Below are 115343 nucleotides of genomic sequence, written 5' to 3' on the forward strand. Positions count from 1 at the left end.
GGCCTGGTCTTGGCTAATATCGAAAAACTTGCACAATAAATCGTCAAACTTATACGACACTATAGTCATTGTTCATCATGGTTAAAGGTTGGTTGTTATGGCGCACGCTCGCGCAGTTTTAACAAGGTTGGTAGGTTTGTTGGGATTAAGCTTGGGCTTGATAAACACGCCCTTAATGGCCAATACTCTACCCACAGGCCTGCTGCAACAAGCTGAACCCAAGCAAGGCTTTATCAGTGAAGCGCGGTTTTTTCCAACCCAAGATCGCCGTTTGCAATACCAAGCCATCGGCACGGGTCAGCAAACCGTACTCTTGCTAGGCGGCGGCCCAGGCTTTAGCAGCTGGAACCTCACTCCGATTCAACACTACCTGAGCGCCGATTTTCGCGTGCTGTTAATGGATATGCGTGGCATTGGCACCAATAAGCACCCAGATGACCAACCCGATGCCCTACTGCAACAATGGCTTGCTGACCTAGAAGACCTTCGCCGCTATGAACAAGCGGGCCAATTTATTTTGATTGGTCACTCATGGGGCGCACTGATGGCACAGGCCTATGCGCAAGCCCATCCAACGCGCGTCCAACGATTAATTTTATTAAATCCGGTGGACCCAGAACTCACCGCGCTTAACGACCTGAGCCAGCAAATAGACGCAAAACGTCGTGACTGGGGCTTAATCAATGAACCCGATGATCCGTTTGAGCAGGTCATTCAGCCGGTGCTAACCGAAGACGAGTTGGTAAACCAACAACTCAGCCAAGTGTTGCCCACCTATTTTCATCAATTAGCCCAGGGGCAAGCCTACGCGCAACTGTTTAATCGTGAGGATTTTGAGCTAGCGATCAATCATGCCGTGTGGCAATCCTATCGCCAACAACCACTCGATTTAACCCAGATGACCGAAATTGCCAAACGCCGAGCGATTGAATGGATCGGCTGCCGCGAGGATATTTTAATGCCAGGCGCGCTAACCGGCTACCAGGCCTGGTTCCCCAAGCTTTCCTACCAACTGCTTGAGCAATGCAATCATTTTCCTTGGGAAGAACAACCCGCCGCGTTTTATGCCGCGCTCGATCAAGCACTCACCAATCCACCGCCTGAGGACGATTACAGCGACTTAACCGAAGCCGAACGCGCTTGGTTATTAGATGACAGTGGTTTGGATGAACTGGCACGCGCCTTAGATGCCACCAAACGCCATGCCCGCTTTAGCGAACCCTTTAGTCTTGAAAAAGACTATTACATGACCAACCACATTACCCTAGGCGCTACTGCGATGACCGATGGTTGGGGCACCTTAACTCAATGTCATTACAATTTGGATCCTGTCGGCAAGTTGCAAATCGTCTATAACCCAGACCGCACTGAAAACATTAGAATTCTTTCTGATGAAGGGATTGCGATGGCCTGGGTTGAAGGCCCGACCGTGCAGCTTGATGACATTAAACGTGGCGCAAGTATTTGTATTGAGGCCGACACCCATGCGTTAATCCAACGCGATGACGACTATGTGATCGAGCGTGGGCCATTTATGCGCCGCTTTTTAGATGGTTTTTACCCACTACACGTCAAACTATCCGTTGATTGGAACGACTTACCACTGGTCGCCACAAGCATGAGCCCACCGCAACAAACCGGCGTGTATCTGGAGCAGACCTCCAACCAAGTAACCATTGATTACTGGTTTAGAGGTGAACTGCGCACCCAAATAATACTCAAGCCTAAGTGAATCATGCGATATGTTTATAAAAAACGCTGATAAACAACTTCAGTTTTGAATGATGAATTATGATTAATTCTGATTCCTAAAGCAGATTTCGTGTCAAAAAAATAATTTAGACGAAGATTATATTCAAAATCATCACTATTATTTTGGTGGGAAAATAACCGTGACAACTTGAAATCACCTAGAATCTTATCACCACTATAAGACCATTCAAAATAGGGTTTTAAATGAATAGTAGCATCATTTTCCTCCCAAGCCAGAGCATTGATGCCAAAGAGATAAAGAAATCGATTTTGTTGCCAGCCATCAAAAAGACCCATTTCTAATGCTGGTTTAAGATCATCATTTTTATTTCTTCGTAATGAAAAATTCAGCTCCCAAGCAACTTCATACATTCCACTAATGTTCATTTTTGGAGCAGGCATCTTCCTTATGTCAATAAAGTCTAGCCTGTCTATTTCTAAATTATTACTATTAATATTAATGCTTGTATTTAATACGACTAACTTACCACCGTTTAAACTATTAAGCCCAATTGAATCATAATGAAATGGCGACCACTCTAATTTAAAAAAACCATCAGATGAGGTTGCGTCATACGCACCGCCAATTGCAATTCGCATTGGTGGCGAAGATTCAGATGGCGAAGGCAAAGCATCAATCTTATCAATATCTGTGGCTTTTGGTTTTAATAAAAATCTTTCCAGCATCACCTTTCTTTTTAAATTTTTATACTTACGATCCTCAAAGTTCATTAGTGCAACATCTTTGAACTCATAATAGACAATCAAAGCATTAAGAACTTTAATCCGCTGATCTTCATTCAAATAATCATAATCAAAGTTTTCATTTTTAACAAAATAATTGAATGCTTTAACTTCATCATGATCCAAATCAGAGAGCTTGGTGTGCAACTGACTTTGATAAGATGGAACAAATGTAATATTTTGAATATAATCGTAATTTTTTAATTTGTTTAAATCATCGATTCTGTTAAAAAGTTCAACGGGGGCATACCAAACTTTAGAGCGCTGGGTTAAAGGATTGTTATCTTCTAAAATTTCCAGAATCTGCGCTAAACGAAATGCACAGTTCTTTGTCAGAAAGTAGTAATCAAATCGCTCACCTGACACCTCCCACAAATGCGAAATTAGCAGATCCCTTTCAAAGTCTGTTAAATTTAACTCATAATCCCACATATCTCTAAATTCTGTTCTAGAGTAAACCATGTCTTGCGAGAAGAAATAACCATCTGAAAAACCAGATTCATAGCCACCAAAAATACCTTTCCATATATAGCGAATCATATTTTCATTTTCAGGTACAACCGCACCGTAGTTAAATGTTAGATCCAAATACCTTGATTCCGCTGGTCCATTAAACTTTAGTAGTGAGTGGCCAAATGTTGAGGCAGGGTTTCCAAAATACCCACTGACCATAATCGCACTAATGGATTCAACTTCATCATATTTTGCCCAACTCTCAAGATTTACACATGCATTTTGCCTAAAGGTATAATCTGGGAGAGTTAAAAACTGACTTAACCATAAATATCTTGCAGGAAACCTACATAATGGGGAATTGTTACTTTGTGCCACAGGCTCATAAGCAGCTAAAATTGCTTTTAACTCGTCACGAGGACTTGAACGACCTGTATCCGACAAAAAGAAACTATCGGACAAAACTTCGCTCTTTAATTTAATTGAGTCATAAAAAAGAAGCTTTAACCAGGTTGGGTGCGTGTCTAAATTCAATTTTAAAGCCTCTTCAACCAATTTCTGGTGAGTGTTATTGGCCGCTAAAAGAGGTGTTGTCTGCAACAGCAGAATGATAAGTACTGAAAGATATTTCATTTGACCAACTTTAAAAAATAAAAAGGCAAGCTAATGCTTGCCTAAAAGTCAAACTTAAAAAATTAAGTTTTAGATATTACATGATGCAGCAGCATGCTTAATAAACTGTTGATGTAAAGTTTCAGCCTGCTCAAATCTTGTTTTTGAAGTATAACTATCAGAAGATACTGATTGTGCAAAATCAGGTCTTAAATTATTTACTACTTCAGAATGGTGCTCAGTAGCGCAGCCTGCCGCATTTAAAAGGCTCGTTAAATGCATACCTTCACCCATAGCTAAATCGCTCTCTAATTGTGGGTAGGTCTGGATAATTAAGGCAGCCGTTTTAACTTCACCACCCGAACAGCTTGCAGGTGAAGATACGTTAGAGCTGATTGCAGTTGTACCCAAGTCCCAGGTAACGTTAGTAGAGATAGCTACTAAGTTTCTTGTTTCTTGATTTTCAAAGGCAGAACCAATAATACCACCTAAACCACACTCAGTATAAATTTGACCTAAAGTTCTATCTTGAGCGTACGCAGTAGATCCAAACATCAGTGCACTTGACATTAAAGCTAAAGTAAGTTTTTTCATATGTTTCTCACAATTAATAAGTTAAATATAGCAGACACATTTTATTCAATATTTTTTCAAAAGCAAGCAACTATGAATAATTCCGCACTTCTAAACGCATAATTGTAGTGATTAAAAAATCTAACCCTCCATCACCCTTTGCCAAATAGCGCTGACTTCGTCGCAGGCCTGCTGATAAGGCTTGCGCTCCACCATACTCGCATCCTTTTGCAAGGCTAAACGGTGATAAGCACTACGATAGGCACGGTAATGATCTTGCAGCGCCTGCACCTGATCATCAGGCAGCAGATCAACCGCTTTAAGGGCATCTAAAATCCGCATATTATCGGGATATTCGGCGAGGCTCGGGTAACGTGATGCAAAGGCTAGCACCCAATACTGCACCATAAACTCAATATCGACAATCGCCCCCACGCCATGCTTTAAGTCCAACCAATGTTCATCAGACTTATCCAAGGCTTCACGCATTTTTTTTCGCATCGCCACCACCTCGTCACGCACTAGGTGACTTTCACGTGCCTGAGTCAAAAACGCTTGCCGAAACTTTTCAAACGCCGCACAGTTTTGCGCCTGCCCAACCAATGCGCGGGCACGAATAAGCGCTTGATGCTCCCAATTCCAGGCTTTTTCGCGCTGATACTGAGCAAAACTCTCCAAACTTGACACCATCATGCCACTGGCACCGTTGGGGCGTAATCGGGTATCGACTTCGTAAAGCTGGCCAGCAGGCATCATGGTGGTCAAGACTGAGATAATTTTCTGACACAAGCGCGTCATAAACGGCCCATGCTCCAATGAACGCGCGCCACTGGTCCGCCCCGTTGCTTCAATACCATGATACAAAAACACGATATCTAAATCTGAACCATAACCCAACTCGATGCCGCCGAGTTTGCCATAGCCAATGATCATCAACGGCGATGCCTCGCACCCTGCTGGCAAGCCATGCTTCGCGGTTAAATGTTGCCAAGCGTAATCATGACTCACCTGCAAAACGGCCTGGGCAATCCAGGTTAAATAATCACTCACCTTCATCACCGGTACCTGACCGGTGACATCGGCTGCCGCTACTTTAAATACCTGCGCATGACGCCAATGACGCAGTTGCAACATAAAGGCCTCATCATCATCGCTGTAAGCTCTGCGTAAGTCGTCAGCCTCCGCCAACAATTCCGCTAGGCTTAACGGGCGATACAGACTGCGCAAATCGAGCAACTGATCCATCAATGCCGGATATTTCACCAACATTTCAGTCAACCACGGACTCACCTCACACAAAATTAACAAGTGGGCTAACGCCTGCGGATTTTCTTTGAGCAACACCAAATAGACACTGCGTCGCACCACCGCTTCAATCACCGCTAACACCCGTTGCAATGCCAGCTCTTGTTGTTCGCGCTCCGCCAAGGCTTTTAATATGAGCGGCATCACCTGTTCTAAACGGGTAGTCGCTTCGCTACTCATGTGGCTCAGCGCGCGGGCCTTTTTAAACTGGCGTAATAAATGCAAAATCTCGCCAGGATGCTTAAAGCCAAACTGCGTGAGGATAATGAGCGCATCATCTTCCAATGGCCCTTTCCACGCCTGAGCTAACGCATCGGTTAAATCGCACACATCCGCCTCATCGGCAAATACATCATCAAAATGCTGTTGTACCAGGTTACGATGCTCATTGAGCACGACCATAAATGCGGCATAATCCACAAAGCCCATCGCCTGTGCGAGCATTAACTGCTGATGCGCTGATTCTGGTAAATCATGGGTTTGTTGATCATTCCAGGCCTGCAAACGATTTTCGGTTAAGCGTAAAAACGCATAAGCCTTGGCTAAATCATCCGCATCCTGTGGGGCGATATAGTCTTGCGCCGCTAAATACTGCAAAGTAGGCAGCAGTTGGCGGCCTTGTAAATGTCGATCACGCCCGCCATGCACCAATTGAAACGCCTGCACAATAAACTCGACTTCGCGAATGCCGCCCCGTCCGAGTTTGACATTTGACTCCATGCCTTTTTTGCGCACTTCGGCCATAATCATGCGTTTTAAATCACGCAAGGAATCCATCGCGGTGTAATCCACATAACGGCGATAGACAAATGGGCGCAAAATATCAAACAGCTCCTCAGCTAAATCGGCCGGCCCGGCAATTGCGCGTGCCTTCACCAATGCATAGCGCTCCCAAGCGCGGCCATGGGCTTCATAATAATGTTCCATGCCAGAAAAACTAATCGCTAAGGGACCGGCATCACCAAAAGGACGCAACCGCATATCGACTCGATACACAATGCCATCTTCAGTCATTTCTGTCAGCGATTTGTTTAAGGCTTGACCGAGTTTGCCAAAAAACTGATCATTGGAAATTTGTCGCGCGCCATTCGTACTACCCGCTTCAGGGTAAACAAAAATTAAATCTATGTCGGATGAAAAGTTAAGCTCATGCCCACCCAACTTACCCATGCCAATAATGACCATTTTTTGTGGCATACCCGAATCGCGCCCAATCGGCTGGCCAAATTTTTGCTCAAAAACCGGCTCCCAATAAGCTAATGCACCACCAACCAACCCGTCAGCGAGCTCAGATAAGCTACGTAAGCTTTCGGTTAAACTGGCCGCCCCGGCTAAATCACGAATGGCGATACTTACCATAATTTCACGGCGCAATTCGCGCAATACCTTCACTAGCTCCGCATCCGTTTCAACTTGCGCTAGCCGTTTCAAACAATAGTCCTTAACCTGCCCCGCTTGCCAGGCCTGCTGATAATCACGCTCGGCCAAACTGGGCACACGCGCCAGTTCACGGGTTAAGTATTCACTCCAGGGCTGGAGCAGGTGGGGATTTGTGAGCGCTTCAGGACGAGAACAACCAGGCAATAGCGACATGCGAACTCCTTATTAAACCGATTTCTGATACCAGTATAAACGAGTTGGGTCGGTTTCGCCGAGCTCCCAAACATCTGTCAGCGTTAAATGATGGGCGGCACAATCTTGCTCACTGATAGCGAATTCATAACTAACTAACCAGGCCTGCTGCTGCAACCCTTGCCCAGCCTTTTCGGCGACTTTTGCCATCACTGCAGGTGATAAATAAACATAGACTAAATCAAACGCTCCCCAGTCTTGCTGCCAAAAGTCTTGGCGAACAAGCTGGATTTTAGATGCCGATTTGCCCGGGTGACGCTTTTGCCAGGTGAACAAACGCCAACGTGCAAGCCAATAGGGCAACCAAGCGGTTTCATAACCATAGAGTGTGCTGAGCACGGGGTGATCTGCCAAATTAAATAATAAGCGCCCATCACCACAACCCATATCAGCCAATCGCAATCCGCTTGCTCTGGGCGAACTTTCATCGAGCCAAATACGTAAAGCCGTAATGACATCGGTCGATGAGCGATAAAAAGGGACCTGATGCCCCGCACCATTGCGATAAACCAACCAAAGCACTAGTGCAATAACCAATCCCCAAATTGGGGCAATAGCCAGCGCAAACCAGCCATAAACGAACAAGGGGATAATCAGACTCACGCCACGCCATAAAGATTTTAGCGGCCAGCTAAACAGAGCCGCACCGAACAACCAACCTAGTAGCAACCAATGATCTGCAAAGGGCGGCTCCAGCCATTTTGATGCGATAAGCACCAAAATAAACAACCACAGGCCTGCTGCTAATTGAACCGCCAATAACCTTGCTATTACCTTAAGCTGACCCATCAACGCGCCTCAACACTTGCACCAAGTTATTCAATATTGCACCAACTTAAAATATAAAACGCAATTAAAATGCAAAACCAGCTAAAAACCCAACAAAAAAATATCGCAAATACTTGTTTTTTATTTATTTTTTTATAAAAGGCACAACAAACGCTTTTAACACGGCGAGATCTTTTTTTTAACTCCATTTTTAACCGGTTTTGATCAAAAACACCTAAAGACCGCGTTAGAAATGTTTTTTAGAGGTTACTAAGTATGAAACTTATAGTGGCAATTATCAAACCCTTCAAACTCGATGATGTGCGTGAAGCACTGCATGACATCGATGTGCACGGGATGACTGTAACAGAGGCCAAAGGTTTTGGTCGCCAAAAGGGTCACACTGAAATTTACCGTGGCGCTGAATACGCGATTGAGTTTTTACCAAAGGTTCGCCTAGAAATTGGGGTCCCCGATGACAAAGTTGAAGTCGCTATTGAAGCCATTGGCAATGCGGCACGTACTGGCAAAATCGGCGACGGCAAAATTTTTGTTATGCCTATCGAGCAAGCTGTTCGGATTCGTACCGAAGAGTCTGGCGATGTTGCGCTGTAACGCCCAATACTAAATTAGCAGAAGGAATTTTATTATGGAACAACAAGTCATCGAAGTCAGTTATGCACTCGATACCTTTTACTTCCTCATGGCCGGTGCATTGGTTATGTGGATGGCAGCAGGCTTTACTATGCTAGAAGCCGGCTTAGTGCGTAGCAAAAACACGACTGAAATCCTGGCCAAAAACATTGGTCTTTTCTCTATCGCATCATTAATGTATATGATTGTTGGTTACAACATTATGTACGGTGAAGGTGTTAATAGCATCATCCCAAGCCTAAGCTTTTTATTAGGTGGTGATAACACGCTTGAAGAAGTTGTAGCCGGCGAAGCTTATTATTCAAACCTAGCTGACTTCTTCTTCCAAGTGGTATTCGTTGCCACGGCGATGTCAATCGTGTCGGGTGCGGTTGCAGAACGTATGAAGTTGATGTCTTTCTTCGCGTTCGCAGTGGTACTGACTGCGGTCATCTACCCTGTACAAGGTTACTGGACTTGGGGTGAAGGTTTCCTTGATGAGTTAGGTTTCTCTGACTTTGCAGGTTCTGGTATTGTTCACATGGCCGGTGCCGCTGCGGCTCTAGCAGGTGTATTGGTGCTAGGCGCACGTAAAGGTAAATATGGCCCTAACGGTGAAGTCCGCGCGATTCCAGGTGCGAACATGCCACTCGCCGCACTAGGTACTTTTATCCTATGGTTGGGTTGGTTCGGCTTTAACGGTGGTTCACAGTTACAAATCACCACTGTTGAAGATGCAAACGCTGTAGCCGCGGTATTCGTAAACACGAATTTAGCTGCAGCAGCAGGTGTGATCGGTGCGATGGTGGTCTCTAAGATCCTATTCGGTAAAGTTGACTTAACCATGATCCTAAACGGTGCATTAGCAGGCCTGGTATCTATTACGGCTGAACCTTTAGAGCCATCTCCACTAGGTGCAGCAATTGTTGGCTTCATTGGTGGTGCGATTGTAGTCTTCGCTATCCTAGCCTTGGATAAGAAGTTCAAAATTGACGATCCAGTTGGTGCGATTTCAGTACACGGTGTGGTAGGTATCTGGGGTCTTATCGCAGTCGTATTCAGCAATGGCGACGCGAGCATTGTGTCTCAGCTAATCGGTATCGTGGTTATCTTCAGCTGGGTATTCCTTGCCAGCTTACTAACCTGGTTTGTAATCAAAGCGATCATGGGCGTACGCGTCACGGAAGAGCAAGAGTACGAAGGTTTAGACAAGTCTGAATGTGGTATGGAAGCTTATCCAGAGTTCAACAACAAGTAATCTAACTAGCCTTAGCCTACAAAACAGCCCCATCCTTGTGATGGGGTTTTTTTATGCTTGAATATTAACGTTAAGTATTAGGGTTTAAATTTCACAGATTACGAATTTTATATAACAACTCTAACCAGCGCATTTTTAAACTCGGCTTATATTCAATAGGATGCTTAAACTCCAACACCACCGGCTGCGTGGTAGGGTTAAATAAATCATGCTCTGGCCAAGCCATAATGTCCTCATACTCAAACCCGGTATCCAGCGCCACCAACTGCCAAGGTAACTCTTGATCGCGCTCTTTAACATGCGCACCTATAGCATCAAAGGTCACCGGCCACTTACCGGCCACAATCACCTCTTTAGTTTTGCCTGACTCCATCCAAATGCGCACCACCTCGTCCACCTGCAACAAGGTGCCATAGGGTAAAAACAAATAATTAGCCTCTAAGCTAGTTACAGAATAGTCGGTTAACGGTGGGCCTGGCGGAAACTGAAAATTACAAAAACCCTTGCCACAACAACTCATTAGAGATCCTTCCCAATTTTTCTTCTTTGGCGTATTATAGAATTAAAGCAGCAAGATTCTGTGGAGATTTTAGTATGAGCATAAATGCAACTAATACCGGTGGCGCAAACTTTTCGAGCTTCAGCCCTACCGCCGCGAGCATGACTTCGGGTTTACAAATTAACCGCGCTGCCGATAACCCTGCCGGACTTGCCGTCACCACGGACATGACCACCGAAATTATGAGCAAGTCAGTTGGGATGCGTAATGCATCAGATGGTGTATTGCTTTTGCAAACAGCCGATGGTGCAGCACAAAGCATGACGGCTAACTTGCAACGTATGTATGAGTTGTCAATTCAATCTATGAACGGCACCCTAAATCCTTCGCAACGTAACATTTTGAATAATGAGTTTCAGCAAAACCTACAAGAACTGGGTCGAATAGCAGAAACAACCCAGTTTAATGGCGTGGCGCTATTTAACGGTGAAAACCCCGACATAAACATCGAACTGGGTGATAGCTCAGCGAGTTTAACGATGCCGACGCTAAACAATGATGCCTTGGGCTTAAGCGGCCTAGATATCAGCAACCCCGCCAATGCAACGGCGACTACTGATGCCCTTAGAACCGCATTAGATACATTGAGCAGCTCACAAGCTCAATTTGGCGCACAACAAAATGGTTTATTTTCAGCCATATCCAACATGGCTACAGGGCAGCAAAATGATTATGCGAGTCGTAGCCAAATTTTAGATACCGATTTTGCGCGCGCCTCAATGAACAAAGCGCGTGAAGATGTCTTAAATCAAGCCGGGATCATGATGCTAGCCCAAAGCAACCAAGATAAGGCAAATGTGCTACAGCTTATTAGATAACTAACCCTTTGATTTTACTCGGCCTGGTCGATTTACAACTGCCTGTCTAGGCCGATCAAAATTCTGCTTGCAAAGCCACAATTCTGGCCGCATAATTCGCGATTATCCTTCTGAGCATACCATCTTGTTCAACTTACAATTAGAGTCAGAGTCTATTAATACGGCGATTGACGCCCTTGTCGATAAAGGTTGGTATTTTTGGCACAACGCTATTCCCACATCACTTTGTGATGCACTCTATTTTGAACTCCAACAACGCCAACAGGATGGTGAGTTACAGCAAGCCGGTATTGGGCGCGGTCAAGAGCATCAACTTAACCAACGTATTCGACGCGATGCCATTCACTGGCTTGAACGTCAAACACCTGCACAAGCACAATACCTCGATCTGATGCAACAGCTGCAACTCGAACTCAATCGTCAATTATTTTTGGGCTTATTTGAATACGAAGCCCATTTTGCCCTCTATTCACCAGGGGATTTTTATAAAAAACATCGTGACAGTTTTCGCGGTGCGGCCAACCGAATGGTCACCAGCGTGACTTACCTGAATCCCACTTGGCAAGCTGACTGGGGTGGTGAACTTGTTTTATATAACGAGGAAGATACGCAAGAACTTACACGACTCATGCCACAGTGTGGCGCGCTGGCGCTGTTTATGAGCGAACAATTGCCGCATGAAGTCTTACCGACACGACAACCACGTGCCAGTATTGCCGGTTGGTTTCGGTGCAACACCTCAACCCACGACCTAGTCAATCCACCAAAATAATCGACTGCGTTTTCAAATCCGCATAATCCTTCGCACCTATTTATAAACGCTTGTTATAATTAACGCTATTTTTATCAAGACACACACAAGCAGATCATGGATAAACATTTCGACCCGACAACGATTGAAGCCAAGTGGTATCAAACTTGGGAAAACGCCGGTTATTTCTCGCCTAATACCGACTCAGACAAAGCGCCCTATTGCATTATGATTCCGCCGCCGAACGTGACCGGCAGCCTGCACATGGGACATGCCTTCCAAGACACCATTATGGATACCCTGATTCGCCTCAATCGTATGCAAGGCAAACCGACCCTGTGGCAACCGGGAACGGATCACGCCGGTATCGCCACCCAAATGGTGGTTGAGCGCCAATTGGCCGCCAAAGGCTTGAGTCGCCATGATTTAGGCCGCGACAAGTTTATTGATGAAATCTGGAAATGGAAAGCCGAATCCGGCGGCACCATCACCCAACAATTACGCCGCTTGGGTGCATCGCCTGACTGGAGCCGTGAACGCTTTACCATGGACGACGGCTTATCCAACGCGGTGAAGGAAGTATTTGTGCGCTTATATGAAGAAGGCTTGATTTATCGCGGCAAACGCTTGGTCAACTGGGACCCGGTGCTCCACACCGCCGTGTCAGACTTGGAAGTTATTTCCGAAGAAGAACAAGGCAATATGTGGCATTTACGTTATCCGCTCACTAACGGTAACGGTCACCTTGTAGTCGCCACAACGCGCCCCGAAACCATGCTGGGCGACCAAGCGGTGGCGGTGCATCCTGAAGACGAGCGTTATCAGCACCTGATCGGCCAAACTATTACTTTGCCGTTAGTTGGGCGTGAGATTCCGATTATCGCCGATGACTATGTTGACCCTGCGTTTGGAACAGGTTGCGTCAAAATCACGCCCGCGCACGACTTTAACGACTATGAAATGGGCAAGCGTCATAACCTGCCGATGTTAAATGTGTTCACCCAAGACGCAGCGATTAACGAAGAAGCGCCGGAAAAATATCTAGGTCTCGACCGTTATGAAGCACGTAAACAAATCGTCGCTGATTTGGAAGCGCTCGGTCTGATGGAGAAAATCGAACCGCATAAACTGATGGTGCCACGTGGTGACCGAACACATGCGGTGATCGAGCCGATGCTGACCGACCAATGGTATGTCGCGGTGCAAGAACTAGCGAAACCGGCGATTGACGCGGTGAAAAACGGCGACATCGAATTTGTACCGAAAAACTGGGAAAACACCTATTTTGAATGGATGAACAATATTCAAGACTGGTGTATATCGCGCCAAATTTGGTGGGGACACCGCATTCCGGCTTGGTATGACGACCAAGGCGGCGTGTATGTCGGACGCGATGAAGCCGAAGTGCGCGCCAAACATAATTTAGGTGATCGTCCGTTACATCAGGATGATGATGTGTTGGATACCTGGTTCAGCTCGGCGTTATGGACGTTTTCGACGCTGGGCTGGCCGGAGCAAACACCGGAACTGGAAAAATTCCACCCGACTTCGGTCTTGGTAACCGGTTTCGACATTATTTTCTTCTGGGTCGCACGGATGATTATGATGACGCTGAAATTCACCGGCCAAGTGCCGTTTAAACAAGTCTATGTGCATGGTCTGGTGCGCGATGCCGAAGGCCAGAAGATGTCCAAATCCAAAGGCAACGTGCTTGACCCGATTGACTTGATTGACGGCATTGATTTGGAAAGCCTGGTAAATAAACGCACCTACGGCATGATGCAACCGGAAAAAGCCGCCAAAATTGAAAAAGACACCCGCAAACAATTTGCCGACGGTATTCCCGCATTTGGCACCGATGCGATGCGTTTCACCTTTGCCTCGCTCGCCTCAACCGGACGCGATATACGGTTTGACCTCAATCGTTGTGAAGGCTACCGCAACTTCTGCAATAAATTGTGGAACGCCACCCGTTATGTCTTAATGAACACCCAAGGGTTTGATACCGGGGTCGATGAAAGCCAACCGATTGAGTTATCCTTGGCAGATCGTTGGATCGTATCGCGCCTACAAACGCTAGAAACCGAAGTGGTACGCCATTTTGAACAATACCGTTTTGATATGGCGGCGAATTTATTGTATGAGTTTACCTGGAACGAATACTGCGATTGGTATTTAGAGCTGGCGAAACCGATTCTTAACAAAGACTCGTCCGATGCGGCCAAACGCGGTACGCGCCAAACCCTGGTTCGCGTGTTGGAAACCTTGTTGCGTTTATTGCATCCGGTGATGCCTTATATCACCGAAGAGGCTTGGCAGTCGGTCGCGCCCTTGGCCGGTAAACAGGGCGACACGATCATGTTGCAACTTTACCCGGAAGCAGACGACAGCAAAATCGACAGCACCGCCGAAGCCGAATTGGACTGGGTGAAACAATTTATTATGGGTGTGCGTCGTATCCGTTCGGAAATGGATATTGCACCGGGCAAACCCCTGCCGGTATTACTCAGCAAAGTATCGGCGCAAGACCAGGCCTGGTTAGATAACAACCGTCTGTTCTTAATGACACTAGCGAAGCTTGAATCCATTGAAGTCTTAGCCAATGAAACTGATGCGCCGGAATCTGCTATGTCACTGGTTGGCGAGATGAATATTTTGATCCCCATGGCCGGTTTAATTGACAAGGATGCGGAACTCGCCCGCTTGGATAAAGAAATCAGCAAACTGAAAGCCGAATTTGAACGTTTGAACGCTAAACTGAGCAATGAAAGTTTTGTCGCACGCGCACCGGAAGAAGTGGTTGCCAAAGAGCGTGACAAACTTGCTGACATTCAATCGGCCTTAACTAACTTGGAGCAACAACATGACAAAATTACTGCGCTTTAAGCGCCAAACCCTTGGCATACTGCTTGTTGCAGGTAGTTTAAACCTTGGCATGATGACCAGTAGTACTGCCTTTGCACAAGAATTCACCCACTATGTCAGTGATAACGTTGAACAACCGATTAGACGCGGTGCCGGTGTTGAATTTCGGATTGAACGGATGTTGCCGCCCGGTACGCCGTTAAAAGTACTCGAAACGCGTGATGGTTGGTCACGGGTTGAAGCCAACTATAACAATCGTGTATCACAAGGTTGGATCCACCAGGTTTCTATTCAGAATCAACCACCTGCTCGTACACTGCTCAATGAACAACGTGCTCGCTTCAATGAGCTTGAAACCCGTTTTAATGAACAAACCAACGATTATGAGCAGTTAAAAATTAACCATGATGAAGTGGTTAGCGAGTTAACCGAGCTGAAACAAGCCCACTTTGAAGCGCGCCGTGAATTAGAGCAAATCCGACAAATTTCTGGACAAGCCGTTGATTTAGATCAGCAAAATCGCGAAATGCGTCAAATCATTAATGAACTAGAAGCGCAGCAGGTGATTATGCGCCAACAAATTGCCCAAGCGGGTGATGCGGTCAAACGCCAATGGTTTTTAACCGGTGCTGGCGTACTGTTATTAGGTTTATTATTGGGCCGCTTCTTTAGAATCCCGAAACGTCGCAGCAGTTGGGATAGCGTTTAAACGCGTTTAAGCGTGCTACCGCACTAACAAAAAAGGCATTGCAACCGCAATGCCTTTTTTATATCAATACGACTAACTTTATTAGCCAATCTGAGCTTAAATCAGTTTTGCAATAATGCCGGAATTAACTCTTCCGCAGGGACAAAACCGGGCACCATTTGGCCATCATCAATAATCATCGTCGGCGTGCCCGATACATTAAAGAATTGGGCCGCTTGGAAGTGCGACATCACCGGGTTTTCACAACGCTTAGTTTCAGGATCTAAACCATTTTTAGCGTCATCCATAGCCTTAACCGGGTTGGCACTACACCAAACCGACTCCATTTTAGTAAAGCTTGGCGTACCTGGGCCAGAGCGTGGAAACGCCAAATAACGCACTTCAATGCCGGCGTCATTTAACTTGGCCACTTGGTTATGGAAACGCTTACAAAACGGGCAATCAATATCGGTAAAAACAGTAATTTGACGCTTGGTCTCACCCTTCGCTTTAAAAATAATCATCGAATTGGGGTCAATCGCATTCAACGCATCTAACCGAGCCTGTTCTAAGCGCTGCTCTGTTAGATTGACACCCTGCTCTAGGTTAATCAAGTTACCGTTAAACAAATGTTTCCCATCAGCGGTCATATAAAACACGGTTACACCCAGCACCACTTGGTACATTCCCGGCACGACGGTTTCTTGAATATCTGCCGCCGGTGCGCCTGGTGCCATTTGCGATAATACTTGCTGAATACGTTGTTTGTCTGCCATGGCGGGCATCATCGCACTCGCGCCCATCAGTGCCGCCAATGCCAAGGTTTGAATCGGTTTAATCATAGTCTGTCCTCTAATCCGGCTATCCGCGCGGATGATGTTGTTGATGAAGCTGTTTGAGTCGCGCTTTAGCGACATGGGTATAAATTTGGGTAGTAGATAAATCGCTGTGTCCAAGCAGTAACTGCACACTGCGTAAATCCGCTCCATGATTAATTAAATGCGTCGCAAAGGCATGCCGCAACCCATGGGGTGATAGTGTACCAGTGAGACCCGCCTGTTGCGCAAGATTATGGATACGATGCCACAATGTTTGTCGTGTCATCGGGCGACCGATTCGTGAAACAAACACCTCATCCAGCACGGCGCCCGGTTTAAGCAGGCCTGGTCGGGCACGCGCTAAATACTGCGACAACCAATCCTGCGCCCACTCACCTAGCGGAATAATCCGTTGTTTATTGCCCTTCCCCACCACCATCAGCAGGCCTGCTGCTAAATCCACCTGTGCAATCGGCAAGCTAACGACCTCAGATACTCGTAAACCAGTTGCATACATCAGCTCTAAAATAGCACGATCGCGCAACCCTAACGCTGTGCTGACATCCGGTGCGGCCAGTAACGCATCAATATTTTGCTCTGACAACACCTTAGGAATCGCTTTTAAACGTTTGGGGGCTTGCAACTGTTGTGCTGGATGCACCGACAACCAGGCCTGGTGCAGAGCAAACTTATACAGACGCTTGATAGCCGCCAAGCGTCGGGCAAGCGTTTGCGGTTTAGCTTCTGCCGATAACCCCGCTAAATACTGACGAATATCAGCCTCTTGCCAAGTTAGCCAAGCAGCGGATGTCAAGGCTGTTTCACCGCCAGTCCGCAGCACAAAATCACGTAAGTCACGCTGATAAGCCTGTTGTGTTGCACGGCTTAAACCTTGCGCAAGATGCAAATAACGCATAAAGGCGGCTAAGGCTTGATCAAATGGCATAAGAGACCCACCCCTCTCCAAATTAACGCAGTATAAAACAAAAAACCCCGGTTAGCAGGCCTGCTGTTAACCGGGGTTGATCTGTCATCACCAACAGAGCATATTGTTCAAGACTTAAGCCTTCGACAATAACTCTTTTTCAATTTTGGCCATATCCGTTAACTCTGGCGGAGACGGATAATAGGTCTGCCAAATAAAGTACATCAACGGAATAACAAACAAGGTCAAGACCGTCGATGAAATCACCCCAAAGATTAAGCTGATCGCCAAACCACCAAATACGGGGTCTGGAATCATCACAATCGAGGCAAAAATAATCGTCAAGGCCGTTAGGATAATCGCTTTGGCACGCACTTTACCGGCCTCGATTACCGAGTCACGCAAGGACATCCCTTCTCGTTGATATTCCAGCGTAAAATCGATCAACAGCAGCGAGTTACGCACCACAATCCCCGCTAAAGCAATCACCCCAATCATTGAGGTCGCAGTAAAGGCCTGACCTAGCAACCAATGCCCTGGGAAAACCCCAATCATTGTCAAGGGAATCGCGCCCATCACAATAAACGGCAACATAAACGAGCGATAGTAGCCCACCAAAATCAGATAGATAAACACTAACGCCACCATAAACGCACTCCCCATATCGCGGAATACGTCCAGGGTGAGGCGCATTTCGCCACCCCATAATAAGGTGTAATCCATCACACCTTTCGGTTGTGCCTCAATAAAGCCTAGGTTGGCAGTTTGGAAGGTCACGCCTGATTCCGGCAAAGTGACATTGTCGAGCATTTTATCGAGCGTCAGTACGGCATACACCGGACTAGAGCGCAAAAGTTCACCACTCACCATGGTCATTGAATGCTGATCACGACCCATAATCGGTTTCGCCAAAATACGCTCTTCGATCGTGGCAATCGCTGATAACGGAACCGCCTCACCTGAGAAGGAATTAACCCGCAAGGTTAACAACTGCTCCGGTACGGTACGTTCCGCACGAGGTAAACGCACTACAATATTGACCGGTTCACGGACGTTGTCATAGTGCATATAGCCAAGATTAAAACCGCTCACATAATCACGCAACATTTTGCTGACATTGGCCGGTGCAATGCCTAGCAAGTTGGCTTTTTCACGGTCGATATTAATTTCATAACTCAAGACGTCATCGGTCACCGAGTTATCCACGTTAATCATGCCGTAAATTTCAGTGAACTTGACACTGATTTCATTCGCAGCATCGCGTAACTTGTCATAATCTGGCCCGTAAAGTTCCGCCAAAATCTGTGCTGTCACCGGTGGGCCCGGTGGCGTTTCATAGATTTTCACCTTCGCTTCAGGGAAATCCTGACGCACCATGGCAAAGCGATCATAAAGCAACTGAGCGATTTCATGCGAACTTAAGGAACGGCGTTCTTTTTCCAGCAAATTCACCCGAATTTGCGCAAAATTCTCACCCTGCTTAATTAAATCACCCCGCACCAGCGCGGCAAAATCAATCGGCGCCGGCATGCCTAAATAGACGCTATAGTCAGTGACATAGTCGGTTCGACCAATAATATCACCCACAAAACGTACCACACGGTCGGTCGCTTCGGTTGCTGTGCCCGATGGCATATCGACCTGCACCAAGAAGGTGTCAGTGTTGTCAAACGGTAACATTTTGACTTCCACACCTAAAGGATGCAGCGGGTTATTCATACCATCTTCGCGCAAGAACTGTACCGCTGGCTGGAACATCGCTGCAAACAAACTTATTAACACCACAAACAAGAAGATATTCCGCTTGGTGCGACTGGCAATCATCGGTGCCAAAATTTTGACATAGCCGCGTTGTAGCCAGTCCTCTTTTTGCGGGTGATGTGACTGAATACTATCGGTCTCGGCCATTTTCTTAATAGCGTTTTTACCCAACCAGCGATAAGCCGCATAAGGTACCAACATATAGGCAATCAATAATGATGCAATCATCGCCACCGGTACGTTAAATGGAATCGGTGCCATAAAGGGCCCCATCATCCCGGTCACAAACAACATCGGAATAAAGGCCAAAATAACCGCAAGTGTTGCCACGTTGGTCGGATTACCAATTTCGTTGGTCGCCTTAATCAGTAACTGATCAAAGGTTTTTGGATCGACGCCATGCCGTACATGGCGGTGGATATTCTCCACCACCACAATCGCCGCATCGACCAATAGCCCCAGCGATAAAATCAGTGCAAACAGGGTAATTCGGTTAAGCGTTTGACCAAAAATATAACCGACAATCAGCACCACAAACAAAATCAATGGCACCGTCAAGGTCACAATCAACGCCTCGCGCCATCCCAGTGACACCATCAAGATAATCACCACCGCGATAATCGCGATAATCAAACTTTCCACTAACACGTTAACCGCTTTATCGGCCATATCTCCATCATTGCGAGTCACCACCACCTGCACATCAGCGGGTAGCATGGCGGTTTGCAAGCTATTAAACTTTGCCATCACCGCATTAGATACCGTTACCGCGTTAGTGCCAGGCTTTTTCGCTATCGAAATAGTCACCGCTGGTAATTCGCCACGCAGCCCTAATGAACTGGCTGGACCAAACCCAATACGCGTATGGATTTCATCTTCTAACGGCCCTTCTTCAATCGTGGCAATGTCACGTAAAAATATCGGTTGGCCTTTATCGGCGCCAATAATAATGTCACCCACTTCTTGCGCACTGCCTAAATAGCCGTTCACTCTAATCGGGTGACTGCGGTTATTGTTAACCAGGTTACCCACTGGCATTGAAACGTTAGACCCCATCAGCATGTCGCTAATGTCTTCTAACGACAAACCGGTCATGGCAATTTTTTGTGAATCCAACCACACATTAACCGCACGCTCTTTACCGCCCAATACTTCGGTAAACGACACCCCCGGCACATTGCGCAGCTGCTCAACCAGTTTTAAACTGACATCGCGTAAATCAAACCCATCCATTCGCTCAGAGGTAAGGGTCAGGGTTAATATCGGCACATCATCGACATTAATTGGCTTGATAATTGGCTGCTGGGTCGCTGGCGGCATCCGATCCATATTTTGCATCACCTGGTTATAGACTTTAACCAAGCTATCAATCTGGTCTTCACCCACCTTAAACTGAACGGTCACCACCCCAAAATCACTGGTAGCATAACCAAAAGTGTTTTCCACCCCGGGTAGCGCATTCATAATCGCTTCCAGCGGTTTGACCACCATGTTATTCACTTCTTCTGGTGTCGCGCCGGCTTTCGGCACCATGATATTGGCCGCAGGCACTACAATTTGTGGATTATATTCACGCGGCGTCATAAACAATGATAATAGACCCGCCAACATAATGGCGATCATAATCATCATGGTAATTTTAGAATGGATAAACATCTTCGCGAGTTTCCCCGCGCTGTTGAGTTGCAGGTCATCCTGCCCCATCTTGTTTTGAGGATTTTGAGAATCTGCCATTATTCAACGCGCTCCAGCATCGCTGTTTGAGTCACTACACGATCACCATTGACCAGGGTTTGATTGTTACTCACCACAATCACTTCACCCATATCTAGGCCTGCTTGTACTTCAACATCCGCGCCTTTTTGCGCGCCTAAACGCACCATACGGAACTGCACCCGCGCATCATCCGTAACCACAAATACACCTTCAATACCGGCGCGATTAACGACGGCCGCTTGTGGAATCATAATCGCTTGGCGCTCGCCACGAATAAAACTAATGCGAGCAAAGGTACCCGAGTTAACATTATCCACCACCGGCAAGCTTAATTTGGTGGTATGACCACGAGTACGCGGATTCGCTGCCGCTACTAATGAATAAATCTCACCTTCTAGCACTTGGCTAACGCCATCTACCTGAATTAGCGCCTTATCACCCACTTTAATCGCCGCAAATAAATCTTGTGACACTTCAGTTTGTACGCTTAATGAACGCAAGTTTTCAATCACCACAATCGGATTACCCGGCGCCGCTAAATCACCCGCTACCGCTAACTTTTGCACTATCACACCATCAAAAGGCGCTCTAACATTAGCATAGGTCAACTGTGCTTCCGCTTGCTCTAAACCGGCACGGGCCGCTGCAAGGTTTTCTTGCGCCACGTTATATTGCAAACGCACGCCATCAAACTGCTGACGAGATACCGATTCTTCACGTAATAATTGACTGAAACGATCAAAATCGGCCCGTGCATTTTCCAACGCCGCTTGAGCTTGTTGAAACGCTGCACGCGCTTGCGAAATCTGGCTGTTAATATCTTGTGGATCAATGGTAAACAGCAGATCACCACGCTTAACGTGATCCCCTAACTGCACCGGTAATGTCTGAATATTACCCATTAAACGCGAAGCAATGCGAGCTTGCTGGTCCGGCACCACCGAACCCGGCACATTCACCAATACCGGTACGGTGCCTAACTGCACTTGAGTCACCGTCACTTCATGGGTATTAACGGCATCATTTTGCGCACCGGCTGGGGTTGGCTCATCACTACATCCGCTTAAGCCAAGCGACATTGCTAGCAGGCCTGCTAAAGCCAAAGAATAACTTTTCATTTATGGGTTCTCCAAACTCAAATCGTCTAAATTCATTAAGCCGGTTGCTAAACGTAACCGTGCTTTTTGTAGGTTAATGGCATACTGCGAATTGACCAGCTCAGCCCGGGCTTTATCTAATTGCGCTTGGCTCGCCAATACTTCAGTCATGGTTGCGATACCGGTTTCATAACGACGCGCAACCAGTTCTTGTGCTTCAGTCGCAAAACGTTCAGCTGCTTCGTTCGCGGCCAGTTTTTTCAACTCATTTTGGTATTGACGCCAGGCTTGTAACACCTGCATTCTGACTTCCAACTCGTGGCTACGTAACTGCGCTTGTTCTTCGCGCAGTTTGGCATTGACCTGATCAACACTGCGCTGGGTAAAGCCAAAATCATAAAAAGTCCAGGTCGCCATCGCGCCAATGGTATAAGACTGGGCACTGAATCCTAACCGGTCATCATTCCACTCACTGCGCGCTAGCATATTAATTTGTGGATACAAATCGGCACGGGCTACGCCGACCGCTGCTTGCTGGGCCAACAGGGCCCGACGCTTAGCTTGCAACTGCGGGTTATTTAATAAGGCTTGATTAAGCAGGCTATCCAAATTGTCCGACGGCAACACCACCGCAACACGCGCCCCCACATCCAGCGGCGCATTAGGCGCCAAGCCCATTAACATCCGCAAGCCATCTAATGCCATTTGCTCTTGGTTTTGTGCTTGTTCGAGTAACACCGAAATCTCTGCCGCATTCGCCTGCGCACTGAGTAATTCTGAACGCACCACGACACCCTGATTGACAAGGTTTTGAGTGGTATTCACATAGGCTTGCGCCGCCGTTAGAGCTTGTTGTGCGACTTCAATAAAGCGCCGAGCAGCATGAACGCCCTCATAGGCTTCATAGACATAATAGGTGAGCATTTGCTGAACAGCGACATCGCCTTGCTGTGCGGCTGCTAACATGGCTTCAGCTTGTTGTTGGAAGTGCGCAATCCGCCCCCCATTCCAAATCGGTAACTGCATTTCAACTGCGGTATTAAAATTGGTGTAGGGATCGGGGTTGTTCAGATCGTCGGGTTTAAGCCCTGGGTTAGGATTAGTAGGATCAAACTGCCTAAACCCAAAATCACCAAAAGTGGCATTTTTTTGCTGCAACTTCATTCCAAACACATTGAGTGGATTGTTACTATGGGTTACCCCAAAAGACAAATTAAATCGCGGCATACGGCCATGTTCCGCCTGACTCACCGCCGCCTGAGCCTGCTCAATTTGCGCCGCTGTCACATCCCGTTGCGGGTTTTGCGACAGGGTTTGGGTCACACTCTCCGTGAACTCAACGGTTTGCGCCAGCACCGCACCCGAAAAAATACAGCCTAACGCCACAGCCAAAATACGAGGCTTCATGTTCGTTTTCCTTGTAAAAAAATAAACTTATTTGCTTAAGCATACGCAGCTTCAAGGGCTACAGCAAACGCATTAATATATTAGAAAATTCTAATATTATAATTCAATAATCTAGCTCAAACAAGCCGCAACAATCCGACGCAACCAAATCAGCTCGCCATGAAAATAATGACTCGCTGGCTCACGCCAATAAACATCAGGGCGTAAGCTTAATCCACGCATCCAATTGGCCACCTTATGCGGCGGCACCACCTCATCCTGACCACCTTGAATGACACTCCAACGCGCCTCAGTCGGCAGCGTCAACTGATCAAACGCATACAAATTTACCGGCGGTGCCACGGTAATTAAATAACGCGCTTGCAAGGCATCAGCTTGTGCGAGCGCAATATAACTACCAAACGAAAAACCGCCCAGCGCCAAAGGCAAGTCACCATACAAACCCTGCGCCCAGGTGACGACAGCGGCTAAATCGGCCTGCTCGCCAAGCCCTTCATCATAAACGCCCTCACTGCGCCCCACGCCCCGAAAATTAAACGCCAAGGTTTGCCAGCCGGCGTCTAAAAAACTTTTCTCTAGCGTGGTGACCACTTTATTATTCATACTGCCTTCATAAAGTGGGTGAGGATGCAGCAGCACGGCGAGGCCACGCGGGCGCAGCCCCGGTTTCACTGGCCGCACTCGGCACTCCAATAATCCCGCCTGCCCTGGTACAAATAACGCCTGTGGTCGCTTAAACTGCGTCATAATCATTAAACCTAACTTGAAACTTACCTTATTAATTCATTTACTCTTTGGAGCTGCCATGACCCGTCGTATTGTCATTGATGACGCCCTCCCCCTTGCAACTGAGATGTTTAGTCACCTCGGTGACATTATATTACTCCCCGGCCGCGCTATTTATGCCCAGGCTGTTGCCGACGCTGATGCACTGGTGGTACGTTCGCGCACCCAAGTCAACGAAGCGCTACTGGCCAATAGTCGCGTTAAATTTGTTGGCAGCAGCGTAGTCGGCTTAGATCACGTTGACCAGGCCTGGTTAGCGCAACAGGGGATCCATTTTTATTCCGCACAAGGCTGTAATGCGAACTCAGTGAGTGAGTATATTATCACGCTGCTGGTCGAGCAGGCCTGCTTGCGCCAACAAGACTTTCACCAGCTCACAGTGGGTGTAGTAGGTGTCGGCCATGTCGGCCAAAAGGTGGTGGCCAAAGCACAGGCGCTAGGATTTAACCTCTTGCTCAATGATCCGCCACGTCAAGATCAAGGCGATGCCTGTCCCGCTGGCGATTGGCAAGCCTTGGACGACCTATTGCATCAAGCCGACATCATTACCCTGCATACCCCGCTGACCGGTGAGGGCGCCCACCCCAGTGCCAATCTGATTCACGCTAAGCGCTTGGCTAAACTGCGCGCAGACCAAGTGCTGATTAACGCGGCGCGCGGCGGCATTGTTGATGAGCAGGCCTGGTGCCAAAGCGCGATGACCACAAAACTAATCGATTGCTGGCAAGACGAGCCTAACATAAACGCAAACCTCTTCAACCAAGCCACGATGGCCACGCCTCACATTGCCGGACATAGCTATGAAGCCAAGCTAGCTGGCGGTTTATGGGCCTATCAACAGCTATGCCAATTTTGGCAAGAGCCTGAGCAACACCACTGGCAGCAGTCCTGCCCCAGCACACCGGCACCGCTACAATTCAATAGCGAATTAACGCATTGGCCGGCCATCTTGCTGGACCTGCTCCATCAAGCCTATAACCCCCACCACGATCATCAACGTTTGCGGGCTAAAACCATCGAACAGGTTCGGCAACAATTTGAAACACAACGTCGTGATTACCCAATTCGTCGTGAATGGACCCAACACCGCATCGCCAAGTTTGCACAAAAAGAATGGAATCAAGCCTTGCAATCACTTGGTTTTCAGCTATATTAGCAGCGGCTAATATTAGAAAATTAAAAAATTCTAATAAAATTTTATTATTAGACACCAAAAATTTTCGTTTTCTCTTTTATTCGTAACAGGAGTAGTCTTAATCCCGATCAAAACGAATATTGATTGCGAATTCGCTTAACACCGAAACCTCGTTATAACCATACAAAGGATAGTAACAATGAACATGACAGTATTAAAAGTAGGCTTTTTAGCCGGTTTAATTGCGCTACTTTCTGGCTGCGGCACCATGAAAGCCGCCAACAATCTTGAAGAAGGGGCCTGGGGCACCTTTAATGAAATCTGGGATCGCTGGGTAGAAAGCGAAGGTGATATTGGTTATGCGGTAGTATGGCACCGTGAAGCCGCAGAAGGCGTTGAACTACAGGATATTTTAGACGCGCTAGACAACGTGGCGATGAACACGCCCGGCTTAATGGATGTGGGCCAATTACCCCTCTCTCGTGAATTAAACGGTCGTGGCATTGAATCTGACATTATCCATGTGGTGTCTTACTGCAACCCAGAAACCGCCCGTAAAATGATCGACTTTAGCCCAGCGATGGGTGCATTCCTACCTTGCCGTATTACCATTGTTGAACATGATGGTGGCCTACATTTATATACTATGAACATGGATATGATGATCAAGATGGGTAAAAAGATGCCGCCTGAGTTAAAGGAGCTAACCATGGCTGTGCGTGAAGCAATGTGGCAAATGATGGAAAAAGGCGCAACTGGCGACGTATTCTAATCATTACCCTTGCTTCTCCTCCCCTTGCCGACCATGTGTCGGCTTTTTTATCTCTGGGTAAATTATTTATTTTTTATTAGCACAATTTATACACCAATAAAAATTATTTTTTAATAATTTTATTTTATTATCAACTGCTTATCTACTATCAACTTCTTCTATCCCCCATAAAAATTTATCAATTATCTTTTTTATTCTTTTTGTCGCATAGTTGAAAACACCCTGAGTTTGTGTAGTTTTTGCACCGATTCAAATCACAAAAAACATTTCTATAACAGAAAGGATACGACAGTATGAAACCCACTCGTTTAGCTTTAGCCATCGCCACCGCCGCCATGGTCTCGCAACCTGTTTTAGCCACTAACGGCGATCATTTAATTGGTTTAGGTGCACAATCTCGCGCCATGGGCGGCACCGGTGCCGCGGCATTTTTTGGTTCAGAAAACGCGCTGACCAACCCCGCCTTGATTGGTAAGATGCAGGGCACGGAGTTTGTAATTGGTGGTACGGTGTTTATGCCAAGCGTGAAGGCAAAAACTGATGTAGCCAGCATGCCAGGCCAATCAGTAAGCCAAACAAGTGATGCAGACTTAAGCGTAATTCCCGAAGTATCCCTTGCAACGCGGATTAATGACAACTGGGTGTTTGGTCTAGGCATTTTCGGCACCGCAGGCATGGGGGTAGATTATCGGGATAATGGAGGGGCTCCAGATGGTACCGGTCTTTTCAACGGCTACAGTAACCTACAGTTAATGAAATTTGCCCCGACCCTAGCCTATAATGACAGCAACTGGGGTATCGGCTTTGCTCCGGTGATTCAGTATGGTGCGTTGGATATTAATTACAAACAGTTTATACCTAATGATCCAGCGGATCCATCTGCTGGCGGTGATTTACTAAATATCGGCAACGGCATGTCACAGGACTATGGCTTTGGCTTTAATGTCGGTGGTTATTTCGATGTCACCCCAGAACTGACCCTTGGTTTAGCCTATCAATCAGCCATTAACATGAAGTACAAAGATCAAATTACCACTGCTGCTGAAGGTTTCATGTTACCTGACTTTGGCGTCAACCTCGGAGATGAGCTAGAACAACCCTCCGAAATCAAAGTCGGTGCCGCTTATACCATGGGTAACATGATGTACACCGCTGACTATAAACGTATTGGTTGGGGCTCGGCGAAAGGCTATAAAGATTTCAACTGGGAAGACCAAGATGTGTTTGCGATTGGCGCCAAATACACCGCCAATAAATACTGGTTAGGCGTGGGTTACAACTATGGCAGCGACCCAATCAAGAAAAAATCAGGCAATGACTATGCAAGCCAAGCCATAAACTTGCTCAACAACCATTTCTTCCCCGCAGTCGTAGAAAGTCACTTTACCTTTGGTGGTGGTTATAGCTTCACCGAGAACTTAACCGTTGAAGGCGCGGTGACCTATGCCGCGGAAAAAACCAAAACAGTTGATACTGGTTTAATTAGTGGTGGCACCCCAGGTGACACCTCCCACAAAGTTACCCACTCTCAATTGGGTTACACCCTTGCATTGCGGATGAACTTCTAACCAACCGCTTCTCCCACCCTGGTTAGCCTGCTAACCAGGCCTGCCCCGGCGCCGCTTGCTCCCCCAAGCCCCGGGGCTTTTTTTAACAAATTTTTTACACCTTGCACCTTTTCAGCACCGCTAAACTTGGGCATACTAGCGAAAAATTTAACCGCACACGTTTATCAGCATAGTAAGGGGATTGTATGGCAAAGGTTTTAATTGCAGGCTGTGGTGATATTGGCAGCCGCTTAGGCAGCCAACTTAGCGATGCCGGCCACCAGGTTTATGGCATTCGTCGCAACACCGACCTGTTACCTGAGGGTATTCACCCCATTGCCGCTGACCTGCACCAGGACAACCTAGACCTACCCAACGATTTAGACTATGTGTTCTACATGGCCTCCGCGGGTAAATACAATGACTTTGCCTACTATCAAGCCTATGTTGCCGGCATGAAAAACCTACTTAACGCCCTAGCGGGTCAACCGATTAAACGCTTGTTTTTTACCTCTAGCACCTCGGTATTTAGTCAATCTGAAGGCGAATGGGTCACCGAAGACAGTCCTGCGGAAGAACACAACTTTTCTAGCAAACGCATTTTAGAAGGCGAACAGTTGGCCTTAAACGCCGACTTCCCTGCCACCGTGGTGCGCTTTGGCGGTATTTATGGCCCCGGCCGCACTCATATTATTGACCAGGTGCTAAAAGGCAAGGCCCAGTGCATGGAAGATGTCTATAGCAACCGAATTCATACCGATGATTGCGTCGGGGTGTTAAGCCATTTAATGAACCTAGCCACCCCAGACACCTTATATATTGCCGTGGATAACCAACCGACATTATCGTGCGAAGTCTATGAGTGGTTGGCCGAACAGCTAAGTGTGGGCACCATTGAGCATGCAGAGCCCACTGAAAACAGCCGCCTTATGCGCAGTAATAAACGTTTAAGTAATGCCCGTTTGCGTGCCACAGGTTATGAATTTATTTATCCGACCTATCAAGAAGGTTATGCCAGTCTTATTTAGTTTAAGTTCTAGTTTTAACTTTAGAGTCAGATTGCCTATCGTGACATTTGCGTATTCTCGTTTATAATGGCGAACATGAAATTATCTCCGACTGACTATACCGAATTCGCCCAGATCCCGATGCGCTCGGTGGGCCCGCTCAAGCTCACTGGCACGGTTAATGCTGATGACATTATGGTGCCGATGGCGACCTATGAAACCCCACTTTGGCCATCGGTGGCACGCGGTGCGCGGGCGACGGCTCATGCTGGCGGCATTCAGGTCACCGTCATTAACGAGCGCATGACCCGCTCATTGTTGTTACAAGCGCCTGATGCTACACACGCCTTAACTGTGTTGCGCCAAGTGCAACTGCGCCAAGCCGACCTACAGCAGGTGGTCGCCCAAACCAGTCGCTTTGCCAAACTGCTCGATATTAACGGTGAGATTATTGGCAATCTATTGTATCTACGTTTAGAGTTCAGCACCGGCGATGCGTCCGGTCATAATATGGTCACCCAAGCGGCCGACCAGCTCACACCTTGGTTATTAAACCAATACCCACAGCTTAGTTATGTGTCGATTTCGGGCAACTACTGCACCGATAAAAAAGTCTCGGCGGTCAATGGCATTTTAGGTCGCGGTAAACATATCGTCTGCGAAACCTGGCTGAGCGACAAACTCTGCCAACGCTTTTTAAAAACCACTCCCGCCAAACTGGTCGATTTGCATATTAAAAAAGACCTACTCGGCTCCATTGCCGCTGGCAGCCTGCGCAGTGCTAATGCCCATGTCGCCAATATGCTGCTCGGCTTTTATTTAGCGACCGGTCAAGATGCCGCCAATATTGTCGAAGGTTCGCAAGCCATTAACCATGCCGAAGTAACGCCTGATGGCGGGTTATATTTTTCAACCAGCCTACCTAATCTAATTGTCGGCAGTGTCGGCAATGGCAAAGGCCTAGATTTTGTCCAACGCAATCTCGCCCAGCTGGGCTGCACCGCCACAGATGTCGAACCGGGCGTGAATGCGCGTCGTTTAGCGGCGATTGCCGGAGCCACGGCACTTTGTGGCGAACTTTCGCTATTAGCCGCGCAAACCAATCCAGGCGAGCTGATGGCGGCCCACCTCAAGTTCGAGCGCTAAGTGAGCGAATTTAACGCCATCAATCAGCGCAAACAAGATCACATTAATGCGATCTTGTCAGACCAAGCAATAGACCGCCAACAAAGCGGCTTTGATCATATCCAGCTGCGCCATTGCGCCCTTCCCGAATTGGATTTTGCGCAGCTTGACAGTCAATGCACCTTGTTTGACCACACCCTTGCTTTCCCGTTACTTATTTCATCAATGACCGGTGGCTCAGGCGCGCAGCTGGAAAAAATTAATCGTCACTTGGCCGAGGCCGCCGCGGATCAACAGATTGCACTGGCCGTCGGTTCGCAGCGGGTGATGATGGCTAACAGCGACGCGCAACGCAGCTTTGCAATTCGCCGCTATGCGCCTAATGTGCCATTATTGGCTAATTTAGGCGCGGTCCAACTTAACTATGGTTTTGGTCTGGATGAAGCGAAACGCGCGGTGGATTGTTTAGAGGCCAACGCGCTTATTTTGCATCTGAATCCGCTGCAAGAACTGATTCAACCAGAAGGTGACCGCAACTTTGCCGGCCTATGCGCCAAAATAGAACAACTCGCCCGCGAGCTGCCGGTGCCGATTATTTTAAAAGAAGTCGGTTGCGGCTTGTCTGCCGCGGACATTCAACGCGGCCTTAACGCTGGTATTGGTTGGTTTGATCTTGCTGGTCGTGGCGGTACCTCTTGGAGTCGCATTGAAGCGCATCGTGCAAGCAAATCCCAGCAACAAGCCTTGGGGCTACTATTTCAGGACTGGGGCTATACCACACCTCAAGCGCTGCAAAATGCGCGGCCTTTTCAAGATCAGGCTCGCTTTATTGCCAGTGGCGGAATCCGTAATGGCATTGACATGGTGAAATCAGTTATAATGGGCGGCTATGTCTGTGGGGTGGCCGCGCCGTTTTTACAACCGGCCTTACAAAGCACCGACGCCGTGGTTCAAACAATTACTGAATTTAAACAAGCATTTCAGGTTGCGCAATTTTTAGTCGGCGCCGCAACGACAACAGACCTTTTTTTAAACGATGCCCTCTTGGTGCAGCCTTAACATGGAAGCTTAGACGACGCATGAATGTCGGTATTGATCTAATCCACTTTGCCACCGCCGATTTTTATCTCGGGCTGGACGTCTTTGCGCAACAAAAAAACCAAGACTTAAATAAATACCATGTGGGCATTGGCCAAGAAAAAATGTCGATTGCGCCGCCCGATGAAGATGTGGTCACCCTCGCCGCCAAAGCCTGCGACCCCGTATTAGCCGCCAGCGACCCCAGCCTAATCACAGCAGTCTTTTTTGCCACCGAATCCGGTGTCGATCAATCTAAATCAGCCGGTGCTTTTTTACATGGCCTACTTGGGCTGCCTAACCGTTGCCGCGTAATGGAATTTAAACACGCTTGTTATGCCGGTGCCGCCGCGTTACAAATGGCAGTGAACAGTGTGCGCGCCAATCCTAATGAACGCATTTTGGTCGTTGCCGCCGACATTGCACGCTATGATGTGGACACCTCCGGCGAGGCCACCCAAGGTTGTGGCGCGGTGGCCATGCTAGTGACCGCCAATCCGCGCATTATGGCGATTGAACCTGGTTCAGGTTATTACACTGAAGATGTCATGGATTTTTGGCGCCCCAATCACCGCGATACCGCGCTAGTTGATGGTAAGTACTCAACCAAAGTTTACCTGCATAGCTTGAAGCAGGCCTGGTCACACTTTCAAGATGCGACCGGACGTGGCTTTGCCGATATTCAGCATTTCTGCTATCACATTCCGTTTACTAAAATGGCCGAAAAAGCCCATAAGCAGCTGGTTAAACTCGCGGGGGTGGCGCAGGATGACGCCCAAACCCAAACACAGATTCAACCCAGCCAAATCTATAATCGGGTGATCGGCAATAGTTACAGTGCCTCGCTGTTTGTCGGTTTTTGTTCACTGTTAGATTATTACGCGCAAAAATCGACTGATTTAAGTGGTGATCGCGTCGGGCTATTTAGCTATGGTTCAGGTTGTGTTGCTGAATTTTTTAGCGGCGTATTGCAAACCGGCTACCAAGCGCATTTATTCACCAAAAGCCATTTAGCGCAAATAGCGCAACGCAAGGCGTTAAGCTATGCTGATTATTTGGCCTATTATCAACAGCCTCAGCCGAATGAGGCGAATATCACTTTTGATGTCTATCATGCTGGCCCCTATCGCCTCGCGGGCATTCAAGACCACAAACGCTACTATCTCAAAACCGAGGCCTAGGATGCGGGAGCAACTGCACGCGCAGGCTCCCGCCAAGCTCATTTTAAGTGGTGAGCATGCGGTACTCTATGGCTGCCCTGCCTTAGCCACGAGCATTGATTTACCCACGCAGGTCACTTTAACCCTTGATTCAACTCAACCAGCCGGTTTAACACTGGATTTAATCGACTTTACCCGTCACTATTCATTTAGCTGGCATGACGTGTTGGCACGCGGTGCGATTTTGCAGCAGCGTTACCGCGCCTTTCAACAAGGCCAGCTGACGATTGACCAACTACTTACTCGCCCGAGTGATCTGGTGATATTAGTCTTAAGCCATGGCGCTATTTCACCTCTGATTCAGCAGCAGGCCTGCTCAATTCAAATCCGTTCCCAGGCCTGGTTAGGCCGCGGTTTGGGCAGTTCAGCGGCTTGTTTGCTGGCACTTTTGGCCGTCTGGCGTAATGCACAGCGACCCAATGTAAGCGATGATCTCACTTTAGCCGTGCTGATTGAGCAGGCGCAACACCTCGAAAATTGGCAACATGGTCGCTCCAGTGGCCTTGATCCCAGTATTATTGCATTGGGCGGCGCTGGCCGATTTGAACGCGCAACCGGACTCACGGCCCTGCCATCCTGGCCCTTGTCAGCCTGGTTAATTGATACCGGTGCGCCACACAGTAGCACCGGTGAATGTGTCAGTGATGTGGCACGACGCTATGATACGCAAGCGGCTATTTGGCCTGAATTTAAGCAGGTCACAGAACTAATGCAGCAGGCCTGGTTAGCCCAAGATCTAAACGCACTAAAACTGCAACTTAATCACAATCACCAACTGCTTAGACAACTCGGCGTCGTACCTAGCGCACTCGATGCACCGATTGCACAGCTGCAACAGCTTGGCGGCGTGAAACTCTGCGGCGCCGGCAGTATTGCAGGCGATGCCGGTGGGGTATTGCTTTATCTGGGTGACACGCCACCGGATGCGATTTGCCAAACACAAGGCTGGCGCGCACAACCCATTCAATTAGGCTCAGCTGGGCTAACCTGGACTAAGTTGGCCGCAAACGGAGCGATCAAATGACGCCATTCCCCTTGTGGCAAAGTCGTGCACCGGCCAATACCATGATCATGGGCGAACACGCAGTGGTCTATGGTCAACCTGCATTAGTAGCCGCCCTGGATCAATGGCTGACGATTGACTGGACACCACTGGATTCGACCGACCTGGTTATTAATAGTGAACTGGCGCAACATACAACTTCCCTAGCGCAGCTTGAAATCCATCCGCAATTGGGCTTTGTGGGTGATGCGCTGCTCGCCTTTGCGCCGGCGCTGCGGGACGCACAGCAGGGCTGGCAATTAAGCATAACCAGTCATATTGGCACCCAATTTGGGTTAGGCAGCTCGGCCGCCGTGCTGGCGGCCTGTTTAGTGGGCTTAAATACCCTCACCGCCAGCCAGTACAGTCTGCTTGAACTTTGGCAGCTGGGTCGCAGGATTATTCGCCAACGTCAAGGGCGCGGCTCTGCTGCGGATCTCGCGGCGAGTATTCACGGCGGTTTGGTTTATCTGCAACCAGAGCGCCCAGAGCAACCGACCCCGCAAATCACTCCGCTCGCGCCTGCACATTATGCGCTTTTGCAACTTGGGCTAGTCTATGCCGGCTATAAAACGCCTACGGCGGAGGTACTGGCTTGGGTTGCCCAGCATTGGCAGCATCGACCCGTTGAGCGTGACCAGCTCTACCAGCAGATGGGACAGGTTACCCATCAGGCTTATCAGGCCATAACGCAGCAGGCCTGGTCAGACTTTTATGCCAGCGTAAATCACTATCAAGATTGCATGGTTCAGCTTGGCGTGAATGATAAGACGCTTGACCAACTGATTAGCCTGGTCAGCCAACTCCCCAACATGGGCGCTGCGAAAATTTCTGGCTCAGGGCTAGGCGATTGTATTATTGCCTTTAGCCATCATCCCGGCGCGGTACAACATGGCTTACAAGATGCGTCCTTGCAGGCCTGGTCACATTTTTGTTTGCCCATCACCGTGCAAGGTGCCAGCATGACACCGCTAGCGCAATTAACAGACCCTTCAGACTCACCCTCTTCACACAGCGAGGACCGCCGTCATGCCCACGCCTAACCCACGTCAAGTTGCTTTTGTACAAGCTGTCCTCGCAACAGGTAAGCAGGCCTGCTCGTCAGCTAGCACCATAAAATTAGAGGGCAAAGGTCACGCGCCGGTCAATATTGCGCTCAGTAAATATTGGGGCAAACGGGATACGATTTTAAATCTGCCGCAAAATGGTTCGGTATCAATCAGCCTACCCGGCTTAGGCACCGACACGACCCTGCGCCCGCTTGCATCCGATTCGAGCCAACAAGTGACTGCACAAGATCGTATCAGCTTAAATGGCCAGCAGCTCGATGCGCACCAGCCGTTTGCGCACCGCTTGAGCCAGTTTTTGGATTTATTTCGCACCGCTGAGGTGCCTTTTTTTGAAGTGATTACGCACAACACCGTGCCAACCGCCGCCGGTTTAGCCTCATCAGCATCGGGCTACGCCGCATTGGTATTAGCGCTGGATGATTTATTTAACTGGCAACTTCCCGCCACGCAGTTGTCTTTGCTAGCGCGTTTGGGCAGTGGCAGCGCCAGCCGCTCATTGTTCCCTGGCTTTGCAATTTGGCATGCGGGACAAAGTGAGCAGGGTTTAGACAGTTTTGCCGAAGCCTTAGATGCACCTTGGCCGGACTTTTGTGTCGGGCTGGTTGAAATTGATGTCGCTGAAAAGCCGGTCGGCTCCACCGCAGGTATGCAACAAACCACGGCAGCTTGTGCCCTCTATAGTGCTTGGCCAGCGCAAGCAGAGCGCGACAAAGCAGTGATTATTAACGCTATTCAACAACAGGATTTTAGCCAACTAGGCGCAACAGCCGAGCACAACGCGCTCAGTATGCATGCCACGATGATTGCCAGCTGGCCGCCGTTGCTCTATTGGCAAGCCGAATCGGTGATCGCTATGCAAAAGGTCTGGGCATTACGCCAACAAGGTGTGGAGGTGTATTTTACGATGGATGCCGGACCGAATTTAAAACTGCTGTTTTTAGCGGCACAAAAAAAAGCGGTCAGTGCCGCTTTTTCGGGTCTTAAGGTGATTGAACCTTTTGCTAAGCCTGATACGCAAGCGGCCAGCTAAGACTAGCTAGCCACAGCCTATTTAATCCGGCGTAAGCCAGGTTTTTTAGCCGTCGGCTTAGCAGACTTGCCCGACTTAGGCGCTGATGCATCCGCGCCTTCGTCAGCCATTGCCGTTTCAGGATAAGGCTCAGGCGGTAACGGCATACCCTGACCATTTTCACGCGCAAAGATCGCCAATACCGCTTGCGGTGGCACAGCCAAACGCTGTTCAACGCCGGAAAAACGGGCGCGAAAAGTAAACAGCGCGTTATCCATATCCAAACCCTGTACCGCGGATGGCGCAAGATTAAGCACAATCACACCATCTTGCACATGCTGTTGCGGCACCAGCACACCTGGATAATTCGCATCGACTTGGATATGCGGCGTCCAATCGTTGTCAACAATCCACTGGTAAATCGCGCGAATTAAATAAGGACGATTCGAAATCATCATCTCTCCTTAAACGGCTTAGGCATCATTCATATCAAGCTCGTCATCAGACAAGCTTTCGTTAAACATTTCACGTTCCATCAAACGATTTGAATAGTCGGTGATGGCTTTCGCTGATTTAGGTAAATCAATGCCCAATGACGGTAAACGCCATAGCAATACCGCTAAACTGGCATCGACTAAGGTATAGTCATCACTCATAAAGAACGGACGATGCGCAAAGACCGGAATCATTTGAATCAAACGCTCGGTTAGATCACGACGCGCAACCTTAACCGCATCCGCGTTTTCATTACGTACAATGGTTTCAACTAACGGATACCATTCGGTTTCAATTTGACGCAACTGCTGGCGTGAACGCGCTTTTGAAATCGGGTCCACCGACATTAAAGGCGGGTGCGGATAACGCTCGTCTAAATACTCAATAATCACCTGCGCATCATAGAGAATCAGATCACGATCAACGAGGGTTGGCAAAGACGCATAAGGGTTTAACTCAACTAAATCTTCCGGTAGGTTATCTGGATCGACTTCGATCACATCCATGGGGATGTCCTTTTCTTTTGCCACCAAGCGCACACGATGCGAGTTCGGGCTTCGTGGATCAGAAAACAGGGTCATAACGGAACGTTTAGTTAATGGAATATCAGACATGAAGCACTCCTCAGCGCAAAACACAGCTTGGCTGTGATTTCTAGATAAATAAGAGTATTATACACCCTATGTCAAGCCTATCACTTTAACAGCCTAGATTATGTCTGATGATCTCTAATCGCCTCTTCGCTTCTTGGTTACCTCACCATCCGGCTGCCCAATGGAGTAGCGCACTGATTTTGTTAATCAGTGCCTGGCATCTTTGGTTAGCCGGCCAAGTCGGTTTGAGTGTGGACGAAGCCCACTATGGGCTTTATGCGTTGCATCCGGCGCTGAGTTATTTTGATCATCCACCGATGATTGGTTGGTTGCTGATTCCATCGGTCAGCTTGGGTCAAGCTGAGTGGTTATTGCGCTTGCCAGCGATACTCCTTTGGGCGCTCAGTAATGCGGTGCTTTATCATGTTAGCTTGAGGCTGTTCCCGCAGCAGGCCTGGTTAGGGTTTTGGACCTTGTTGCTCGTCAATAGCGCTGTGATGATGCAGCTGTTGGGCTTAGCCCCACTGCCCGAAGCACCACTGATTCTGTTTAGCTTATTAAGCTTGCTGGCGTTACTTAACATACGCGAAAGCAATAGCTGGCAGGCCTGGTTAGGCCTTGGTCTATGCTTAGGCTTGGCGGCGCTGTCAAAATATACCGCGATTACCCTGGTGATCTCACTGCTGTTGATTATGCTAATCGAACGACGCTTTTATTGGCTTAGTCAATTAAAAACCTGGATCGCCGTGTTGGTGACCTTGCTAATGATTAGCCCGATATTGATTTGGAATTATCAACATGAGTGGCTGTCATTTAGCTATCAACTTGACCATGGCACTCGCGATCCAAATTGGCTATTGGGTCGGTTTTTTGCCGGCCAAGCGGCACAACTGGTGGTTTATGGACCGTTATTATTCATCGGTGGACTGTTAAGCGTTCTTTGGCTGTGGCGCTTTTGGCGTGAACCTAATGCCCGCCTAGTGATTATTTTTGCGCTGCCGATCCTACTGCTGTTTGGGTATGGCGGCGGTCATAAAATGACCCTGCCGCACTGGACCGCACTGGCGTGGTTATTTTTAGCCCCACTGTTAATTCATTGGCTTTATGCTAATTGGCAGCGCGCCTGGCTTAAAACCCTAGTGGTCATCCACGCTATTTGGGTGGTAGGGCTGACCTTAGCGCTTAATTTGTTGTTAGTCATGCCGCAACTGGCTAAGGCGCCCAATCATCCGTTACAAGAATTACATGGCTGGCCGGAGGTGGTTGATCGCGCGCAAGCCTGGCAAAGCAAGCTGGCTGATCAGCAACAACCGGTATCCTTGTGGGTCACAAACTGGACCCATGCTAGCCGCCTAGCGTGGTATGCCTACCCCGAGCCGGTATATGTCGATGATCGGCGTATTGATCAATTTGATTTGTGGTTTCCGCTACCCGAAACCCTGCCTGAGCAGGCGCTGTTTATTTGGCCCAACTATGGCGACAAACTGCGCGACCATGCCACGCTGCGCTTTGAACGCTGCCAGTTACTCGAGCGCATAGATTACCCGGACGCAAACCAACCCAGTGTCTACTATCATCTCTATCTCTGCCAACCCAAAGGTTTGTTATAATGCTGAATTTATCATCGCTTATGACATAAAATTAATATAACTTGGCTAATTATCTTAAACTCCTCATTTCCGCTGCCATTCTGGGCTTTCTAATCTACAAGGTCGATTTTGCTGCGGTCACTCACACCATTCTGGGCGCCGACTTGCTTCTGCTTGGACTTGCGCTAGTGTTCTTAATTGCCAGTCAACTGGTCGCAGCCTATCGCTGGAGCCTGATTATGGGCTTGCTTAGCTATAGTCATCCACTGATTTTTTATGTCAAAAGTTATTTTAAAGGCGCGATGTTTAATCAGGTGTTACCCACCAGTATTGGCGGCGATGCCTATCGTGTAGCAGAAGTTAAATCACAAGGTGGTCGGTTGCGCGAAGCCTTCTATGGTGTATTCATCGATCGTATTGTCGGCCTGATAGGGTTGTTACTGATTACCCTTGTCGCCAATATGATTGACCCCAGTTTATTACCCACCCATATTTATTATCTAGTGAATGGTTTAATCCTCGTCGCTTTTGCAGGTTTTTTTGTATTGCTTGCCCTGCATAAACTGCCCCTGCTCGAACGCTGGTCCTTTACCAAACTCTTTTTTGATTTATCTCAGCGCTTTCGGCTGGTATATAAAACCCCTAAACGCATTAGCCAACAACTTGGTTTGTCGGTATTAATTCATCTGTTGGCGATGATTGCTATTTTTGGGATAGGCCACAGTGTTGGGATCAATGAACCCTTGGTGACCTATTTGGTGCTGATTCCACCGGCCATTTTATTAACCGTGTTACCCCTGTCTTTTGCCGGTTGGGGCTTACGTGAAGGGGCGCTCATTTTCTTATTTATGTCGGTGGGGATTGATGCCACCCTCGTGTTAGCCATGTCAATTTTATATGGCATTTTGCTCATTTTTGCTGCACTACCAGGCCTGGTATTTTATGTGCGCAATAAACATAAAATCTTATAGGGAGTCAAATCGTGAAAGTCGATACGATGCGTAAAATAGACTACTACCTGGGCATTCCACTTTGTGTCATAGCCAGTCTATTTACCAAACTACTGGATTGGGTACGCCCGAATGCGGGGAACCCGACTAAAGTATTATTTGTCGAACTTTCTGAAATGGGCAGCACCATTTTGGCCGACCCCGCGATGAAAAAAACGCGCCACGAGCTGGGTGCCGAATTATTTTTTGTTATTTTTAGCAAAAACAAACCCAGCTTGGATCTACTGAACACCATTCCTGAAACGAACATTTTTACCCTGCGTGAAGACAAGCTGAGCCTACTCATTTGGGATAGCCTGCGCTTTATTGCATGGTGTCGGCGCAATAGAATTGATGCCACTGTCGATTTAGAATTGTTTTCACGCGTATCGGCGCTCCTAACCGCAGCCAGCCTCGCGCCACGACGCGTTGGTTTTCATAACTTTCATGGTGAAGGCCTTTATCGTGGCCATTTACTTACCCATAAAGTCAGCTATAACCCACACCTCCACATTGCTAAAAACTTTGTCGCCTTGATCCATGCGTTACCGCTTAATCAAGATGAACAACCCTTCTCTAAAGTGCTCATTGCGGACAGTGCGATTAAACTCGACCAAGTCAGTTTTGATGAGACGCAGCTGGCACCGGTGCGCGATAAAGTTAGTACGTTGTTTCCGAGTTATGCCACTCAGCCCTACAAGTTGGTACTGATCAACCCCAACGCCAGCGAACTCTTGCCGCAACGCCGTTGGCCTAAGGCCAATTTTGAAAGCCTGATGCAGCGCCTGCTCGCCAGCCATGACGATATCCTGATTTTAATCACTGGCGCGCCGGCCGAATTTGATGAAGCGGAAACGCTTAAAGATCAGGTCGGTCACCCACGTTGCATTAACTTTGCCGGCCAGCTTAAATTACAACAAATGCCAATGCTCTACACGCTAAGTGAATTAATGGTGACGAATGATTCCGGTCCGGGGCATTTTTCTGCTATTACCCCACTTAAAACCTTTGTGTTATTTGGCCCAGAAACACCCAAACTCTATGGCTCTTTAGGTAATAGCACGGCTATTTTTGCTGGACTGGCTTGTTCGCCCTGTGTCAGTGCCGCCAATCATCGTAAAACACCCTGTAACAATCCTGTGTGTATGGATGCGATTGATGTAGATTGGGTCTATCGGGAAGTGAACGCGCATTTAGCGCGCTAGTCGAAATTTAGTAGGTTTGTTGAATATAGTGCTTAAACTCAACCACATCTTGATGAAGTTGGGTTAAGCGACTAAGTAGATCTTGCTGCGGGGCATCAAGGCGCTGTTCTGCCAGCACTCCGTGCGCAGAATGCACTTGATCTAAACGGGCTTTGGCACCGGGGATGGTAAACCCCTGATCGTGTAGCAGACTTTTAATCTCTAACAATAGCAATAGATCCGCTTTTTGATAATAGCGGCGACCACGGCGCTTACTCGGCTTAAGCTGCGGAAACGCCTGCTCCCAATAGCGCAGCACATGGGATTTGAGCTGACAAATATCACTGACCTCACCAATGGTGAAGTATTTTTTATCTGGAAGCTCGATATCTATCTGTAACTGCTGGGGATGTTTGTCCATCACTTAGCCTGTGTAGTTATCCACCTGAATACGTAATTTTTGACCAGGCTTAAAGGTGACTACTCGCCTAGCTGAAATCGCGACTTCTTCACCCGTACGTGGATTACGTCCGGGTCGTGATGCCTTATCGCGCAGCTCAAAATTTCCAAACCCAGAAATCTTGACGCACTCACCGCTAATCAATACATCGGTGATTTCATTAAAAAATTGCTCGACCAAATCCTTTGATTCACGCTTATTAAACCCGTACATATCAGCGAGTTTTTCGGCCATATCAGCTTTTGTTAAGGTTCCCATGCTATTCCTTTATCGCAGACTAGCACCGACACGCTGATGCGCTCGGTCTATTACCTGTTGAATCAACTGATCAACCTCATCATCGGTTAAGGTTCTATCATTATGTTGGATTTTTAAACTAATTGCCACACTCTTTTGAGATTCCGCCAATCCAGTTCCTTCATATACATCAAAGACTTGGATTTGCTTAATCAGTGAATTATCTAATGATTTTATCGAAGCTAAGATATTCGCCACAGGACAGGTTTTTTCCACGACAAACGCCAAATCACGCTGCACTTCAGGGAATTTAGAAATACCTGTTACCTGTGGCACTTGTTTGGTTAACAAGCTATCCTGGAAAATCTGAAACATAAATACCGGCCCTTGCACACCAAATGGCTTAAGCCATTGCGGATGCAATTGACCTATTAAACCAATGGTTTGGCCAGCATAGTGAATATGTGCACATTGACCTGGATGGAACTCCGGACTTTGCGCGGGGACAAAACTGACCTGATCATGCAAGTGACTCATGGCTAGTAGGGCTTCCACATCGCCTTTAAGGTCGTAAAAATCGACCTTACGATTGTTTGACTGCCAGCTCACCGGTGCCACTTGGCCATAAATCAGGCCGCCTAACACCGGAACCTGCTGCATTTGACCGTCTTCTAATGAAAAAATAAGACCGGTTTCAAAAATACGCACCCGCGCTTGTTGGCGTTTTTGGTTATAGCTTAGTACGCCAAGCAGGCCTGGAAACAGGGAGGTGCGCATCGTGCTCATGTCTTCCGAGATCGGATTTTTAATTTGCACATAAGGAATCTCAGGGCTTAACTGCTGCACCGCTGACTCTTCAACAAAGCTATAACTAATGACTTCATGATAACCCCGCCCGACCAGTGCCATCCGCAAAGTATGCAACTCTTGTTCAGATTCGGGTAGGGGTTTTAGATTAAGCGGCATCGCAGCTTGATTAACCGCGAGGTTGTTATAACCATAGACGCGCGCAATCTCTTCAATCAAATCAACTTCAATAGTCAAGTCAAAGCGGTAGGTCGGTGGTGTGACTGACCAGGCCTGGTCATTGGCAACGACCTGACACCCCAAGCGCGCCAACAACTGGGTAATAAAGCTATCCTCAATCGCTGTGCCTAATAATTGGGTCACGCGACTTCGACGAAGCATAATAGGCGTCTTAGTCGCCTGACCTGCTTGAATGGACTGCCCCGCAACGACCCATTCGCTCACCCAGCCACCGGCAATAGCCTGCAGCAAATTCAAAGCGCGGGTCAGGGCTTTTGCAGGTAATGCTGGATCGACACCGCGCTCAAAACGATGTGAAGAATCGGTATGCAAACCATATTGACGTGCTTTACCGACTATTGCATCCGGCGTGAAATGGGCACACTCAAAGAATAGACGTTGAGTCTGTTCCGTAACCGAGGAAGCAAGTCCGCCCATAATCCCCGCGAGCGCAAGCGGACCTTGATCATCGGCAATCACCAGCGTATTGGCTGAAAGTTGTAGCGTTTTTTCATCGAGGGTCACCAACTGTTCACCGGCTTGAGCATACCGTACCCGCACTGGACCTTGCAGCTTATCAGCATCAAAGGCATGCATAGGCTGACCGAGTTCCAGCATCACATAGTTGGTAATATCAACCAATAAGGAAATCGGTCGCAAACCACTGCGGATCAAACGTTGCGCCATCCAATCTGGGGTGGCAGCCTGGGTGTTATAGTCCGTTACGACACAGCCAAGGTAGGTTAAGCAGGCCTGCTGCTCCTCAATCACCACAGCTTGTGGACAGCTGCCGTTCAAGGTTAGCGGTGACAATTCAAACGGGGTCTTAAATGGCGCATGGCTTACAACCGCTAACTCACGAGCCAAACCTTCAACACTTAAACAGTCGGCACGGTTAGGCGTCAAGTCCACTTCAATCAACTGATCGTCCAAGGCTAGCGCAGAACGAATATCCTCACCCACGGTTAAATCGGCAGCGAGTTCCCACAAACCATCATAATCTTGCTCAAGCCCTAACTCGGTCGCCGAACACAGCATGCCAAAGGACTCAACGCCCCGTAACTTTGCTTTTTTGATTTTAAAGCTGTCTGGCAAAATCGCGCCAACTTTGGCACAAGGAACCTTGATGCCCGGGCGAACGTTAGGCGCACCACACACAATCTGTACTAGCGCGTCATCACCAACATTAACCTGCGCAACGCGCAGTTTTTCAGCATCAGGATGCGCGTCCACGCTGACGACTTCAGCAACCACCACACCACTAAAATCAGGGGCAACTGGCGCGACATCATCCACTTCCAATCCCGCAAGGCTTAGCGCTTCTGATAGCTCGTGTGTTGTCCAGTTAGGGTTACACCAAGTTCTTAACCATTGTTCACTTACTTTCATCTTCTTCTCGTTTTTGCTTGCTGGGACTTATTGAAATTGCTTTAAAAAACGAAGATCGTTTTCAAAGAATTGACGCAGGTCTTTTACACCATAACGCAACATAGCCAAGCGTTCGACCCCCAGTCCAAAGGCTAAGCCGGTGTACTCTTCAGGGTCTATCCCGACATTGCGTAATACATTTGGATGCACCATGCCACAACCTAGCACCTCCACCCAACGACCAGCACCAAACAGCTCAGTGGCGATATCGACCTCTGCTGAAGGCTCTGTAAACGGAAAATAAGACGGACGAAAGCGTGTTTTAAGTTGATCGTCTTCAAAGAAGTGCTGTAAGAATTCGGTCAGCAACTGCATTAGTTGCGCAAAATTAGCATTCTTTTCAACAATCAAGCCTTCAATTTGATGGAACATCGGCGTGTGGGTTTGATCAGAATCACAGCGATAAACTCGCCCTGGCGCAATAATCCGAATGGGCGGTGCCTGATTTTCCATAATCCGAATCTGTACCCCGGAGGTGTGGGTGCGCAGTACGGTGCTTTCATCGATATAAAAGGTGTCGTGCATTGCACGAGCAGGATGGGTTTCAGGGATGTTTAAAGCACCAAAATTATGCCAATCGTCTTCAATTTCTGGTCCAGTCGCGACATCAAAGCCAGCTTTCGCAAACAGCTGCTCAATGCGTCTTAATGTCCGGGTGACCGGATGCAGGCCGCCCAAATCTAAATCACGCCCAGCCAGCGTCACATCAATCGTTTCACGGGCTAAATCTGCGGCCATTTTAGCGGTTTCTAGCGCTTGCTTTTTATCACTAATCAGCTGCTGAATCGCCTGTTTAACATCATTAATTTGCTGGCCCACCAATGGACGTTCTTCAGACGATAACTGACCCAAGGTCTTCATCAGGGCGGTCACTTCGGCTTTTTTACCCAGTAAATCAACACGAAGTTGCTCAACTTCAGCCAGTTGCGTTGCGCGCTCAACAGTATCTTTGGCTTGCGCTAGAATTGCGGTGAGTTTGTCTTGCATGCCATGCTTCCTAAACAAAAAATATTGATGAAATCTTTAGCTTGTCAAACAGCTTAAAAATTTCATCAATCATTTTTTAATCTTAACGATTAAAACTGGAATGACAAAAAAGGGGCTTACGCCCCTTTTCGCATCCGTTGTATTACAACTTAGGCTAGTGCTGCTTTCGCTTTTGCTGCAATAGCAGTAAACGCGGCAGCATCATGAATCGCGATATCAGATAAAACCTTACGGTCAACCATAATACCGGCTTTGCTTAAACCATTAATGAAACGGCTATAGGTCATACCATTAATACGTGCAGCCGCATTGATACGCGCAATCCATAGACGACGGAATTGGCGCTTTCTTTGACGACGGTCACGGTAAGCATATTGGCCTGCCTTGATGACAGCTTGGTTAGCTGTGGTAAATTGCTTGCGACGGGCACCGTAGTAACCTTTCGCAGCCTTCATTACTTTTTTGTGCGCAGCACGGGCGGTAACGCCTCTCTTAACTCTTGCCATGATTTATCTCCTTGACTATAGGTACGGTAACATACGACGAACCATTGCCACATCATGGTCATGGATCATGTTAGGCGCACGCAACTGACGCTTACGCTTAGTTGATTTTTTAGTCAGGATATGACGCAAGTGAGATTGTTTGCACTTGAAACGGCCTGAACCGGTCTTTTTGAAGCGCTTAGCTGCGCCACTATGTGTTTTAATTTTTGGCATTGCAAACTCCGCATTTGGATAGCTTTCACTATCTGCCTTAAACAATGTGATTTGACGCTTACGCGCTAAATCGGTCGGAACAACGAACAGCACTGAGGGAGCTGCACCAGTCGACAGTATTACTACTGAAGCCGATTGTTGTGGCGGTATCTAGTCGAAACTATTTACCTTTTTTTGTTGGCGCGATCATCATTTGCATTTGACGACCTTCCATCTTAGGTTCTTGTTCAACGGTCGCAACCTCTTCAACATCCCCTTTGATACGATCCAACATCTTCATTCCCAGTTCCTTATGAGTGATTTCACGGCCACGGAACCAAATGGTTACCTTGACTCGATCACCCTGCTCAAGAAAACGCATCAGGTTGCGAAGCTTGACCTGATAGTCCCCTTCCTCAGTTCCTGGGCGAAATTTAACTTCTTTGACTTGCACTTGCTTTTGATTTTTCTTGGCATCGTGCTGTTTCTTTTGTTGCTGATAAATGAACTTACCGTAGTCCATTATCCGGCAAACAGGCGGTTCGGCCTTCGCTGCAATTTCAACTAAATCCAATCCCGCTGCTTCAGCCATGGTCAAGGCTTCGGCCGTGGCAACCACACCCACTTGCTCGCCTTCGGCATCGATTAAACGCACTTCTTTGGCAGTAATGGCGTCGTTAATATTGTCTTTCGGTAACTCGGGTTGTTGTGGTCTTGGACGACCTCTTCTTACAGCGATAGCCTTATCCTCCTGCTAAATTAATCTTGCGGCTGCCCTTGATTGCGACCTAACTGGGCCACATCGGCAGACAAATGACTCAACAAAGCGTCTAGTGTCATCGAACCGAGGTTATCACCATTTCGTGCCCGCACCGTAATGGTTTGATCGGCCACTTCCTGATCACCTGCGACAAGAATATAGGGTACGCGCTGAAGAGTATGCTCGCGAATTTTAAACCCAACCTTCTCATTTCTCAAGTCCGTTTCGACTCTAAACCCTTGTTTTTTTAGTTTTTCGGCAAATTCGGTCACATATTGACTGTGTGACTGTGAAATGGGTGCAACGACTAATTGCACCGGCGCTAACCAAGTAGGGAAACGCCCCTCGTAATGTTCTATCAAAATCCCGACAAAACGCTCCAGCGAACCCAAAATGGCCCGGTGAATCATAACCGGATGATGCTTATCATTATCCTGACCTACATATACCGCATTCAAACGCTCACCCTGGGTCATCGAAAAATCAAGCTGAATGGTGCCACACTGCCAAACACGACCAATGCAATCACGCAATGAGAACTCAATCTTGGGGCCATAAAAGGCCCCCTCGCCTGGCTGCAAGTCATATTCTAGGCCGGCATCACGCAGTGTTTGCTCCAGCGCGGCTTCCGCCTGATCCCAAACGGCATCACTACCAACACGTTGCTCAGGACGAGTTGAAAACTTGACTTCAATCTTATCAAAACCAAAATCGGCGTAGGTTTGATATACCAGGTCGATACAACCCTGCACTTCATCTTTAATTTGATCTTCAGTACAGAAAATATGGGCATCATCTTGCGTAAAGGAGCGAACACGCATTAAACCGTGTAACGTACCAGACGACTCATTACGATGCACCGTACCAAACTCAGCCACTCGCACCGGCAAATCGCGATAACTATGCAAATGGCGATTATAGACCATGATATGACCGGGGCAGTTCATCGGCTTCACTGCATAATCACGATGCTCGGTGTGGGTGGTAAACATATTGTCTTTAAACTTATCCCAGTGACCTGACTTTTCCCACAAGATTCGATCCATAATGAATGGGGTACGAATCTCTTCGTAACCGTTCTGATGGATTTGCTCGCGCATGTAGTCCTCAACCACGCGATACAGCATGGTACCTTTTGGATGCCAAAACGCCATACCTGGTGCAATATCCTCAAGATGAAACAAGTCCAGCATTTTACCCAACTTACGATGGTCGCGCTTTTCCGCTTCCTCCATCATAGTTAGATAAGCGTCAAGCTCTTGTTTGGAGGCAAAAGCCACACCATAAATACGTTGCAGCATTTTATTATTGGAATCACCGCGCCAATAAGCACCCGCCAAGTGGGTTAACTTAAAGGCTTTAATATGGGTCATGTTAGGCACGTGCGGCCCACGACACATATCTATATATTCTTCATGGTGATACAAGCCAAATTCGGTCTCATTGGGCATATCATTAACCAGCTCAAGCTTGTAGCTTTCATCTCGCGCTTTGAAAGTGTCGATCACTTGCGCACGCGGGGTCATCACTTTTTTAACCGCATAACCTGTTTTAGCCAGCGCTTTCATACGCTGCTCAAGCGCCACTAAATCGTCCGGCGTTAAGGACTCTGGTGCATCGACATCATAATAAAAGCCGTTTTCTATCACCGGCCCAATCGCCATTTTAGCCTGCGGAAATAATTGTTTAAGCGCATGACCTAATAAATGGGCGCAAGAATGACGCATAATTTCTAAACCAGCCGGGTCTTTCAGCGTCACTATTTCTAAGGTTGCATCCTCAGTAATCATATCAGCCGCATCAATCAAACGGCCATTTACACGGCCCGCTAAGGTCGCCTTGGCTAATCCCGCCCCGATTGATTGCGCGACATCAAGCACACTGACCGCTTGATCAAAGGTTTTCTGAGCCCCATCTGGCAAAGTTATAATTGGCATGATTACGTCACCCGACACATTTAGAAAATGAAAAAACAGAATAAAATTAAGCCGATAATAATACCACACATCATTTTTTTAATGCGCAGTTGTTTAGAATATCAGTTAAAAGTCACGAACTTATGCGCTAAAATCGTTATAATCATGCCACTTTGTCAAACCAAAACCTGTAAGGAAGCGCGATGAATTTTGACCAGGCCCGTTTTTTTATGATTGAACAACAAATTCGTCCATGGGATGTGCTTGATCCTGATGTTCTTGCGTTGCTTGAAGCACACCCACGTCATCTTTATGTTCCAGAGGCGCAACAAAAGCTCGCCTACAGCGACCTGGAGATTCCAATTGGTGAAGGCGAATTTATGCTCAGCCCTAAAATTGAAGCGAAGTTGCTGCAGGCAATCGACCTTGCCGAACAGGATCGCGTATTAGAAGTGGGAACCGGTATCGGCTACTTAACCCGCTTACTGAGCCATGCCGCAGCAAGCGTCACCAGCATTGAATGGCACCCGAGCCTATTTGAACAAGCCCAAACACGCTTAGCCGATTGCACCAACATCAAGCTACATCAAGGCGATGCTAGTCAAAACTGGCCTGATGGTGAGCAATATGATGCGATTGTCATTACCGGCGCCCTGACAGAGGTATCGCAAGCCTACCGTGAAAAACTCGCTTTAGGTGGCCGAATGGTTGCGTTTGTTGGCGAAGCCCCTGCCATCTCAGCCATCCTGATCACCCGCATCAGTGATGAAGAATGGGTTGAAGAATCATTGTTTGAAACGTTGGTTGCACCACTACACAGCCAACAGGCCCGTCCGCGAAAATTCCAGTTCTAAACACCTTATATTAGGTCACTATCGATTGAAAACCTGGCCTGCTATACGCAGGCCAGGTTTTTTATGCATCCATAAATTTTATTTATAAAAATCAATAGATTATTATAATGTGACCATAAACATTTCTTATTGTACTATCCACAGGATTTATTCATACGCCTCTAAGGATAAGACCATGAGAAAAAAGTCTTTCACGCTACTCGCAGCAAGCCTGCTGCTATTGAGTCAAGCAACCCATGCCCACCCTGACAACAACGAACTTCGTTATGACCCCGAAGCGATGGCCTGGTTATGCGCACCCTGCCACGGCACCAACGGTCGCGAATTTGGTGAGTCCATGCCTGGTTTAGCGGGCCTAGATGCCGACTACTTTATTGAAGTGATGCAACAATTCAAACATGGTCAACGCGCAGCGGTGATTATGGATCGCGTGGCAAAAGGTTTCACCGATGCTGAAATCACGGCGATGGCACACTGGTTTGCCGCACAACCCAAAACTCAATGGACCGGAGAGTTACACAATGACTAATTCGACATTCAATCAACCCCTTGATCGCCGTACATTGCTAAAAACCTTCGGCGCAGCAGCCTTAGCAGGAACCGGGCTTTTTGGTGCCTCGCACAAAGCCTATGCGGCTAACGCACAGCACGTGGTTGTCATCGGCGGCGGGATTGGCGGTGCGACCTTTGCCAAATATCTGCGTTTTGCTCACGCAGATGTCAAAATCACCGTCATTGAACCCAATGATCACTACATTACTTGCTTACGCACTAACGATGTGATGGTGAACCTGCATACCTTAGATGAATTGACTTTTTCCTACGACACCCTGCGCAACCAATACGGCATAGGCTTTGTATTTGATAGCGCAACGGCGGTGGATTTCGATCGCAAACTAGTACGTACCGCCAAAGGCGATGAAATCAAATACGACAAACTGGTCATGTCACCAGGCATCGACTTCCGCTATGAAGATTACGAAGGCCACAGCGCTGAACTGGCGAACACGCAATTGCCCCATGCCTACAAAGCTGGCCCACAAACCTTGATGCTCCGCGACCAGTTCCAAAGCATGAAGCAAGGTGGCGTGTTTGTGATGAGTGCCCCTGCCGGCAACTTCCGCTGCCCACCAGGCCCTTACGAGCGCGTGTCATTATTTGCTGAATGGATGCAAAAACATAACCCAACCGGCAAGATCATTATTCTTGATCCGAAAAACTCACACTCAAAATACACGCCTTTCCAAACCGCATGGCAGCGTTTATATGGTTATGGCACGGATAACAGCTTGATTGACTGGGTATCACTTGATAAGGGTGGTCGCGTCACGGGCATTGATGTCGACAACAAAACCTTGTTTAGCGATGGCGGCCCAGTTAAATATGATGCGTGTAACATTATTCCTAACCAACGTGCTGGCAAAATCGCCCAGACCCTTGGCCTAACCGACAACTCTGGTTGGTGCCCGATTAATCGCCACACTTTTGAATCAACGATTCAACCGGATGTCTATGTATTAGGTGACAGCTCGATAGCGGACGAAATGCCTAAGTCAGGCAACGCAGCGAATACCCAAGCGAAAGTCTGCGCTCGTGCTATTGCGGCTGAACTGCGCGGCGAGCCACAACCTGGAGCGATTTTTGCCAACGTCTGTTATAGCCTGGTTGGCTCTAACTATGGCATCAGTATTTCGGCGATTTACGAAGTAGTGGATAACAAGATCGTGGCGAAGGGTGAATCATCTGGGGTCTCTCCCATCACAGACCTGCCTGGTCAACCTATTTTAGAAGCGACTTACCAGAAAAACTGGCACCGCGCTTTTGTTAAAGATGTATTCGGTTAAGCGTGAAAGGAATCCTCATGAACACACCATTTAAACCATTTTCTGTAACCGCTCTAGCAGCAGGCCTGGCTTTCACACTGGCAGGCTGTGGCCAGTCTGATACGCCTACAAGTGCGACACAAAGCACATCAACTACGAGTGAAACCAGCAGCGCACCGGATGCTAGCGCGTTAAACCAATCAACACAGCTTGATTTAACCCGTATTTCTGCCGTTGCGCAAAGCTTACAAGATCGTCCAACCCCTTGGACTGACGCCAGTTTACGAGACGCACTGGGCGCCTTGCCAGCGGGTGATTCAATTCGCGGTGAACGCGTTGCGAATCAGTTTTTGTGTGTTGCGTGTCATAGTGTTGCAGGCGAGTTTCGTTCGCATACCTATGTGAATCTAAATGCACAACCGGAAAACTATTTACGCAAGGTTTTATTAGACTATCGCCATAACCATCGCGCTGAACCTTATGGGCAAGCCAAGATTATGCACTACATTAGTAAAGAGCTAACCGATCAGCACATCAGTGATTTGGCTAGCTACTATGCCTCACAGCCTGCGCTAGTCAATACCGTCTCAAATGTGACGATTGAAGCGAGTACCCAAACCTTAGTGACGACAGGTGATATGAGCCGAATGATTATTAGCTGTGCAGCGTGTCATGGTGCACAAGGTGAAGGCAATGGCGACATTTTCCCAGCACTTGCGGGTCAATCAGTGGATTACACCGTGCGGACACTCAAGGCTTATCGTGATGGCAGTCGTAATAATGACATAAACGCCACCATGCGTAATGTCGCAAAAAACTTAACTAACAGTGAGATCGAACAACTGGCGCATTACTATGCACAATTAGGTCAGTAACCTTTCGGTTATTTAAACTTATGCTCCGTTAACGCCAGCTCACGCTGGCGTTTTTTTGTCTAGCGCACGCGCTTAAGTGCCAGCACCGCCACAACCAAAAGCATAACTGATGGTAAAAACGCACCCACAATTGCAGAAAATTGATACACCACGGACATATTACCAACAAACTGATTTAGCAAATAAAAACTCAACCCAATCAACGAGCCGACAAAAATTCGCTGCCCCATGCTCACCGAACGTGTTGACCCTAACACCAGTGGCAACACCAGCGCAATCATCGCCATGACTGTAATCGGCACCGACCACTTTTGCCAATACGCCAGTTTATAAACATGAGCATCCAACTCATTCTCAGTCAGAAAATTAATATAGCGTTGCAGTTCATCAAAACGCATATAACGAGGATCCAGCTGTAGCTTTTGAATTAAATCCGCACCAATCGGCAGTGGCATGGTCGCGTCAGTGAGAAGCTGCTTATCCCAGACCATACTGCTAGCTAAGCCATGCGTATGCGGCAAATCTGCCCTATCTTGCCAAGACAAACTATGCGACCAGGCCTGGTCAAGCTGCCAAGTATCATCGCTAATAAAAGAGGCATTCGGCGCCTGAATCCATGACACAACCTGATCATCCTCTAACTGATACAGAGTGATATTGCGCAGATGAGTAGGCGAAACGACACGCTCAATCTGGATCACCCTTGAAGGCTCTTTAAGCCAAAAGCCCTCACGCCCGCCCACCGATAAAGAACGATTTAAGGATTCCGCACGCATTTGCGTGGCATAACTTTCACTCACTGGCGCCAAAAACTCACCAACTAACGCCATCAACAACCATAGCACCAACACCACTTTAATAACCGCCCAATACAAACGCTTTACCGACCAACCCGTGACCCGCAACACCGTCAACTCGGCACGATTCGCTAAGCCCCCTAACGCCAACAAGGTGCCAATCAATAACGCAATCGGAAACACCTCATAGGCAAATACCACCATTTTTAATAACGAAAAAATCGCCGCTTTGCTTAGGGTGTAATCCTCACGAAGGTTGGTGACCTGGTTCATAAACTCTGAAAACCCGAGAATAATCAGAATCACCACCATCACCAAACTAATATGCACAACAAGTTGCTGGGCTAAGTACCACTCTATTTTTTTCAAGCCAGCCTCCTTACTTGTCGCCACTTTGGCAACAACCACAGCAAAAGCAAGGTCACTATTGGGACGACAAACAAACCGGGCAACGCCGGCCAAATGCCTTGACGCACCCAGCCATTAAAAGTAAATAACAATTGCAGATAGAGAATATAAATAAAAATCGCCAAGAAAATTTTGCCGAATCGGCCTTGGCGCGGATCCGTTTTGCTCATTCGCCACGCCACCAACCCCAACACCAGGACACTCATCGGCAAGACTAGACGCCATTGCAGTAAGGCCATCGCTTGCGGCGTGCCGGCTTGCCAAAGTTCAATCACCGACATTTCCTCTTGCCGCGGCGTCATATTAGGCACAGGTAAGGCCGGTAGAAATCCTTCAAAGCGCTCAAATTGCCTGACTCGCAAGGTCTCACCGCGCACCAATCCCTCATACGCCCAGCCCTCCAACATAACGAGCGCCAAACGGTTATCAATCCACTCAAAACGTGCCACGGGCGCTACGACTAAACGATCTCCTGCCGGTGTTTGCTGCTGCAACCAGACCTGCTGCATTTGACCGTCGGCATCAATGCGTTGAGCATAAAGGACGCCTTGGCCTTGTGGCAAGCTGTTAAAACGGCCCGCTACCAGTCCTGATAAGGGCGCGTGTACCGTGGCTTGATAAATCAATTCGCGTTCTTGCTTGACGGCCCAGGGGGTGAGTACAAGGCTGATAATGGCCAGACTGAAAGCGACCGGTATTAAAAACCATACCAAACGTTGTTGTAAATAACCCGGTGATACGGCACAGGCCTGCAATACCACCATTTCGCGGTCTTGATACCAGCGACCAAACGCAATTAACACACTCAAAAGCACCACCAAGGGCAACACCATTTCCAATGCCGCCGGCAGTTGTAACAGCAGAACCTGGCCTAAAATAGCCGAAGGCAGTTTGCCTTCTACTGCCATCGCCAACAGTCGCGTCGCCTCGGTACCAAACACAATTAGCAATAACACCAGCAGCACCGCCAATAGCGTCAGCAGCAGTTCTTTATAAAGATATTTATCGAGAATACGCACAATCATTGCATCTCACGTTAGAATAGTGAGCATTATAACAGTAGAATCTCACTGACTTTGCGAGACACTGACTAAGACACTAAACTTACAGGAATCATGCGATGAAAAAACTGGCGATCCACTTTTCTGCGAACCCGAATCCCACCGACACCTTAGTTATTGCCCTCTATCAAAATGAACTCGACGATCCGATTCTGACTCAATTTAAAGTTCAAAATCTAGTCGCGCCACTCATCGCACAAGGCGATTTTAGTGGCAAGCTTGCTGAAACACGCACTGTCTATAGCGACACCCCCCAGCGTGTAGTATTAGTGGGCTTGGGAGAGCGCGATAAGTTAACCGTTAAAAAAGCACTGAGTGCGCAGGCCGCTGTCATCAAAGCACTCGAAAACACCGGCGCCCAACACATTTCGGATGCTAGCGTATTACATTACCCAGCCAGTTGCGACCAGGCCTGGTCAGTCCTGCAACATACGCAAAGCTGGCAGCGCAGCTTTTATGACTACAACCACCCTAGTCGCGGTGAGCATTCACCCAAACAATCGGCCATCACCGAGATTAGCTATCCAATGGATGCCACAGATAAACTGACCCAAGCGGCTCAGCAAGGTCAAGCCAGTGCGCTAGGCATGGCACTCACCCAAGACCTAGGCAACTTACCAAGTAATATTTGTACGCCAGGTTATCTGGCCGACACCGCCACGCAGCTCGCCCAGGATTATGGTTTTAAGACCACCATTTTAGAACGCGATGACATGATTGCCATGGGCATGGGCTCGTTTATGGCCGTCGCGCAAGGCACCGTCACCCCGCCAAAAATGATTTGCTTGGAATACTGGGGCGCCGATTCGCAAGACGCCCCCATCACACTGGTGGGGAAAGGCGTAACCTTTGATACCGGCGGTATTTCACTCAAACCTGGCGCGGCAATGGATGAAATGAAATATGACATGTGCGGTGCGGCTACCGTATTAGGGGTATTAAAATCACTCGGTGAACTTAAACCAAAAATCAATGTGGTTGGGGTGATTCCGGCGACTGAAAACATGCCAGCAGGTAATGCGATTAAACCTGGCGATGTCGTCACCTCGCTATCCGGTCAAACCATTGAGATTTTAAACACCGATGCTGAAGGCCGTTTGATTTTATGTGACGCACTCACCTATGCGCAACAAACCTATCAACCCAAATGTGTGATTGATATGGCGACCCTAACCGGGGCATGCATTATCGCCCTAGGCCATCATGTTTCAGCCGTATTAGGCAATGATCAGACACTAGTTGATGAACTCAAAGCCGCCAGTGACTACAGCTATGATCGTTTTTGGCAGTTGCCGCTAGGCGAAGAATGGGATGAACAATTAAAGTCTAATTTTGCCGACATGGCCAACATTGGCGGACGCGAAGGCGGCACCATTACCGCGGCACAGTTTTTAGCGCGCTACACCAAAAACGTCGCCTGGGCACATTTAGATATCGCCGGCACCGCTTGGCAATCGGGTGCCAATAAAGGCGCCAGTGGGCGCCCAGTACCGGCTTTAGTGCAATTCTTGCTTTCAAAACAGGCATAATAGATGTCCGTGAACCCTGCAGCAGAACCAGGCCTGGTATTTTATGTGTTAGAGAGTGCCGATGCCCACAGCCGTGAGCGCTTTTTGGCTAAGTTGTTATTGAAAATTCAACAACAACAGCGTCGAGCTGATGTGCGCTTTGAAACACAAGAGCAGGCCGAACGCTTCAATCAGATTGCTTGGCAACAACCGGCAGACCGCTATCTTGGTCATAGCCTTGCCGGTACACTACCTAGCCGCATTCTGCTCCATGGTCCCGAACTCATAAAACCACAACAAGATGTGCTTATAAACCTCCACCCCGAACTCTATCCAGAGTTTGAGCGCTTTCAACGCACGATAGAAGTGTTGGATCAGTCTCCTGAGCGAATCGAACCAGGCCGCGAGCGCTGGCGCCAATACAAACAACAAGGCTTCACCCCTGTTGTACATAAAATTGCGAACACTGATTAGGTTTCCGACCAGTCACTGACCTCTCTAAGCATTTCGATATTATGCTTTTTGAGTAGATAATATAAACCTTCGCGCTTAACCCCTAAAATATCTGCCGCCTTTCTAATATTAAATTCACACTCACCCAGCACCCGTCGCACTAGCGCAGCCTCAAAATGATCGCGCGAAAGTTTTAACCCCTGATCCAAATGCGCATTAAACTTTATTGGAATCACCCCTTCTTTAACTAGGGTGTTTTCAGATTGACTAAACAATTTTGCACGCTCTAGAGCAACAATTAACCCTTCTAAAGCAATGGGCTTTTCCAGATAGTCAAAAGCCCCCATAGCGATGGCATGGGCACCCGCTTCTCCCCGATCGCGCCCAGTCAGCACAATTACCTTTAAATGAGGCTGCATGACTAAAAGACCGGTCATACAAGCCAAGCCTTCTTCAATAGCGGACGCTTGTGGGGGTAAACCCAAATCTTGTAAAACACAAAAAATACTAGCCGAATGCTGCTCAAATAAGTTTAATGCTTCTTCCCGATTGATTGCGTGAATAACATCAAACTGCTTGGTCGCCAAAATCTTGGTTAACATCTCAGCATAAGCAGGCTCATCTTCAACCAATAAAATCTTTCTAGTCACGCAACATCTCCAGGCAAACGGGGCTTGAGGGATAAATTCGATACAACATAATTGTTCGATAATATTTTTAGCTTTTATAATACCTAAAAACTTTGACTGCGGAAATCTTATCTATGCTCATGAAGCCTTTGCTTTCACTGGTGATCATACTGCTCTTTGCTCAACTACCTACCCAAGCGCAAGCTGATGGGAAGTTAGATCAGGCTAGTATGCTCGATTATTGTCAAAACTGGGCCACTAAACTAAGAACCATTACCATCGAAGGGTGTTTAGCACTTGATTTACAAACGAGCCACCATAGTAGTGTGCAAGGACGTGCACTTACACACAGAGAGTTTATTCCAGCCAGCGACACGCGTCCTAAGGCTAGGGTACTGATTATTAGCGGAGTGCATGGTGATGAGTTTTCAGCGATCAGCATTGGCTATTTGTGGATGCAAACCATGCTGGCAAATCCAGAGGCTATAGCGCATCATTGGTTGTTTTTACCCCTAGCCAATCCAGATGGTCTCTATCGCCAACCCTCTACTCGCACCAATGCGAACAATGTTGATTTAAACCGCAATTTTCCAACTCCGGACTGGGACGAGCTCGCTATCAAGTTTTGGGAAAGCCATACACGTCGAAACGCTCGCCGTTATCCTGGCCCAGCGGCTGGCAGCGAGCCTGAAACCCAATGGCAAATTGAAATTATTAAAACCTTTCAACCCGATGCCATTATTTCTATTCACGCTCCTTACGGATTATTAGACTATGACGGCCCTGACTTTGCGCGTCCTGACCGGATGGGGCACCTCAAGTTACAACAACTAGGGACTTTTCCAGGTTCATTAGGCCGTTATGCAGGCGAACACCTAAATATACCTGTACTTACCATTGAATTAGAAGCAGCGGGTAGGCTACCAAATCAACAAGAAATCATGCAGATTTGGCAGGACATGGTAGATTGGATTGATGCAAAGCTTGAAACTTACGAAGCGGACTTTTAATTGAGCCGCGTCGCAATTTGCACTGGGTCAGTACTCTGTAAGACTAACTGCCAAGCGCCCTCTTGATCTCGACGCCAATACTGATGAATTAAATGACCTTCTCGGCGAACATCCGGAAAGGTCGCATAATAAAGTTGTGCCTCATTAGGATAACTGTAAACACTGACATCTGCCCAGTTAAAAGCCTCTCCTTGGCTAGCTAACCAATGCTGCACCTCACTTAATACCTCTAAACGCTCCGACTCTAAGAACATCAAGTCTTCCGCCTGATTTACGATAATAACCGGAGTGGCCACAGACACATTAAACTTAGACACCAAACTACCCATTTCTTCATTATTGAGCACCACACACCCTTGACTAGATTGGGGTGGACGACTAAACGTATCGCTTGGCGTACCATGCAACCAGATACCATGCCCCGTTCGACCTAGGGACTGATCCCAAATATTTGGGTAGTTCAACGGCAAAGCGCCATAGCCGTATAAGTCCGCTAAACGTTCACCAGGCACAAAATCAGTGATATGGTACACACCAATCGGTGTTTTGCGGTCACCTTCACGCTCTTTCCCCGCACCACCGGTTCCCATCGACACATAATAGTCTGTAATCAAATCTAAATGACCATTATCAACCTGGTAAAGATAAAGCCGACTTTTCGCCAAGTTAATCAAGACTAAATGCTGCTGCTTACCCACCTTTAATACCGATGAATGCAAGAGGTTTTCAACCAAACTTTCATCGGAATGTGCAAATTGCCAACGCACTTGTGCTTCTTCACGCAAGCGTCTAACAGTAATCGGGTAAAGTGAACCTACACGTTCTAAAAGAGCCATATCCCCTGCTCGAAACGCCCACAAATCAGCTTTAATAAGCTGAGCTAAATGATAATCAGGGTGTCGTTCAGTTAAATTTTGCACCTGCGTCAAGGCAAGATCCATGTTGCCTTCACTAATATAATGCAACACTTCAAGCAACAGACGCTCAGCTTGCCGAGTGGGTGCTTCAAATACCAGTTCTGAAGGCGCAGCTGCCTCCGTCTGAGCCGCAACTAACTTGGGAGCAACAATACCTTGCAACCCAACAAGCCAAATAAGAGCAATAACCTGCAGTCCACGCTTAGTCTTCATTTAACACAATTTCCTGAATAATTTGCCAATCTTGACCGTTGTTTTCAAACAACAGTACTTTATTAGTTCGACTACTGATAACGTTTGAACGGTAGTTTTGTAAAAACTCTACGCGAGCCAATTGGTCATTAATCGGCATAATACGAATATCTTCTAATTGAACGTCAATAAAACTTGGACGCGAAACATTACGCTGTCTAGCACGTCGCCAGTCCTGTAGGCTTTGACCATTAGCGGGGATAAAACGTTCACTGTAAGCCTTTAAGTAATTATCAACCTGTTGATTACTCCAGGCTTGGCGCCAAGACACCAACGCCCGCATCACATCTGGCCCAATATCAGACTGATCAGCGATCACAATTTGCGGAGGCGTGAAGGTGGCCGTTTGCGCAGTCAAATGCAACCATGTCGCTTTGGGAGGGGTCGCTTCAATACGACGAAAGATACTCGCATAGGCCTGTTGTGCCAAAAAACTATACAAGTTATTCAGGTTGCCAAGCGCACTCGCAATGTCTTGATCCTGCTGTAAGCTTGTTTCCAAGACTCGCTTGGCAAAATCATATTCACCTAAAGCGATTAGCACAGCCGCTAAGTTATTGCCCAGCTCAAGTTTATCTTGATGCAATTCCCATAAAGGTAGCCAAATTTCTTTAGCTTGCGCGTACTGCTGCTGCTTAACGAACATCCAGCCGCGCAAATACTGCTGGTGAAAGACAGTTATCTGATCATTTTCTAACTTGCTCAAGGCTAGATCAAATTCACCATCGATGATGTGACGTTCGATCACAAGCACCCTATTAGCAGCTTCTTCATCAGTAGAGGCTAGGCTAGCAAAAGCAGGCGATATCGCAAAGGCCACACTAACAATGCTTAAAAATTTGATGGCAAAACTTTTCATAGCGCTCACTTTAAGTTTTTTTAAATTATGACGTGAAGTTTACCTTAAATCGCCCACGCCAACCATGCCTGCCTTTAACTGTTTAACTTGATCACGCAACTGCGCCGCCAGCTCAAAATCGAGCGCTTTCGCCGCTTCATACATCTGCTTTTCAGTTTGCTTGATCTTTTTCGCTAGCTCAGCCGGTTTTAGCAGCGCAATAGACGCAACATCAAAGTCGCCATTCGCTTCAGCCACCATTGCACTCCGCTGGCTAGTGCGCCCGGCTTTGGAGGCATAGGGCGAGTGCTCTAAAATATCGGTCACTTTTTTATTTAAAGCCGTCGGGGTAATGCCGTGCGTCTCGTTAAAGGCTAATTGTTTTTCACGGCGACGCAAGGATTCATCCATCGCCTTTTGCATTGACTTGGTGATTTTATCGGCATACAAAATCGCCCGCCCTTCGGTATTACGTGCGGCGCGCCCAATCGTTTGAATCAACGACCGTTCGGAGCGCAAAAAGCCCTCCTTATCGGCATCCAAAATCGCCACTAATGCCACTTCGGGAATATCTAGCCCCTCTCGCAATAGGTTAATACCGACCAACACATCAAATTCGCCCTGACGTAAATCACGAATAATTTCAATCCGCTCAACGGTATCAATATCGGAATGCAAGTAACGCACCCGCACCTGGTGATCTTCTAAATAATCGGTTAAATCTTCGGCCATGCGTTTGGTTAAGGTCGTCACCAGCACCCGCTCAGCCTTGGCCACACACAATCGAATTTCACCGAGCAAATCATCAACCTGAGTGGTGGCGGGGCGCACTTCAAGCACCGGGTCCACCAGGCCTGTTGGGCGCACCACCTGCTCAACAATTTTCGAGCTGTGTTCAAACTCATAAGCCGCAGGGGTCGCTGAAACAAAGATGGTTTGCGGCATTAACTGTTCGAATTCTTCAAACTTCATCGGGCGATTATCCATCGCCGAAGGCAGTCGAAAACCATAGTTAACCAAATTTTCTTTACGCGAACGGTCACCTTTATACATGCCGCCAATTTGCGGAATAGTGACATGGCTTTCATCAATAATCATCAAAGCATTTTTAGGCAAATAATCAATTAAAGTCGGTGGTGCTTCGCCCGGACCCCGCCCCGACAAATAACGCGAATAATTTTCTATCCCCTGACAATAGCCTAGCTCCAACATCATCTCGATGTCCATGCGCGTGCGCTCTTCAAGCCGCTGCGCTTCAACCAGTTTATTTAAACTGCGTAACTCCTCCAACCGAGCCTTCAACTCAATTTTGACCTGATCAATGGTTTCAAGCACGCGCTCTCGCGGCGTAACATAGTGAGATTTTGGATAAACGCTAATACGCGTCACCTTAGCAACCTGCTCACCGGTGAGCGGGTCAAACCAACTCAAACGCTCTACCTCGTCATCAAACAGTTCAATCCGCACCGCATACTGTTCAGCTTCAGCTGGATAGACATCCACCACGTCACCACGCACCCGGAACATACCGCGATACATTTCAATATCGTTTCGACTGTACTGCATGGTCGCTAAACGCGCCAAAATATCACGTTGGCTGATTTTATCGCCCAGGCGCAGTTGCAGCATCATGCTCAAATATTGGTCCGGGTCCCCCAGACCATAAATCGCTGACACCGTGGCAATCAAAATCACATCTTCACGCTCCATCAGCGCCTTGGTGGCCGACAAACGCAACTGCTCAATCTGCTCATTGACCGCCGCATCTTTGGCAATATAGGTATCTGATGCCGGCACATAGGCCTCCGGCTGATAATAATCATAGTAAGAAACAAAATATTCGACCGCATTTTTAGGGAAAAACCCTTTCATCTCACCATACAACTGCGCAGCCAAGGTTTTATTATGCGCCATAATAATAGTTGGACGCTTAACCTGCTGAATCACATTCGCCATGGTAAAGGTCTTACCCGACCCGGTCACCCCAAGCAGCGTTTGATAGGCTTCGCCATCCTGCAGACCTTCTACCAGGCCTGCTATCGCAGCGGGTTGGTCGCCCGCAGGTTGATAATGTGATACCAATTCAAACGCTTTTGCCATGACGGCTCCTTAACAAGGTAAAGATGATGTGGAAGATCCAACTAAACATTTTTTATAAACTGCTTTAAATAACCTATAAAAACAGTAAAATAAAGGGTTATTTCATATAAATTTAAATTCCGGTGCTGTTTCAGCATCATACTATCAGCTGAGAGAAATTCATGGCCTTGCTTTCTGATCGTGTGCAACGTGTAAAACCTTCATTAACCCTGGTAATTTCAGCCAAAGCCGCTGAACTCAAACGGGCCGGAAAAGCCATTATAAGCCTTGGCGCCGGCGAACCCGACTTTGATACGCCAACGCACATCAAAGCGGCTGGTATTGCAGCCATTGAAGGCGGACAAACACGCTACACCGCCGTTGATGGTATTCCCGAACTTAAGCAGGCCATTCAAGCTAAGTTCAAGCGTGACAACGGGCTAGATTACGCCGCTGACGAAATTCTCGTATCAAGCGGTGGCAAACAGAGCTTTTATAATCTTTGCCAAGCGGTGCTTAATGATGGCGATGAAGTCATCATTCCTGCGCCTTACTGGGTATCCTACCCGGACATGGCTTTATTAGCTGGCGCAAACCCGATTATTATAGAAACCAATATTGAACAAAATTTTAAAATTAGCGCTCAACAGCTTGCGCAAGCGATTACCCCCAATACGCGTATGGTGGTGATTAACAGCCCCTCTAACCCTACCGGCGCAATTTATACTGCTGATGAATTGCATGCCATAGCAGATGTATTGTTGGCTCACCCGAACATCTTGATTGCCTCTGATGATATGTATGAGCATATTATTTTAGGTGAAGTGGGCTTTACCAATATTTTAGAAGTCTGCCCAGCCTTGGCTGACCGCACTATTGTATTAAATGGCGTGTCTAAAGCCTATTCCATGACCGGTTGGCGGATTGGCTATGCTGGTGGCCCCAAAGCGATTATTAAAGCGATGAAAACCGTCCAATCGCAAAGTACCTCTAACCCCTGCTCGATTTCTCAAGCAGCCGCAGTGGCCGCGCTTAACGGTGACCAGGCCTGCATTCAAACAATGCTAGCCGCATTTAAAGAACGCCATCAGTTTGTGGTGCAACGGATTAATCAAATTCCAGGTTTTAAGTGCTTACCGGCGGATGGCGCTTTTTATATGTTCATCAACGTCAGCGAAGCGGTGAAAATGAAAGGCTTGGCCAATGATGCCGAATTAGCCAGTGCCATTTTAGATCATGCCGAAGTCGCCGCTGTTCCTGGCTCAGGTTTTGGCAGTGAAGGTCATTTACGGATTTCATTTGCAACCAGTATGGCTCAATTGGAAGAGGCACTCGATCGTATCGATCAGTTCATGCGCCAGGCATAAACTAGGAAGATGGCGCGCTCAGGAGGAATCGAACCTCCACTTAGGCCTCCGGAGGGCCTCGTGATATCCATTTCACTATGAGCGCGAACTTGATGAAAGTGTCGATATTATAAGGGTTAGTTTTTAACTGTGTAAAAATTTTTATCTCAAGAATTCCAAACCAACGCATCTGCAACTTGGAGAATCCCATTAAACTCAAAAGCCTTATGTTACTACTGAGTTTGTTGATCTTTTCAGGTTGCAGCAGTATCAAAGTACATAATCAAGACAGCCGTGACTATATCAGCCAAAAACGTGGCGATATTTTAACCACAGGCAAACTGAGCAGCATGACAGTCAACAAGCTGCAACTTGCGGGTAAAACAGCAAATCAATGCCGTTTCAATAATCTACCTTGCATTAATGCCTTAATGGCCCTTGATGGCGATTTTGACGAACAAACTTTAGCTGCTCTGTCTGAACTCTGGCTTCAACGTGCCATTATGCTCTCGGCAGACCACGAATTATCACGCTATGAGCGAGACGCGCAACTTGATGCCTATTTAGAAGCCGCGCGCTTTGCCTACGGCTATTTATTTTTAACTGACCGCTCCCCAAGCCAACGTTCTTTTGAAGACCGCCAAATTCAAGTTCGCGACTATTATAATTTTGCCACACAACAGATAACGCTGAGCTTATTCGATCATTATCGCGATTCAGTATCTATCACTGAACCAGATGAGTTTGAATTTAATCTTCTGAACTGGCAGATTAAAGGTCGGCTTGATGAAACCCGTTTAGCCGCTGGACAACGCTTACCTGATGCCATCCAAGCAGCCTCATCGCTTAGCCTTTCTGGTTTACGTAATGAATATAAACTGCACGGATTGGGTGCAGGTTTGGTTGCAATCGTTAACAATACCGAAATTAGACTAGACCCGCGGCCCTGGAGTGAGACACCCTTTTCACCATTAACCAGCCTAACCCTATTTGAAGCAACTGATTTGACTTCACTGCTACGCACTCAAACGGTTTATTTACGTAACTTCGACCCCTATCAAACGACTGGTATTAATATAAATGGCTTCAGCTTGCCGCTTGAAGCCGATTTCACGACCCCCTATGCATTGTGGTTGGCCAATTCAAAATTTGCCTCACAACCCTTACTGACCCTAGTTGGCTTGGACAAGACCTTGCAAGAACCGCATATATTTATGATGCAACCTTACGATCCTAATAGAAAAATTATCGTAATGCTCCATGGTTTAGCAAGTAGCCCACAGGCCTGGGTCAATCTCGCCAATGAAATCTTAGGAGATCCGCTACTTCGCGAAAACTATCAAATTTGGCAAGTTTACTATCCAACCAATGTGCCCTTAATGTTTAATCGCCATGCAATCAAATATGCAATCGAGGATGCAGTTAATTATTTTGATCCAAATCGAATTTACCCTGCATCAACGGACATGGTTTTAGTGGGTCATAGCATGGGTGGCGTCCTAGCCCGTCTGTTGGTTTCAGATTCACCAGATGAAAACTGGGATAACTGGATTGCCCAGTACTCATTAGATAAAACCCGGGCTAAGCTTGCTGAAGCTGAATTTAAATCGCTTTTTAGCTTTGAGACACTACCAAACATAGGTCGCGTTATCTTTATCGCTTCGCCGCATCAAGGCACCCCATTTGCCAGCAAAGCCTGGGTGCAAAGAATCAGTCAATTCGTAACTCTCCCAATTACACTTATCGGCAAAACAGCTGAACTGGTCAGTTTATTAAGCCGCCCTGATGGCCAGACAGACATAACCTTGATCCGCACACTTAATAGTATTGACAACCTCAGAGAAGACAATCCTTTTTTAAAAATGACTACAGCTCTAGCAATAACACCCGACTTGCCTTATCACAGCATCATTGGTCAAGAAGACCCAAACCTTGCCCTTGGAAAATCAAATGATGGACTAGTGCCTTATCACAGTGCGCACCTTGCTGGCGCTCAGTCAGAAAAAGTTATTATTGGCGGCCACAGCATTCAAGAAACGCCTGAAGCTATTATTGAAATACGCCGTATCTTAACCGAGCATATCAAACAGTCACTTAAACACAACTAACCCCACCTCATTGCTAAAAGACTACTTCACGCCTATAATTAAAAGGTTACTCGTGCGATCAAATAAATCGCAAATTTTACGTCTGCAATCATGACAAGGTGATAAACATCATGAACAATGAATGGCTATTTCGTGTCACTGAAACTTGGCGCTTTACCAAAGCCTTGGTTGCAAGCCAGCAGGGCCGACATTTTTTATGGCAGCACCTGTTAAATACCTTCTTAATAGCAGGCCTGTTAACCCTATCTTTTTTTATTGTGATGTTTGGTTTTTATGAAGGCACACCGATGCGTCGCCGCTCAGTGGCGATCAGCTTTTCGCTGCTACTTACTTTTTTAATCATCTATCCTTTAGCCACCATGCCATTCTTTTCTTTTAAAGACTTGGTCAATAAAATCAGTCTGCGCCTAACCGGCCGTTTGGTCTTTACCAACCTGAGTGATCATGTGTTTTACAGCCAAGACAGTGATGGCCAAATTACCCTGCACCTTGCTAAAGCGCACCATGTGCTGGCGCAAAAGCACGCCTACCTTCGCCAGCAACTCGAAAAAGGCAAGGCCGATAGCGCACAGGTATCAAAGCACTTGAGTCTGGCACTCGCCAAATCAATTCGTGACGCTGTACGCCTATCGAAAGAATTAGTTAAAACAGGTCGATTAAACCCCCAACAACCTATTAGTGGCGCAACCTATGGCTACTTGTTTGGGACCGCAAAGAGTAAACTGAAATTGCGCCGAGTTGAACCAGGCCTGCTAAAACGTTGGCTAGGACATTGGTTTTATAAGTTCGGTGCATTACACGCAGTATATATGTACTTTATTATTCACCAACAATTACCCCCTTCATTCGACCCAGTTTATTTCCAAGCGACGGTTGGAGATGTGATCGGAATTCAATAATTGAAACTACCTAATCGCCGATATGCCAAGCCTGTTAACAGACAGGCTAAAACCCATTTAAAACCCGGACAAACCCTTGCCAACATTACCATAACGGACCTATCTGAAGCAGGACAAGGTGTCAGCAAAATTCAAGGAAAAACCCTGTTTGTTGAAGGTGCTGTGCCTGGTGACCTGGTCACCATCCAGATTATTGATGACTTACCACGCTATACGCTGGCCAAGCTAATCGAAATTGAACTGCCTTCGCCCGATCGTACGGAACCCTTCTGTTCAATCTATGCTACATGTGGTGGATGTCAGCTTCAGCACCTATCGATTAGCGCACAGCGCCATTGGAAACAGCAACAGCTGATGCAAGCGCTAACCAAATTGCAGCCCAAACCCGTCATTACCTGGCATGACACACCCAATACCCCTGATCGCGCATACCGTCGACGGGCCAAATTGATTCTTGGTCGCGACTGGCAAGATCAGGCACCCGTGCTGGGTTTTCGCAGCCCACAAAGCCATCAAATAGTAGATGTCACTCAGTGTCCGATTTTGGCAGCAACGATTAATCAAACCCTTGCGTCAGAACGTCCCGCTTGGTTGCAACAAGCGGCAACACGCAATCAAACTCTCTGGCTCACCGCGGGTGACAACCAAGTCCAAACCCAACTAGGTGAGACCGACAAAGAACAGCATGATTTTGACGCAGTAGCGGAGGCACAAAGCTTTTATAGCTTGATGGGGCTAAGGTTTTATCATGCTGCGACTAGCTTTATTCAAGTCAACCAGAGCGTAAATGAACAGCTTGTGGCGCAAGCTTTAAACTGGCTCCAGCTTGATGCTCATAGCAAGGTCATCGATTTTTTCTCTGGAATTGGTAACTTTAGTTTGCCAGCCGCACAACAGGCCAGCGCCCTATTAGGCATAGAAGGGAATCCTCAGGCAGTCACTTTTGCGCGACACAACGCCAAGGTAAATGATGTGCATAATGTTAAATTTAGGGTAGCGAATTTATTTGATACGCCTGAGCAGCAGGCCTGGTGGTCATGGTCAGCGGATTGCGCCATTTTGGACCCAGGTCGAGCCGGCGCCGAAGCCTTGTGTGCAAAACTTGGTCAAACTCAGCTAAAACGCTTGGTCTATGTATCCTGCCATCCAGGTAGTTTAATCCGTGATTTAGGCCTACTTTTAGCCCAAGGTTTTGTTATTGAACAAGCTCAACAATTCGATATGTTTAGCCATACTAAACATATCGAAAGCTTAGTGTGTCTTACCCGCTAATACGCGGGGTTTGCCACTTAAAACTCCGCCCAGTCATCATCTGCCTGCTTTTTTGATGCAGCCGGTTTTGTAGTGGGTTTAGACATAGATTTAGCGGCAGGCTTAGGTAAACTTGCAGATGACTGCACAGCCGCCGGAGCCAAGCGTGGTGCAGGTGAAGAGGAGTGTGACGTTCTGAAGAATCGCATGGTTTCCTCTAGCTGAGTCGCTTGATCGCTCATACTTTCAGCGGCTGCAGAGGTTTGCTCAACCAAGGCGGCGTTCTGCTGGGTCACACTGTCAATCTCGTTTATGGCTTGATGTACCTGACCAATCCCCTCAGCCTGCTGACCCGACGCATTAGCAATTTGCTCAATCATACCGGTGACTTGATTAATATTGTCCGCCATCATGGCTAAACGCTTCTCAAGATCTGTGGCTAATTGCGTACCGTTATTAACTTTTTCAACACTCGAATCAATCAGCACCTTGATGTTCTTCGCTGACTCAGCTGACTTTTGTGCAAGGTTACGGACTTCACCGGCCACAACAGCAAAACCTCGACCCTGATCACCTGCACGCGCGGCTTCAACCGACGCGTTCAAAGCCAACAAATTAGTTTGGAACGCAATGGAGTCAATCAAATGGACAATGTCACCAATCTGCTGGCTAGCAGACTCAATCTCTTCCATAGCTTGAATAGTTTGGGTCATTACTTTTTGACCCTGCGCAGCTTGATCACGAATGTCTAATACTGATTTTGAAGCCATCTCCGTATTCTCAGTATTGTTTTGAATCGCTTCATTCATCTCATCCATCGTCGCACTGGTCTGCTCAAGTGCTGCAGCCTGTTGTTGAACACGTTGACTCAAGTCGTGCGCGCCTTTCGACACTTCTTCAGAAGCTGAACGTACCACCATAGACGCTTGGATAGACTGATCCACCATGGCTGAAAGTTGCGCTAAAGAGCGATTAATCGCTTGCTTAAGGACATCTAAATCCCCTTTATATTCATGGGTAATTTGCTGGGTTAAGTCGCCCTCACTCTGTGCTACAACAATTCGAGTAATATCTTTAATGGCTTTATCTAAATTAGCAATAGAGTCGTTTACCCGGTCACGCATTACCGCCAACTGTCCATGTGCTTCAACATCGATATGCGCTTGATAATTACCTGCTTGCATTGCAGCCATGGCATGGTTAATCTCCGCGATTAACTGATCCGTTTGCGCCATCGCTTGCTGGGCATAATTCATAATCTGCGCATATTCACCTTCACCTGCCGCACTGAATTTGTAATCAAACTCGCCTTTACTGAGTGCTTCCATTGCGCCTGCGATTTGGTTCATTACCGCGACAATATTTTCTACGCTTCGATTTACACCATTTTTCAACTCGGCCAAATCGCCAACATATTCGCCTTCTATGCGCTTACTAAAATCACCCTTTGCTAATGCAGACACGACTAGATTAGATTCGTTCAAGGAATGATCGACACTCGCAAGCAGGCTATTGATTGCGGCTATCGTTTGTCCTACCTCATCTTTTGATTTTACTTCAGTCTGAACACCAAAACGACCTTCACGCGTAACCTGTTGCACTAAGCCTTGCACTTGCTTGAGTGGATTAATCACCATATGATTGACTAAAAAAATAACGATACCAATAAGTAACAACAAGCCAATCAAAATAGCAGCTAATGTAAACCAAGCCTCACTTGTTGCCGCATTGATCGGATCTAACAAATAGCCTTCATCGCGAATCAAAATATGCCGACCCATAACTTCCCCACGTTCATCAAACGCAGGTAAATCCATGACAACTTTGCCTTCTGCTAAAAAAACCTGTTCTTTATCACCTTCTACCGCCGTAAAATAACGCTCAAGCATCGCGACCGCCGCAGGGTCGAACCAATTGTTGTTCGCTAAAATATGGTTTGAACCAATTTTCTTATTATTAGCGACCACATCAAAGCCAGGAAAATAGGTGTCGATATATGCCTGATCGATGAGCAACACCCAGTCAGTTTCAATCCCTTTAAAATCACTCACCGTCGAAGCAAGACCTTGTAAAACAGATACCATGCCTAATTGAGTATCGCCATCATTAATGGGAGCAACAGCGACAACACCTACTCCACGCGCGCCTACCCCAAGCGCCGCGTAGGATTGACGTTCTTGCATCACCCGCTGAATAATTGGACTATTACTCGCATCTTGACCAAAGCTATCAAGCTCCCAAGACCGAATTAACATACGGCCATCGGCTGAAAATAAAATAGTGGCGATATTATTGAAGTTGGACTTATTACGGAAGTTGTCGCGGATGCTACCAAAAAAATCTAACAGGTCATCACGCTCTTCAACATAAAGTGCTTCTATTAGCTGCGGCTGCATACTTAATGCTGTTGCACCTAGGATGCCACTTTGCACTTTCAGATCGATCGCTTTTTCAACATGAATACGCGACTCATTTAACAGTTGCTCCTGTGTCGCCGCTTGAGTAGGCAAAATATTTAAGTAGTACATTTTTATGCCAATCACTATGGCCATTAGTACCCCAAGTGAAATGGTAAAAATTGACACCTTTGTTTTTAATGCAAGGTCAGCGAACTTCATTCTAGTATCCTATTTTATTTTTTATATCGGTCGAGGTCTGTACCTAGTTCAGCTACCAGTGCTCTGCTATTCACACCAGCAGGTTGGCTAAAACGTCCAAGTAACGCATACACTGCAGGAATGACAATTAAAGTCAGTACAGTAGCTATCGCCACGCCCCAAATTAACACCATACCTAATACATAACGCGTTTCTGCACCGGCACCCGAGCTTAATATCAATGGCACCGCCCCTACGCAAGTAGTAATGGCCGTCATCAGTATAGGCCGCAGTCGCATACAAGAGGCATCAATCAACGCTTCTTTAAATGCAATACCTTGATCACGTAATTGATTAGCAAACTCGACAATTAATATACCATTTTTAGTGGCGAGGCCAATAAGCATTACCAACCCAATTTGCGTATATAGATTAAGAGTGAGGCCGTATAGCCACAAACCTAACAAACCACCTAATACCGCAAGGGGCACTGTAAACATGATTATAAACGGACTGACAAAACTTTCAAACTGAGCAGAGAGCACTAGAAAAACCACCACAAGACCCAGTAAAAATACAAACAATACAGCATTACCTGAAGTCTGAAAATCACGGGACTGACCTTTATAGTCAATCATCGCATCCGGTGGCAAGAGTTCGCGTGCCAGATTTTCCAAATGAGCCAGCCCCTCCCCTAGACTTAAATGAGGTGCTAGGTTTGCATCAATCGTGACTGAGCGCATCCGGTTGTAACGATTCAATGAACCGGAGTCGGCAAACTCCTCGTAACTGACTAAACTTGATAAAGGAATTAATTCACCAGTAGTGTTTGAACGCACATGAATCAGATCCAAACTGGTTGGCGAACGATACAAGCGACGATCAGCCTGTAAAATAATATCGTACTCTTCCCCCTGGTCAACAAAGGTTGTCACCCGTGTTGAACCCAACAGAGTTTGCAAAGTGCGACCAATTTCTTCAGTGGTCACCCCCATATCAAACGCTTTTTCATAATCGATGTTAACGCGTAACTGCGGTTTGGTTTCTTTATAGTCCCAATCAACCGCCTCAAAGCCAGGGTTGTTGTCGTTAATCGCATCGGTAATAATGCGCCGCCATTCCGCCAGTTCTGCATAGCTGCCGCCGCCTAACACGAATTGCACGGGTTTTTGCACCCGCCCGCCAATACCTTGGCGCATCACGGGATTGGCTCGAATACCCGGCAAATCGGCCAAACGCTCGCGCACATCCTGCATAATCTCATTAGCAGGCCTGCGTTCTGACCAATCATTCAGCACCACAATGCCAATCCCGGTATTGAAAATTTCCGTATTGCCAAATGCACGCGGCGACCGAATTAACAAGCGATTGATTTCGCCATTTTCAACCAACGGCATTAAACGCGCTTCGACCTCATCTAGATAGGTTTTCATATAATCATGGGTCGCGCCCTCCGGACCCGATACAAAAATAAAGAATGCGCCACGATCTTCTCGAGGGGCATATTCTTCCGGAAGCTGTTGAAACAACCAGTAACTGGCATAGAAGGCTGCAAACAGAATTGGCAGGATCATAATAGGCCACTTAACGATGGCTTTTAAGATCGGACGATATGCCCTAATCATCATGCCATCCGGCGCTTGATAATCAGCAGGCCTGGTATTGTCCAATTCCGTATCGATATTTATAGCCGCTGACTTAGCGTTCGCTTTGCGTGCTTTTAACAACTTGGAGGCCAAGGCCGGTGATAAGGTCAAGGCAACAAAACTTGAGAAAATTACCGCTACCGTGAGCGTAATGGCAAATTCAGAAAACAATCGGCCCAAGGTGCCTTGTAAAAAACTAATCGGGAAAAATACCGCCACCAAAACCAGCGTAGTCGCAATGACTGCAAAACCGACTTGACGAGTACCCAAAAAGGCTGCGGCGAGCGGTGAGAAGCCTTTTTCAATATGCCGCTGTACGTTCTCAAGCACCACAATCGCATCATCGACCACCAAGCCAATCGCTAACACCAGGGCTAACAAGGTTAACAGGTTGATCGAAAATCCGAGCATCCACAACACCCAGAAGGTGGCAATAATCGAGACGGGTACCGTAACCAAAGGAATCAGGGCCACGCGGACGCTACGCAAAAACAGCAAAATCACCAGCATCACTAACACAATCGCGATAGCAAGCGTTTTATAGACTTCGTTAATCGCGCTTTTGATAAATACCGAACTATCATAGCTGGCTTTTATGGCCATACCGTCAGGCAAAATCGCGTTTAAACGTGCTACTTCGGCAGCAGCACCTTCGGCAACAGTAATGGTATTGGCGGTGGATTGTTTAATAATCCCTAAGCCAATCATCGGCAGACCATTGCCTCGGAAAAAACTGCGATTTTCGATCGAACCCAACTCGATGCGCGCAATATCGGCTAGGCGTACCTGGGTTTGCGCGGAACCGCGCTTAACCACCAAACGTTCAAAATCGGCAACGCTGGTTAATTGACGATCCACCCTGACACTAAATGAGGTATCCTGCATGGTAACGGTACCCGCCGGTAATTCAATATTGGCACTGCGCAGCGTGCGTTCTACATCACTCACGGTGATATTGCGCATCGCCATTTCATTGGCATCTAACCACAGGCGCATTGCATATTCCTGGCCACCGCCAATACGAACACGGGCCACACCGTCTAACACTGAAAAACGATCGACTAAATAACGCCGGGCATAATCCGTCAGCTCAGGCACCGTCATACTATCGGACGTGAGGTTGAACCATACAATCACATCATCGTCACCATCGACTTTTTGAACTTCAGGTTGATCGGCACCGTCTGGTAAGTTACGCGCGACTCGTGCGACACGATCGCGCACATCATTAGCCGCAGAATCAATATCGCGGTCGATATTAAACTCAATCCGAATCCGTGAACGCCCATCACTTGAGGTCGATTCGATAAATGAAATACCCTCAATACCGGCAATCTGATCTTCGATTAGCTTGGTAATGCGTGATTCAATGACCGCGGCCGACGCCCCCGGATAGCCAGTGGTAATTGAGACAATCGGCGGATCAATATTGGGATATTCACGCAAGGGCAAGCGATCAAAGGCCAACATACCGAATGCGACCAACAATAATGACATCACCGCCGCCAAAACGGGACGTTTGACAGCCGTATCAGACAGTAACATATTGCCCCCTATTGCGCGAATTCAGAAATTTGACGCAATTGGTCGGCCACTTTCACCTGCTGACCGGGTCGAACACGCAAGGCGCCCTGGCTGACCACGGGTTCGCCCAATTCAGCGCCGCTTACCAGCTCAACCCAACCGGGTTCGCGCGCCCCTAGCACGACTTTTCGGCGCTCAATTTTGAATAACTCTGAATCCGCTTGGGCTTTGAGAACATAGACAAAGGTTTGATCGGCCATGGGCACAATCGCAGTTTCAGGCACGCGCAACAAGTTGCGCGGTGCCTTATCTAAGCGCACCGTCATTGCCATGCCTGGCAACAGGGTATAATCGTGATTCGCCACTTTTGCTCTAACTTGAAAAGTCCGGGTAGCCGGGTCAAGACTAGAGAATACAGTGACCACCTCGCCTCGGATATCACGTTGATTCAACTGACTACTTTCTAACACCACTGTTTGACCTACCGCCACATCGCTTAAAAAACGCGCTGGCAAATGGAAATCAACCATCACCTCATCCAATTCAATCAAATCGGTCACTACCAGGCCTGGTGACGCCATGGCACCCTCGTTGACTTGACGCACGCCTAATCGACCAGCAAACGGAGCGCGCAATTCAAGACGCGCTAGGCGTACATTGAGTAATTCTTGTTGCGCCCGTAAGGTTTGGCGCATTAAATCCGCTTCATCTACCGCCGCTTGTGACACATCACCGCGTGCCAACAGCGTGCGTAAACGCGCCAATTGGCGGTCGGCATCCGCAAGGCGCACGGCCAACTCAGCCAATTGCGCGCGTACTTCAGCTTGATCCAGTGTTAAAAGTAACTGCCCCTCTTCAACCCAGTCACCATCGCCAAAATGCACCGCAACCACCCGTTCTGTTACGCTAGGTTGCAGTTCAACATGACGCTTGGCTAATACTTCACCCAAGCCCATAATCGACTCTGTGACCGTTGCCTGTTCAACATGGCCTTGAATAACTAATTGATTAGCTAAGAGTTGATGACTAAAGGTGACGCTCGCAATAATACTCGCTGCCAACAAAAACACCGATCTGCGCCACCACTGACCTGACAAATTAATCATTTTGAAGTATCCTTGAGTTAGCTTTTTGATAGCTTTTATTTTGATTTTAGTTTAATTATATTAGTTATTTTAAAAAAGAATCTAATGTGTAGGGATGATTACACAAAAAAACCCATCCACAAACTCTATACAATTCTTATACAATAAGATTCATTTGCCACGTCTTAAAAGGAAACCTGGATGAAATACCATAACAATACCACTTATCGGCACGGCGATGAAGCGGCAACCGGCGTACTCATTACCAACTTGGGCACACCCGACGCGCCCACTAAACAAGCTCTTCGCCCCTATTTAAAGCAGTTTTTGTGGGATCCGCGCGTGGTTGAACCACCACCCGCACGCTGGTTATGGTGGTTAGTTCTGAATGGCATTATCCTCAACACCCGCCCAGCAAAATCGGCCGAAGCTTATGAAGAAGTGTGGGATTCAGAAGGCCCTGGTTCGCCCCTGCTTAATATTACTGTGAAGCAAAAAGAAGCGATTGAAAAAAAGCTGGCGCCCCATTTTAAAGGCAAGGTGGTATTTGATATTGCCATGCGCTATGGCAACCCATCGATTGAATCGGCGTTAAAAAAGTTTGAGCAACTTGGCGTGCAGCGCCTAGTGGTGATGCCGCTTTATCCACAATATGCAGGGGCCACCACCGCATCAACCTTTGATGATGTGACGGATGTATTGCGCAAATGGCGCTGGATTCCAGAACTGCGTTTTATCAATCACTATCACCGTCACCCTGGTTATATTAAAGCCTTAGCCAACTCAGTACGTGAACATCAAGCGGAACATGGGGTGCCGGATTTATTGGTCATGTCTTATCACGGCGTGCCGAAACGCTACCTAACCAATGGTGACCCTTATCATTGCGAATGCCAAGTGACCTCGCGCTTACTCGCGCAGGAATTAGGTTTAGAGCCGCATCAATACAAGGTGACTTTCCAGTCGCTGTTTGGCAAAGAGGAATGGTTAAAACCTTACACGGATGAAACTATGATGTCTTTACCCGGCCTGGGATACAAACATGTTCAAGTCATCTGCCCTGGCTTTTCAGCAGATTGTCTCGAAACCATTGAAGAAATTGATGGGGAAAACCGCGAGTATTTTGAAGAAGCCGGTGGTGAGAAGTTTAGTTACATCAAGGCGCTCAACTATCGTGAAGACCACACCGATGCGTTAACCGATGTCTTGTTGCAACATACCCAGGGTTGGTATGAGCGCGATGGCTTTGACAGCGAAGCTGATGCCGCTGAAAGAGCGATTGTAAAAGAACGTGCCCGCGCAATGGGTTGTCCAATGTAATTAGCGCTTAGCCCGTTACCTCAAAGGCGCTTGATAGCGCCTTTTTGTTTGTACTATTAGCGTCCAAACGGATTAGGTAGGCGTTGACGTAACTCTTGTTCGGCACGCCCTCGCACCTCATCTTCCGCTTGCTGCTGCAACTGACGCTCTAAAGCGCGACGCTGCTGATCTCCTTGCTGATCCAAGCCCGCATACCCCTGCACTAAAGACATCAACTCTGCTTGATCTAGATTCAAACTCGCCAATTGCGCATCCAAAGGCGCCATCGCCTCTGCTAAACGTGACTCAATTTCTTGGGTAAGCTGCTGTTGTAATTGCGCTATTTCCTGCTGCATAACCTGGCGTAAACCACTGGCAAAGCGCCGATCTAAATCCGATGACGCCGACAATCTTGGTGCCCAAGGCGACCCCACCAGGCCTGCTTCGACTTTAAAGCTATCCACCCCACTAAAAATCGGCTGCAATAATCGCAATACCGTGGCGGAATCAGATTGACTAACATCCAGTTTAGCCTGCTGATACTGCATTACCAAACTTGCATCAATCCGTTCTAAATTGGTTAACTGCAACCGCCCAGTCCAATCGGCTAAGGCCGACTGCATCACCACCGGCAAACTGGCTGAATCCACTAACTGCCAATCTTCGATAGCATAATCCAGCCAGTTAAACCGAGCATCACTGACCCAATCTTTGCCACGCCCATCTACTTGACCCACTAACTGCCAAGGACTGACTTGCGCCGCCTGTGTAAGGCTAAATTCAAATTCAATAGGTTGCTGGCTGGTTGGATGATCAAAATTTAAAAATTTAATTTCACCACGCATCGGTCCATTTGCCAGTTCCGCGCTGACTTCTAAAGCTTTAAGCATAAAGTCTGGCTGGGGATCATATTCCGTAAAAGCAATGTATTCGCCTTCCCATCGTGCCGGTCCAGTTGCAGCAGCACTTTCAGCCGCCGCTTGCGCTTCGGCACGATAATTTTGCCACCATGCAATAAGCGGCTGCGCGCGATGATACAAACCTAAACCCTGGTCTAAATAACCTTGAATGGTTTCGCCAAACAACAAATAGGTCATGTTAGATAAACCTTGCTCATCTAACGTATAGGTTGCCAGTAAACGACGGGCATCTGCAGCCGGCAGGCCTGGTAACGACCTAATCGACGCGCGAATGCCCGGCATTTGCTCATCAAATAAACTTCGTGCGCGTGCTAGGGTTTGTTGATCCTGTTGCCACTGTGCTTGAAGTTCAGCTAAGGCCTGTTGGCGCTGTGGAATTTGACTCACATCACTCAAATCACCCTCTAATAACGCAGCTAAACGGGTTTGATACTCCGCTAAACGCGCCGGCGTGGGCAGATTCGGCTGCAAGCTTTGCCACTCCGTTTTAATTTGTTCCAACTGTGCGGCCAGCGCCTGGCTTTGTTCAAGGGTTTGCAAGGATTCACGACTTAAAATGGTGTCAGGATCTGGCAGTGCCAAATTAGGTAAGGGGACGCTCTCCGCCAATCGTTCAACCCGGCTGGATTCAGATTGTGCATCAGACCTAATCGGTAAGGCGCCGTCGCGGGAGCGCGGCTGATCAAACGCCACTCCTGTGATGCGTGCCTGTTCAATCACTGTGCGCCCCACCACCAGATGATACAAATTCAAATCAAACGCAATCCGATCAATCACCAACGCATTTTGCATGGTGTTATGAGTATCGGTGATCGCTAAACCGCGCAATTCCATGCCCAGCGGCGTCAATCCAAAACGCAAGCTGGCGATATCTACCTTGGCACCCCATGCAGCCGACGCCGCACGTTCAAGCTGAGCTTTTAAGGCCCACTGCGAAACGACATAAGTTAAGCCACCCCCTACAACTAGCAGGCCTGCTAATAACATCACCCCCGACCAACGCACCCAGCCTTTTGGAGCGGCCAATTTTTTTGCGGTCGTGTTATTTGCCTCAGTTTTAATCGGCTCACTCATTTGAACCACCCCGCTAGACTACTGGCTTTATCGCTCATCATGATAATGCGGACAATTTTAAACCGCTGAGCCCAAGCTAAAAATCGCTTACGATAGATTCGAATGAGCACTAAACTCAACCCAAAAAATGGCACCGCTAGCGTATAAGCGACCGCGATACTGCCCAACACAATCGTATTATTAAATGACATAAAGCGCCAGAACGCTGTGTTATACATCTCCGTCCACATAGGCACCAGGCCTGGTAATTGCAACAACCAGGCACCAAAACTATTAAAGAGTGGATCAAACAGATAAGCGATAACAGTAAAGACAGCCCAGGCTACTAACACCGCAGACACATTCACCCGCAATACTAAAATCAGCAACAGGGTCAAAAGGGTATGAGGAAACCAAAAAGGTGTAAGCCCCAACAGCATACCCAGGGTTAGTCCTAGCGCAATTTGCGATGGGTGTTGATTGGCGTTAATCGCCTTCATAAACTGAATAAAGCTATTCAAATTCAATCCTTTTATGTAAAAACTAACGAACAATTTGATAATTCTACCACAGCCCTGCTCAGACCATTTCAGCCCATTTCTTGCGGATCAACATCCAGACTCCAGCGCACTCGATTAGCTAGTGGGTGGGCATAAACAGCGGCTGCCACCGCTTGCCACCAGGCCTGCAAGCTTGCGCGGCTCGAGGCTTGCAGAAGCAGTTGATAGCGCCAGCGATTTTGGCGCTTAGCCATTGGAGCCGACACCGGCCCCCAAACCTCGCAGGGTTCAGTGACTGGCACCGCCAGTAACAGCGCTTTAATGGCCTCTAAAAACGCGACGGCTTGGGCTGAATCTAGCGCCTCAACTCGCACCAAAAGTTGAAAACTAAACGGCGGCAAATTCGCGATTTGGCGGTCACCCAGGGTTTGCGCGGCAAAGCCAGCATAGCCTTCGCGTAAAAGTTGTTGATAAGTAGGGTGTTCGGGTTGATGCGTTTGAATCAACACGCGTCCGGCTTGCGTTCCACGACCCGCCCGACCGGCGACCTGCACTAATAATTGCGCCATCCGTTCAGCACCACGAAAATCAACGCTAAACAAGCCTTGATCTAAATCCAGCATTACCACTAGCGTCAACTTTGGAAAGTGATGACCTTTGGCCAACATCTGAGTACCAATTAGAATATCGGCTTCACCATCGCGCGCCTGGGTCACCTTTTCGGCCAAACTGCCCTTTAATCGCGTCGTATCGCGATCGATACGCAAGATAGTGTGTTCAGGAAATTGGATCGTTAAAAACTGTTCTAAGCGTTCGGTACCTTGCCCCATGGCTACAAAGTGCGCGCTACCACAGGCCGGACATACCTTGGGCTTGGGCTGCTGAAAGCCACAATGATGACATTTCAAGGTATCGCTGGCATGGTGATAGGTCAGATTGGCATCACAATGCGAACAGGCGCCCTGCCAGCCACAAGAATGACAGAGCAATACCGGCGCAAAACCACGCCGATTTAAAAACACCAATACCTGCCCTCCCGCCGCCAAGGCTTCACGCATCTGCCCCAACGCCTTATTCGACAAACCCTCTTGTAAACGATCGCCCCGGACATCCAGCAAGCTCAAGTGTGGCGGTTGTGCCTCCCCCGCCCGCTGACTCAGGCGCAAATAGCGATAGCGGCCCGTTTGGGCATTGTGCAAACTCTCCATACTCGGCGTTGCCGACCCTAATAGCACCGGGATGTTAAGTAAATGCGCCCGGCGAATCAGCAGGTCACGCGCGGAATAACGAAACCCATCTTGCTGTTTAAACGACAAATCATGCTCTTCATCCAAAATACATAACCCCAAATCAGCAAAGGGCGAGAAAAGCGCCGAACGCGTACCGAGTAACACACTTGCCTCCCCTCGGCGCATCACCTGCCACGCACAATGGCGTTCTTGATCATTTAAACCCGAGTGCAACGCCACTACTGGCTGCTGTAGATAGGCCTCAAAACGCGCTGCGGTTTGCGGGGTCAGCCCAATTTCAGGCACCAAAACCAGCACTTGTTTTCCCTGCGCTAACACTTGTTCAATTAAGGCTAAATAGACTTCGGTTTTACCGCTACCGGTCACGCCATCCAGCAAAAAACAACCAAAACCCTGGCTCGCTTGCACGCTCGTAACCGCCGCTTGCTGCTCGTCATTAAGCAGATGACGCACTGGATTTGGCAGGGACTTGTGCGCTAAACAGGGCCCTTCTTTAACGGCTAACCAGCCCTGCTCCACCCAGCGCTTTACAAGCGGCTGCCAGCCACTGAACGACGCATTAAGTTGACTGGACGACCAGGCCTGGTCATTGGAGAGCGCTTGCCAAAGTACCCGTTGTTTATGGGCGCGAGCACTGAGCTGGTCCACACTGATGCTTTGACCTAAAGCCGAACGCTGCCAAGTCATCACACCCGGCAGTGCTAACGGCTCGCCATCGCGCAACCGCTTGGGCAAGGCAGCCATCACCACCTCGCCAATCGGTTCGTGGTAATAATTCGCGGCCCAGCGTAAAAATTTAAGGTCTTGAGAATTCAAAACCGGTTCTTGGTCTAACTTGACTAATAGAGGTTTAAGTTTACTGAGTTCAACCCCATCATCCTGATCCACGCCTACCACCACCGCAATGCGCGTTTGATTGCGAAACGGCACCCGCACCCGCCAACCCAGCCAGTCAGCTAGCCAAGCCGATTGCAAGGATGGGTCGGTGGCAACCGACAGAGAGTCGTCAGGCACTAGATAGCTGAGGGGCTGCCAAAACGGCCCCGGTAACGCCACTTGAACGCGCAGAAATTTAGTTTGCATCGTTTTTCATCTGGATGATTTTTCGGCTAAAATGTTGATTTTACCTTGTTGATGACCTGCATGCATTTCTTACAGCTTTTTATCTTCTGGCAAAACCGTTTCCAACAATCTGTTGGTCACGCGGTGGCATGGCTGAGCTTGGCACTAGTACTGACGACCGCAGCAGCGGTGTTATTGCGCTATGGCGTCAATTTTAGTGCCAGCAAACTGGATGAAAGCCTTATCTATATGCATGCGACCTTGTTTATGCTAGGAATCGCCTATACCTATCAACAAAATCAACATGTGCGGGTAGATGTGTTTTATCAACGTTGTTCGCTGCGCACCCAAACTTGGATTAACCTACTCGGTGCAATCTTATTTGTACTACCCGTGATGGTGTTTATTATTTGGGCGGGGCTAAGTTATGTAGGCGCAAGCTGGGCGATTCAAGAAAAATCGCTCGATGCCAGCGGGCTGCCGTATGTATATCTGCTTAAAACCTTAATTCTAATTATGCCAGGCCTGGTGATCCTGCAAACGCTCGGCCTGATTGCGCAGTCTCTGCTCACCCTGCTTCATGTTGAGGAACCCGCATAATGGAATGGCTGGCACTCGTTTTATTTGCGTTGGTTTTAATCGCGTTGATGATTGGCTTTCCGGTGGCCTTTACCCTAGCCGGGGTATCCTTGTTATTTGCTTTCGGCGCGCTATTCGCCGGGGTATTTGATATTGCCTTTATTCAAGCGATTCCTAGTCGAATCTACTCGATTATGACCAACTCCACGCTGCTGGCGGTGCCGTTATTTATTTTTATGGGTCTGATGTTAGAAAAATCGAAAATCGCAGATCAACTGCTACTGACCCTAGCAGAGGTCTTTAAGGGCGTGCGCGGTGGCCTCGGCATCGCGGTCATTTTAGTCGGCGCCCTGTTAGCAGCCAGTACCGGCCTCGTCGGTGCCACCGTAGTTATGCTAGGTCTGCTGGCCCTACCGACCATGTTGCAACAAGGTTATTGCCCTAAATTAGCCAGCGGCACCATTTGCGCGAGTGGCACCCTAGGGCAAATTATTCCGCCGTCGATCATTCTGATTTTACTGGCCGACGTCATCTCCAATGCTTATCAACAAGCTCAATTACAGCAGGGCATTTTTGCACCCGAAACTGTATCGGTTGGCGATTTATTTGCTGGTGCATTACTACCAGGCCTGCTGCTGGTAGGGTTGTATCTTGCCTATATGTTAGGCGTGGCTTGGTTGCAACCGCATCGCGTTCCAAAATTTGCCGCGCCCACGCAACATGGCGTGATTCAAACACAACCAGGCCTGCTAGTGCGTGTCGTGCAAAGCCTGTTGCCACCCATTGGGTTAATTTTATTGGTACTGGGTTCGATTATATTGGGGATGGCCACACCGACCGAGGCGGGCGCCTTGGGTGCACTGGGGGCACTGCTGCTTGCTATGTTCAAGCGACAACTGTCGATGGCGACGCTCAACTATGTCATGCGCAACACCCTTAAACTCACCAGCATGATTTTCTTAATTTTTATCGGTGCAGCCTTTTTCTCCCTGGTATTTCGGGGCTTAGGCGGTGATGAACTGGCGCATCAATTACTGGGGAACCTGCCTGGCGGCTTGTTTACCCTCATGTTACTGACGATGCTATTTTTATTTATTTTGGGATTCTTTTTAGACTTTATCGAAATCACCTATGTGGTGGTGCCGATTGTTGCGCCAGTCTTATTGATGTTGGGTGCTGACCCGATTTGGCTGGCGATTATGATTGCGATTAACCTGCAAACCGCTTTTTTAACGCCCCCGTTTGGCTTTGCCTTATTTTATTTGCGCGGTGTGGCCAACGAGGCTTTAAAAACGCTAGACATCTATAAAGGGGTTTGGCCCTTTATCTTGTTGCAACTAGGCTTACTTGGGTTGCTGGCGGCCTGGCCCAGCCTCGCGACTTGGCTACCCGCGTTTATCAACTAAGGTTTTTCGGCCATTTTCTTTAAATGGTCGTTAATTTTGAATAGCACAATCAGTAACTCACACCAAATCCGCACGCCCACCGCACCAAACAGAATTAGCATTAAACCGCCAAAAAAGCTGCCTGCCCACATCATACCCAGGCCTGATATCACCACGCCCGCCAGTAACAACCAATAAACAGCGGTAATAATCTTGGGGACTAACATGGCATCAAAAAAGAAGATTGACCTTAACATAACTCACTTACCTTATAAAAATGACTTAAAAAAACACCCAAAGTGCTTAAGCACCTTCAGCCCGTTCATGCTAGCACTTTTTTTGCTTAATTGTTAACAAACCCACGCCGAGCATCACTAAGGAAAAACCCAACAGATGCCACAGGGTAAAAGGCTCAGCCAGTATCCATACCGCTAAACCTATCGTAAATAGCGGCCCTAAGCTGCCAATAATGCCCGTTTGCGCAGGCCCTAAGCGAGCAATCGCCTCACTAATCATAAAACTCGGAATAACGGTACTAAAAATCGCCAATAAAAAAGTCCAGAGTAAAATCTCACGATTAAACACCCAGCTATTAAAGTCAATCCAACCCGCAAAAAAGACCACTACCCAAATACACGCCGATAACATCGCCCAAGAGGTGAACCACAAGCTACCCACTTGGGCGATAATCGCGCGACTATACAGCACATAAAACGCAAAACTCAATGCGGCTAAAGCCACTAAGATGGTGCCTAAAGCGGTACCGGCTTCGGCCATGCGCGCCTCTTCAGCGTAAATGGCAAGGATACCTAAATAAGACAAGGTCAATGCGGCAATAATTTTTCGCGTGAGCGGTTGTTTAAAAAACAGCGCACCCAAAATTGCCACCATAATCGGATAAGTAAACAGCGTCAGACGTTCAAGTTGCGCGGAAATCGTTTCTAAGCCTTTTAAATCTAGCCAAGAGGATAAAAAGTACCCGATAAAACCTAAGGCCACTAATTTGGCCCATAACGGCCATTGCATCAATTCACGCTTTTGTGGATAACGTTGCCATAGCAGGCCTGCTATTAAGGCATAAACTGGCAAGGCAATTAACATCCGTAAAAACATCACACTGTCGGCATCGGCACCCGCTTCATAAGCCAATTTGATCAAAATCGACTTAACCGAAAACAGCAGGGTGCCTATTACAGCTAATATAAATCCCCACCAAAAATAGCCGCGTGGCATAACCCACCCTATCTGTTCAAAAATGATGGCTCAGTATAAGCAGGCCTGTTAGCAAACAAAAGCCTAGCGTATTAAATCTTTCATATCATTTTGAGCGGCGTTTTGTATAATGCTAATACAATTAAATTACTATTCTCCTACTTGGATAAGGATTAGACAGGCTATGAAATTTCGCTTCCCCGTCGTCATAATAGATGAAGACTTTCGCTCTGAAAACGCATCCGGAACGGGTGTTCGCGCGCTTGCCGATGCGATTGAATCGGCGGGAATGGAAACCCTTGGGGTGACCAGCTTTAATGACACCGCGATGATTGCTCAGCAACAAAACCGCGCGTCGTGCTTTATCCTGTCTATTGACGATGACGAATTTGGCGACGAGCAACTTAAAGACAGCGCTATTGCTAAACTGCGCTTGTTTGTTGAAGAAATTCGCAACCGCAACTCAGACATTCCCATTTTCCTTTATGGTGAAACACGCACCTCACGCCACATCCCCAATGATGTTTTGAAAGAGCTACACGGCTTTATTCATATGTTTGAAGACACCCCAGAATTCGTCGCGCGCCATATTATGCGTGAAGCAAGGGTTTATTTAGATGGCCTTGCCCCACCCTTTTTCCGTGCGCTCACTGGCTATGCAGCAGACGGCTCTTATTCTTGGCATTGTCCGGGGCACTCTGGGGGCGTGGCCTTCTTAAAAAGTCCAGTCGGGCAGATGTTCCACCAGTTCTTTGGTGAAAATATGTTGCGTGCCGATGTGTGTAATGCCGTTGATGAATTAGGCCAATTACTGGACCACACCGGTGCGGTAGCCGATTCAGAACACAATGCGGCGCGTATCTTTGGTGCCGACCATTTATTTTTCGTCACCAATGGCACCTCGACCTCCAACAAAATTGTTTGGCATGCTAATGTGGCCGACAATGACGTGGTGGTGGTAGATCGTAACTGTCATAAGTCGGTATTACACTCCATTATTATGACCGGCGCCGTACCGGTGTTTTTAATGCCGACCCGCAACCATTACGGCATTATCGGCCCCATTCCGGAAAGTGAATTCCATCCAGATACTATCAAACAAAAAATTGCTGCGAACCCATTGGTCAAAAACCCCAATGCCAAGCCGCAAATGCTAACTATTACCCAAAGTACCTACGACGGTATTTTGTATAACGTCGATAAGATCAAAAAGACCTTGGGTGAGTCAGTCGAAAACCTTCATTTTGATGAAGCCTGGTTACCACATGCCACCTTCCACGAGTTTTATAAAGGTATGCACGCGATTGGACGCGATACCAATCGCTCGGAAGGCCCGATGGTTTATGCCTGCCAATCAACCCATAAATTGCTAGCGGGTTTGAGTCAGGCTAGCCAAATTTTGGTACAAGAATCGCCAAAACGTATGTTAGACCGTGGACGTTTTAACGAAGCCTATTTGATGCACGTATCGACCAGTCCGCAATATGCGATTATTGCCAGCTGTGATGTCGCTGCCGCCATGATGGAACCACCAGGTGGTACCGCATTGGTTGAAGAATCGATTGCCGAGGCAATTGACTTTAGACGCGCAATGCGCAAAGTCGATGAAGAATACGGCGATTCTTGGTGGTTTAAAGTTTGGGGACCAGACGAACTGGCTGAAGAAGGTATAGGCGAGCGCAACGACTGGGTGTTGCGTGCCGATGATCCTTGGCACGGTTTTGGCAATCTAGCGCCCAACTTTAATATGCTCGACCCCATTAAAGCGACCATTATTACCCCAGGCCTAGCGGTCAATGGTGACTTTTCAGAATCAGGGATTCCTGCGGCGATCGTAACCCGCTACCTAGCCGAACACGGGGTTATTATTGAAAAAACCGGTCTATACTCCTTCTTTATTATGTTTACTATCGGTATTACTAAAGGACGCTGGAACACCATGGTAACGGCGTTACAACAGTTTAAAGATGACTATGACCGCAATATGCCGTTATGGCGCGTATTACCGGGATTTATTAAAAAATATCCGCGTTATGAGCGCATTGGTTTACGTGATCTGTGTAATGCCATCCACAATATGTATCGCGAAAACGATGTGGCACGCTTAACCACCGAAATGTACACCTCGCACATGGAGCCGGCAATGAAACCCGCCGATGCTTATGCGATGATGGTGCATAACAAAATTGAGCGTGTGGAAGTGGATGACTTGGAAGGCCGAATTACCGCCGTGTTGCTCACGCCTTACCCACCTGGAATTCCATTATTGATTCCCGGCGAACGTGTTAATCGCACTATTTTGAGCTATCTCAAATTCGCTCAGGTGTTTAACGAACAATTCCCAGGCTTTGAAACCGATATTCATGGTTTAGAGAAAGTCGAGAAAAATGGTCACACCGTGTATGCCATGGACTGCGTTAAACTAGACGTTTAGCATTCCATCTATTTACTTAATGCCTAGCAGAGGACTGGTTATACTTGAGACGTTTTTTTAAATACGATTACATGCCATCGAACTGGATGACATCCGAGGAAACTCTCAAGCATATGCTAGGCTTTAAGCTAAAATTGATTTTAGTTGCGCTCCTTTTTGGGCTGTTTCTAGTCATTGGCACCATTGTGACCAATCACTACATGCTCAAAACCAGCCTGATTGAATATGTTGATCAGCGCGATCAGTTGCATTTAGAGCGAATCAAAAAAAATCTCCAACACGTCCTGACCCAGCGTGGTGAATCCGACCTATCGCAAATGGATGAAGTCACCTGGAAAAATCTAGTCGGCATTTCAAGTCGCGTCGATTTTGCTGAAACCATGGTGCCGGCTGAGGTATTTTTATTTCACCCTTTTTCTGAATTTAAACGCTTTCATCCCGATTACACTGAACAACGACTCAGTTTAATGAGCACCGAACGCCAATGTATTTTCGGTAATGAAGCAAGTAATCGCACCCTCTTCTTACCCATTGAATTAAATAACCAAAAAATAGGCTATATTGGTTACACCCATCGCGAAGAACTGACTGAAAGCCTTGATATTCAGCTTGAACAGCGCCAACGTGAACTGATTACCTATAGTGTGGCCTTTCTGGTTCTAATAACAGGCCTGCTGCTGCTACCCATCGCACATTATTTTATCCATCCTATCCTAGCCGTCACCCAAGGGATGCGGGCCTTAACTGCTGGGCGTTTCGATACCCGCCTGAAAGTCAATCGTCGCGATGAATTGGGGCAGCTGTTACAAGACTTTAACCATCTATCGAAAAGCCTAGAGAAGAATCAGCAAAGTCGCAACCAATGGATTGCCGATATTTCTCATGAACTGCGTACCCCACTAACGATTATCCGTGGTGATATTGAAGCCATGAAAGATGGCGTTCGCCCGCTTAATCAACAAACTCTCGATAACCTGCATAGTGAAGTTGTGCATCTTAATCGCCTGATTGATGACCTTTATCAAATTGCACTTAATGATGTCGGTGGGTTACGTTACCAAATGCAACGAGTGAATTTTACCGGGTTAGTCAACAGCGCCTTAGCCAACTTCCGCCAGCAAGCCGACATCAAAGGCCTTAAACTACACGCACGTTTGCCTGAACAAGATTTATTTTTGTTAGGCGACAGTGACCGTCTCCAACAAATGCTTGCCAACTTGCTGGCTAATAGTATTGCTTATACTGATGCGCCAGGCGAAATTCACCTGACCTTAACCGAAAACAAAAAAGTGTTACACTTAGTCTTAGAAGATACAGCGCCGTCGGTCAGTGAAGAAGCGATGCAACATTTGTTTGAACGCTTTTATCGCGCAGAAGGCTCTCGCAACCGACGCTTTGGCGGTGCGGGTATTGGCTTAGCACTGGTGCAACAAATTGCGCAAGCACACCAAGGTGAAGTCACGGTGTCTGCCAGCCATATCGGTGGCCTTAAATTTACCCTAACTCTGCCTCAGGAGGCTTATGCATCATGAATATTCTAATTATTGAAGATGAAAAACGCATTGCCGATTTGCTCGAGGATTACCTCAAAGCCGAGGGGTATAGCACCCAGCAACTTAATACGGGCGCCAATGCGGTTAAAACCATCCGCGATACTCATCCGGATTTGGTTCTGCTAGATATCATGCTGCCAGAAGTGGATGGTATTACGATCTGTCAAAATGTGCGTAAAACGTCACAGGTACCCATTATTATGGTCAGTGCCAAAGTTGAAGAAATGGACCGGATTTTAGGCTTAGATTTGGGTGCAGACGACTACATTTGCAAACCCTTTAGCCCACGCGAAGTTATGGCACGTGTTCGTGCGGTATTACGTCGTCATTATGAAATGAAGCAACCCAGTGAGTGGACGCTTGATGAAACACGCTCGCAAATTCACTACCAAGAGCAATCAGTTGCCTTAACAGCGGTGGAGTTTGCATTATTTCAGGTACTCTATGAGCATCCTGGCCAAATCTTCTCGCGCACCCAATTGATGAATCGTATTTATCAGGACGGGCGCATTGTGTCAGATCGTACGGTTGATAGTCACATTAAAAAACTACGTCAAAAAATGCATCAAGTTTGGCCCCAAACGGATGTCATTCACTCCGTTTACGGGATTGGCTACAAATTTGAAGTGCTGGAAGAAGGCGATCCTGGTTTAAACGATCAACAAGCTGATATGGCGAGCGTAGCCGCTGACTAATCTGCTTGCGGTGGCGTAATGGTGATTAACTGTTGCGCCACACAATAAGCTTGTGACAATACGGCCGTTAATAAATAGCCACCTGTGGGCGCTTCCCAGTCCAACATTTCCCCAATACAATAACAACCAGGCCTGCTAATGAGCTGCCCAAACGCGTCTATAGCATCGAATTTAACCCCGCCGGCACTACTAATGGCTTCTGCAATTGGTCTTGTTTTTATCAAATCCAATGGATAGTGTTTAAGCAAGCCTGCTAACTCAGTTGGATCATCCAGTGCTGAATTTAGCTCGGCGCTTGAACGCTTTTCGCGCAGCAGCCCCAAGCGAAGGGCATCTAGTCCTGCTCGCTTTAAGAAATTGGACAGCGACAACTTACCTCTCGGCTTATTCAAGCGCGCGATCAACTGTGACTCGGTCAACGCAGGAAATAAGTCCAATTCGACTGAAACATAGCCCTGTTGAATCAAGGCGTCGCGTATCACTCTCGATAAACTGTAGATTAAGCTGCCTTCCAAGCCCGCTTCAGTAATTAAACATTCACCGACCTGTGACCAGGCCTGCTGATGCACATCGATGACGTTTAAACACACGTTTTTAAGCGGCTGACCGGCAAAGTTTTGCCTAAACACCTCCGACCAGGCCTGCTCAAAACCACAATTAGCCGGTAAAAAAGGGGCTATCGTATCCTGCTTAAAAAAATCAATCCAGGCACCATTTGAGCCTAAATGCGGCCAACTCGCCCCACCCAGCGCCAAAATAACCATGTCTGCCGGAATAATCTGCTCACCATCGGGAGTTTTAAATTTTAATAACTGCTGAGATGACGGCGTGGCCTCCCAACCCAGCCATTGATGACGCATCGCAAAATCCACACCACGCCGACGCAATCGCCCCAACCAGGCACGCAACAAAGGGGCGGCTTTCATATTTTCTGGATAGACTCGCCCCGATGACCCCACAAAGGTATCAATACCAAAACCCTGTACCCAGTCACGCACCTGCTGCGGACCAAATTGCTGCAGCCAAGGTTTAATCTGCGGTGCTTGCGCGCCATAACCGGCCACAAATTGGTCAAATGCCATGATATGGGTAATATTGAGACCACCCCGCCCGGCTTGCAAAAACTTACGCCCAGCCGAGGGCATCGCATCAAACACCCTGATTTTAAATCGTGGGTCGGCTGCAAGTTGTTCTGCGACCATTAAACCGCCCGGCCCGGCACCTATTACTGCGACCTTGTACAATATGTTCATCTCGATTATCTTTGCTTAAATTGAATCACAAAAAAGCCCCTAGGCAGGGGCTTTTTTGAAGCGAGTAGCATAATAGCAATTAATCAACCGCATCGCCTAAGTCTAAGCCTTTTAATTCACGATAAATATGGCGGGCATTGCCGGCAAAGGTTTGCGCATAAACTTCACGATGACTAAATTGCGACTGATCAAGGTTTTCTGCCTCACGAAGTGAGCCGCCGGCGTCAATAATGGCTTGAATTTCGCGATGCATCCACTTGAGATAATCATACGTATCTCGCTTGACCGTCGCCATATCGGTAGGCACACCATGGCCTGGCACAATAATCGTACCCTCTGGCGTAAACTCCATAAAACGCTCAAAGGTTTTAACCCAGGCTTGGGTATCAGTATAGTTAAACAAAGCTAACATCCGGCTTTCATAAGCGTTATCGCCCGGGAAAATCACATTGCGCGATGGCACATAGAGCGTGGTCGAACCGGGCGTGTGGCCTTTACCAAAATAATGCATTTGCACGACCTCACCGCCACCGACATCAATATCCATGCGCTCATCAAACACCGTAAATTCATCTGAAATATCATAGGCCGGTGCGGTTAATTGATGCCCCACTGCTCGTGACCAACGATCTTTGATAATATCCCAGCTGGCATGAAAGTCCGCATGGGCCTGACGTTGGGAATAAAAATTACGCACGCCCATGTCATACCAATAGCTTGAACCTAGGTGCGCATGACCTTGATGATTTTCAACCGCCACCCATCTAACCGGTTTATCCGTAATTTGCTGAATTTGACGATGCAAGGCTTGTGACAAGGCTGGATTGGCACTGCCATTAAATACAAACACCCCATTCTCGAAAATCATAAAGCTGAGGTTATTGTTTAAACCATAGTTGGAGGGGTTATGCCAAATCATACTGCCTACCACGGTGTAAACACCGTCAGTCACTTTTTGAGCCTGTGGAATAGTAATACGTGGACCTAAATAACCCGCTTGACGTTCAGCACGCTCAAGCTCTTGCATGTAATGCTGTAAAGCTCTCGCTAAGGGATCTTGCGCTACCGCTTGCCCTGCTGTTAGCGCGGCCATACCACCCAGCCCACCTAGAATAAAATCGCGTCGCTTCATCATGAGTATCATCCTTCTTTATTGTCGCCATCGTTATTATTGTTTGAATAAGCGATTGCATGCCAACTCGTCGCAATCAATTCGTCTTGGTATGCTGTTAATGGCTTAGGCAGCACACCATCAATATAAAGCTGCAAAACCCTCAATACGGGTCCAAAGGCGACCGCTGCCATAATAAGCGGATCTTGCTGCTTTATTTCTTTACGCTCGATACCCTGCGCAATGACATCTCGCAACATCATGAACGGCTTGGCTGAACAAGCTGAACGGGTATCGGGCAAAAAATTCTGATGTCGGGCATAGAGTAAAAATGCCATCACATCCTGAAACTCTAGGGCAAATTGAAACATCCATGCCACCAAAGCACGGTATTGGTCTTTGGAGTGCGCATACTGATCAATAATGATCTGTTGCTGTCGAGAAAGTTCCTCAAACAAACGCACCATTAACTCCTTAGCCAGCCCCTCTTTATCACCAAAATGCTTGTAAATACTGCCAATACTCACCCCCGAATCCGCAACTAAGTCAGGAACCGAGGTTTTGTGAAACCCTTGCTCAACAAACAGTTTCAACGCACTATTAAGCACTTTTGTTTGCAGCTTTGAGCCTTGGTTATGTACAAAAAATAGTCTTGAAGAGGGCATTAAGTTTTCATCTTTAATCTAGAATGAATATTCATTCTATTTTTTTTACCTAACAATGAAAAGCCCCGCTTACCCTAAATATTTCAATCACCCCATCAACAAACTTTAAACCTGACGGCCTTGGTTATTAAATTACTTCGCTTTCATAAACACTCATTGCCTGACTATGGAAAAAGAGTAACATATCGAAGATTGCCCAAAGATGGCTTGACATTACTCATACACTACGAGACTCATTATGCTGAAGAAAATACTTTTCCCAGTCATTATTCTATTACTAGCTTACAGCTTTTGGATTAGCCCCGACTTTAAGGAAACCGCAGCAGGCATTGCCTTGTTTTTATTTGGCATGATGTGTTTGGAAGAAGGTTTTAAAGCTTTTACTGGCGGCACGTTAGAAAGCATCTTACGCAAATCAACAAGCCATCAATGGAAAAGCCTCACTTTTGGCATGACAGCCACGACACTAATGCAGTCAAGCACGCTCGTTTCTTTGGTGACCATTTCGTTCGTTAGTGCACAAATGATTAGCTTAGCAGCCGGTATCGGCATCATCATGGGAGCTAACATAGGCACCACTACAGGTGCCTGGCTAATTGCGGGCCTTGGATTAAAAGTCGATATAGCCAGTTATGCTATGCCTGCACTTATCTTTGGGGTCATTTTTACCCTTCAAAAAAGTAAAGCCCTCAAAGGCTTAGGCTATGTCATGCTGGGGGTTGGCTTCCTGTTTTTGGGCATTCACTACATGAAAACCGGCTTCGAAGCGTTTCAGTCAACCGTCGATTTAACTGCTTATGCGGTACCAGGTCTAGCAGGGGTGCTACTGTTTACGTTAATTGGAGTCATCATCACCACGATCATGCAATCAAGTCATGCGACCTTGCTGGTTATTATTGCTGCGCTTGCCACTGGCCAAGTCAGTTATGAAAATGCACTGGCTTTAGCCATTGGTGCCAACTTAGGCAGCGCAGTCACCACGGCTATTGGTGGCATGGCGGCTAATCTAGGCGGAAAACGCCTCGCGATTGCACACGTACTTTTTAATATTATTACCGCTTTTGTAGCCATACTATTTATTAACCAATTTGTATGGGTTGTTGACCATGGCGCTCGCTTATTAGGCATTGCCGATGATAGTTATTTATTAAAACTTGCGCTTTTTCATACCCTGTTTAATATCACGGGCGTACTGTTACTTTTCCCGTTTATTAAGCAATTGGAAACACTTTTACAAAAGTATGTAACTTTTGCTCCCAAATCTTCAGAAAAGCCCATTTACCTTCATCCACAAGCAGTTGAAACACCTGCAACGGCGGTAAGTGCTGTGCGCAAAGAAGTACAGCATCTATTTGATAATGCATATGGCTTGTTAACGCATGGTATTAGTTTGCGTCGTGCGGTCATTGACTCTGAAGAATCCTTGGTAGATGCAATTAAATACACACGTCGAATCATGCCGCTAGACGTAGATGATATTTATGAAAATAAAATTAAAAGCTTACACAGCGAAATCGTGGCCTTTATCGGTGAAGCACAAACGCGAGAATTAACCCATGAAGCGACTGAAGAACTCTATATTTTACGCCAAGCTAGTCGTGATATTGTTGAAGCCGTTAAAGCCATGAAACATATGCATAAAAATCTTTCGAAGCATGGGGTGTCATCCAACATAGCTGTACGGGAACAATATGATGCCATCCGCTTGCAAATTGCAACGCTATTACGTGAATTGCGAATTATTTTACATAGTACTGAAAATGTCACGAGCTTGTCATTAGATTCACTTAAACTTACGATGGAAAAATCTAGCCAACAACTAATGGACAGCTTAGATGATATGATTCGTGCTAGACGTATTAACCCGGCAATTGCCACATCCATCATGAACGATGAGGCCTATGTGACTGATTTAGCGAAAAACTTAATTGAGGCAGCTCGCACTTTACTACATGACTCAGAACAAAACAGTGTCGATAACTTGGCATTACGACCCGATGAAATTCAGACACTTGCTACCAACGAGTCTGATGTTAAAGCTTAGTCGACTAACCTTGTCAAAGGAGGACGTATGAAACTCAAAAAGATGCTAAATAAGCTAGTTGATTATTTTGATCAAGAGAAACAACAACAACGAAATGAAATTAAAGATCTGCGAAAACTACTAAAGCAACTCAAGGCAAAACAAAAAGACTTACAAGACAAATTAAAACAACCGCTGAAACAAGAACAACGGGATAACTTGCAGACAAAGCTTGATGTCGTACTCGCACAACGAGCCAAGGGTAAAGCATTGCTGCTGGCGATACGAGAAGAGCGTCAGCATCCATCAACACTGGATGATCAAGCGACTTTAGCCACTATATCAAACGAGCCTAAACAAGCAGAGACCGAAACGGAACAAAATAAGCCCAATAGCTAACCCTATTCAGCCCCAAAATATTTGCGTATATTTGGGCTGCACAAGTCATGAGAGCGTTCAAAATTCTGTGTCAGCCTAGTTTTTTAAATATCCAACGCCTTGTCTAGTCGACCTTCGAAGTGGATGGCTAACTGAGACAAGGCAAGGTTCCAGTTCTGAACCGGCATCGTCCATTTTTTGGACGCGTTGAGTATGCCAGCATACAGTAGCTTCAACAAGCTATTTTCGTTAGGAAAGCCGCCTTTGGTTTTGGTCAGTTTACGGAACTGGCGATGCACCGCTTCAATCGCGTTCGTTGTGTAAATCACCCGACGGATGTACTCAGGATATTTAAAGTACACACTGAGGTTATCCCATTTGCGCCGCCAAGACGAGATCACAATCGGATAGTGTGCACCCCATTTGGCTTCCAGCTCATCCAGTGCGGCTTCGGCGGCTTGTTTAGTTGCAGCACGGTAAACCGGCTTTAAATCTTGCATGAATTCTTTCTGGTTTTTTGAGGCAACATATTTCATTGAGTTGCGGATTTGATGAATCACGCATTGTTGCACTTCAGTCTGTGGGTAGATGCTGTTAATCGCTTCGACAAAGCCGGTTAAGCCATCCACACTGGCGATCAGAATATCTTTGACGCCACGGTTGTGTAAATCGGTTAAGACAGAGAGCCAGTAGTTCGCCCCTTCGCTTTCTGAGAGGTACAAGCCAAGTAGTTCTTTGCGGCCTTCGGTGTTGACCCCTAAAATGGTATAGATCGCTTTGCTGACATAGCGCCCATGGTCTTTGATTTTGTAGTGAATGGCATCGAGCCCAATAAAGGGATAGATTGCGTCTAGTGAGCGCGACTGCCATTCTTTAAGCTCAGGAATCAGTTGGTCGGTGACAGCGGTAATGGTCGCTTCAGACACATCAATGCCATACAGTTCTTCAATGTGGAAACGGATATCGCGGTAGCTGGTGCCCAGTGCGAACAACCCGAGAATTTTCTGGTCGATTTCTGGAGTGAGTTTGGTTTGGTGTTTTTTGATCAGTTGCGGTTCGAACGTACCCTCACGATCACGGGGTGTGTCTAGCTCAAATTCACCGACACCGCTTTTGACGGTTTTTTTGGTATAGCCATTTTTACGATTAGCTGAAGCGTCATCGGCTAAATGAAGATCCAGTTCGGCTTTAAGCGCGGCTTCGGTGAGCTGTTTGATCAGTGGGGTCAACACGCCATCTTTGCCAGTGAGACCTTTACCAGATTGAAGCTGTTCTAATGCTTCGTTGAAATCGAATTGAGGTTTTGTCATGTGTCATTCCTTTTTGAGAAATTTTAACGAAATGACACAGATTTCTAAACACTACCCAAGTCATCGGTTATTGAATTTGAGCCTGTAAATTAAATTGTGTAAACGCTCATAGTTTAAAAGTTTTCATGAATTTTTATTGCAACCTGGGCTCATTCTGTTACTCTATGCAAGCTTTATTGCTTTGCTCTCTCATTAGTGACGACTTATTATCTCTGTAAATCTTTACAGATTGATTTCGCTAGACCGAGAGCCATACGGAGCTCGGGAACTTTTAAATGACCTAGATTGCGTCATTTCTACTTTCTTACTGCATCAGTCCAGCATCGATGTCATCACATCACTGTGTTTAGGTGTGCGCACCATCGCCATAGGACTTGTCCAGACCGCCGTTTTTCCGTTGATCTGAGCCATAAGCGTTTTTTCATTAGCACTAAAAGGAAAACCCTATGAGCGAAAACACCGTTGATATTACATTTGAAAGCTTCAACCTGATCCCACAAGTTTTACAAGCCCTTAAAGATGTCGGTTATGAAACACCTTCACCGATCCAGGCGCAAGCAATTCCACCGATTTTAGAAGGCCGTGACATTTTAGGTATGGCGCAAACGGGCACCGGTAAAACCGCCGCCTTCGCACTACCATTACTATCACGTGTCGATATTAAAAACACCAACCCACAGATTCTGGTACTCGCGCCAACACGCGAATTGGCCATTCAGGTCGCTGAAGCTTTCCAAAGCTTTGCGCATCACATGAAAGGTTTTCATGTATTACCTATCTATGGTGGTCAAGAATATGGCGGTCAGATTCGTGCGCTAAAACGCGGTGCGCAAGTAGTTGTAGGCACGCCAGGCCGTGTGATGGATCACATGCGCAAAGGCACTTTAAACCTAGATAACTTACAGGCTTTGGTATTAGATGAAGCCGACGAAATGCTACGTATGGGCTTTATTGATGACGTAGAGTGGGTATTAGAACAAACACCGCAGGACCGTCAAATTGCCTTGTTCTCGGCGACTATGCCTAAAGAAGTGCATAAAATTGCGAGCAGGCATTTGAACAACCCAGTTGAAGTCATTATCAAACAAAAAACCGGTACCGCTTCAACGATTACCCAGTCTTACTGGTTGGTGAGTGGTTTACATAAGCTAGATGCGTTAACACGCATCCTAGAAGCGACCGAATTTGATGGCATGATTATTTTCGTGCGCACCAAAACCGCTACCATTGAATTGGCTGAAAAGCTCGAAGCGCGTGGCTATGCTGCAGCTGCCTTAAATGGTGACATTGCACAGAATCACCGTGAACGTATTGTTGATCAGCTTAAAAAAGGCAAGATTGATATCTTGATTGCCACTGACGTCGTGGCACGTGGTTTAGACGTTGAGCGTATCACTCACGTTGTAAACTATGACATTCCTTATGATACTGAAAGCTATGTTCACCGCATTGGCCGTACTGGTCGTGCCGGTCGTTCAGGTAATGCGATTTTGTTTGTGGCACCACGTGAACGTCGTTTGTTGCAGCAAATTGAGCGTGCGACCAATAAAAAGATCGACATGCTAACGCTACCAAGCACGCAGGACATTAACGATCAACGCGTTGAAAAGTTCAAGGCGCGTATTACCGATGCGTTAGAGCAAGAAGGCTTAGAATTCTATCAACAAATGATTGAAGACTTACAACAAGCGTCGAATGTACCAGCATTAGAAATTGCTGCTGCCTTAGCAAAACTGGTTCAAGGCGATACGCCTTTCTTCCTAGAAGACAAGCCAATGCGCCAAGCCAGCTTCCGTGACGACGATCGCGGTGCCCGTGGTGAGCGTGACTTTGGGCGCGAGCGTCCAGCACGTGGTCGCAGTGATCGTTTTGAACGCGGCGGTGACCGTCCGGAGCGTGGTGATCGTGCAGAACGCGCGCCACGTCGTCCACGCGCAGATGGCCCACCTGAATCAGGTATGAAGCGTTACCGCATTAATGTCGGTTTTGCGAATGGTGTTAAACCAGGCAATATTATTGGTGCCATTGCCAATGAAGCGAATATTGACGGTTCATCAATTCGTCAGTTGAATATTCAGGATAGCTTCAGTCTCGTTGATTTGCCGGCCGATTTATCTAAGGCGCAATTGGCTACGCTGAAAAAAACCTGGATTTGTGGTCAACCTGCAGATTTAACCGAAGTACGCGACACCGCTGCAGCACCGGGCGCGCGTCCAAAGTTGAGCCGCAAGCCAGCCGGTGCACCACGTACTAAACGTAGCATGGGTTCAGTCTAAGCAGGCCTGCTAAATTGACCTAATAAAAGAAGTAAAAGCCCCCGTCTCCATTTGGATTCGGGGGCTTTTTTATTTAGCCTGTTATTTAAACGGCACTTCGTTGGTTAAAGGGCGCTGATATTTAAACGCCATCAGGTTTTCAATGGTCGTTTCAGCAATGTGCTCAAGCGCTTCATGAGTAAAGTAGGCCTGGTGACCGGTCACTAACACATTCGGGAAAGTCAATAGGCGTTCAAAGTGGTCATCTTGGATGATGTCATCCGAATGATCTTCAAAAAATAACGGCCCCTCTTCTTCATACACATCCAAACCGACATAGCCGATATGGCGCGTCTTTAACCCACTAATCAAAGCTTTGGTATCAATGAGCGCACCACGGCCGGTATTGATAATCATCACACCTTGACGCATCTTGGCAATCGATTCATTATTGATCATCCGGGTCGTTTCAGGCGTTAACGGACAGTGCATAGAAATAATATGGGCTTGGGCATAAAGTTCATCTAAGGGCACTTGCTCAAACCCTTCTGCTGCACAAGATTCACACAAGTACGGATCATAAACCAACACCCGGCAACCAAATGCCTGTAAGCGTTTAGCGACGAGCAAGCCAATTTTTCCCGCACCGATAATGCCCACGGTTTTGCCATAAAAATCAAAGCCCAACAGACCATTGAGCGAGAAATTTCCTTCGCGCACACGGTTATAGGCTTTATAAATCTTACGGCTCAAGGCCAACATCATCCCAATGGTGTGCTCGGCAACGGCATAGGGTGAATAGGCCGGTACACGTGTTACCTTGATACCGAGTTTTTTTGCAGCGGCTAAATCGACATTATTAAAACCCGCACAGCGTAACGTGACTAGCTCAATACCATAGCCCTTTAGCTGGCTTAATACGGGTTCACTTAAATCATCATTTACAAAGGCGCTGACTGCTTGAAAACCCTGCGCATAATGTGCACTGGCAACCGTCATAGGTACTTCTAAAAAGGTTAAATCAACCTCATCGTTATCATAGTGACCCAATGCATTCTTATCATAGGGCTTGGTACTAAATACAGCGACTTTCATCTGCGCTCTCCATTAGGTAAGTGGGTTAGGTTGTTATATAGCTTAAAGTTATAACATTACATGTATCTTAAATCTAAAAAGGCTTTTAAGGATTGTTCAGTCCAAGGCGCAACTTGGTCACGAAAAGCCTTCTGCGAAGCCCAGACTTTTTGCGCCAAAGGATCACGCGCAGCCGCCGCTTCAACCACCTCCTCACTGGTTTGTTTTAAGGCAAGTAACACATCCTGCGGAAAGTGACGCAACTGGACACCATGCTGCTTAATTAAGGTATTGAGCGCCTGCTGATTGCGCGCGGTATATTCTGCCAACATATTTAAGTTGGCGACTTTCATGGCGCTGCGCACAATCACCTGTAAATCTGGCGTCAGTTCAGCAAAAGCTTTGGCATTTATCATACACTCGATAGCAGAGCCTGGCTCCTGCCAACCAGGGGTATAGTAATATTTTGCAACCCGATGAAAGCCAAAGGCTAAATCATTGTAGGGACCGACAAACTCGACCGCGTCAATCAGACCGGTCTGCATCCCTTGAAATAGCTCATTGCCCGGCAGATTAACCGGTACCGCGCCCACTTTTTCATAGACCTCAGCACCCAGGCCTGGCATACGAATCTTTAAACCACGCAAATCAGCCAAACTATTTATTTCACGATTAAACCAACCGCCCATTTGAGTGCCGGAGTTACCCGCCGCATTGGGAATTAAGCCAAAGGGTTTGTAGGCCTCCTCCCAGAGCGCCATGCCACCGCCATAATAGAGCCAACTGTTCATTTCTTCTGCAGTCAAACCCATCGGCACGACGGTAAAGAAATCTGCACTAGGCAACTTACCTTTCCAATAATAGGCGGTCGAATGACCTAATTCAGCTTGTCCCTGAGACACCGCATCAAAGACCTCGAAAGGCCCAACCAACTCTCCAGCACCAAATACTGTCACCTTTATACGACCACCGGACATCTGCTCAATGAGTTGCGCCAAATTATTCGCGCCGGTACCTAAACCTGGAAAGTTCTTCGGCCAAGAGGTCACCATTTTCCAATTAAACACCCGTTCATGATCGAGCGTGACACCTTGATCACAGTCCGCTTGGCAACCGGTTAAGCCAGTTATGCCAAGGGCCGTCGCGGCCACCGCACCGGTTAACAAAGCGCGACGTCCGAGCGCATTGGATTTAGTTTGATGATCGATTGAATCTGGCTTGGCCGACTTAACTGGCTGAGTCATCCTATTTCCTTTATTTTGGGTAGATTATGATTGCGACTACGCAGAAACTAGCTTCCATTGCTAGGTTAAAGTATCATTAAACTTTTTTATCGGATTATGCCATGTTTCTAGATGATTTCTACCAAACTCGCTCACACTCAGCCCATTTAACGTCATTTGTTATTCAGCCAGAGCAAGCCAGTCGTTTTGCTAAACATATCGCCGGTGATTTTAACCCATTGCATAATCCTGATTCTAAACGCTTTTGTGTCCCAGGTGACTTGTTATTCGCCGTCAGCTTGATGCAGCTGGGTCTAGCCAAGCAAATGACCTTTAAATTTGTGGGGATGTTAAGCGATGAGCGCGAATTAACCTTTGTGCCGGAGCAACCAGACCATTATCTGATTCAAGACAGTGACGCCAAAACCTTTTTAAGCCTGAGCCACCAAGACTGCTTAACCCAAGACCCTCAGATTATTGCGCCTTTTATTGAAGCCTATGTGGCCTTTTCTGGTGAAAGTTTTCCACATTTGCTGGTACCGATTATGGCAGAACATAATATTATGATTAATCCAGCGCGCCCAATGGTGATGTACGAAAGCATGGCCGTACATTTTGATCAACTACCCACTGAAAATATGCGTCTTGCCTATGCGGGGTATGAGATAGAATTACAAGGGAAACGGGCCCAAGTCGCGCTCAAATTTAGTATTTTAGACGGTGATAGACAGCTGGGACATGGCCACAAAACCATGTTACTCAGTGGCTTGCGTGATTATGATCCACAAGCTATGCAACAAGTGTGTGATGATTATGCCCAAATCAAGTCGAGTTATGCCGCATAGTTTTGTAGCATTAGGGTTTTAAACAAGAAGCAACTCGCTATAACCACTCAAGGAGATTGGCATGCGCTGGGTCATCATGTTGGGTTTTTTACTGGTAAATCCATTGGCCATGAGCGCTATTCATGCGCAGTCAGATGAAGCTTGGCGTGCCCAAATTCAAACCCAACCCTTGTCCGAGGTAGTCATTGAACGCTCGCAAAGTTTTGCCGCCGAAGTCATCAGCCCCAATAAAACCCAATTAGCCAGCGAGCTGAATGCCCGTGTACTGCGTATCTATACACGCCCTGGTCAGCGCGTTCAGCAAGGCCAACCCTTAGTTGAACTCGATTGCCAAGACACCCAATTACAGGCTGAACGCTTGATAGCGCAACGCCAACAAAATCAAGCCTCACTGAGCCTAGCGCAAAGCACCCAAACACGCTTAGCGCAATTACAAAACCGCGACCTTGCCGCGCTGAGTCAATTAGACGAAGTGGCCGCACAGGTGCAACAACTCCAGGCACAAGGCGATATTTTAGCGGTGGAGCAACGACTCAATGCGCGTCAAATCGAGCGCTGCACGATTAAAGCGCCGTTTACCGGCAGTGTGCTCACGCATCATGTCGGTGAAGGCCAATGGGTCAATGTCGGTCATCCCCTGTTGGAATTGCTTCAAACTGAGCAGGCTGAAATTAGCACCCAGCTACCATTTAGTTGGCTACAATCGCTAGATCATACCAGGCCTGCTGATCTGAACGCCCGCTTGCAAGTACGCGGATTAGATGACCTTGACCTGCAGCTCATCCGCCAAGCACCCCATATTGATCCAAACAGTCGCACTGTACAAGTGTGGTTTAATGCGCCCACCGACTTACCAATTGGCCTAAGTGGACAAGTGCGACTCACCCACCCACAGCCTTTCTTGCCCGCGCAGGTGATTGTGCAGCGTGGCCAAGCATTTGGCGTCTTTACCCTAGAAGACAATCAACTGAGGTTTCGTCAGCTGCAAGGTGTCCAAGAAGGACGCCCCCATACGCTGCCCGCTGATTGGCCAGACAACTTATTGATTGTGACCCAGGGCCAGCAGCGCTTAACCCGCGAGCAGGCCAATGATTAAGCGCTTTATCAGCAACGCAGTCTTAGCCAATCTGGTTTTCGCCTTAGTGTTGGTGCTCGGCACCCTGTCCTACTTGGATATGCCGCGCCAAAAAGACCCGACCATAAACTTCAACTGGATTGTGATTGTGACCGCGCTACCCGGTGCCAGCGCTGAGGACATCGAAACCCGCGTCACCCAACCGCTAGAAGATGCCTTACGCAAACTCAATGATGTCAATTTCGTGTCCAGCACCTCGCGGGTTGGTTTATCCAATATTCTGGTTAGATTTCGTGATTTAGACGATCGCACCTTTGATAAACGCATCAATGATTTACGCCGCGAAATCCAAAACAAACGCCCCGAACTCCCCGCCGATATTGTAGAGCCGATGGTCATTGAAATTACCAGTGCCAATGCCTATCCATCGGCCACACTCGTGCTAAAAGGCCAGGCTTTTGATGAAACATTACGCGCCCAAGGCTTTCAACTTAAACGCGAATTAGAACGACTGCGTGGCGTCGATCGCATTGATACCATTGGACTCGAAGACCCCGAGCTACAGGTTAGGCTCGATTTTAACCGCCTGGCTCAACTCGGTCTTAGCCCCCCGCTTGTCGCCGACATGATCGCAGCACAATGGCAGGACCAAGCCGCCGGTAAGTTGCGCGTCGGCCAAGAACAATGGCTCGTGCGCCACATTGGTCAAGACCCAAACCCGCAAGCCCTCGCACAACTGCCGCTACCGACGGCGCAAGGTGATGTGTTACTTGAAGAAGTCGCCGAGATTTTACGGGCGCGCCAAGATACCACGCAAATGGTATCGATGAATGATCAGCCAGCGGTGATGCTCGCGGTGATGAAGTCAGGCACGGCTAATACCCTTGAGCTAGTTGAACGTTTAAGCGATTTTATTGTTGATTATAATCAACAATATGCCGCACAAGGCTTAACCCTAACCCTCGCCGATGACCAAACCCAATCCACCCGTGACGCCATTAGCATGATGCAAACCAATGCGCTACAAGGTTTGACGCTGGTGCTGCTTGTCAGTTGGCTGTTTTTAGGATGGCGCATTGGGGTATTGGTCGCAATGGCCATTCCCTTCTCGCTAACCGGGGTGTTTATTGTGCTGAATCTGAGCGGCGAAACCCTCAACCTCACGGTCTTATTAGGCATTATTATTGCGCTGGGGATGTTGGTCGATGTGGCGGTCGTCATGATCGAGGCGATGCATCAACAGATGCACCGTGGCCGCAATACACTCGATGCCGCGCTTGAAGCGATGCGCGAAGTAGGCTGGCCACTCGTCGCGGCGGTACTCACCACCATTGCAGCTTTTTTACCGCTGATGTTGCTGCCCGGTATTTTGGGCGACTTCATGCGCATTGTGCCACTGGTGGTGACCATTGCGCTGATTATCAGCCTGATTCAAGCCTTTTGGATGCTCCCGTCTCAAAGCCATGCCATGCATCTTAAAGCCGACCAAAAACACCACCTAACGCCGGGGCGCGAAAGACGCCTAATGAAACTGCGCAACCTCTATGGCCGGGCACTGGTCAAAAGTTTTCGCCACCCCTGGCTGACCATGTTGGTACTGGCAAGCACTTTTGCATCGGCCATTTACCTTGTCTCGTCTGAGCGAATTACCACCAACTTTTTTGCCTCCGACACCCTGGATATTTTCTACTTAAATGTCGAACTCCCCACCGGCACGCCCATCGACCAAACCCTAGTTAAAACACGCGAAATAGAAAGACTTGCGCAGGCCTGGTTACAGGCTGGTGAAGGTCGCGCACTGGTCAGTTATGCCGGACAAATGTTTACCGAAACGGAACCGCTGATTGGTGAAAACCTAGGGCAGGTATTTATTAGCCTGCACCCCGCATCGCAACGCGAACGAAGTGCCGACACCATTATTGATGGGTTGCGTGATCACATCACAACCAACGCCCCCGCACCGGCCGAGGTCGGTGTGCTTAAACTATCCGGTGGCCCACCCAGCTCAAAACCCATTAGTGTTAAGGTGCGCGGCGATGATTACACCGAGATTGCGGCTGCCGTAGCTGACTTAACTGCGCTACTCGAGCAAATCCCAGGAGTGACTGACATTCAAAATGATGCCACCTTGGGTAGCCCACAACTGGTGACCCAGCTTAATATGCCAGCGATTCGACAAGCCGGCCTGGACCCAATGACCGTGGTACGCAGTTTACGTTTATTAACCGATGGAGAAGTGGTCGCGCAACTCAATGACCGAGGGGAGCAAGTCGATTTACGTGTTAGAGGCGCCGTCCCCCAAACGGACGACATCCAGGCCTGGTTAGCCACGCAAATCACCAGTCCAAGCGGGCAGCGTATTGCCTTAGCCGAATTAGTGACCGTGGATATCCGCCAAGGCTTCGTTAGTTTGCGCCATCATAACTTCAGCCGTGCAATCACCCTAGAGGCCGATATCGATCGAAGTCAGATTGACACCCTCACAGCAAACGCAACACTGCAGGCCGCGTGGGACGATATCGCCGCGCAACACCCCGGCATTAATCTCGATTTTTCTGGCGAACTGGATGAAATCAACGAATCGCTGAATGCGATGTTGATGCTGTTTGTAATGGGCGTTGGGCTAATGTACCTGATTTTAGGCGCGCAATTTAGAAGCTATTTTCAGCCCTTTATTATTTTGCTTACTATCCCGATGGCGTTTACCGGTGTGGCCTATGGACTTTGGATCAGCGGTTACCCATTGAGCTTATATACCCTGTATGGCGTAGTGGCGCTCTCAGGTATCGCGGTCAATGCGGCTATCGTGTTAATTTCGGCGGCCAATTCCCGCCGTGCCAGTGGCATGTCTAGCTTGCATGCGATTGTCTATGCCGCTCGCCGTCGCTTGGTGCCCATTTTAATTACCACATTTACCACCATGGCCGGCTTAATGGGTCTGGCCATCGGCATGGGCGGCCATTCGCTGATGTTTAGTCCGGTCGCCACCGCGATTGTCTGGGGCATTGGTGTGTCAACGCTACTGACGCTGTTTACGATTCCATTGTTTTATCGCCTTACCGCCAATCGCCCGGCGCTGTTATCTCGTTAAATTCATTTTGAACCCCACGCCATCCGACCAGGCCTGCTTAATGATTAAGCAAGCTACTTACTCATGCCAAAATATAATATTTAGCCTTGACTAAATATTATATTATCATTACCATTAATCAAAATATTTTATAAAAACTTTTTATTAGTAATAAAAAACTCAGGAGTTAACCATGCTTAAGGCCAAACGAATTGTTCACGCTCTAGGCTATCTGAGTGTCAGTAGCAGCCTAGCCCTTATCAGTCCACAACTGCTAGCAAGTACTGATACCGATACTACATTAGAGCGCATCTCGGTGATTCAAACCGGTTCCATTATGAGTCAAACAGAGAGCGAAGTGGTACGCCCAGTGGCGGTGATTGAAGGCGAACAAATGGAGCAGCGTCGTGCCGGTACGATTGGTGAGGCCTTGGACGGTTTGCCCGGGATCAGTAATGCAGACTTTGGTCCAGGTGTGGGGCGCCCGGTAATTCGTGGCTTGCAGGGTTCACGGGTTGCGGTATTAGAAGACGGGGCGCGTGTCAGTGATGTATCCGGTGAAGGTGCCGACCATGCCGTAGCCAGCTCGACCCTGCGCGCCGATTCGGTTGAAATTATTCGCGGCCCCGCCACCTTACTCTATGGATCGGGAGCCACCGGCGGCGTGGTGAATGTGGTGTCCGGCCGTTTTAGTCCAATTATCGGTGACCGCGCTAATGGTGCGGTGCAAGCGTCTTATGGGCTTAATGGCCACGACCGTCGTACCGGAGTTGCATTAGAACTACCCGTGTCCGGGGAAATGGCGGTTCGTTTAGATGCCGATTATCGCAACACCGACAACTTCGCTATCAAGGGTTTTCAAACAGTTGATGGCGAGGGCAAACGTAATGAACTGTTAAACAGTGATCTTGAAAGCCGCAACTTAGCGATTACGGGTGTGTATGCCGGTGAGCGCGGTTTTTTGGGCCTAGGCTTTAGTCAATGGACCAGTGACTATGGGGTGCCTGAAGCTGATCCTGATGACTATGATCGCATTGAGGCGGAGTCAAAACGCTTTGACTTGAAAGGCGAACTCTATGATCCGATGCCAGGGTTTAATACAGCACGTTTCAGCCTAGCTTACACCGATTTTTATCAAGAAGAATGGGAGTATGAGTACGGCAAAAAAGCCGATCTTGAAGCCATTTTCAAACAAAAAGAATTCGATTTGCGCTTGGAACTGACCCATGACCCGATTGCCAACTGGACAGGGGTGATTGGTCTTGATTACAACAACACCAAGTTTGAAGCCGAAGACGACGGTGAAGCCTTTTTTATTCGCCCGAGCGAGCGCAATGCAATTGGTGTGTTTAGTATGCAAGAAAGACCGACTTCTTGGGGGCAATTCGAAGTCGGCTTTAGACTGGGTTACGACCAGTTTAATCCAGAGCGCGTAAACGATAATGCAGTTAATAGTGTTGATTTCCGTGGGCAGACCTTAACTTTTGAAGAGAATTTGGCCAATAAATCCTACCTGACTACCGGCATTGCTTTGGGTGCGTTATTTAATTTAGACAGCGAGCATAAACTGCGTGCCGGTATTAGCCGCTCTGAGGCCGCGCCCGGCCCAGAACAGCTTTATGCCTTTGGCCGTCATGGTGCCGCTGGCACCTTTGAAATCGGCAACCCTGATCTGAAAAAAGAAACCTACTTAAATACCGAGGTCAGCCTCCTGCGTCAACAAGGCAGCTTGCGTTATGAAGCCACTGCGTTTGTTAATTTGGTCGATAACTTTATCTATTATCTAAACGACATAAATTCCGACGGTACCCCGCGCCGTGTAAATGAAAATGGACAAGATGATTCAAACGGTGAACTACTGGTCTATAACGCCCAAGACGATGCAATTTTTTATGGTGTGGAACTCAGCGGTGCGATCGACCTTGCCACTCAACTGCCGCTAACCCTGCGTGCCAGCGGTGATTATTTGCGTGGTGAACTGCGTGACGGTGGCAATCTGCCGCGCATGACCCCACCCCGTGTTGGCGTAGGTGCAGATACGCGTTGGAGTGACTTTAAATTCAGCGTGGATTACCGTTATCACTTTAAACAAACCCAAACCGCCGAAGCGGAAGACGCAACCGATGGCTTTGGCACACTTGGCTTTGATTTAGCCTATACGCCGGCGAATATCAAAGACCTGCGTTTGTTCCTACAAGGGCGCAACCTGACCAATGAAAGTGGTCGTTTACATCAAAGCTTCTTTAAAAACGAAGCCCCAATTACCGGGCGCAACTTTACTGCTGGTGTGCGTTACCAGTTTTAAGCATGGCTAGCTGTTTTTTTTATTGGTTTAGTTTATTGATTTAGTTCGTTCCTCTACCAAGTTTCATACGACGACTTGGCTTGGCCGCATTACGCGGCCTTTTTTATTTCCCCGCGAAAACCCATACCCCATCCAAAACCTACAGCTGATTAGCGGCAATTTCGCTTACAAATTATTGACTTGCGCGCCTTACATGGTAAGCTTTCACAGCTAATAAACTTTATTTATAACTTCGATCAGGAAAAACATGAGCCTACTTGCCTTTAACTTGCCCATAGTAGCTTTGTTGCCCTTTGTTGGTGCGGCCTTAGCCGCTTGGGCTTCAAGATTTCATCGTGTTGCATCGGCATGGGTATCGGCGGGGATTACCGTCCTTGCCCTTGCCTTCCTTGCGCCGGCCATCAGTCTGCCTTTTGCAGGGGAAACCCTTATCCAAAGTTGGGCCTGGATGCCTAGCATCGGATTGGATTTTGCCTTTCGCTTAGACGGCTTAGCGCTGTTATTCGCCCTACTGATTCTGGTAATTGGTTTACTCATCATTATTTATGCCCGTTACTATCTATCGGCCAAAGACTCGATGGGACGCTTCTTTGCCTATTTAATGATGTTTATGGGCTCGATGTTAGGTATTGTTCTGTCAGAAAACCTATTGCAACTGGTGGTGTTCTGGGAGCTGACGTCGCTCAGCTCGTTTTTACTGATTAGTTATTGGCAACACCGTCAAGATGCCCGTCACGGCGCGCGCATGGCGCTAGCGATTACCGGTGCAGGTGGTCTGGCACTATTGGGCGGTGTTCTACTCCTTGGCAACATTGTTGGCAGCTACAACCTTACTGATGTACTCGCTGCCGGTGACATGATTAGAAATCATGAGCTCTACTTGCCTATCCTGATTTTGATTTTATTAGGTGTATTCACCAAATCCGCCCAGTTTCCGTTCCATTTTTGGTTACCTCATGCGATGGCCGCACCGACACCAGTATCGGCTTATCTGCATTCGGCAACCATGGTTAAGGCGGGCATTTTCTTACTAGCGCGCTTCTTCCCGGCACTATCCGGCACGCCAGAATGGACATGGATTGTGGGTACAGCAGGCCTGCTAACCTTTATGATTGGCGCCTACACCGCCATGTTCAAGCACGACTTAAAAGGCCTGCTTGCCTATTCCACCATCAGTCATTTAGGTTTAATTACCCTTCTGTTCGGTTTTGGTACCCAGATGGCAGCGGTTGCGGCCATTTTCCACATTATTAACCATGCCACCTTTAAAGCCTCGTTGTTTATGGTGGCTGGGATTATTGACCATGAAACCGGCACCCGCGATATGCGCAAACTCAGTGGTTTGCTCAAGTATATGCCACATACTGCGGTCCTTGCGATGATTGCCGCGGCCGCTATGGCCGGTGTACCCTTAATGAACGGCTTCTTAAGTAAGGAAATGTTCTTTGAACAAGCGGTCTTTGCCGCTGAAACAAGTGTTTGGGCCTGGGCTATTCCGGTCCTGGTGACCTTGGCCGCCATCTTCTCAGTGGCTTACTCACTGCGCTTTATTCATGACGTGTTCTTTAATGGCGAACCGAAAGACTTGCCAAAAGTGCCTCATGAGCCACCGCGTTTTATGAAAATCCCAGTCGATTTATTAGTCGTCATTTGTTTAGCGGTGGGTATTTTGCCGATGTTTACTGTGGCACCGATCTTAGCGGTTGCCGTGGCGGGCACCTTGCAAGCCACGCCACCAGAGTATAGCCTGTCAATTTGGCATGGTTTCAACTTGCCACTCTTTATGAGTATCCTGGCATTGGCACTGGGTGTGGGTGTTTACATGATTCGTGAACGTCTATACAAGTTACATGACCAAATTTTAGGCCGTGTCGATGCACGAATCGGCTACAACGCATTACTCAATGCCACCCTTACCCTGTCGTTGAGCGTCACGCGTCGCTTTGATAAAGGCTCGTTACAGCACGCATCGGTATGGGTAATAGGTGCAGGCCTGGTCGCCGGTGTGATTGGCTTTATGACGGTAGATGCGCCATTATTCGGTGATCGTGCCGCCTTGCCAATTGATGCGGTCACCCTGACGGCAGCGATAGTATTGATAGCGGCAACCATCATGACGGTTGTCATCCATCAACAGCGTTTTCTTAGCTTAATCTCAATTGGGGTGGTGGGGCTTATCATCGCGCTAGGCTTTGTTAAATTCTCTGCACCCGACTTGGCGCTAACACAACTTTCAGTCGAAATTGTCACCATTGTGCTGTTATTGTTAGCGCTTTATTTCTTACCACAAACCAGCCCAAAAGAAATCGGCAAGCTACGTCTTGGTCGCGATGCGGTCATAGCCGTGGTGACCGGTGTCGGAGTAACGCTACTGACCCTTGCGGTTTTAACACGTGATTTCGCACCGATTTCAGAGTTCTTCCTCGAAAACTCTGTACCTGGTGGTGGGGGTACCAACGTGGTTAACGTCATTCTCGTTGACTTCCGTGGTATTGATACCCTCGGTGAAATCGTGGTGTTGGCTCTAGCAGGCTTAGGTATCTATGCGATGCTAGAAGGCATGAAACTGCCCGCACCTGATCGCGATGCTCAAGGTCGCTTCTGGAACCCAGACACCCATCCAGCGATTATGCAAACGTTAACTCGCTTGTTATTACCTTTAATGCTATTAGTCGCGGTCTTTATCTTCTTGCGTGGCCACAACTTGCCTGGTGGCGGCTTTATCGCCGGTCTAATTGCTTCGGTAGCCTTAATTGTGCAATACCTCGCTAACGGTATTGACTGGACTAGCGATCGCCTCAAGGTCGATATGCATACGGTCATTGCTTATGGCTTATTAATTGGTACCGGAACAGGTTTAGTGTCGATTGCTATTGGCTTCCCATTCTTAACCTCGACCTTCGAATATTTAACCTGGCCTGTGGTCGGTAAGTTTGAAGTCGCTAGCGCCATTGCATTTGATATTGGCGTATTCTTAGTCGTGGTGGGCGCAACGGTATTGAGCTTAGTTCAGCTAGGCAAACTCAGTCGAGCTTCACACGGATATGCACCGCAACAGGAGAAAAACTAATGGAATGGCTAGTTGCAATTGTGATTGGCGTAATGACCAGCGCCGGAGTTTACCTGACGCTGCGTGCGCGTACCTTTCCGGTCGTACTCGGCCTTACCATGCTCGCTTATGCAGTTAACGTGTTCTTATTTACGATGGGACGCTTAACCATAGGGCAACCGGCGGTCATTGATGCCGCCGCTGCTGGCTATGGTGATCCATTGCCACAAGCCTTGGTATTAACCGCGATTGTTATTGCCTTTGGTATGACTGCATTTTTGATTGTATTGGCTCTAAAAGCCCGCAGTGAGTTAGGCAATGACCATGTGGATGGCCTACACCGCGCCCATGATGAGCAGGAGACTAAATAATGATGCAATTGACCGCTTTTCCGGTATTACTGCCATTAGTCGCTGGCTTTATTCTGTTATTTGCGCGTATGGGCGGCTTAAAGCTCCAACGCGCCCTTAACCTGCTTATTACGATTGGCCTCATTTTTGTCAGCATTGAAATGCTCAAAGTCGCCAATACCGGCGCGATAGAGGTCTATTTATCGGGTAACTGGATCGCCCCTTTTGGTATCGTATTTGTACTCGATCGCCTGTCGGCTCTGATGATATTTATAACCGCCATTCTGGCCCTTGGCTCACTTTGGTATGCGATTGCGACCAATTACGATGCCAAAGGCAGCCACTTCCATGTGCTGTTCCAGCTGCAAGTATTTGGTTTAAATGGCGCCTTTATGACCGGGGACTTGTTTAACCTGTTCGTCTTCTTCGAAGTGATGCTATTGGCTTCTTATGGCTTACTGCTACACGGTGGCGGACGCTTACGTACCAAAGCCGGCTTGCACTATGTAGTCATCAACATGATTGGTGCCACGTTATTTTTGTTTGCGGTCGGTGCGCTCTATGGTGCGACGGGAACCTTAAATATCGCAGATATGGCGGTGAAGATTGCAGAAGCGCCCGCTGAAAATCGTGCGCTGATTGCGGCAGCAGGCCTGCTACTGCTCGTGGTGTTCGGGATTAAAGCGGCAATGTTCCCACTCTATTTGTGGCTTCCTACCGCTTATGCAAATACCTCGGCACCGGTGGCCGCCCTGTTTGCCATCATGACCAAGGTGGGTATCTACTCGATTATCCGTGCACATGGCACCATATTCGGTGATGATGCCGGCGATTTAGCCTTCTACTATGCACCTTGGGTGTTAGGCTTGGGGATTATCACCTTGGCACTCGCTGCGTTAGGTGTATTAGCTGCGCGCGGCTTACGCGAGCAGGTTGCCTATTTGGTGCTGGCGTCTGTGGCAACCCTGCTAATCGGGGTAGGTATTGCGACACCAGCGGCGATTTCTGCCACCATTTACTACATGGTTCACTCCACACTCATTGCAGGTGGCATGTTCCTACTCGCTGATGTGATTGCACGTGGACGTGGTGATACCGATGATCGTTTCGAGTCATCGCCCATTATGGCAAATGGGGTCATGATCGGGAGTGCCTTTATGTTTGGCGCCATTGCCATGACCGGCATGCCGCCACTATCAGGCTTCTTTGGCAAAATGCTCATTCTTGGCGCGGCCATGGATCATGCATGGTTAGCCGCGATTTTTGCGGTGGTCTTGATTGCCAGCTTATTAAGCATTGTCGCTATGGCGCGCTCTGGCTCCTTGTTGTTTTACCGCACACAACCGAGTGAACAAGCCCCTGGTGAGCCATTGAATAAATCCGCTTTTGTGGCCGTAGCAGCTCTATTTGCGACCGCACCGATTATGATTATATTTGCTCACCCGATTACGGCCTACACGGATCTAGTCGCTGCCCAGGTATTTGATGCGGCCAGTTATATTGATGCAGTCTTAAGTACCCCTGCCACGGAGAGAAAATGATGCTTAAACGAGTCCTACCTCATCCGATTTTATCGTTTATATTGTGGTTAGCATGGCTGCTCCTTAACAACAGCTTTGACCCTGGCCACATGGTATTAGGCGCTATTTTAGCCATCTTCATTCCTTGGTTTACGGCGGCTTTTTGGCCAGAGAAAATCAAGGTACAAAAACCCGCTACCTTAGCCAAGTTTTTTGCCGTCGTGCTTTGGGATATTATGGTAGCTAACTTTGCCGTAGCCAAATTGATCTTAGGCCGCAATGACAAATTGCAACCCGGCTTTTTTGAAGTGCCGCTCGATATTACGACGCCCATTGGGATAAGTATTTTAGCGAATACCATTTCATTGACCCCAGGAACGGTGTCCTGCGACCTGTCACCGGATCAGACCAAATTAATTATTCACGCATTGCACATTGATGATCAAGCGCAGATGATTGCCGACATCAAGCAGCGTTATGAGCGTCCATTGAAAGAGGTATTTGCCCCATGCTAGACATTGTCATTCCAATTGCCTTTGCCATGGTCAGTGTGGCACTGTTCTTGAGTTTATACCGGGTCATTATTGGCCCCGAGTTACCTGACCGCATCTTAGCGCTGGATACGCTGTATATTAATTCGATTGCCCTCTTAATTCTGCTAGGCCTGCACCTGGGCAGTGCGCTCTATTTTGAAGCGGCGCTGCTGATTGCGGTAATGGGATTTGTAGGCACCGTTGCGCTCAGCAAATATTTGCTGCGCGGTGACATCATGGAATAAGGACCGACTATGTTAGAGTTTATTTTATCGTTATTAATTTTAATCGGAGCCTTCTTTACACTCGTTGGCTCGATTGGCCTGTACAAGCTGCCGGATTTTTATATGCGCTTACACGGCCCCACCAAAGCGACTACGCTCGGTGTCGGTGCAATTTTGATTGCCTCCGCGGTATTTTTTACCGTGCGTGGTGAGGGAATCAGTTTGCACGAACTCTTAGTAACAGTGTTCTTATTCATCACCGCACCCGTCAGCGCGCACTTGATGGCCAAAGCGGCGTTACACATCAAAACCAAACGCCTTGAGCGCACGCAATCGAGCTTAAGCCAAGAGTAATACTAAGCGATAACCCTCTATTGACGCTAAAGCATCACATCCTGCTTTGGCGTCACAAATCTTTCCTCTAGCTGCCATCTGCCTGTCACATTCACCCCCTAGACTGACGCTTATTCTTTTGAGATTAAGGTCATGATGCTAACACCTGCCCTACCCGAATGGTTACAAACTCACCACGAAGACGCAGACACCAAATCTGCCCCCATCAAAGTACGCAGCATTTGGATTTCTGACATTCATCTTGGCTCCAAGGGTGCAAAAGCCACACAGCTCAGTGAATTTTTAAAACGTTATGACTGCGATCACCTCTACTTAGTTGGCGACATCATTGATGCCTGGCGGATGAAAAAAACCAATTTCTGGCCACAAGACCACACTAACGTGATTCGTCGCATTCTAACGCGCGCTAAACGCGGCACCAAAGTGGTTTATATAACCGGTAACCACGATGATGTGTTACGTCGCTATTCAGGCATTAACTTTGGCAATATTCAACTGGCTGATGAATGGCAGCACACGACCGTTAAAGGTGAAAAGCTATGGATTATTCATGGTGACCAGTTTGACGGCGTAGTGCAATGTCATCGCTGGCTAGCCTTGTTAGGCGATTGGGCCTACGAATGGATGTTAACCGTGAATCGTTGGTTTAATAACCTTCGTCATCGCATGGGTTTTGGCTACTGGTCGCTTTCTGCCTATTTAAAGCATCGCGTTAAACGCGCGGTTAATTTCATCAGTGATTTTGAAGAGGCGGTTGCGAAAGCCGCGGCACAAAAAAAGGTAAACGGAGTGGTCTGCGGCCATATTCATCATGCTGAAATAAGACCCTTTGCAAATAACATCACCTATTATAACTGTGGCGATTGGGTTGAATCACTGACCGCGCTGGTTGAGCTAGATGACGGTGAACTGAAGCTGCTTAAATGGGCGGATATTCAGCCCAATCTGGCCCCCTTCTCTAATGATAAGGAAGCAGCATAATGACCCTTCCTATTGCTATTAAACGCCGTATCGCGTTGGTCACCGACGCTTGGCAACCCCAAGTCAACGGTGTTGTGACGACACTAACGCAACTGGTCAATGAACTTCGCCAGCAAGGACATGAGGTGCGCGTTTTTCATCCTTACGACTACCAAACCCTGCCTATGCCCAGCTACCCATCAATTCCATTAGTGTGGTGGGCTAAAGACTTCCGCAGACAGCTTATTGAATGGCAACCCGATCACTTGCATATTGCCACCGAAGGCCCATTGGGATGGCGAGCGCGTTCGCTAGCACGCAAGCAGGCCTGGCCCTTTACCACCGCCTATCACACCAAATACCCTGAATACGTCTATGCCCGTACCAGGCTGCCACTAAAATTGATGTATAGCTTGTTAAGACAATTTCATGCCCCGGCACAAACTACCTTTGCGCCGTCAGATCATCTGATCACTGAGCTAGAACAGCGCGGCTTTAAACACTTAAAACGCTTAAGTCGTGGCGTCGATCAAACGCACTTTCACCCCAAAAAGCGCCAAGAGCTTCCCTATCTAAGACCGATTTATCTGTACGTAGGGCGCATTGCGACTGAAAAAAATCTCGCCTCTTTTTTACGCCTAACCCTCCCAGGCACACAAATCGTGGTCGGTGATGGCCCTGACCGTGAGTATTTAAGCAACCGCTATCCCAAAGCCATATTTGTGGGTGAAAAATTTGGTGAAGAACTCGCCCAATACTACGCCAGCGCTGATGTATTCGTCTTTCCTTCTAAAACAGATACCTTTGGACTCGTCAATATCGAGGCGATGGCTTCTGGGACACCCGTAGCCGCCTATCCGGTCACCGGCCCAATTGATATTGTGCAAAATGGGGTAAATGGTTATCTCGATGACAATCTGTTTGAAGCAATTACCGAAGCCTTATCGGTTAAACGCCAGAAAGTGCGCGCTAGCGTGGAATCCTTTCAATGGAATAGTGTGACCCAAGATTTTTTAGCTAACTTGGCACTGATTAAACATCACCCAAGCCCATTGAATCAAGCTACAGCCCAAGCAACTAACCAAGCCAGCCCAGTTGCGTTATCAAAAGAAAACTGAGCAGGCCTGGGGATAACTGCTAAAATAAACTTTTTTCAATTTAGCCTGCCCTATTTTCATGAACTCAGCTCAACTTATTCTTATTGATAAACGCAACCAACCGCTTAAAGACTATATCGTAGCGGTTGCTGCCTCGGATGGTTTAGACATTAAAGGCGTCCAAGTTATTGCCTCACCTGCCAAAGGTGAAAAAGCCTTACTAACGGCTGGTTTGCGCATCCCCCCTCTCGAAGACTTTGATTTTGATACGCAGAAAATAGCGCAACACACTCTTGATCAACTATTAATCAACGAAGAAGTGTTAAGTTGTGACAGCTTTATTGCGCAGGCAAGTCAAGACGAAAGTATCTGTGACAATCTGCGTAAATCCAAACACAAACTGGCCTTGGCCATTGAAGCCTTAATCAGTGAGTTTACGCAATCCAGTGTCACTGATTTGATTCGTGATAACCGTAATGATGCGCTGTACAAACTCAAACAGCAGGCCAAAGAACTGAAGAACAAAACCATTCTGTGCCTTGATATTGAAGCAACGGATATTTCAACCAATCCTGAAGCCGACATTATTCAGCTGTCAGTTTGTGACCTTGAGGGTCATGAAAAGCTCAATCAGCTCTACAACCCTGGCTACCCTATTCCACCCAATGAAAAACATACTATCACCACCGAGATGGTAGCCGATGCACCCAAAATTGAAGATTGCTGGCCCGACATTCATGCACTATTACAACAAGCTGACATTATTCTGGCTTACAGCACTGAAAGCGATTTTAGCTACCTCAAAAACACTGCTGAGAAAAAACAACTTCCGTTTGAATTAGACTATGGCAAATGGTTAGATGTCGCTGAATTTAGTAAAGAACTGGTCGGCGCCATGCGCTGGCATTCGGAGCGGATGCACTGGTTTTGGAAAACACCGAAGCTGACCATTGCGTATGAGCGCATTCTTAACAAACCTTTTCCGGGTGATGCGCATGATGCCCTAGCAGATGCGCGCGCCACCGCAGAGCTGATGCAGGGTATGCTAAAATTAGGTGCGAACTCAGATATTAAAGCCAAAGAAACGCCCAAAGCTGATGCCAAGGTATCCAATAACTTGTTTGCGATGGCATTTGCTAAAGCGAAGAAAAAGTAGGCCAGACTATGCAACAACCCAAGACATTTTTAGACCTAGAAGCCGCCAAAAAAGGTGATCAATTTGATTGGTCATTCTTTAAAGAACAGCTTAAATTTGATCAAGACGGCTTAATGCCGGCTATTGCCCAACAACACGATACCGGCGAAGTCCTGATGCTTGCCTATATGAATCTTACTGCGTTAGAAGAAACACTGGCTACCGGTCGGGTGTGCTATTGGTCACGCTCGCGCCAAGCCTTCTGGCGCAAAGGCGAAGCCTCTGGTCAAATTCAACGCCTGGTCGCTGCACGTCTTGACTGTGATGGCGACACGCTGCTGCTGC

The 115343-nt window shown here is 47.6% G+C and carries 95 protein-coding genes and 1 tRNA gene (1 of these 96 only partly in view); 54 read left to right on the forward strand and 42 right to left on the reverse strand.

All coding sequences use genetic code 11. The features are described from left to right. The first annotated feature begins 97 nt into the window (after positions 1–97). On the forward strand, positions 98–1732 hold the full coding sequence (locus THIAE_RS08730) for an alpha/beta fold hydrolase (RefSeq protein ID WP_006460906.1): 1635 nt from the start codon (positions 98–100) through the stop codon (positions 1730–1732). Positions 1733–1746: 14 nt separating this feature from the next. On the opposite strand, the gene THIAE_RS08735 is transcribed toward THIAE_RS08730, so the two are convergent. The 4 genes from THIAE_RS08735 to THIAE_RS08750 form a co-directional block, all read right to left on the reverse strand. After that, positions 1747–3582: an Lnb N-terminal periplasmic domain-containing protein gene (locus tag THIAE_RS08735; RefSeq protein ID WP_006460905.1), complete on the reverse strand. Its 1836-nt coding sequence runs from the start codon at positions 3580–3582 to the stop codon at positions 1747–1749. A gap of 69 nt (positions 3583–3651) precedes the next feature. Beyond that, positions 3652–4155: a DUF3015 family protein gene (locus tag THIAE_RS08740; protein WP_006460904.1), complete on the reverse strand. Its 504-nt coding sequence runs from the start codon at positions 4153–4155 to the stop codon at positions 3652–3654. A 120-nt stretch (positions 4156–4275) separates the two neighbouring features. Further along, a complete protein-coding gene (glnE, locus tag THIAE_RS08745; RefSeq protein ID WP_006460903.1) occupies positions 4276–7032 on the reverse strand; it encodes a bifunctional [glutamate--ammonia ligase]-adenylyl-L-tyrosine phosphorylase/[glutamate--ammonia-ligase] adenylyltransferase in 2757 nt (918 codons plus the stop codon). A gap of 12 nt (positions 7033–7044) precedes the next feature. Beyond that, positions 7045–7860: a class I SAM-dependent methyltransferase gene (locus THIAE_RS08750; RefSeq protein ID WP_006460902.1), complete on the reverse strand. Its 816-nt coding sequence runs from the start codon at positions 7858–7860 to the stop codon at positions 7045–7047. A 255-nt stretch (positions 7861–8115) separates the two neighbouring features. Between THIAE_RS08750 and THIAE_RS08755 the strand changes: the two genes are divergently transcribed. After that, positions 8116–8454, forward strand: a complete 339-nt coding sequence (locus THIAE_RS08755) for a P-II family nitrogen regulator (protein WP_006460901.1) — start codon at positions 8116–8118, stop codon at positions 8452–8454. 34 nt (positions 8455–8488) lie between these two features. Beyond that, positions 8489–9730, forward strand: coding sequence for an ammonium transporter (locus THIAE_RS08760; RefSeq protein WP_006460900.1), 1242 nt, complete (start codon positions 8489–8491; stop codon positions 9728–9730). Positions 9731–9821: 91 nt separating this feature from the next. On the opposite strand, the gene THIAE_RS08765 is transcribed toward THIAE_RS08760, so the two are convergent. Continuing rightward, complete coding sequence (locus THIAE_RS08765; protein ID WP_006460899.1) at positions 9822–10250, reverse strand: hypothetical protein; 429 nt, start codon at positions 10248–10250, stop codon at positions 9822–9824. Positions 10251–10324: 74 nt separating this feature from the next. On the opposite strand from THIAE_RS08765, the gene THIAE_RS08770 reads away from it, so the two are divergent. From THIAE_RS08770 to THIAE_RS08785, 4 genes are all read left to right on the forward strand, one after another. After that, positions 10325–11107 (forward strand): flagellin N-terminal helical domain-containing protein, encoded by a 783-nt coding sequence (locus THIAE_RS08770; RefSeq protein WP_006460898.1) that lies wholly within the window; start codon positions 10325–10327, stop codon positions 11105–11107. A 124-nt stretch (positions 11108–11231) separates the two neighbouring features. Further along, entirely contained in the window at positions 11232–11879 is a 648-nt protein-coding gene (locus THIAE_RS08775) for a 2OG-Fe(II) oxygenase (RefSeq protein WP_006460897.1), read from the forward strand. A 96-nt stretch (positions 11880–11975) separates the two neighbouring features. Continuing rightward, positions 11976–14744 carry a valine--tRNA ligase gene (locus THIAE_RS08780; protein WP_006460896.1) on the forward strand — a complete coding sequence of 923 codons (2769 nt, stop codon included), beginning with the start codon at positions 11976–11978 and terminating at the stop codon, positions 14742–14744. Beyond that, positions 14722–15432 carry a TIGR04211 family SH3 domain-containing protein gene (locus THIAE_RS08785; RefSeq protein ID WP_006460895.1) on the forward strand — a complete coding sequence of 237 codons (711 nt, stop codon included), beginning with the start codon at positions 14722–14724 and terminating at the stop codon, positions 15430–15432. The genes THIAE_RS08780 and THIAE_RS08785 overlap by 23 nt, the downstream gene beginning before the upstream one ends. 101 nt (positions 15433–15533) lie before the next feature. Here the strand turns inward: THIAE_RS08785 and THIAE_RS08790 are convergent, their stop codons facing one another. From THIAE_RS08790 to THIAE_RS08815, 6 genes are all read right to left on the reverse strand, one after another. Next, the gene (locus THIAE_RS08790; RefSeq protein WP_006460894.1) at positions 15534–16253 is read right to left on the reverse strand and encodes a DsbC family protein; all 720 of its coding nucleotides are present in this window, start codon (positions 16251–16253) and stop codon (positions 15534–15536) included. A gap of 19 nt (positions 16254–16272) precedes the next feature. Next, positions 16273–17175, reverse strand: a complete 903-nt coding sequence (gene xerD / locus THIAE_RS08795) for a site-specific tyrosine recombinase XerD (protein ID WP_006460893.1) — start codon at positions 17173–17175, stop codon at positions 16273–16275. A 114-nt stretch (positions 17176–17289) separates the two neighbouring features. Next, a complete protein-coding gene (locus tag THIAE_RS08800) occupies positions 17290–20649 on the reverse strand; it encodes an efflux RND transporter permease subunit (RefSeq protein ID WP_006460892.1) in 3360 nt (1119 codons plus the stop codon). Further along, positions 20649–21749 (reverse strand): efflux RND transporter periplasmic adaptor subunit, encoded by a 1101-nt coding sequence (locus THIAE_RS08805; RefSeq protein ID WP_006460891.1) that lies wholly within the window; start codon positions 21747–21749, stop codon positions 20649–20651. Before THIAE_RS08805 ends, THIAE_RS08800 begins: the two co-directional genes overlap by 1 nt. Then, positions 21750–23135, reverse strand: a complete 1386-nt coding sequence (locus tag THIAE_RS08810) for a TolC family protein (RefSeq protein WP_006460890.1) — start codon at positions 23133–23135, stop codon at positions 21750–21752. A gap of 111 nt (positions 23136–23246) precedes the next feature. After that, complete coding sequence (locus THIAE_RS08815) at positions 23247–23882, reverse strand: alpha/beta hydrolase (RefSeq protein ID WP_006460889.1); 636 nt, start codon at positions 23880–23882, stop codon at positions 23247–23249. A 58-nt stretch (positions 23883–23940) separates the two neighbouring features. Between THIAE_RS08815 and THIAE_RS08820 the strand changes: the two genes are divergently transcribed. From THIAE_RS08820 to mvaD, 10 genes are all read left to right on the forward strand, one after another. Further along, positions 23941–25077 carry a 4-phosphoerythronate dehydrogenase gene (locus tag THIAE_RS08820; protein WP_006460888.1) on the forward strand — a complete coding sequence of 379 codons (1137 nt, stop codon included), beginning with the start codon at positions 23941–23943 and terminating at the stop codon, positions 25075–25077. A 178-nt stretch (positions 25078–25255) separates the two neighbouring features. Continuing rightward, on the forward strand, positions 25256–25828 hold the full coding sequence (locus THIAE_RS08825; RefSeq protein WP_006460887.1) for a DUF302 domain-containing protein: 573 nt from the start codon (positions 25256–25258) through the stop codon (positions 25826–25828). A gap of 293 nt (positions 25829–26121) precedes the next feature. Next, positions 26122–27396, forward strand: a complete 1275-nt coding sequence (locus THIAE_RS08830; RefSeq protein ID WP_006460886.1) for an OmpP1/FadL family transporter — start codon at positions 26122–26124, stop codon at positions 27394–27396. 185 nt (positions 27397–27581) lie between these two features. Beyond that, entirely contained in the window at positions 27582–28403 is an 822-nt protein-coding gene (locus THIAE_RS08835; protein WP_006460885.1) for an SDR family oxidoreductase, read from the forward strand. 66 nt (positions 28404–28469) lie between these two features. Next, on the forward strand, positions 28470–29528 hold the full coding sequence (locus tag THIAE_RS08840; protein ID WP_006460884.1) for a hydroxymethylglutaryl-CoA reductase: 1059 nt from the start codon (positions 28470–28472) through the stop codon (positions 29526–29528). Next, entirely contained in the window at positions 29529–30566 is a 1038-nt protein-coding gene (gene fni, locus THIAE_RS08845; protein ID WP_006460883.1) for a type 2 isopentenyl-diphosphate Delta-isomerase, read from the forward strand. Positions 30567–30586: 20 nt separating this feature from the next. Beyond that, positions 30587–31765: a hydroxymethylglutaryl-CoA synthase gene (locus THIAE_RS08850; protein WP_006460882.1), complete on the forward strand. Its 1179-nt coding sequence runs from the start codon at positions 30587–30589 to the stop codon at positions 31763–31765. A 1-nt stretch (position 31766) separates the two neighbouring features. Further along, the gene (locus THIAE_RS08855; RefSeq protein WP_006460881.1) at positions 31767–32828 is read left to right on the forward strand and encodes a mevalonate kinase family protein; all 1062 of its coding nucleotides are present in this window, start codon (positions 31767–31769) and stop codon (positions 32826–32828) included. Continuing rightward, the gene (locus THIAE_RS08860; protein WP_006460880.1) at positions 32825–33889 is read left to right on the forward strand and encodes a mevalonate kinase family protein; all 1065 of its coding nucleotides are present in this window, start codon (positions 32825–32827) and stop codon (positions 33887–33889) included. Before THIAE_RS08855 ends, THIAE_RS08860 begins: the two co-directional genes overlap by 4 nt. Beyond that, entirely contained in the window at positions 33876–34946 is a 1071-nt protein-coding gene (gene mvaD / locus THIAE_RS08865) for a diphosphomevalonate decarboxylase (protein WP_006460879.1), read from the forward strand. Before THIAE_RS08860 ends, mvaD begins: the two co-directional genes overlap by 14 nt. A gap of 17 nt (positions 34947–34963) precedes the next feature. On the opposite strand, the gene THIAE_RS08870 is transcribed toward mvaD, so the two are convergent. Beyond that, the gene (locus THIAE_RS08870; RefSeq protein WP_239232375.1) at positions 34964–35383 is read right to left on the reverse strand and encodes a ClpXP protease specificity-enhancing factor; all 420 of its coding nucleotides are present in this window, start codon (positions 35381–35383) and stop codon (positions 34964–34966) included. A gap of 15 nt (positions 35384–35398) precedes the next feature. Further along, the gene (locus THIAE_RS08875; protein ID WP_006460877.1) at positions 35399–36034 is read right to left on the reverse strand and encodes a glutathione S-transferase N-terminal domain-containing protein; all 636 of its coding nucleotides are present in this window, start codon (positions 36032–36034) and stop codon (positions 35399–35401) included. 107 nt (positions 36035–36141) lie between these two features. On the opposite strand from THIAE_RS08875, the gene THIAE_RS08880 reads away from it, so the two are divergent. The 3 genes from THIAE_RS08880 to THIAE_RS08890 are packed head-to-tail and all read left to right on the forward strand — an operon-like array spanning position 36142 to position 39796. Continuing rightward, positions 36142–37623, forward strand: a complete 1482-nt coding sequence (locus THIAE_RS08880) for an ArnT family glycosyltransferase (RefSeq protein WP_006460876.1) — start codon at positions 36142–36144, stop codon at positions 37621–37623. 41 nt (positions 37624–37664) lie between these two features. After that, on the forward strand, positions 37665–38573 hold the full coding sequence (locus tag THIAE_RS08885) for a lysylphosphatidylglycerol synthase transmembrane domain-containing protein (RefSeq protein WP_006460875.1): 909 nt from the start codon (positions 37665–37667) through the stop codon (positions 38571–38573). Positions 38574–38584: 11 nt separating this feature from the next. Continuing rightward, entirely contained in the window at positions 38585–39796 is a 1212-nt protein-coding gene (locus THIAE_RS08890; protein ID WP_006460874.1) for a glycosyltransferase family 9 protein, read from the forward strand. A 7-nt stretch (positions 39797–39803) separates the two neighbouring features. On the opposite strand, the gene THIAE_RS08895 is transcribed toward THIAE_RS08890, so the two are convergent. The 8 genes from THIAE_RS08895 to thrS form a co-directional block, all read right to left on the reverse strand. After that, positions 39804–40196 (reverse strand): MerR family transcriptional regulator, encoded by a 393-nt coding sequence (locus THIAE_RS08895; protein ID WP_006460873.1) that lies wholly within the window; start codon positions 40194–40196, stop codon positions 39804–39806. A 3-nt stretch (positions 40197–40199) separates the two neighbouring features. Beyond that, positions 40200–40493: an integration host factor subunit alpha gene (locus THIAE_RS08900; RefSeq protein WP_006460872.1), complete on the reverse strand. Its 294-nt coding sequence runs from the start codon at positions 40491–40493 to the stop codon at positions 40200–40202. A gap of 9 nt (positions 40494–40502) precedes the next feature. After that, positions 40503–42887: a phenylalanine--tRNA ligase subunit beta gene (gene pheT, locus THIAE_RS08905; protein ID WP_006460871.1), complete on the reverse strand. Its 2385-nt coding sequence runs from the start codon at positions 42885–42887 to the stop codon at positions 40503–40505. 27 nt (positions 42888–42914) lie between these two features. After that, on the reverse strand, positions 42915–43913 hold the full coding sequence (gene pheS, locus THIAE_RS08910; RefSeq protein ID WP_006460870.1) for a phenylalanine--tRNA ligase subunit alpha: 999 nt from the start codon (positions 43911–43913) through the stop codon (positions 42915–42917). Between the two features lie 149 nt (positions 43914–44062). Further along, positions 44063–44419, reverse strand: a complete 357-nt coding sequence (rplT, locus tag THIAE_RS08915; protein WP_006460869.1) for a 50S ribosomal protein L20 — start codon at positions 44417–44419, stop codon at positions 44063–44065. A 15-nt stretch (positions 44420–44434) separates the two neighbouring features. After that, on the reverse strand, positions 44435–44632 hold the full coding sequence (gene rpmI / locus THIAE_RS08920) for a 50S ribosomal protein L35 (RefSeq protein ID WP_006460868.1): 198 nt from the start codon (positions 44630–44632) through the stop codon (positions 44435–44437). A gap of 160 nt (positions 44633–44792) precedes the next feature. Then, entirely contained in the window at positions 44793–45350 is a 558-nt protein-coding gene (gene infC, locus THIAE_RS08925) for a translation initiation factor IF-3 (RefSeq protein ID WP_084332775.1), read from the reverse strand. Between the two features lie 20 nt (positions 45351–45370). Further along, positions 45371–47308 (reverse strand): threonine--tRNA ligase, encoded by a 1938-nt coding sequence (gene thrS, locus THIAE_RS08930; protein WP_006460866.1) that lies wholly within the window; start codon positions 47306–47308, stop codon positions 45371–45373. 182 nt (positions 47309–47490) lie between these two features. Here thrS and THIAE_RS08935 point away from each other — a divergent pair, with 182 nt between their 5' ends. The 4 genes from THIAE_RS08935 (at position 47491) to THIAE_RS10655 (ending at position 50839) form a co-directional block, all read left to right on the forward strand. Continuing rightward, the gene (locus THIAE_RS08935; RefSeq protein WP_006460865.1) at positions 47491–48141 is read left to right on the forward strand and encodes a protein-L-isoaspartate O-methyltransferase family protein; all 651 of its coding nucleotides are present in this window, start codon (positions 47491–47493) and stop codon (positions 48139–48141) included. 175 nt (positions 48142–48316) lie between these two features. After that, a complete protein-coding gene (locus THIAE_RS08940) occupies positions 48317–48670 on the forward strand; it encodes a c-type cytochrome (protein WP_006460864.1) in 354 nt (117 codons plus the stop codon). Further along, a complete protein-coding gene (locus tag THIAE_RS08945) occupies positions 48663–49985 on the forward strand; it encodes an NAD(P)/FAD-dependent oxidoreductase (protein WP_006460863.1) in 1323 nt (440 codons plus the stop codon). The genes THIAE_RS08940 and THIAE_RS08945 overlap by 8 nt, the downstream gene beginning before the upstream one ends. A 17-nt stretch (positions 49986–50002) precedes the next feature. Beyond that, a complete protein-coding gene (locus THIAE_RS10655) occupies positions 50003–50839 on the forward strand; it encodes a c-type cytochrome (RefSeq protein WP_006460862.1) in 837 nt (278 codons plus the stop codon). A 59-nt stretch (positions 50840–50898) separates the two neighbouring features. Here the strand turns inward: THIAE_RS10655 and lptG are convergent, their stop codons facing one another. Then, positions 50899–52005 (reverse strand): LPS export ABC transporter permease LptG, encoded by a 1107-nt coding sequence (lptG, locus tag THIAE_RS08955; RefSeq protein ID WP_006460861.1) that lies wholly within the window; start codon positions 52003–52005, stop codon positions 50899–50901. Further along, positions 52002–53069: an LPS export ABC transporter permease LptF gene (lptF, locus tag THIAE_RS08960; protein WP_006460860.1), complete on the reverse strand. Its 1068-nt coding sequence runs from the start codon at positions 53067–53069 to the stop codon at positions 52002–52004. The genes lptG and lptF overlap by 4 nt, the downstream gene beginning before the upstream one ends. A 95-nt stretch (positions 53070–53164) precedes the next feature. Here lptF and THIAE_RS08965 point away from each other — a divergent pair, with 95 nt between their 5' ends. Together THIAE_RS08965 and THIAE_RS08970 are read left to right on the forward strand one after the other, a co-directional pair. Next, positions 53165–54634 (forward strand): leucyl aminopeptidase, encoded by a 1470-nt coding sequence (locus THIAE_RS08965; protein ID WP_006460859.1) that lies wholly within the window; start codon positions 53165–53167, stop codon positions 54632–54634. Between the two features lie 3 nt (positions 54635–54637). Further along, positions 54638–55087, forward strand: coding sequence for a DNA polymerase III subunit chi (locus tag THIAE_RS08970; protein WP_006460858.1), 450 nt, complete (start codon positions 54638–54640; stop codon positions 55085–55087). Here THIAE_RS08970 and THIAE_RS08975 read toward each other — a convergent pair. Next, entirely contained in the window at positions 55084–55716 is a 633-nt protein-coding gene (locus THIAE_RS08975; protein WP_006460857.1) for a response regulator, read from the reverse strand. The two genes, THIAE_RS08970 and THIAE_RS08975, sit on opposite strands and share 4 nt — an antisense overlap. Before the next feature lie 113 nt (positions 55717–55829). Between THIAE_RS08975 and THIAE_RS08980 the strand changes: the two genes are divergently transcribed. Further along, a complete protein-coding gene (locus tag THIAE_RS08980; RefSeq protein WP_006460855.1) occupies positions 55830–56705 on the forward strand; it encodes a M14 family zinc carboxypeptidase in 876 nt (291 codons plus the stop codon). Here THIAE_RS08980 and THIAE_RS08985 read toward each other — a convergent pair. The 3 genes from THIAE_RS08985 to uvrB are packed head-to-tail and all read right to left on the reverse strand — an operon-like array spanning position 56702 to position 60812. Then, the gene (locus THIAE_RS08985) at positions 56702–57835 is read right to left on the reverse strand and encodes a L,D-transpeptidase family protein (protein WP_006460853.1); all 1134 of its coding nucleotides are present in this window, start codon (positions 57833–57835) and stop codon (positions 56702–56704) included. The two genes, THIAE_RS08980 and THIAE_RS08985, sit on opposite strands and share 4 nt — an antisense overlap. Continuing rightward, complete coding sequence (locus THIAE_RS08990; protein WP_006460851.1) at positions 57825–58733, reverse strand: tetratricopeptide repeat protein; 909 nt, start codon at positions 58731–58733, stop codon at positions 57825–57827. The genes THIAE_RS08985 and THIAE_RS08990 overlap by 11 nt, the downstream gene beginning before the upstream one ends. A gap of 39 nt (positions 58734–58772) precedes the next feature. Beyond that, positions 58773–60812 carry an excinuclease ABC subunit UvrB gene (gene uvrB, locus THIAE_RS08995; protein ID WP_006460849.1) on the reverse strand — a complete coding sequence of 680 codons (2040 nt, stop codon included), beginning with the start codon at positions 60810–60812 and terminating at the stop codon, positions 58773–58775. A 161-nt stretch (positions 60813–60973) separates the two neighbouring features. On the opposite strand from uvrB, the gene THIAE_RS09000 reads away from it, so the two are divergent. After that, entirely contained in the window at positions 60974–62158 is a 1185-nt protein-coding gene (locus tag THIAE_RS09000; RefSeq protein WP_006460847.1) for a pyridoxal phosphate-dependent aminotransferase, read from the forward strand. A gap of 10 nt (positions 62159–62168) precedes the next feature. Here the strand turns inward: THIAE_RS09000 and THIAE_RS09005 are convergent. Beyond that, positions 62169–62243: transfer RNA gene (locus THIAE_RS09005), tRNA-Arg, on the reverse strand. 121 nt (positions 62244–62364) lie between these two features. Here THIAE_RS09005 and THIAE_RS09010 point away from each other — a divergent pair. From THIAE_RS09010 to THIAE_RS09020, 3 genes are all read left to right on the forward strand, one after another. Beyond that, the gene (locus THIAE_RS09010) at positions 62365–64245 is read left to right on the forward strand and encodes an esterase/lipase family protein (protein ID WP_006460845.1); all 1881 of its coding nucleotides are present in this window, start codon (positions 62365–62367) and stop codon (positions 64243–64245) included. A gap of 110 nt (positions 64246–64355) precedes the next feature. Then, positions 64356–65144, forward strand: coding sequence for a hypothetical protein (locus THIAE_RS09015; RefSeq protein ID WP_006460843.1), 789 nt, complete (start codon positions 64356–64358; stop codon positions 65142–65144). Further along, positions 65145–66416 carry a class I SAM-dependent RNA methyltransferase gene (locus THIAE_RS09020; RefSeq protein WP_006460842.1) on the forward strand — a complete coding sequence of 424 codons (1272 nt, stop codon included), beginning with the start codon at positions 65145–65147 and terminating at the stop codon, positions 66414–66416. It abuts the gene before it with no gap. A 17-nt stretch (positions 66417–66433) separates the two neighbouring features. On the opposite strand, the gene THIAE_RS10660 is transcribed toward THIAE_RS09020, so the two are convergent. Genes THIAE_RS10660 through THIAE_RS09035 form a run of 3 tightly spaced genes read right to left on the reverse strand, consistent with a single transcriptional unit; the run spans position 66434 to position 73268 of the window. Further along, the gene (locus tag THIAE_RS10660) at positions 66434–69013 is read right to left on the reverse strand and encodes a methyl-accepting chemotaxis protein (RefSeq protein ID WP_006460841.1); all 2580 of its coding nucleotides are present in this window, start codon (positions 69011–69013) and stop codon (positions 66434–66436) included. Positions 69014–69027: 14 nt separating this feature from the next. Then, positions 69028–72183, reverse strand: coding sequence for an efflux RND transporter permease subunit (locus THIAE_RS09030; protein ID WP_006460840.1), 3156 nt, complete (start codon positions 72181–72183; stop codon positions 69028–69030). An 8-nt stretch (positions 72184–72191) separates the two neighbouring features. Then, a complete protein-coding gene (locus THIAE_RS09035) occupies positions 72192–73268 on the reverse strand; it encodes an efflux RND transporter periplasmic adaptor subunit (protein WP_006460839.1) in 1077 nt (358 codons plus the stop codon). Positions 73269–73448: 180 nt separating this feature from the next. On the opposite strand from THIAE_RS09035, the gene hemH reads away from it, so the two are divergent. Beyond that, positions 73449–74567 (forward strand): ferrochelatase, encoded by a 1119-nt coding sequence (hemH, locus tag THIAE_RS09040; protein WP_006460838.1) that lies wholly within the window; start codon positions 73449–73451, stop codon positions 74565–74567. Between the two features lie 56 nt (positions 74568–74623). Here hemH and THIAE_RS09045 read toward each other — a convergent pair whose 3' ends face one another. The 3 genes from THIAE_RS09045 to THIAE_RS09055 all read right to left on the reverse strand — a co-directional run bounded on the left by THIAE_RS09045 (position 74624) and on the right by THIAE_RS09055 (position 79352). Beyond that, positions 74624–76540 (reverse strand): TIGR03545 family protein, encoded by a 1917-nt coding sequence (locus THIAE_RS09045; protein ID WP_006460837.1) that lies wholly within the window; start codon positions 76538–76540, stop codon positions 74624–74626. Next, positions 76537–77040: a TIGR03546 family protein gene (locus THIAE_RS09050; RefSeq protein WP_006460836.1), complete on the reverse strand. Its 504-nt coding sequence runs from the start codon at positions 77038–77040 to the stop codon at positions 76537–76539. Before THIAE_RS09050 ends, THIAE_RS09045 begins: the two co-directional genes overlap by 4 nt. A 68-nt stretch (positions 77041–77108) precedes the next feature. Further along, on the reverse strand, positions 77109–79352 hold the full coding sequence (locus THIAE_RS09055; RefSeq protein WP_006460835.1) for a primosomal protein N': 2244 nt from the start codon (positions 79350–79352) through the stop codon (positions 77109–77111). 60 nt (positions 79353–79412) lie between these two features. Between THIAE_RS09055 and THIAE_RS09060 the strand changes: the two genes are divergently transcribed. Beyond that, positions 79413–79931, forward strand: coding sequence for a TRAP transporter small permease subunit (locus tag THIAE_RS09060; protein ID WP_006460834.1), 519 nt, complete (start codon positions 79413–79415; stop codon positions 79929–79931). Then, a complete protein-coding gene (locus THIAE_RS09065; RefSeq protein WP_006460833.1) occupies positions 79931–81316 on the forward strand; it encodes a TRAP transporter large permease in 1386 nt (461 codons plus the stop codon). The genes THIAE_RS09060 and THIAE_RS09065 overlap by 1 nt, the downstream gene beginning before the upstream one ends. Here the strand turns inward: THIAE_RS09065 and THIAE_RS09070 are convergent. After that, positions 81313–81552: a DUF4282 domain-containing protein gene (locus tag THIAE_RS09070; RefSeq protein ID WP_006460832.1), complete on the reverse strand. Its 240-nt coding sequence runs from the start codon at positions 81550–81552 to the stop codon at positions 81313–81315. The two genes, THIAE_RS09065 and THIAE_RS09070, sit on opposite strands and share 4 nt — an antisense overlap. Before the next feature lie 70 nt (positions 81553–81622). Then, on the reverse strand, positions 81623–82528 hold the full coding sequence (locus THIAE_RS09075; RefSeq protein WP_006460831.1) for a DMT family transporter: 906 nt from the start codon (positions 82526–82528) through the stop codon (positions 81623–81625). A gap of 163 nt (positions 82529–82691) precedes the next feature. Here THIAE_RS09075 and THIAE_RS09080 point away from each other — a divergent pair, with 163 nt between their 5' ends. From THIAE_RS09080 to THIAE_RS09090, 3 genes are all read left to right on the forward strand, one after another. After that, positions 82692–84941 carry an arginine/lysine/ornithine decarboxylase gene (locus THIAE_RS09080; protein ID WP_006460830.1) on the forward strand — a complete coding sequence of 750 codons (2250 nt, stop codon included), beginning with the start codon at positions 82692–82694 and terminating at the stop codon, positions 84939–84941. Positions 84942–85126: 185 nt separating this feature from the next. Next, positions 85127–86473 (forward strand): ATP-binding protein, encoded by a 1347-nt coding sequence (locus tag THIAE_RS09085; protein WP_239232376.1) that lies wholly within the window; start codon positions 85127–85129, stop codon positions 86471–86473. Then, complete coding sequence (locus tag THIAE_RS09090) at positions 86470–87189, forward strand: response regulator (protein WP_006460828.1); 720 nt, start codon at positions 86470–86472, stop codon at positions 87187–87189. The genes THIAE_RS09085 and THIAE_RS09090 overlap by 4 nt, the downstream gene beginning before the upstream one ends. Here the strand turns inward: THIAE_RS09090 and THIAE_RS09095 are convergent. The 3 genes from THIAE_RS09095 to THIAE_RS09105 form a co-directional block, all read right to left on the reverse strand. Continuing rightward, on the reverse strand, positions 87186–88442 hold the full coding sequence (locus THIAE_RS09095) for a BaiN/RdsA family NAD(P)/FAD-dependent oxidoreductase (RefSeq protein WP_006460827.1): 1257 nt from the start codon (positions 88440–88442) through the stop codon (positions 87186–87188). The two genes, THIAE_RS09090 and THIAE_RS09095, sit on opposite strands and share 4 nt — an antisense overlap. A 79-nt stretch (positions 88443–88521) precedes the next feature. Beyond that, positions 88522–89577, reverse strand: a complete 1056-nt coding sequence (locus tag THIAE_RS09100; protein ID WP_006460826.1) for an MBL fold metallo-hydrolase — start codon at positions 89575–89577, stop codon at positions 88522–88524. A 5-nt stretch (positions 89578–89582) separates the two neighbouring features. After that, positions 89583–90218: a TetR/AcrR family transcriptional regulator gene (locus tag THIAE_RS09105; RefSeq protein ID WP_006460825.1), complete on the reverse strand. Its 636-nt coding sequence runs from the start codon at positions 90216–90218 to the stop codon at positions 89583–89585. Positions 90219–90456: 238 nt separating this feature from the next. Between THIAE_RS09105 and THIAE_RS09110 the strand changes: the two genes are divergently transcribed. Together THIAE_RS09110 and THIAE_RS09115 are read left to right on the forward strand one after the other, a co-directional pair. Beyond that, the gene (locus THIAE_RS09110; protein WP_006460824.1) at positions 90457–92262 is read left to right on the forward strand and encodes a Na/Pi cotransporter family protein; all 1806 of its coding nucleotides are present in this window, start codon (positions 90457–90459) and stop codon (positions 92260–92262) included. Positions 92263–92289: 27 nt separating this feature from the next. Continuing rightward, on the forward strand, positions 92290–92640 hold the full coding sequence (locus THIAE_RS09115) for a hypothetical protein (protein WP_006460823.1): 351 nt from the start codon (positions 92290–92292) through the stop codon (positions 92638–92640). Positions 92641–92723: 83 nt separating this feature from the next. Here the strand turns inward: THIAE_RS09115 and THIAE_RS09120 are convergent, their stop codons facing one another. Continuing rightward, complete coding sequence (locus THIAE_RS09120) at positions 92724–93929, reverse strand: IS256 family transposase (protein ID WP_006460822.1); 1206 nt, start codon at positions 93927–93929, stop codon at positions 92724–92726. 446 nt (positions 93930–94375) lie between these two features. On the opposite strand from THIAE_RS09120, the gene THIAE_RS09125 reads away from it, so the two are divergent. Beyond that, complete coding sequence (locus THIAE_RS09125; RefSeq protein ID WP_006460821.1) at positions 94376–96205, forward strand: DEAD/DEAH box helicase; 1830 nt, start codon at positions 94376–94378, stop codon at positions 96203–96205. An 81-nt stretch (positions 96206–96286) separates the two neighbouring features. On the opposite strand, the gene THIAE_RS09130 is transcribed toward THIAE_RS09125, so the two are convergent. Both THIAE_RS09130 and THIAE_RS09135 read right to left on the reverse strand, forming a co-directional pair. Beyond that, the gene (locus tag THIAE_RS09130) at positions 96287–97279 is read right to left on the reverse strand and encodes a 2-hydroxyacid dehydrogenase (RefSeq protein WP_006460820.1); all 993 of its coding nucleotides are present in this window, start codon (positions 97277–97279) and stop codon (positions 96287–96289) included. A 56-nt stretch (positions 97280–97335) separates the two neighbouring features. Beyond that, positions 97336–98502 (reverse strand): TRAP transporter substrate-binding protein, encoded by a 1167-nt coding sequence (locus THIAE_RS09135; RefSeq protein ID WP_006460819.1) that lies wholly within the window; start codon positions 98500–98502, stop codon positions 97336–97338. 101 nt (positions 98503–98603) lie between these two features. Here THIAE_RS09135 and THIAE_RS09140 point away from each other — a divergent pair, with 101 nt between their 5' ends. The 14 genes from THIAE_RS09140 to hisI form a co-directional block, all read left to right on the forward strand. Beyond that, positions 98604–99326 carry a DUF3581 domain-containing protein gene (locus THIAE_RS09140; protein WP_006460818.1) on the forward strand — a complete coding sequence of 241 codons (723 nt, stop codon included), beginning with the start codon at positions 98604–98606 and terminating at the stop codon, positions 99324–99326. A 61-nt stretch (positions 99327–99387) separates the two neighbouring features. After that, positions 99388–100422, forward strand: a complete 1035-nt coding sequence (locus THIAE_RS09145) for an efflux RND transporter periplasmic adaptor subunit (protein ID WP_006460817.1) — start codon at positions 99388–99390, stop codon at positions 100420–100422. After that, the gene (locus THIAE_RS09150) at positions 100415–103492 is read left to right on the forward strand and encodes an efflux RND transporter permease subunit (protein WP_006460816.1); all 3078 of its coding nucleotides are present in this window, start codon (positions 100415–100417) and stop codon (positions 103490–103492) included. Before THIAE_RS09145 ends, THIAE_RS09150 begins: the two co-directional genes overlap by 8 nt. 172 nt (positions 103493–103664) lie before the next feature. Beyond that, a complete protein-coding gene (locus THIAE_RS09155; protein ID WP_006460815.1) occupies positions 103665–105776 on the forward strand; it encodes a TonB-dependent receptor in 2112 nt (703 codons plus the stop codon). 247 nt (positions 105777–106023) lie between these two features. Next, complete coding sequence (locus THIAE_RS09160; protein WP_006460814.1) at positions 106024–108846, forward strand: monovalent cation/H+ antiporter subunit A; 2823 nt, start codon at positions 106024–106026, stop codon at positions 108844–108846. After that, entirely contained in the window at positions 108846–109196 is a 351-nt protein-coding gene (locus tag THIAE_RS09165) for a Na+/H+ antiporter subunit C (RefSeq protein ID WP_006460813.1), read from the forward strand. The genes THIAE_RS09160 and THIAE_RS09165 overlap by 1 nt, the downstream gene beginning before the upstream one ends. Next, positions 109196–110716, forward strand: a complete 1521-nt coding sequence (locus tag THIAE_RS09170; RefSeq protein ID WP_006460812.1) for a monovalent cation/H+ antiporter subunit D — start codon at positions 109196–109198, stop codon at positions 110714–110716. The genes THIAE_RS09165 and THIAE_RS09170 overlap by 1 nt, the downstream gene beginning before the upstream one ends. Beyond that, positions 110713–111210, forward strand: coding sequence for a Na+/H+ antiporter subunit E (locus THIAE_RS09175; protein ID WP_006460811.1), 498 nt, complete (start codon positions 110713–110715; stop codon positions 111208–111210). The genes THIAE_RS09170 and THIAE_RS09175 overlap by 4 nt, the downstream gene beginning before the upstream one ends. Further along, the gene (locus THIAE_RS09180) at positions 111204–111473 is read left to right on the forward strand and encodes a K+/H+ antiporter subunit F (RefSeq protein WP_006460810.1); all 270 of its coding nucleotides are present in this window, start codon (positions 111204–111206) and stop codon (positions 111471–111473) included. Before THIAE_RS09175 ends, THIAE_RS09180 begins: the two co-directional genes overlap by 7 nt. Before the next feature lie 9 nt (positions 111474–111482). Further along, positions 111483–111806, forward strand: coding sequence for a Na+/H+ antiporter subunit G (locus THIAE_RS09185; RefSeq protein WP_006460809.1), 324 nt, complete (start codon positions 111483–111485; stop codon positions 111804–111806). A gap of 132 nt (positions 111807–111938) precedes the next feature. Further along, the gene (locus tag THIAE_RS09190) at positions 111939–112787 is read left to right on the forward strand and encodes a UDP-2,3-diacylglucosamine diphosphatase (RefSeq protein WP_006460808.1); all 849 of its coding nucleotides are present in this window, start codon (positions 111939–111941) and stop codon (positions 112785–112787) included. After that, positions 112787–113884 (forward strand): glycosyltransferase family 4 protein, encoded by a 1098-nt coding sequence (locus THIAE_RS09195; RefSeq protein WP_006460807.1) that lies wholly within the window; start codon positions 112787–112789, stop codon positions 113882–113884. The genes THIAE_RS09190 and THIAE_RS09195 overlap by 1 nt, the downstream gene beginning before the upstream one ends. Before the next feature lie 58 nt (positions 113885–113942). Continuing rightward, positions 113943–115019, forward strand: coding sequence for a 3'-5' exonuclease (locus tag THIAE_RS09200; RefSeq protein ID WP_006460806.1), 1077 nt, complete (start codon positions 113943–113945; stop codon positions 115017–115019). 8 nt (positions 115020–115027) lie between these two features. Further along, positions 115028–115343, forward strand: the 5' portion of a protein-coding gene (gene hisI, locus THIAE_RS09205; RefSeq protein WP_006460805.1) for a phosphoribosyl-AMP cyclohydrolase. It continues 143 nt past the right edge of the window; 316 of the gene's 459 nt are visible here — the first part of the coding sequence; the start codon lies at positions 115028–115030; the stop codon falls past the right edge of the window.

It is taken from the genome of Thiomicrospira aerophila AL3 (assembly GCF_000227665.2).
GTDB lineage: Bacteria > Pseudomonadota > Gammaproteobacteria > Thiomicrospirales > Thiomicrospiraceae > Thiomicrospira > Thiomicrospira aerophila.

Bases quoted from the DNA above. Each gene is read 5' to 3' on its own strand.
- THIAE_RS09070 (WP_006460832.1), bottom strand. From the start codon at position 81,552: ATGTTAAGGTCAATCTTCTTTTTTGATGCCATGTTAGTCCCCAAGATT.
- THIAE_RS08810 (WP_006460890.1), bottom strand. From the start codon at position 23,135: ATGAAGCCTCGTATTTTGGCTGTGGCGTTAGGCTGTATTTTTTCGGGT.
- THIAE_RS09125 (WP_006460821.1), top strand. From the start codon at position 94,376: ATGAGCGAAAACACCGTTGATATTACATTTGAAAGCTTCAACCTGATC.
- THIAE_RS08770 (WP_006460898.1), top strand. From the start codon at position 10,325: ATGAGCATAAATGCAACTAATACCGGTGGCGCAAACTTTTCGAGCTTC.
- THIAE_RS08985 (WP_006460853.1), bottom strand. From the start codon at position 57,835: ATGAAGACTAAGCGTGGACTGCAGGTTATTGCTCTTATTTGGCTTGTT.
- THIAE_RS10655 (WP_006460862.1), top strand. From the start codon at position 50,003: ATGAACACACCATTTAAACCATTTTCTGTAACCGCTCTAGCAGCAGGC.
- THIAE_RS09045 (WP_006460837.1), bottom strand. From the start codon at position 76,540: ATGAGTGAGCCGATTAAAACTGAGGCAAATAACACGACCGCAAAAAAA.
- THIAE_RS09065 (WP_006460833.1), top strand. From the start codon at position 79,931: ATGGAATGGCTGGCACTCGTTTTATTTGCGTTGGTTTTAATCGCGTTG.
- pheS (WP_006460870.1), bottom strand. From the start codon at position 43,913: ATGCAAGACAAACTCACCGCAATTCTAGCGCAAGCCAAAGATACTGTT.
- THIAE_RS08820 (WP_006460888.1), top strand. From the start codon at position 23,941: ATGACCCGTCGTATTGTCATTGATGACGCCCTCCCCCTTGCAACTGAG.
- THIAE_RS09190 (WP_006460808.1), top strand. From the start codon at position 111,939: ATGATGCTAACACCTGCCCTACCCGAATGGTTACAAACTCACCACGAA.
- THIAE_RS08815 (WP_006460889.1), bottom strand. From the start codon at position 23,882: ATGACGCAGTTTAAGCGACCACAGGCGTTATTTGTACCAGGGCAGGCG.
- THIAE_RS09135 (WP_006460819.1), bottom strand. From the start codon at position 98,502: ATGACTCAGCCAGTTAAGTCGGCCAAGCCAGATTCAATCGATCATCAA.
- THIAE_RS09145 (WP_006460817.1), top strand. From the start codon at position 99,388: ATGCGCTGGGTCATCATGTTGGGTTTTTTACTGGTAAATCCATTGGCC.
- lptF (WP_006460860.1), bottom strand. From the start codon at position 53,069: ATGATTGTGCGTATTCTCGATAAATATCTTTATAAAGAACTGCTGCTG.
- THIAE_RS09170 (WP_006460812.1), top strand. From the start codon at position 109,196: ATGATGCAATTGACCGCTTTTCCGGTATTACTGCCATTAGTCGCTGGC.
- xerD (WP_006460893.1), bottom strand. From the start codon at position 17,175: ATGCCATTTGATCAAGCCTTAGCCGCCTTTATGCGTTATTTGCATCTT.
- THIAE_RS08900 (WP_006460872.1), bottom strand. From the start codon at position 40,493: ATGGGAACCTTAACAAAAGCTGATATGGCCGAAAAACTCGCTGATATG.
- THIAE_RS09120 (WP_006460822.1), bottom strand. From the start codon at position 93,929: ATGACAAAACCTCAATTCGATTTCAACGAAGCATTAGAACAGCTTCAA.
- THIAE_RS08880 (WP_006460876.1), top strand. From the start codon at position 36,142: ATGATCTCTAATCGCCTCTTCGCTTCTTGGTTACCTCACCATCCGGCT.
- THIAE_RS09130 (WP_006460820.1), bottom strand. From the start codon at position 97,279: ATGAAAGTCGCTGTATTTAGTACCAAGCCCTATGATAAGAATGCATTG.
- THIAE_RS09195 (WP_006460807.1), top strand. From the start codon at position 112,787: ATGACCCTTCCTATTGCTATTAAACGCCGTATCGCGTTGGTCACCGAC.
- THIAE_RS09165 (WP_006460813.1), top strand. From the start codon at position 108,846: ATGGAATGGCTAGTTGCAATTGTGATTGGCGTAATGACCAGCGCCGGA.
- THIAE_RS09200 (WP_006460806.1), top strand. From the start codon at position 113,943: ATGAACTCAGCTCAACTTATTCTTATTGATAAACGCAACCAACCGCTT.
- THIAE_RS08835 (WP_006460885.1), top strand. From the start codon at position 27,582: ATGGCAAAGGTTTTAATTGCAGGCTGTGGTGATATTGGCAGCCGCTTA.
- THIAE_RS08765 (WP_006460899.1), bottom strand. From the start codon at position 10,250: ATGAGTTGTTGTGGCAAGGGTTTTTGTAATTTTCAGTTTCCGCCAGGC.
- THIAE_RS09035 (WP_006460839.1), bottom strand. From the start codon at position 73,268: ATGATTAATTTGTCAGGTCAGTGGTGGCGCAGATCGGTGTTTTTGTTG.
- THIAE_RS08830 (WP_006460886.1), top strand. From the start codon at position 26,122: ATGAAACCCACTCGTTTAGCTTTAGCCATCGCCACCGCCGCCATGGTC.
- THIAE_RS08825 (WP_006460887.1), top strand. From the start codon at position 25,256: ATGAACATGACAGTATTAAAAGTAGGCTTTTTAGCCGGTTTAATTGCG.
- THIAE_RS08785 (WP_006460895.1), top strand. From the start codon at position 14,722: ATGACAAAATTACTGCGCTTTAAGCGCCAAACCCTTGGCATACTGCTT.
- THIAE_RS08760 (WP_006460900.1), top strand. From the start codon at position 8,489: ATGGAACAACAAGTCATCGAAGTCAGTTATGCACTCGATACCTTTTAC.
- THIAE_RS09115 (WP_006460823.1), top strand. From the start codon at position 92,290: ATGAAACTCAAAAAGATGCTAAATAAGCTAGTTGATTATTTTGATCAA.
- THIAE_RS09095 (WP_006460827.1), bottom strand. From the start codon at position 88,442: ATGAACATATTGTACAAGGTCGCAGTAATAGGTGCCGGGCCGGGCGGT.
- THIAE_RS09010 (WP_006460845.1), top strand. From the start codon at position 62,365: ATGTTACTACTGAGTTTGTTGATCTTTTCAGGTTGCAGCAGTATCAAA.
- THIAE_RS09090 (WP_006460828.1), top strand. From the start codon at position 86,470: ATGAATATTCTAATTATTGAAGATGAAAAACGCATTGCCGATTTGCTC.
- hemH (WP_006460838.1), top strand. From the start codon at position 73,449: ATGAAATACCATAACAATACCACTTATCGGCACGGCGATGAAGCGGCA.
- THIAE_RS08850 (WP_006460882.1), top strand. From the start codon at position 30,587: ATGAATGTCGGTATTGATCTAATCCACTTTGCCACCGCCGATTTTTAT.
- THIAE_RS09030 (WP_006460840.1), bottom strand. From the start codon at position 72,183: ATGTTACTGTCTGATACGGCTGTCAAACGTCCCGTTTTGGCGGCGGTG.
- THIAE_RS08980 (WP_006460855.1), top strand. From the start codon at position 55,830: ATGCTCATGAAGCCTTTGCTTTCACTGGTGATCATACTGCTCTTTGCT.
- THIAE_RS09155 (WP_006460815.1), top strand. From the start codon at position 103,665: ATGCTTAAGGCCAAACGAATTGTTCACGCTCTAGGCTATCTGAGTGTC.
- THIAE_RS08855 (WP_006460881.1), top strand. From the start codon at position 31,767: ATGCGGGAGCAACTGCACGCGCAGGCTCCCGCCAAGCTCATTTTAAGT.
- THIAE_RS08780 (WP_006460896.1), top strand. From the start codon at position 11,976: ATGGATAAACATTTCGACCCGACAACGATTGAAGCCAAGTGGTATCAA.
- THIAE_RS08970 (WP_006460858.1), top strand. From the start codon at position 54,638: ATGTCCGTGAACCCTGCAGCAGAACCAGGCCTGGTATTTTATGTGTTA.
- THIAE_RS08805 (WP_006460891.1), bottom strand. From the start codon at position 21,749: ATGAAAAGTTATTCTTTGGCTTTAGCAGGCCTGCTAGCAATGTCGCTT.
- THIAE_RS10660 (WP_006460841.1), bottom strand. From the start codon at position 69,013: ATGAAGTTCGCTGACCTTGCATTAAAAACAAAGGTGTCAATTTTTACC.
- rplT (WP_006460869.1), bottom strand. From the start codon at position 44,419: ATGGCAAGAGTTAAGAGAGGCGTTACCGCCCGTGCTGCGCACAAAAAA.
- THIAE_RS09180 (WP_006460810.1), top strand. From the start codon at position 111,204: ATGCTAGACATTGTCATTCCAATTGCCTTTGCCATGGTCAGTGTGGCA.
- THIAE_RS08755 (WP_006460901.1), top strand. From the start codon at position 8,116: ATGAAACTTATAGTGGCAATTATCAAACCCTTCAAACTCGATGATGTG.
- THIAE_RS08895 (WP_006460873.1), bottom strand. From the start codon at position 40,196: ATGGACAAACATCCCCAGCAGTTACAGATAGATATCGAGCTTCCAGAT.
- THIAE_RS08840 (WP_006460884.1), top strand. From the start codon at position 28,470: ATGGCGAACATGAAATTATCTCCGACTGACTATACCGAATTCGCCCAG.
- THIAE_RS09060 (WP_006460834.1), top strand. From the start codon at position 79,413: ATGCATTTCTTACAGCTTTTTATCTTCTGGCAAAACCGTTTCCAACAA.
- THIAE_RS08790 (WP_006460894.1), bottom strand. From the start codon at position 16,253: ATGATTAAACCGATTCAAACCTTGGCATTGGCGGCACTGATGGGCGCG.
- THIAE_RS08870 (WP_239232375.1), bottom strand. From the start codon at position 35,383: ATGATGATTTCGAATCGTCCTTATTTAATTCGCGCGATTTACCAGTGG.
- THIAE_RS08730 (WP_006460906.1), top strand. From the start codon at position 98: ATGGCGCACGCTCGCGCAGTTTTAACAAGGTTGGTAGGTTTGTTGGGA.
- THIAE_RS09105 (WP_006460825.1), bottom strand. From the start codon at position 90,218: ATGCCCTCTTCAAGACTATTTTTTGTACATAACCAAGGCTCAAAGCTG.
- THIAE_RS09075 (WP_006460831.1), bottom strand. From the start codon at position 82,528: ATGCCACGCGGCTATTTTTGGTGGGGATTTATATTAGCTGTAATAGGC.
- THIAE_RS09185 (WP_006460809.1), top strand. From the start codon at position 111,483: ATGTTAGAGTTTATTTTATCGTTATTAATTTTAATCGGAGCCTTCTTT.
- THIAE_RS08800 (WP_006460892.1), bottom strand. From the start codon at position 20,649: ATGGCAGATTCTCAAAATCCTCAAAACAAGATGGGGCAGGATGACCTG.
- THIAE_RS09015 (WP_006460843.1), top strand. From the start codon at position 64,356: ATGAACAATGAATGGCTATTTCGTGTCACTGAAACTTGGCGCTTTACC.
- THIAE_RS09110 (WP_006460824.1), top strand. From the start codon at position 90,457: ATGCTGAAGAAAATACTTTTCCCAGTCATTATTCTATTACTAGCTTAC.
- mvaD (WP_006460879.1), top strand. From the start codon at position 33,876: ATGCCCACGCCTAACCCACGTCAAGTTGCTTTTGTACAAGCTGTCCTC.
- rpmI (WP_006460868.1), bottom strand. From the start codon at position 44,632: ATGCCAAAAATTAAAACACATAGTGGCGCAGCTAAGCGCTTCAAAAAG.
- glnE (WP_006460903.1), bottom strand. From the start codon at position 7,032: ATGTCGCTATTGCCTGGTTGTTCTCGTCCTGAAGCGCTCACAAATCCC.
- THIAE_RS08945 (WP_006460863.1), top strand. From the start codon at position 48,663: ATGACTAATTCGACATTCAATCAACCCCTTGATCGCCGTACATTGCTA.
- THIAE_RS08750 (WP_006460902.1), bottom strand. From the start codon at position 7,860: ATGGGTCAGCTTAAGGTAATAGCAAGGTTATTGGCGGTTCAATTAGCA.
- THIAE_RS09000 (WP_006460847.1), top strand. From the start codon at position 60,974: ATGGCCTTGCTTTCTGATCGTGTGCAACGTGTAAAACCTTCATTAACC.
- THIAE_RS09080 (WP_006460830.1), top strand. From the start codon at position 82,692: ATGAAATTTCGCTTCCCCGTCGTCATAATAGATGAAGACTTTCGCTCT.
- THIAE_RS08940 (WP_006460864.1), top strand. From the start codon at position 48,317: ATGAGAAAAAAGTCTTTCACGCTACTCGCAGCAAGCCTGCTGCTATTG.
- THIAE_RS08965 (WP_006460859.1), top strand. From the start codon at position 53,165: ATGAAAAAACTGGCGATCCACTTTTCTGCGAACCCGAATCCCACCGAC.
- pheT (WP_006460871.1), bottom strand. From the start codon at position 42,887: ATGAAAGTAAGTGAACAATGGTTAAGAACTTGGTGTAACCCTAACTGG.
- THIAE_RS09175 (WP_006460811.1), top strand. From the start codon at position 110,713: ATGATGCTTAAACGAGTCCTACCTCATCCGATTTTATCGTTTATATTG.
- THIAE_RS08875 (WP_006460877.1), bottom strand. From the start codon at position 36,034: ATGTCTGATATTCCATTAACTAAACGTTCCGTTATGACCCTGTTTTCT.
- uvrB (WP_006460849.1), bottom strand. From the start codon at position 60,812: ATGGCAAAAGCGTTTGAATTGGTATCACATTATCAACCTGCGGGCGAC.
- THIAE_RS08860 (WP_006460880.1), top strand. From the start codon at position 32,825: ATGACGCCATTCCCCTTGTGGCAAAGTCGTGCACCGGCCAATACCATG.
- THIAE_RS08935 (WP_006460865.1), top strand. From the start codon at position 47,491: ATGAATTTTGACCAGGCCCGTTTTTTTATGATTGAACAACAAATTCGT.
- THIAE_RS09055 (WP_006460835.1), bottom strand. From the start codon at position 79,352: ATGCAAACTAAATTTCTGCGCGTTCAAGTGGCGTTACCGGGGCCGTTT.
- THIAE_RS09140 (WP_006460818.1), top strand. From the start codon at position 98,604: ATGTTTCTAGATGATTTCTACCAAACTCGCTCACACTCAGCCCATTTA.
- THIAE_RS09150 (WP_006460816.1), top strand. From the start codon at position 100,415: ATGATTAAGCGCTTTATCAGCAACGCAGTCTTAGCCAATCTGGTTTTC.
- thrS (WP_006460866.1), bottom strand. From the start codon at position 47,308: ATGCCAATTATAACTTTGCCAGATGGGGCTCAGAAAACCTTTGATCAA.
- THIAE_RS08735 (WP_006460905.1), bottom strand. From the start codon at position 3,582: ATGAAATATCTTTCAGTACTTATCATTCTGCTGTTGCAGACAACACCT.
- THIAE_RS08990 (WP_006460851.1), bottom strand. From the start codon at position 58,733: ATGAAAAGTTTTGCCATCAAATTTTTAAGCATTGTTAGTGTGGCCTTT.
- THIAE_RS09100 (WP_006460826.1), bottom strand. From the start codon at position 89,577: ATGATGAAGCGACGCGATTTTATTCTAGGTGGGCTGGGTGGTATGGCC.
- THIAE_RS09160 (WP_006460814.1), top strand. From the start codon at position 106,024: ATGAGCCTACTTGCCTTTAACTTGCCCATAGTAGCTTTGTTGCCCTTT.
- THIAE_RS08740 (WP_006460904.1), bottom strand. From the start codon at position 4,155: ATGAAAAAACTTACTTTAGCTTTAATGTCAAGTGCACTGATGTTTGGA.